This window comes from Nocardia sp. NPDC056541, assembly GCF_042794235.1.
Taxonomy (GTDB): Bacteria; Actinomycetota; Actinomycetes; order Mycobacteriales; family Mycobacteriaceae; genus Nocardia.
Genome location: NZ_JBHTUD010000016.1, coordinates 115,344 through 208,350 on the forward strand (window position 1 = coordinate 115,344; position 93,007 = coordinate 208,350).

91 protein-coding genes and 2 tRNA genes (1 of these 93 running past the window's edge) are annotated in these 93,007 nt (G+C 67.3%); 46 read left to right on the plus strand and 47 right to left on the minus strand.

Going from position 1 to position 93,007, the window contains the following annotated elements; all coding sequences use genetic code 11:
- On the plus strand, positions 1-232 hold the 3' portion of the coding sequence (locus ACFQ9R_RS26065; RefSeq protein WP_378993878.1) for a sensor histidine kinase. 932 nt of this gene lie to the left of the window's left edge; 232 of the gene's 1,164 nt are visible here — the last part of the coding sequence; the start codon falls outside the window, past its left edge; the stop codon is at positions 230-232.
- Positions 229-834 (plus strand): response regulator, encoded by a 606-nt coding sequence (locus ACFQ9R_RS26070; RefSeq protein ID WP_378993880.1) that lies wholly within the window; start codon positions 229-231, stop codon positions 832-834. Before ACFQ9R_RS26065 ends, ACFQ9R_RS26070 begins: the two co-directional genes overlap by 4 nt.
- A 1-nt stretch (position 835) precedes the next feature.
- Here ACFQ9R_RS26070 and ACFQ9R_RS26075 read toward each other — a convergent pair whose 3' ends face one another.
- Together ACFQ9R_RS26075 and ACFQ9R_RS26080 are read right to left on the minus strand one after the other, a co-directional pair.
- Positions 836-1,588: an LGFP repeat-containing protein gene (locus tag ACFQ9R_RS26075; protein ID WP_378993882.1), complete on the minus strand. Its 753-nt coding sequence runs from the start codon at positions 1,586-1,588 to the stop codon at positions 836-838.
- A gap of 109 nt (positions 1,589-1,697) precedes the next feature.
- Positions 1,698-2,306 carry a TetR/AcrR family transcriptional regulator gene (locus ACFQ9R_RS26080; protein ID WP_378993884.1) on the minus strand — a complete coding sequence of 203 codons (609 nt, stop codon included), beginning with the start codon at positions 2,304-2,306 and terminating at the stop codon, positions 1,698-1,700.
- A 103-nt stretch (positions 2,307-2,409) separates the two neighbouring features.
- Between ACFQ9R_RS26080 and ACFQ9R_RS26085 the strand changes: the two genes are divergently transcribed.
- A complete protein-coding gene (locus tag ACFQ9R_RS26085; RefSeq protein ID WP_378993886.1) occupies positions 2,410-3,384 on the plus strand; it encodes a hypothetical protein in 975 nt (324 codons plus the stop codon).
- Positions 3,385-3,466: 82 nt separating this feature from the next.
- A complete protein-coding gene (locus tag ACFQ9R_RS26090) occupies positions 3,467-4,432 on the plus strand; it encodes a DUF1152 domain-containing protein (RefSeq protein WP_378993888.1) in 966 nt (321 codons plus the stop codon).
- An 80-nt stretch (positions 4,433-4,512) separates the two neighbouring features.
- Here the strand turns inward: ACFQ9R_RS26090 and ACFQ9R_RS26095 are convergent, their stop codons facing one another.
- The 9 genes from ACFQ9R_RS26095 to ACFQ9R_RS26135 all read right to left on the minus strand — a co-directional run bounded on the left by ACFQ9R_RS26095 (position 4,513) and on the right by ACFQ9R_RS26135 (position 11,240).
- Positions 4,513-5,283: an ESX secretion-associated protein EspG gene (locus tag ACFQ9R_RS26095; protein ID WP_378993890.1), complete on the minus strand. Its 771-nt coding sequence runs from the start codon at positions 5,281-5,283 to the stop codon at positions 4,513-4,515.
- Positions 5,270-6,604 (minus strand): hypothetical protein, encoded by a 1,335-nt coding sequence (locus tag ACFQ9R_RS26100; protein WP_378993892.1) that lies wholly within the window; start codon positions 6,602-6,604, stop codon positions 5,270-5,272. The genes ACFQ9R_RS26095 and ACFQ9R_RS26100 overlap by 14 nt, the downstream gene beginning before the upstream one ends.
- Positions 6,601-6,981 (minus strand): hypothetical protein, encoded by a 381-nt coding sequence (locus ACFQ9R_RS26105; protein ID WP_378993894.1) that lies wholly within the window; start codon positions 6,979-6,981, stop codon positions 6,601-6,603. Before ACFQ9R_RS26105 ends, ACFQ9R_RS26100 begins: the two co-directional genes overlap by 4 nt.
- Positions 6,982-6,992: 11 nt before the next feature.
- A complete protein-coding gene (locus ACFQ9R_RS26110) occupies positions 6,993-7,661 on the minus strand; it encodes a DUF3558 domain-containing protein (RefSeq protein ID WP_378993896.1) in 669 nt (222 codons plus the stop codon).
- A 2-nt stretch (positions 7,662-7,663) separates the two neighbouring features.
- Positions 7,664-8,179, minus strand: coding sequence for a hypothetical protein (locus tag ACFQ9R_RS26115; RefSeq protein ID WP_378993898.1), 516 nt, complete (start codon positions 8,177-8,179; stop codon positions 7,664-7,666).
- Positions 8,176-10,035: a hypothetical protein gene (locus tag ACFQ9R_RS26120; RefSeq protein ID WP_378993900.1), complete on the minus strand. Its 1,860-nt coding sequence runs from the start codon at positions 10,033-10,035 to the stop codon at positions 8,176-8,178. Before ACFQ9R_RS26120 ends, ACFQ9R_RS26115 begins: the two co-directional genes overlap by 4 nt.
- Positions 10,035-10,328 (minus strand): hypothetical protein, encoded by a 294-nt coding sequence (locus tag ACFQ9R_RS26125; RefSeq protein WP_378993902.1) that lies wholly within the window; start codon positions 10,326-10,328, stop codon positions 10,035-10,037. Before ACFQ9R_RS26125 ends, ACFQ9R_RS26120 begins: the two co-directional genes overlap by 1 nt.
- 107 nt (positions 10,329-10,435) lie before the next feature.
- Positions 10,436-10,885, minus strand: a complete 450-nt coding sequence (locus ACFQ9R_RS26130) for a Fur family transcriptional regulator (RefSeq protein WP_378993904.1) — start codon at positions 10,883-10,885, stop codon at positions 10,436-10,438.
- A gap of 4 nt (positions 10,886-10,889) precedes the next feature.
- Complete coding sequence (locus tag ACFQ9R_RS26135; protein WP_067456316.1) at positions 10,890-11,240, minus strand: helix-turn-helix transcriptional regulator; 351 nt, start codon at positions 11,238-11,240, stop codon at positions 10,890-10,892.
- Between the two features lie 189 nt (positions 11,241-11,429).
- Between ACFQ9R_RS26135 and ACFQ9R_RS26140 the strand changes: the two genes are divergently transcribed.
- On the plus strand, positions 11,430-12,830 hold the full coding sequence (locus tag ACFQ9R_RS26140; protein ID WP_378637754.1) for a glycine--tRNA ligase: 1,401 nt from the start codon (positions 11,430-11,432) through the stop codon (positions 12,828-12,830).
- Positions 12,831-12,959: 129 nt separating this feature from the next.
- Positions 12,960-14,270, plus strand: a complete 1,311-nt coding sequence (locus ACFQ9R_RS26145; RefSeq protein ID WP_378993906.1) for an acyltransferase — start codon at positions 12,960-12,962, stop codon at positions 14,268-14,270.
- A gap of 135 nt (positions 14,271-14,405) precedes the next feature.
- On the opposite strand, the gene ACFQ9R_RS26150 is transcribed toward ACFQ9R_RS26145, so the two are convergent.
- Together ACFQ9R_RS26150 and ACFQ9R_RS26155 are read right to left on the minus strand one after the other, a co-directional pair.
- The gene (locus ACFQ9R_RS26150; protein WP_378993908.1) at positions 14,406-15,224 is read right to left on the minus strand and encodes a MerR family transcriptional regulator; all 819 of its coding nucleotides are present in this window, start codon (positions 15,222-15,224) and stop codon (positions 14,406-14,408) included.
- A 125-nt stretch (positions 15,225-15,349) separates the two neighbouring features.
- Positions 15,350-17,338 carry a TPM domain-containing protein gene (locus tag ACFQ9R_RS26155; RefSeq protein ID WP_378993910.1) on the minus strand — a complete coding sequence of 663 codons (1,989 nt, stop codon included), beginning with the start codon at positions 17,336-17,338 and terminating at the stop codon, positions 15,350-15,352.
- 69 nt (positions 17,339-17,407) lie between these two features.
- On the opposite strand from ACFQ9R_RS26155, the gene ACFQ9R_RS26160 reads away from it, so the two are divergent.
- Complete coding sequence (locus ACFQ9R_RS26160; protein WP_378993912.1) at positions 17,408-18,085, plus strand: MBL fold metallo-hydrolase; 678 nt, start codon at positions 17,408-17,410, stop codon at positions 18,083-18,085.
- 12 nt (positions 18,086-18,097) lie between these two features.
- On the opposite strand, the gene ACFQ9R_RS26165 is transcribed toward ACFQ9R_RS26160, so the two are convergent.
- Complete coding sequence (locus ACFQ9R_RS26165; protein ID WP_378993914.1) at positions 18,098-18,514, minus strand: DoxX family protein; 417 nt, start codon at positions 18,512-18,514, stop codon at positions 18,098-18,100.
- A gap of 84 nt (positions 18,515-18,598) precedes the next feature.
- Between ACFQ9R_RS26165 and ACFQ9R_RS26170 the strand changes: the two genes are divergently transcribed.
- The 4 genes from ACFQ9R_RS26170 (at position 18,599) to dnaG (ending at position 23,432) form a co-directional block, all read left to right on the plus strand.
- The gene (locus ACFQ9R_RS26170; protein WP_378993916.1) at positions 18,599-19,531 is read left to right on the plus strand and encodes a LysR family transcriptional regulator; all 933 of its coding nucleotides are present in this window, start codon (positions 18,599-18,601) and stop codon (positions 19,529-19,531) included.
- A gap of 119 nt (positions 19,532-19,650) precedes the next feature.
- On the plus strand, positions 19,651-20,229 hold the full coding sequence (locus ACFQ9R_RS26175; RefSeq protein WP_378637756.1) for a YdcF family protein: 579 nt from the start codon (positions 19,651-19,653) through the stop codon (positions 20,227-20,229).
- A 1-nt stretch (position 20,230) separates the two neighbouring features.
- Entirely contained in the window at positions 20,231-21,484 is a 1,254-nt protein-coding gene (locus tag ACFQ9R_RS26180) for a deoxyguanosinetriphosphate triphosphohydrolase (protein WP_378993918.1), read from the plus strand.
- A 25-nt stretch (positions 21,485-21,509) separates the two neighbouring features.
- On the plus strand, positions 21,510-23,432 hold the full coding sequence (dnaG, locus tag ACFQ9R_RS26185) for a DNA primase (protein ID WP_378637593.1): 1,923 nt from the start codon (positions 21,510-21,512) through the stop codon (positions 23,430-23,432).
- Between the two features lie 13 nt (positions 23,433-23,445).
- Here dnaG and ACFQ9R_RS26190 read toward each other — a convergent pair whose 3' ends face one another.
- Positions 23,446-24,201, minus strand: a complete 756-nt coding sequence (locus ACFQ9R_RS26190; protein ID WP_378993920.1) for a class I SAM-dependent methyltransferase — start codon at positions 24,199-24,201, stop codon at positions 23,446-23,448.
- 176 nt (positions 24,202-24,377) lie between these two features.
- Between ACFQ9R_RS26190 and ACFQ9R_RS26195 the strand changes: the two genes are divergently transcribed.
- Positions 24,378-25,631 (plus strand): PucR family transcriptional regulator, encoded by a 1,254-nt coding sequence (locus ACFQ9R_RS26195; protein WP_378993922.1) that lies wholly within the window; start codon positions 24,378-24,380, stop codon positions 25,629-25,631.
- Here ACFQ9R_RS26195 and ACFQ9R_RS26200 read toward each other — a convergent pair whose 3' ends face one another.
- Complete coding sequence (locus tag ACFQ9R_RS26200; protein ID WP_378993924.1) at positions 25,632-26,432, minus strand: adenylate/guanylate cyclase domain-containing protein; 801 nt, start codon at positions 26,430-26,432, stop codon at positions 25,632-25,634.
- Positions 26,433-26,885: 453 nt separating this feature from the next.
- Here ACFQ9R_RS26200 and ACFQ9R_RS26205 point away from each other — a divergent pair, with 453 nt between their 5' ends.
- A complete protein-coding gene (locus ACFQ9R_RS26205) occupies positions 26,886-28,148 on the plus strand; it encodes a PucR family transcriptional regulator (protein WP_378993926.1) in 1,263 nt (420 codons plus the stop codon).
- A gap of 154 nt (positions 28,149-28,302) precedes the next feature.
- Positions 28,303-28,521 (plus strand): hypothetical protein, encoded by a 219-nt coding sequence (locus ACFQ9R_RS26210; protein WP_378993928.1) that lies wholly within the window; start codon positions 28,303-28,305, stop codon positions 28,519-28,521.
- A 142-nt stretch (positions 28,522-28,663) separates the two neighbouring features.
- On the opposite strand, the gene ACFQ9R_RS26215 is transcribed toward ACFQ9R_RS26210, so the two are convergent.
- The 7 genes from ACFQ9R_RS26215 to ACFQ9R_RS26245 form a co-directional block, all read right to left on the minus strand.
- Positions 28,664-29,062 (minus strand): DUF4870 domain-containing protein, encoded by a 399-nt coding sequence (locus ACFQ9R_RS26215; protein ID WP_378993930.1) that lies wholly within the window; start codon positions 29,060-29,062, stop codon positions 28,664-28,666.
- Positions 29,063-30,254: 1,192 nt separating this feature from the next.
- The gene (locus tag ACFQ9R_RS26220) at positions 30,255-30,878 is read right to left on the minus strand and encodes a HEAT repeat domain-containing protein (RefSeq protein ID WP_378993932.1); all 624 of its coding nucleotides are present in this window, start codon (positions 30,876-30,878) and stop codon (positions 30,255-30,257) included.
- Positions 30,879-30,996: 118 nt separating this feature from the next.
- Entirely contained in the window at positions 30,997-32,115 is a 1,119-nt protein-coding gene (locus ACFQ9R_RS26225; protein ID WP_378993934.1) for a hypothetical protein, read from the minus strand.
- Positions 32,116-32,297: 182 nt separating this feature from the next.
- On the minus strand, positions 32,298-32,567 hold the full coding sequence (locus ACFQ9R_RS26230; protein WP_378994046.1) for a transposase family protein: 270 nt from the start codon (positions 32,565-32,567) through the stop codon (positions 32,298-32,300).
- A 41-nt stretch (positions 32,568-32,608) separates the two neighbouring features.
- On the minus strand, positions 32,609-33,046 hold the full coding sequence (locus tag ACFQ9R_RS26235; RefSeq protein WP_378993936.1) for a hypothetical protein: 438 nt from the start codon (positions 33,044-33,046) through the stop codon (positions 32,609-32,611).
- Entirely contained in the window at positions 33,043-33,681 is a 639-nt protein-coding gene (locus ACFQ9R_RS26240) for a hypothetical protein (protein WP_358186955.1), read from the minus strand. Before ACFQ9R_RS26240 ends, ACFQ9R_RS26235 begins: the two co-directional genes overlap by 4 nt.
- A complete protein-coding gene (locus tag ACFQ9R_RS26245; protein ID WP_378993938.1) occupies positions 33,665-34,795 on the minus strand; it encodes a hypothetical protein in 1,131 nt (376 codons plus the stop codon). Before ACFQ9R_RS26245 ends, ACFQ9R_RS26240 begins: the two co-directional genes overlap by 17 nt.
- A gap of 732 nt (positions 34,796-35,527) precedes the next feature.
- Here ACFQ9R_RS26245 and ACFQ9R_RS26250 point away from each other — a divergent pair.
- The 3 genes from ACFQ9R_RS26250 (at position 35,528) to ACFQ9R_RS26260 (ending at position 37,060) form a co-directional block, all read left to right on the plus strand.
- The gene (locus tag ACFQ9R_RS26250) at positions 35,528-35,743 is read left to right on the plus strand and encodes a helix-turn-helix domain-containing protein (protein ID WP_364582447.1); all 216 of its coding nucleotides are present in this window, start codon (positions 35,528-35,530) and stop codon (positions 35,741-35,743) included.
- A 103-nt stretch (positions 35,744-35,846) separates the two neighbouring features.
- Complete coding sequence (locus ACFQ9R_RS26255) at positions 35,847-36,596, plus strand: hypothetical protein (protein WP_378993940.1); 750 nt, start codon at positions 35,847-35,849, stop codon at positions 36,594-36,596.
- Positions 36,533-37,060, plus strand: coding sequence for a tyrosine-type recombinase/integrase (locus ACFQ9R_RS26260; protein ID WP_378993942.1), 528 nt, complete (start codon positions 36,533-36,535; stop codon positions 37,058-37,060). The genes ACFQ9R_RS26255 and ACFQ9R_RS26260 overlap by 64 nt, the downstream gene beginning before the upstream one ends.
- A 79-nt stretch (positions 37,061-37,139) precedes the next feature.
- On the opposite strand, the gene ACFQ9R_RS26265 is transcribed toward ACFQ9R_RS26260, so the two are convergent.
- A tRNA-Asn gene (locus ACFQ9R_RS26265) sits at positions 37,140-37,212 on the minus strand.
- Positions 37,213-37,423: 211 nt separating this feature from the next.
- Between ACFQ9R_RS26265 and ACFQ9R_RS26270 the strand changes: the two genes are divergently transcribed.
- The 9 genes from ACFQ9R_RS26270 (at position 37,424) to ACFQ9R_RS26310 (ending at position 48,247) form a co-directional block, all read left to right on the plus strand.
- Positions 37,424-37,669: a hypothetical protein gene (locus ACFQ9R_RS26270; RefSeq protein WP_056821808.1), complete on the plus strand. Its 246-nt coding sequence runs from the start codon at positions 37,424-37,426 to the stop codon at positions 37,667-37,669.
- 106 nt (positions 37,670-37,775) lie between these two features.
- On the plus strand, positions 37,776-37,931 hold the full coding sequence (locus tag ACFQ9R_RS26275; RefSeq protein ID WP_378993944.1) for a hypothetical protein: 156 nt from the start codon (positions 37,776-37,778) through the stop codon (positions 37,929-37,931).
- Between the two features lie 176 nt (positions 37,932-38,107).
- Positions 38,108-38,422 carry a hypothetical protein gene (locus ACFQ9R_RS26280; protein WP_378993946.1) on the plus strand — a complete coding sequence of 105 codons (315 nt, stop codon included), beginning with the start codon at positions 38,108-38,110 and terminating at the stop codon, positions 38,420-38,422.
- Between the two features lie 12 nt (positions 38,423-38,434).
- A complete protein-coding gene (locus ACFQ9R_RS26285; protein WP_378993948.1) occupies positions 38,435-39,589 on the plus strand; it encodes a S8 family serine peptidase in 1,155 nt (384 codons plus the stop codon).
- A gap of 5 nt (positions 39,590-39,594) precedes the next feature.
- Positions 39,595-43,806: a TIR domain-containing protein gene (locus ACFQ9R_RS26290; protein ID WP_378993950.1), complete on the plus strand. Its 4,212-nt coding sequence runs from the start codon at positions 39,595-39,597 to the stop codon at positions 43,804-43,806.
- Positions 43,807-43,809: 3 nt separating this feature from the next.
- Positions 43,810-44,697 (plus strand): DUF4231 domain-containing protein, encoded by an 888-nt coding sequence (locus tag ACFQ9R_RS26295; protein WP_378993952.1) that lies wholly within the window; start codon positions 43,810-43,812, stop codon positions 44,695-44,697.
- Positions 44,698-44,788: 91 nt separating this feature from the next.
- The gene (locus ACFQ9R_RS26300) at positions 44,789-46,417 is read left to right on the plus strand and encodes a serine/threonine-protein kinase (protein ID WP_378993954.1); all 1,629 of its coding nucleotides are present in this window, start codon (positions 44,789-44,791) and stop codon (positions 46,415-46,417) included.
- 117 nt (positions 46,418-46,534) lie between these two features.
- A complete protein-coding gene (locus ACFQ9R_RS26305) occupies positions 46,535-46,912 on the plus strand; it encodes an amphi-Trp domain-containing protein (protein ID WP_378993956.1) in 378 nt (125 codons plus the stop codon).
- Between the two features lie 9 nt (positions 46,913-46,921).
- Entirely contained in the window at positions 46,922-48,247 is a 1,326-nt protein-coding gene (locus tag ACFQ9R_RS26310; RefSeq protein ID WP_378993958.1) for a diacylglycerol/lipid kinase family protein, read from the plus strand.
- On the opposite strand, the gene ACFQ9R_RS26315 is transcribed toward ACFQ9R_RS26310, so the two are convergent.
- The 5 genes from ACFQ9R_RS26315 to ACFQ9R_RS26335 form a co-directional block, all read right to left on the minus strand.
- Positions 48,242-49,387, minus strand: a complete 1,146-nt coding sequence (locus tag ACFQ9R_RS26315) for a DUF2254 family protein (protein ID WP_378993960.1) — start codon at positions 49,385-49,387, stop codon at positions 48,242-48,244. The genes ACFQ9R_RS26310 and ACFQ9R_RS26315 overlap by 6 nt on opposite strands.
- Positions 49,388-49,511: 124 nt before the next feature.
- The gene (locus ACFQ9R_RS26320; protein ID WP_378993962.1) at positions 49,512-53,876 is read right to left on the minus strand and encodes a type I polyketide synthase; all 4,365 of its coding nucleotides are present in this window, start codon (positions 53,874-53,876) and stop codon (positions 49,512-49,514) included.
- Complete coding sequence (locus ACFQ9R_RS26325; protein ID WP_378993964.1) at positions 53,873-54,139, minus strand: acyl carrier protein; 267 nt, start codon at positions 54,137-54,139, stop codon at positions 53,873-53,875. The genes ACFQ9R_RS26320 and ACFQ9R_RS26325 overlap by 4 nt, the downstream gene beginning before the upstream one ends.
- An 11-nt stretch (positions 54,140-54,150) precedes the next feature.
- Positions 54,151-55,818: a fatty acyl-AMP ligase gene (locus ACFQ9R_RS26330; protein WP_378993966.1), complete on the minus strand. Its 1,668-nt coding sequence runs from the start codon at positions 55,816-55,818 to the stop codon at positions 54,151-54,153.
- A 165-nt stretch (positions 55,819-55,983) separates the two neighbouring features.
- On the minus strand, positions 55,984-56,877 hold the full coding sequence (locus ACFQ9R_RS26335) for an NADP-dependent oxidoreductase (protein ID WP_378993968.1): 894 nt from the start codon (positions 56,875-56,877) through the stop codon (positions 55,984-55,986).
- Positions 56,878-56,963: 86 nt separating this feature from the next.
- On the opposite strand from ACFQ9R_RS26335, the gene ACFQ9R_RS26340 reads away from it, so the two are divergent.
- Positions 56,964-57,551, plus strand: coding sequence for a TetR/AcrR family transcriptional regulator (locus ACFQ9R_RS26340; RefSeq protein WP_378993970.1), 588 nt, complete (start codon positions 56,964-56,966; stop codon positions 57,549-57,551).
- A gap of 59 nt (positions 57,552-57,610) precedes the next feature.
- On the opposite strand, the gene ACFQ9R_RS26345 is transcribed toward ACFQ9R_RS26340, so the two are convergent.
- From ACFQ9R_RS26345 to ACFQ9R_RS26355, 3 genes are all read right to left on the minus strand, one after another.
- On the minus strand, positions 57,611-58,993 hold the full coding sequence (locus tag ACFQ9R_RS26345; protein ID WP_378993972.1) for a styrene monooxygenase/indole monooxygenase family protein: 1,383 nt from the start codon (positions 58,991-58,993) through the stop codon (positions 57,611-57,613).
- A gap of 154 nt (positions 58,994-59,147) precedes the next feature.
- On the minus strand, positions 59,148-60,584 hold the full coding sequence (locus tag ACFQ9R_RS26350) for an LLM class flavin-dependent oxidoreductase (protein ID WP_378993974.1): 1,437 nt from the start codon (positions 60,582-60,584) through the stop codon (positions 59,148-59,150).
- Positions 60,581-61,846, minus strand: coding sequence for an acyl-CoA dehydrogenase family protein (locus ACFQ9R_RS26355; RefSeq protein ID WP_378993976.1), 1,266 nt, complete (start codon positions 61,844-61,846; stop codon positions 60,581-60,583). The genes ACFQ9R_RS26350 and ACFQ9R_RS26355 overlap by 4 nt, the downstream gene beginning before the upstream one ends.
- Before the next feature lie 122 nt (positions 61,847-61,968).
- Here ACFQ9R_RS26355 and ACFQ9R_RS26360 point away from each other — a divergent pair, with 122 nt between their 5' ends.
- The gene (locus tag ACFQ9R_RS26360) at positions 61,969-62,412 is read left to right on the plus strand and encodes a MarR family winged helix-turn-helix transcriptional regulator (protein ID WP_378993978.1); all 444 of its coding nucleotides are present in this window, start codon (positions 61,969-61,971) and stop codon (positions 62,410-62,412) included.
- A 75-nt stretch (positions 62,413-62,487) separates the two neighbouring features.
- On the opposite strand, the gene ACFQ9R_RS26365 is transcribed toward ACFQ9R_RS26360, so the two are convergent.
- The 3 genes from ACFQ9R_RS26365 to ACFQ9R_RS26375 are packed head-to-tail and all read right to left on the minus strand — an operon-like array spanning position 62,488 to position 64,471.
- Complete coding sequence (locus ACFQ9R_RS26365) at positions 62,488-63,114, minus strand: MBL fold metallo-hydrolase (RefSeq protein ID WP_378993980.1); 627 nt, start codon at positions 63,112-63,114, stop codon at positions 62,488-62,490.
- On the minus strand, positions 63,108-64,193 hold the full coding sequence (locus ACFQ9R_RS26370) for an S-(hydroxymethyl)mycothiol dehydrogenase (RefSeq protein WP_378993982.1): 1,086 nt from the start codon (positions 64,191-64,193) through the stop codon (positions 63,108-63,110). The genes ACFQ9R_RS26365 and ACFQ9R_RS26370 overlap by 7 nt, the downstream gene beginning before the upstream one ends.
- A gap of 59 nt (positions 64,194-64,252) precedes the next feature.
- Complete coding sequence (locus ACFQ9R_RS26375; RefSeq protein ID WP_358067951.1) at positions 64,253-64,471, minus strand: three-helix bundle dimerization domain-containing protein; 219 nt, start codon at positions 64,469-64,471, stop codon at positions 64,253-64,255.
- A 199-nt stretch (positions 64,472-64,670) separates the two neighbouring features.
- Between ACFQ9R_RS26375 and ACFQ9R_RS26380 the strand changes: the two genes are divergently transcribed.
- The gene (locus ACFQ9R_RS26380) at positions 64,671-65,435 is read left to right on the plus strand and encodes an ankyrin repeat domain-containing protein (RefSeq protein WP_378993984.1); all 765 of its coding nucleotides are present in this window, start codon (positions 64,671-64,673) and stop codon (positions 65,433-65,435) included.
- An 18-nt stretch (positions 65,436-65,453) separates the two neighbouring features.
- On the opposite strand, the gene cynR is transcribed toward ACFQ9R_RS26380, so the two are convergent.
- Both cynR and ACFQ9R_RS26390 read right to left on the minus strand, forming a co-directional pair.
- Positions 65,454-66,335 (minus strand): transcriptional regulator CynR, encoded by an 882-nt coding sequence (gene cynR / locus ACFQ9R_RS26385; protein ID WP_378993986.1) that lies wholly within the window; start codon positions 66,333-66,335, stop codon positions 65,454-65,456.
- Positions 66,332-66,985 carry a TetR/AcrR family transcriptional regulator gene (locus tag ACFQ9R_RS26390; protein ID WP_378993988.1) on the minus strand — a complete coding sequence of 218 codons (654 nt, stop codon included), beginning with the start codon at positions 66,983-66,985 and terminating at the stop codon, positions 66,332-66,334. The genes cynR and ACFQ9R_RS26390 overlap by 4 nt, the downstream gene beginning before the upstream one ends.
- Positions 66,986-67,140: 155 nt before the next feature.
- Between ACFQ9R_RS26390 and ACFQ9R_RS26395 the strand changes: the two genes are divergently transcribed.
- Entirely contained in the window at positions 67,141-69,174 is a 2,034-nt protein-coding gene (locus ACFQ9R_RS26395) for a CocE/NonD family hydrolase (RefSeq protein ID WP_378993990.1), read from the plus strand.
- Between the two features lie 119 nt (positions 69,175-69,293).
- Here ACFQ9R_RS26395 and ACFQ9R_RS26400 read toward each other — a convergent pair whose 3' ends face one another.
- The 3 genes from ACFQ9R_RS26400 to ACFQ9R_RS26410 are packed head-to-tail and all read right to left on the minus strand — an operon-like array spanning position 69,294 to position 71,395.
- Positions 69,294-70,067 carry a DUF72 domain-containing protein gene (locus ACFQ9R_RS26400; RefSeq protein WP_378993992.1) on the minus strand — a complete coding sequence of 258 codons (774 nt, stop codon included), beginning with the start codon at positions 70,065-70,067 and terminating at the stop codon, positions 69,294-69,296.
- A gap of 27 nt (positions 70,068-70,094) precedes the next feature.
- On the minus strand, positions 70,095-71,054 hold the full coding sequence (locus ACFQ9R_RS26405) for a TIGR03557 family F420-dependent LLM class oxidoreductase (RefSeq protein ID WP_378993994.1): 960 nt from the start codon (positions 71,052-71,054) through the stop codon (positions 70,095-70,097).
- A 20-nt stretch (positions 71,055-71,074) separates the two neighbouring features.
- Positions 71,075-71,395 carry a plasmid stabilization protein gene (locus ACFQ9R_RS26410; RefSeq protein WP_378993996.1) on the minus strand — a complete coding sequence of 107 codons (321 nt, stop codon included), beginning with the start codon at positions 71,393-71,395 and terminating at the stop codon, positions 71,075-71,077.
- An 81-nt stretch (positions 71,396-71,476) separates the two neighbouring features.
- Here ACFQ9R_RS26410 and ACFQ9R_RS26415 point away from each other — a divergent pair, with 81 nt between their 5' ends.
- From ACFQ9R_RS26415 to ACFQ9R_RS26435, 5 genes are all read left to right on the plus strand, one after another.
- A complete protein-coding gene (locus tag ACFQ9R_RS26415; protein WP_378993998.1) occupies positions 71,477-72,235 on the plus strand; it encodes a rhomboid-like protein in 759 nt (252 codons plus the stop codon).
- A 185-nt stretch (positions 72,236-72,420) separates the two neighbouring features.
- Positions 72,421-73,425, plus strand: a complete 1,005-nt coding sequence (locus ACFQ9R_RS26420; RefSeq protein WP_378994000.1) for a YdcF family protein — start codon at positions 72,421-72,423, stop codon at positions 73,423-73,425.
- Between the two features lie 115 nt (positions 73,426-73,540).
- The gene (locus ACFQ9R_RS26425; protein ID WP_378994002.1) at positions 73,541-74,443 is read left to right on the plus strand and encodes a metal-dependent hydrolase; all 903 of its coding nucleotides are present in this window, start codon (positions 73,541-73,543) and stop codon (positions 74,441-74,443) included.
- Positions 74,440-75,534 (plus strand): PDR/VanB family oxidoreductase, encoded by a 1,095-nt coding sequence (locus ACFQ9R_RS26430; protein WP_378994004.1) that lies wholly within the window; start codon positions 74,440-74,442, stop codon positions 75,532-75,534. Before ACFQ9R_RS26425 ends, ACFQ9R_RS26430 begins: the two co-directional genes overlap by 4 nt.
- A gap of 31 nt (positions 75,535-75,565) precedes the next feature.
- On the plus strand, positions 75,566-77,338 hold the full coding sequence (locus ACFQ9R_RS26435; protein ID WP_378994006.1) for an SDR family oxidoreductase: 1,773 nt from the start codon (positions 75,566-75,568) through the stop codon (positions 77,336-77,338).
- A gap of 5 nt (positions 77,339-77,343) precedes the next feature.
- Here ACFQ9R_RS26435 and ACFQ9R_RS26440 read toward each other — a convergent pair whose 3' ends face one another.
- Positions 77,344-77,847, minus strand: coding sequence for a hypothetical protein (locus ACFQ9R_RS26440; protein ID WP_378994008.1), 504 nt, complete (start codon positions 77,845-77,847; stop codon positions 77,344-77,346).
- 517 nt (positions 77,848-78,364) lie between these two features.
- Between ACFQ9R_RS26440 and ACFQ9R_RS26445 the strand changes: the two genes are divergently transcribed.
- Positions 78,365-79,369, plus strand: coding sequence for a zinc-binding dehydrogenase (locus tag ACFQ9R_RS26445; RefSeq protein WP_378994010.1), 1,005 nt, complete (start codon positions 78,365-78,367; stop codon positions 79,367-79,369).
- 367 nt (positions 79,370-79,736) lie between these two features.
- Positions 79,737-79,810 (plus strand) — tRNA-Ile (locus tag ACFQ9R_RS26450).
- Between the two features lie 263 nt (positions 79,811-80,073).
- On the opposite strand, the gene ACFQ9R_RS26455 is transcribed toward ACFQ9R_RS26450, so the two are convergent.
- Positions 80,074-80,646 carry a TetR/AcrR family transcriptional regulator gene (locus ACFQ9R_RS26455; protein WP_378994012.1) on the minus strand — a complete coding sequence of 191 codons (573 nt, stop codon included), beginning with the start codon at positions 80,644-80,646 and terminating at the stop codon, positions 80,074-80,076.
- A 120-nt stretch (positions 80,647-80,766) separates the two neighbouring features.
- On the opposite strand from ACFQ9R_RS26455, the gene ACFQ9R_RS26460 reads away from it, so the two are divergent.
- On the plus strand, positions 80,767-81,786 hold the full coding sequence (locus tag ACFQ9R_RS26460) for an aldo/keto reductase (protein ID WP_378994014.1): 1,020 nt from the start codon (positions 80,767-80,769) through the stop codon (positions 81,784-81,786).
- Positions 81,787-81,793: 7 nt separating this feature from the next.
- Here the strand turns inward: ACFQ9R_RS26460 and ACFQ9R_RS26465 are convergent, their stop codons facing one another.
- From ACFQ9R_RS26465 to ACFQ9R_RS26475, 3 genes are all read right to left on the minus strand, one after another.
- Positions 81,794-82,573, minus strand: coding sequence for an ATP-grasp domain-containing protein (locus ACFQ9R_RS26465; protein WP_378994016.1), 780 nt, complete (start codon positions 82,571-82,573; stop codon positions 81,794-81,796).
- Positions 82,574-82,712: 139 nt separating this feature from the next.
- Positions 82,713-83,240 carry a nitroreductase family deazaflavin-dependent oxidoreductase gene (locus ACFQ9R_RS26470; protein ID WP_378994018.1) on the minus strand — a complete coding sequence of 176 codons (528 nt, stop codon included), beginning with the start codon at positions 83,238-83,240 and terminating at the stop codon, positions 82,713-82,715.
- Between the two features lie 68 nt (positions 83,241-83,308).
- Entirely contained in the window at positions 83,309-83,929 is a 621-nt protein-coding gene (locus ACFQ9R_RS26475) for a TetR/AcrR family transcriptional regulator (RefSeq protein ID WP_378994020.1), read from the minus strand.
- Positions 83,930-83,970: 41 nt separating this feature from the next.
- On the opposite strand from ACFQ9R_RS26475, the gene ACFQ9R_RS26480 reads away from it, so the two are divergent.
- The 7 genes from ACFQ9R_RS26480 (at position 83,971) to ACFQ9R_RS26510 (ending at position 90,114) form a co-directional block, all read left to right on the plus strand.
- Positions 83,971-84,648, plus strand: coding sequence for a hypothetical protein (locus ACFQ9R_RS26480; protein ID WP_378994022.1), 678 nt, complete (start codon positions 83,971-83,973; stop codon positions 84,646-84,648).
- Positions 84,649-84,739: 91 nt separating this feature from the next.
- Positions 84,740-85,666 carry an ABC transporter ATP-binding protein gene (locus ACFQ9R_RS26485; RefSeq protein WP_378994024.1) on the plus strand — a complete coding sequence of 309 codons (927 nt, stop codon included), beginning with the start codon at positions 84,740-84,742 and terminating at the stop codon, positions 85,664-85,666.
- Entirely contained in the window at positions 85,663-86,475 is an 813-nt protein-coding gene (locus ACFQ9R_RS26490; protein WP_378994025.1) for an ABC transporter permease, read from the plus strand. The genes ACFQ9R_RS26485 and ACFQ9R_RS26490 overlap by 4 nt, the downstream gene beginning before the upstream one ends.
- The gene (locus ACFQ9R_RS26495; RefSeq protein WP_378994027.1) at positions 86,475-87,617 is read left to right on the plus strand and encodes a sensor histidine kinase; all 1,143 of its coding nucleotides are present in this window, start codon (positions 86,475-86,477) and stop codon (positions 87,615-87,617) included. Before ACFQ9R_RS26490 ends, ACFQ9R_RS26495 begins: the two co-directional genes overlap by 1 nt.
- Positions 87,614-88,234 (plus strand): response regulator, encoded by a 621-nt coding sequence (locus tag ACFQ9R_RS26500; protein ID WP_378637725.1) that lies wholly within the window; start codon positions 87,614-87,616, stop codon positions 88,232-88,234. The genes ACFQ9R_RS26495 and ACFQ9R_RS26500 overlap by 4 nt, the downstream gene beginning before the upstream one ends.
- 51 nt (positions 88,235-88,285) lie before the next feature.
- Positions 88,286-89,509 (plus strand): VWA domain-containing protein, encoded by a 1,224-nt coding sequence (locus ACFQ9R_RS26505; RefSeq protein ID WP_378994029.1) that lies wholly within the window; start codon positions 88,286-88,288, stop codon positions 89,507-89,509.
- 116 nt (positions 89,510-89,625) lie between these two features.
- Positions 89,626-90,114: an FBP domain-containing protein gene (locus ACFQ9R_RS26510; protein WP_378994031.1), complete on the plus strand. Its 489-nt coding sequence runs from the start codon at positions 89,626-89,628 to the stop codon at positions 90,112-90,114.
- Between the two features lie 164 nt (positions 90,115-90,278).
- On the opposite strand, the gene ACFQ9R_RS26515 is transcribed toward ACFQ9R_RS26510, so the two are convergent.
- Positions 90,279-90,551 (minus strand): hypothetical protein, encoded by a 273-nt coding sequence (locus ACFQ9R_RS26515; RefSeq protein WP_101469239.1) that lies wholly within the window; start codon positions 90,549-90,551, stop codon positions 90,279-90,281.
- Positions 90,552-90,757: 206 nt separating this feature from the next.
- Between ACFQ9R_RS26515 and ACFQ9R_RS26520 the strand changes: the two genes are divergently transcribed.
- Positions 90,758-91,048 (plus strand): hypothetical protein, encoded by a 291-nt coding sequence (locus ACFQ9R_RS26520; RefSeq protein WP_378994033.1) that lies wholly within the window; start codon positions 90,758-90,760, stop codon positions 91,046-91,048.
- Here the strand turns inward: ACFQ9R_RS26520 and ACFQ9R_RS26525 are convergent.
- On the minus strand, positions 91,045-92,901 hold the full coding sequence (locus ACFQ9R_RS26525; protein ID WP_378994035.1) for a TerD family protein: 1,857 nt from the start codon (positions 92,899-92,901) through the stop codon (positions 91,045-91,047). The two genes, ACFQ9R_RS26520 and ACFQ9R_RS26525, sit on opposite strands and share 4 nt — an antisense overlap.
- Between the last annotated feature and the right edge of the window lie 106 nt (positions 92,902-93,007).

Below are 93,007 nucleotides of genomic sequence, written 5' to 3' on the forward strand. Positions count from 1 at the left end.
CAACGTCGTGCGCCACAGTGCGGCCCAGCACTGCACCGTGGTCGTTACCGAGAACAGCATCGAGATCACCGACGACGGCCGTGGTTGCGACGTCACCGCACCGTCCGGTTCGGGTTTGCGCGGGCTGGCCGAGCGACTGCGCGCGGCCGGTGGCACGCTGACCATGTCGACGCCATCGGGCGGCGGCGTCGGCCTGCTGGCGACGGTGCCCGCGGAAGGGAGTGTCCGATGATCCGGCTGCTGCTCGCCGACGACCAGGCACTGGTGCGCGGCGCGCTCGCCGCCCTGCTCGGTCTGGAATCCGACCTCGAGGTGGTCGCCGAGGTCGGCCGCGGCGACGAAGTCCTGGCCGCGGTGACCCGCACCAGCCCCGACGTGGCACTGCTCGACATCGACATGCCCGGCCTGGACGGCATCGAGGTCGCCGCCCGCGTGCACGCCGAACACCCGCGCGTGCGAATCCTCATGGTCACCACGTTCGGGCGCCCCGGCTACCTACGCCGCGCCATCGATGCGGGCGCGAGCGGGTTCGTCGTGAAGGACACTCCCGCACGGGAGTTGGCCGACGCGGTCCGCCGGGTACATCTGGGACTACGCGTCGTCGACCCGGCGCTGGCGACCGAGACCCTCACTGCCGGAACGTCTCCGCTCACGGCCAGGGAACGTCAAGTGCTCGCCGCGGCCGCCGACGGTTCGGCGGCCGGGGCCATCGCCGAGCGCTTACACCTCTCGGAAGGGACTGTGCGCAACCATCTTTCGGCCGCCATCGGCAAGACCGGCACCCGCAACCGCGCGGAGGCGATTCTGGCGGCGCAGCGTCAGGGCTGGTTGTAGCTCAGCGCTCGGGCTTCCAGGTGATCTTGCCGCCCGTGAAATCCTGGGCCTTGCCGCCCTGGTAGTCGTACTCGTCGCTGGTGGGATAGCCGTAGCGGCCGTTTTCGCCGCCCGCGCGGATCCAGTCGGCCTGGATGCTGCCCCACACCGCGTGCGCGCCGGTCTTCGACGTCCAGTAGATGGCGCCGGTCGGGAACATGGTGAACTGGCCGTCGCCCTTGCCCGCCGCGGACACGTCGGTGAGCGGGAAGCCCAGCGGGCTCGACTCCCAGCCCAGCGCCGCCCACTTGTCGCGGATCGGGCCGCTGATCTGGTGTGTGCCGGTGCCGACGGACCAGTAGATCGAGCCCTTCTGGAAGTGGTTGAAGCGACCGCCGCCCGACGGGGTGGACTCCTCGCGGGTGGTCGGGTAGCCGAGCTTGCCCGACTCGTTGCCCGTCTCGGCGAACTTGTCCCGGATCTGACCCGAGACGGTGTTGGCGTTGGTGTCGGGATGCCAGTAGATGGCCGCGTTGTTGGCGAAGGTCTGGTACTTGCCGCCGGCTGCCGCGTCGGCTTCCGGGGAGGTGGGCTCGCCCAGCGCCGGGCCGCCCGCCTGGTCGTATTCGGTCTCGATCGCGCCGCCCACCTCGAATCCGCCGATCATCCTGGCCTGCGCGGTGCCTGCCATCGCCGCGGGCAGCGCGGCCACGACGGTCACGGCTGCCAGCGCGGTCAGGCCGCGTGATCGAAGGGTTCGACGGTGCAAAGTCACAGGAAACTCCCTGGTCGGATCGGTATTCAACGATGTCCGGCGCTCGGGACCCCCTCCGGTGCCGCACCCGAACCTACCCGTTCGGCGGCGGTGGCAACAGTGGCCTTGCTCACCGGGGATGGTGCGGAGGTCCCGGCAGCATGACCTCGAGACCGCGGGCGAAATCCTCCGGGTCGACGTCGGCGAGCAGGAGGTGCTGCAGGATGAAGCCGGGCAGCAGCCCGATGAGCGTTTTGGCGATCGCGTCGGAATCGGTGCCCGGTGGCAGCCAGCCGGACTCGCATAATCGGTCCGCGTACTCGAACCACAACGCGCGCATCGACGCGATGGCCGCGCGTACCGGGACGGCCGCCTCGTCCGAGACCAGCGCGAGCGCCCACGCCTGTGGGGCGAGTCGCAGCGGTCCCTCTGGTCCACTGCGTTTGACGATCTCGGTGGTCAGCAGTCGGATGACCTCCGCCGGGGGAGGCGCGGTCTCGGTGCGGATGATCTCGGCGAGCCGCTCGCGCAGCGGCCCCATCGTGCGTTGCACGAGCGCGGCGATGATCTCGTTCTTGCTGGTGAAGTACCGGTAGACCGCGCCCGCCGACATCTGCGATTCCGCGAATACGTCCTGCATCGAGGTCTCGTGGAAGCCCTTCCTGGCGAAGCACAGCTGCGCGGCGTCGAGGATCTGCTGCCTGCGGCGTTCCAGGTGTTCTTCGCTGACTCTGGGCATGGGTCAAAAGTAAAACGAATGTCCGTTCTTGACAAGCGAGGTGGGCGGTGTCACGGTAGGAACATCAAAAAGAACGAACATTCGCTTTAATGGGAGAAATCGCATGACGATCACCCGCCGAGCAGTAGCTCTCGGCCTCGCGGCCACCGCGATCCAGGCCCTGATGCTCATCGCTTTCGCCTGGCCCGCCGTCAATATCGGCCCGCGTGATCTGCCGATCGCCGTCGCGGGTCCTGGCTCCGCCCAGGTCGCCCAGCAACTGCGGCAGCGCGATCCCGAGGCCTTCGAGATCATCACCGTCGCCGACGCGCAGCAGGCGCGAAACGCGATGGCCGACAACGAGATCTACGGCGCTGTCGTCACCGGCAACGGTGCACCGCAGGTCCTGGTCGCCTCCGCCGCCTCGCCCGCCGTCGCCCAGCAGCTCACCGCCGTGGCACAACAACTCAGCGGTATCCCCGTCGCTCCGGTCGAGGACGTGATCGCCGTCGATCCCGACGACCAGCGCGGCGCGGGCTTCGGCTCGATGGTCCTGCCGCTGGTCATGTCCGGTATGGCAGCGGGCATCCTGCTCACCCTGCTGGTCCCCGCCTTCGGGTCCCGGCTCGCCGGCCTGGCCGCCTTCGGTGTCGCGGGCGGGCTCCTGAGCACCCTGATCTTCCACACCTGGCTCTCGATCCTGCCCGGCTCCTACCTCGAACTGGCCGCCATCGCGGGCCTGGCCTCCTTTACCGTCGCCGCCGTCATCGTCGGCCTGGCCGCCGCGATCGGCCGCCCCGGCATCGGCCTGGGCGCCCTCACCATGCTGCTGGTGGGCAACCCGTTCTCCGCCGCTACCTCGGCCCCCGAACTCCTGCCCCAGCCCTGGGGCACCATCGGCCAGTTGCTCCCCCCGGGCGCCGCCGCCGCCCTGCTCCGCTCGGTCGCCTACTTCGACAGTGCCGGCGCCCTCGCCCCCCTCGCCGTCCTACTCGCCTGGGCCGCAGGCGGAGTCGCCCTCCTCGGCCTCGGCGCCCTCCGCTCCCGCCAGCTGACCACGCCGACCGCATCTCCCGAACCGGTGGCAGTACCCGCCTGACCCGCCCCGCGAAAACGCTCCGCACGAACAACTCTCGTGCGGAGCGTTTGGCTATAACAGGTCCGACGCGGTAAGAACGCGGATGCTCACCCCATCACTACTGGACACCTCAGTGCTGATTCGACTCACTGATGCCGAACGCGTCCTCGTGGTAGGCGCCGGCGGTGGGTTCGATCTGCTCAGTGGGCTGCCGATTGCTTTCGCTCTCCGTGAGCGGGGGAAGACCGTGTTCCTGGCGAATCTCACCTTTACCGCCGCGACCCGCACCACGGCACGTTCGGTCGCACCGGGTCTGTTCGAGGTAGATGCCGACACGGAAGGACAATCGGGCTACTTTCCTGAGAAGCATGTTGCTACTTGGCTTGCCGATCATGGCTGTGCCGACAAGGTGTTCATGATCCGCAAGGGCGGCACCGCCTCGGTACGTGCCGCTTACGCATGGCTGGCGCGCGAGCTGGACCTCGACGGCATTGTGCTCGTCGACGGCGGTACCGATCTGCTGATGACCGGTGACGAAGCGGGCCTCGGAACGCCCGTGGAAGATGTCACGAGTCTGCTGGCTGCCTCAGCGCTCGACATACCGGTAAAACTCGCTGTCTGCGTAGGGTTCGGTGTCGACGCCTTCCACGGCGTCTGCCATGCCCACTTTCTGGAGAACGTCGCTGGTCTCGCCAAAGCCGGTGCCTACCACGGGGTATTCGCGCTGACGCCTGGACTCCCGGCTGTGGACGCTTGGCTGGACGTCGTTTCCTGGGTACAACGCCATACCCCTGGCCGCGAAAGCATTGTGTGCGCGTCGATCACCGATGCGGCTCGCGGGGAGTTCGGCGACCACCATTCACTCGACCGCACCCGGGCTGCGGACGCTCGACTCTTCATCAACCCGCTGATGTCGATGGTGTGGGGATTCGATCTCGATGCTGTCGCCCAGCGCGTCCGCTATCGCAGTCACATCGAGCATGCTGCCAGCCCATTCGAAGTCGCTGCCGCCATAGAGGCTTTCCGGAGCGAGGTGCCACTGCGTCCGTGGCGAGATATCCCGGTGTGAGCCGGGCAGCGAGTCACTACCGCCTATTCGCTGCAAAATCTGAAGCGAATAAGCGCGTAATCGCTGCATTGGGCGAACGACTAGCCGGTGCGGTAGTCGTCGGTGCCGAATTCTTGGTGGTAGCGCTGGGCTCGGGTGAGCATGCGGTAGATGCCGGCGATCATGCGGTCGGTGGGGAGGGGTTCGGCGACGATGGGGTCGCCGGTTTTCACGTAGTAGCGGCCGTCGGGGTAGTCCATCCACCAGAAGGTGCGGGCGGGGGTGGGGCGCGAGTCGAGGGCGGGGCCGGACAGGGCCGAGATCTCGCCGAAGGCTCGGCGGGGGCGGTGGAACATGCGGTTGAGTTGGTCGGCCGAGCTGAGGCGGCCCGCGCGGTATTCGAAGTGGTCTTCTTCGACGGACAGCTGGTCTCGGCGGACCTCGACCGGCGCCTTCTTACCCGGCTTCGTGCGGGGGAGAGCAGCGACCGTCAGTGCTGCCACCTGGCTGGGGGTGCAGTAGGTGAGGGTGACGTCGGCGCCGGTGTCCTCCGCGGCGCCCGGCGCCTGTTGCAGGGTGGCGCCGACCGCGCCGCGGATCGCGCCGTGGAAGCGGATGATGTTCGCGTTGTCCTGTCCCACATAGCCTTTGGATTCGACCCTGGCATCGGGGTCGAGCAGGACGGCGAGGGCGCGTTCCACCGCCGGGTCGTATTTGCGGAGGAGGGCGTCCACCGCGGCCTCCCGGTGCTGCTTCAGCTCGTCGAATTCGGCGATGTCGGTGCGATATTGGAGCGGATAGGGGAGGCGGTCACGGCCGTAGCCGGACCACAGGATCTCGAATTCGATGCCGGTGAATTCAGCGCGGTGCACTGTCGTCGTCTCCGCCGATCGCCGGGGGCACGGTCCTGATCTGGTCCGCGCCGAGCAGGAGGTCACCGTTCTCCTGGGTGATCAGGTAGTCGGGGATGTCCTTGGTTCGTTCGTCGTCGGAGGTGCCGCGACGTGTGCCCGGCGCGCCCATGCCGCCCACGCCCGCTGCGCCGCGACCGGTGGCGGAGGTGGTTCCCGCGCGGGTTCCGGTTGCTGCCGCGGCAGCGGGGGACGGGGTGCCGGGGGTGCTTCGGCCGGGAGTGGCGCTGGTCGGGGTGCCGCTGCCGCGTGGGGTGCCAGATCCACCGGGCCCGCTGCCGGTGGGTCTGCCGGAGCCGGGAGCGCCGGTGCCCGGGGCGCCGACACCGGGTGTGCCGACGCCTGGCGTAGTTGCACCAGCGTTGGTCGGCGCGGTGGTGTTCGGAGCTGTTGTGGTGGGGGTGGTGGATTGCGGTGTGGTGGTGGCGCTCTGGGGTGTGGTCGAGCCCGCGTCTGTCGAAGAGGTTGTGGTGGAGGGCGGTTCGGTAGCGGCACCCTCGGGTGTCGCGCTGTCGCCGTTCGTTCCCGCTGCCGGGTCTTCGGTTTCGTTGCCAGCTGCGGTCGAATCACCTTGACTGTCCACGGCATTCGTCTCGCTGTTGCTGCCCGGTCCACCGTCGTCGGCGATGGTCGGCGCGGTCGGCAAGAAGGGAACGCCGTTGTCGGTTTGGCCGGCGACCTGGCTGTACACGGAGCGCAAGATCCGCCTGCCCTCCTGGGTGGCTTCGTCGCGGTTGTGATCGTCGACCTTCATCACACCGTCGGCGGGCAACGACTTGCCGGTGACGTTGGTGCGCTCGGTGAGGCCGGGCATCAACGCTTGGGTCTGCTCGATCCCGGTGCGCATCTCGGTCAGTTTGAGGCTGATCGCGGTCGCGGCCTGAGAGAGTGGAATCGATTGCTGTGCATAGTTGTTCACAGCCGCGACGGCGGCGGAAGCTGCCGCGCCCGTCCATCCGCCGTGGCCGCCCGCGCCGGTGACGGTGCGGGCGAACTGCTGGTTGAACCCGGTGAAGGTGCCCATCAGCGCGCCACCGATATTCGCCCACGCGGTGACCGCGTCATCGACCAGCTGTGGTTTCATCGCCGCGACCGCCGCCTGCATCTGCTCTAGCGTCATGCTGTCGTAGTTGTCAGGGGTGGTGATGTGCGGGGGTTGGATGTCACCGCCGAAGATCGTGGCGTAGTTGCCGGCGAGCTGGCGGTCGTAGATCTTGGCCCGCTCGGTATTCCACTGCTCCTGAGCTGCGATCACCTTGCTCTTGTAGTCCTCGTAGGTCACAGGTGTTCTCCTGTCGCGGAGATCTCGGCACCGGTCGCTTCGTCCTGGGCAACGAAGTTCGCAATCGCTTTGGCCACAACCTCTTTGGCTGTCTTGACCGTTTCGATGTGCTGCCTGATCACTGTATCCAACGCACGATCACCTCCGGCTGCGGTGAGCGAGAACTTGTTCTCGAGGATCTTGCTCGAGTCGAACGAGCCGAACCCGCCGACTCGTCGCACACTTTCGACCATCTCGTAGACCTCCTCGAGCCGGTCCAAATGGTCGTCGCACACGCGATCGAGGTCTTTGCCTGTCTCGGGATCCAGTGACAGTTGACCGGCCTCTGCCTGACCGAGTAGTCGGCTCCATTGAGTCGGATCTATGCCGAGCACCATCAGCTGTCCCCTCAGCTTGTGGGCAAGTACTGAACCAGTGCGGTGCTCAGTCGCCGGGCCTCGCCGCAAGGTTCGCTGGCCCCTTCAGCGCTGACGCGGTTCTGCACCTTGAAATCGACCGATCCGGCAGGCACTTCGACACTGACGTAGCAAGCGACGTCGTTCGCGGAGCCGATCGGTCGGAACTCGAGCGCATTGCGGGATCCGACCTGGAGGTCGGCCCATCCGGTGTATTCGCTGGTTCGCTGCCTGGACTCGGCAAGCGTGTGCGCAGACGACATCACGGAGAAGGTGTACTTCTTAGCCGAGTCCGTCCAGTTGCAGACCTTCCATCCAGTGAAGTCCACTCCCGCGACATCTTTCTTCTTGCTTCCCACGTTCATCCCAACCGCGCCGACAGCCGAATCCGGCAACGAACACGGATCCCACACCTTCGCCTCGGCATCCACCGAAGTAGGACTCGCCGCCACACTCACACCGCTCGTCTGCGGAGTAGCCGTTCCCTGCTCCCCATCACCGCACCCCACGACAGCCAACCCCGCCACCGCGACAACGCCGAACACCCTCGCCGCCGCACCTCGAACTGCCATGTCTTCGTCCCTCCCACAGAACCGGTGCCCGTTCATGACGTCCCCGCTCCGAAGATCGTAGTCACGCTGATACGCATCGCGAAAGGTCACGCCTACTCCGCCGCGCAGGGTGAGGACGCGGTCATCGAGAACCGCACCTCGTTCCTCGGCCCAACGGAGGTGTCCCGGAACGATGCGACGGTGTAGCCGGTCGAGTCGCGGTAGAGCCGGTTCACCGGGTCGTTGTCGGGCCGCTGGCTCGGTACGAGGGTGAAGCCGCGTGTGGTCATCGCTTCGAGATTCGCCATCGCTCGGTCGATGAACTCCTGGGGCGGGTTCACTTCCTCCATCGTGTACCGGGGCCGCCACGGCGGACCCTCGGACATCAGAGAGTTCGGGTTCGTTCGGCAGCCCGTGCCCGGCAAGGTCAGATTCGCGATCTCGACGGAGCCCTTCTGCGGCCAGATGAGCTCGAAATTGCGCTCGACAATCGCGCCTGCCTCGGCGACGGTCAGCCCCGTGGTGTCTTTGATCCGCTGGTTGGTCGGACCTTCGTGGATGAAACCTCTGCATCCCGTGACGCCCGCAGTGATCATCAGGATGCAGGCCACGATCGTCGTTTTCGTCATTTGATGTCGATCGTTCGGCCGGGCTCGGCATTGTCGGTGATGCGGGGGTCGGCGTACGGGTCGAGGTCGGGATTGCCGAGGGCTGCCGCGAGGCGAGCGGCAGCAGCTGCCTTCGCTGCGTCGAACCCCTCCTTGCCGCCGTCGCCGTTGTCTCCCAAACCGATGTCGACGTACGGTGTTTCGATTCCTCGTTCGACATACGCGGTCGCGGTCGATCCTTCGATAACGCCGACGATGTTCTGAAACGCTGTCGATCTCGGATCGTCCCAGTACTTCCCGTGCCCGTCGGTACCGAAGACGACCTCGGTGGGGTGGTTTCGGGAGGTGTCGCTGTAGAAGCCGGTATCGAGTCGTGTTACGCCGGGTACCTCGTCGGGGTCACCGCCCAATTCGGCGGACGCGTGGGGGTTTCCGGGAATCGTGAATGCGCCCGGAATGCTGAGTCCGCCTTCGGGATAGGACTGCACCACCCCGATCAGGTCGCCGGGTGCCGTCATCGAATACCGCTGGACACTCGGGTTCGGGTTGTTCCAGCCCGTGTCGAAAACGCCGGTGCCCGCCGAAGAAGCGTGCAGGATGCGGTCAGCGCGCAGACCCAACTGCTCGGCCGAGCCGACGATCGAACCGCCGTAGGAATGTCCCACATAGGAAACCGGCGTCCCCGGCGCGGTCGCACCGACTTCCCGGTCGATTTCGCGGCCGAAGTCGACAAGCCGAGGCGCCATGTCCGCGGCGAATTTCGGGCTCGGCGCCCCGTCGGAAAGGCTGGTCAGACTCTGCGGGAAGTCGCCCTCCATGTACAGGAAAATCGGGCTGCCCGTTTGATCGGCGAGATTCCATGCGGCCACGTGATTCGACCCGGAGCCGTTGAGATTCGTACTGGTGCCGGGCACATACACCCCCACACCGGGCGCGCCCGACTTCATCTCGCCGACCATCTCGATCATCCGCCCGTTGCCCTCGGTGCTGAACATGACGAACTTGCGGTCGACCATGCCCAGCTGCGGTGTCGCTGTTTCGCCGGTCGCGGCGGCGGTGGTGTCGAGCGTGCCCGCACCTTCGGGATTCGGGATGGGCGCGAGCATCGCTTCCAGCTGCCTCACCCGCGATTCGTCTCGATTCGGCTTGGCCTTCTCCGACGTCAGCGCGTTGCGGACATTGATCTCGTTGGCCTCGATTCGCATCACGAACGGCACGCCGTTCAGATTGCCCAGCTTCTCCGGCGCCGCGATCACCAGCTGACGTTGCGCTTCGGGACTCAACCCGGCCAGGAAGGTCGCCCGATCGTCCGGCGACATCGACGCCAGCTCGATCGCGACCGCGTCCGGATCACGCATCGAACCGTCGGCGAGGGTGATGTCGGGCTGCCCGTCGCGCATCGCCCCGAGGTCGCCCATCGATTCCCGCAGCCTGGCGCCGAACAGGTTGTCGAGGCGTTCGAGCTCGTCCAACCCGCTGAGCAGGTTGAGCTGGAAAACTCCTGCGGCGCCCTCCTCTTCCGGATCGGAGTAGGTCACCCGGCCGTCGGGCGCGACCACGAAACCTTGCCCGACGGCGAGGTTCTTCTGTTCCAGCACATAGGTTTTGGCGTGTTTCAGGCCCTGGTAGGCGTCTTCGGCGTCGTCGGCCACACGGAGCAGCACGGTGCGCACCTCGTAGCCGTGATCGACTTCCTCATCGATGCGCCGCGAGGCCGCGTCTTTGGTCTGTCCGTACCAGCTACCCGCGGCCGAGATCGCGCGCGAGCAGTCGTTGACGGAGGTCGAGAGGATGTCGGCGTTGGCGCGGGCGGCTTCCCCGGCGCGGTGCAGGCCCTCGAGATTCCAGGTGTCGAGTTGGGGGATGGTCGGCCGCATCAGCGGGTACCGAGCTTTCCGATTTCGCCCGCGGTCTCGGCGTCTCTTGCCTGGATATCGGCGGAGAACTTGTCGACGAGGTCGGCCAGCGTCGTGTACCGGGTCGCGATCGAGTCCATGGCCTGCGAAGCCGGGTCGGACAGCCCGCGTACGGCGGCGAGCACGTCATTGCCGTCGCCGGTCGCCTCGCTCGCGGCCGTCCAGCTCAGCGCGTCGACTTCGGCCGCCTCCCGACGCCAGGTCGTCGCCATCGTCGTCAACTGATCGGGCTCGACGCCCAGGGTCCCGCTCACGATGCCCCCTCCTTCGCTGCCGAGAGGACTGCGCGCCCGTGCGGGCCGGTCCCTTCGTGAAGGTTGGACGGGGCTCGCGAAGCGAAGGTTCCATCATGTGATGTGAGTCACACAGATGCGGGTTCGTCTCTCGCCGCATCGGTTCGGCTGTGCACGCACTCGCGGCAGGTGCCGAAGATCTCGAGTGTGTGGCTCACCTCGGTGAAGCCGTGTTCGCTCGCGATGGTCTCGGCCCATGCCTCGACCGTCGGGCCCTCGACCTCGACGGTGCGCCCGCACTGGCGGCACACCAGGTGGTGATGGTGGCCGCTCGAGCACTGGCGGTAGACGGATTCGCCGGTGTCGGTGCGCAGCACGTCGACCATGCCCGCGTCGGCCAGGGACTGGAGAGTCCGGTAGACGGTGGTCAGGCCGATGCCCTCGCCACGTTTGCGCAGCTCGTCGTGCAATTCCTGCGCCGAGCGGAACTCGTCGATATTGTCGAGCAGGGCCGAGATGGCACTGCGCTGACGGGTGCTGCGGACCCCGACCTGCTTCGCGGAGGTGTTGTCTGCCAACGGATTACCCTTCCTCGGCATGGGCGACGGCATCGACCACGATATGCGCCAGATGGTCGTCGACGAGTTCGTAGAGCACCTCGCGGCCCGAGCGTTCGCCGTGCACCACGCCCGCCGATTTGAGAATGCGCAGATGCTGGCTGACCAGCGGCTGGGTGACGCCGAGTGCGTCGACCAGCTCGTGCACGCAGCGCGGCGACTCACGCAACTGCAGCACGATGGCGATGCGTACCGGCGCGGCCAGTGCCCGCAGCAGCTCGCCCGCGTCCTCCAGGACCGTGCGCGACGGCACGGCGGCGGGGGCGGGGGAGTGGTACGGGTTGTGCGGGTGCGCGGGCGCGGCCTCGGTGGTCATCAACCAACTCCTTAATGGAAACAGATTCCATTTTGATATGCACAATTGCGCATGTCAAATGACGCGCCGCGCGGACACCTCGGCTGCTGCAAACCCACTGGACGCGTCCCGATACGCTGGACCCACTTACGTACGGTAGGCCGCATCGAACACCGGTACGGCATGCCGAACAATTCCGACTCGCAGTGGATGGAGAAATCTCGCGTGGCACCCAAGTCGAAGGTGGACACCGTTGCCAACCTCGCCAAGCGCCGGGGTCTGGTCTACCCGTGCGGTGAGATCTACGGAGGCACCAAGTCGGCGTGGGACTACGGTCCGCTCGGCGTCGAACTGAAGGACAACATCAAGCGGCAGTGGTGGCGGACCATGGTCACCAGCCGCGACGACGTCGTCGGCCTCGACTCCTCGGTGATCCTGCCGCGCCAGGTCTGGGAGGCCTCGGGCCACGTGGCCACCTTCTCCGATCCGCTGGTCGAGTCGCTGCACACGCACAAGCGTTACCGCGCCGACCATCTCATCGAGGCCTACGAGGCCAAGCACGGCCACCCACCCGCCAACGGCCTGGCCGACATCAACGATCCCGACACCGGCCAGCCCGGCAAGTGGACCGAGCCGCGTAACTTCTCCGGCCTGCTCAAGACCTTCCTCGGCCCGGTCGACGACGAAGAGGGCATGCACTATCTGCGTCCCGAGACGGCGCAGGGCATCTTCGTCAACTTCAAGAACGTCCAGGAGACCGCGCGCAAGAAGCCGCCGTTCGGCATCGCCCAGATCGGCAAGAGCTTCCGCAACGAGATCACGCCGGGCAACTTCATCTTCCGCACGCGTGAGTTCGAGCAGATGGAGATGGAGTTCTTCGTCAAGCCGGGCGAGGACGTGGAGTGGCACAAGTACTGGATCGACACCCGTCTGTCCTGGTACACCGACCTCGGCATCGACCCGGAGAACCTGCGCCTGTTCGAGCACCCCAAGGAAAAGCTGTCGCACTACTCGGCCGGCACCACCGACATCGAGTACCGCTTCCGCTTCCAGGGCAGCGAATGGGGCGAGCTCGAGGGCATCGCCAACCGCACCGACTACGACCTCAAGACGCACTCGGAGCACTCGAACGTCGACCTGAGCTACCGCGATCAGGCCAGCGGTGAGCGCTACACGCCGTACGTCATCGAGCCGGCCGCCGGTCTGACCCGTTCGCTGATGGCCTTCCTGGTCGACGCCTACACCGTCGACCAGGTGCCCACCGCGAAGGGCACGACCGAAGAGCGGATCAGCCTGCGTCTGGATCCTCGCCTCGCGCCGGTCAAGGCCGCGGTGCTGCCGCTCTCGCGCAACGCCGACCTGACCCCGAAGGCCAAGGACCTCGCCGCCCAGCTGCGCCGCAACTGGAACGTCGACTTCGACGACGCGGGTGCCATCGGCCGTCGTTACCGTCGTCAGGACGAGATCGGTACCCCGTTCTGCATCACGGTCGACTTCGACACCATCGACGACCACGCGGTGACGATCCGCGAGCGCGACTCGATGGCCCAGGAGCGCATCGCCCTGGACAAGGTCGAGTCCTACCTGGCAGCACGACTGATCGGCGCCTGATCCGTCAGGTCGACGGAGCCCGCACCGCTAGCTCGGTGCGGGCTCTTTCACCTCCGCGCACTGGGCGGTTGATCACACTGCGTAGCTGACGGTTTGCGTTGGGTGGGCGCTTGCCTCACGATCTTCGTTGTGCTGTGGGAACCGGAAGACGTGGTGCGGGCGCTCGACCCGTCGGAACAACGATTCGTGCGGCACGCGACCTTCACCGGACGGTCGGTCACGGTGCTCGGGGAACTGGACGCGGCCGGGCTCGGCGCGGCCTTCGCGGCATTGCAGCGGCGGTTTCCGATTCTGGTGTGCCGGATCGTCGAGGATGCCGACGAGAACGGAATCCTGTTGCGTCCGGGGGATATCGAGGCCGTCGGCGCGTGGGTGAGTTTCGGCGATCCCGACGAGGTGCGGATTCCGGCCGAGTCCATGGATCCCGGGGCCCAATTGGCCTATCTGGATGTGGTTCTCGCCGAAGAGGATCGGGCTCGGGTCACGTTGTTCGTGCACCACAGCGTGGCCGACGCGGGGCATTGTGTCGAACTGTTCGCGCGGCTGTGGGGCTTCTACACCGACTATGTGGAGACCGGGAAGATCGCGGACACGGCAACCGTGGTCGCCGAGTCGGAGACCACGGCCGGTGCGACGCGGGGGTATCCGGCGTCGCTCGAGGTGCTGCTGGCGCAGCGGGGGATCCGGCGTGGGCGGCGGTCGGGACTCGAGACGGTAGCGCGTCCGCTCGTCGTCACAGATTCGGTGAGTGGGATCGAGCGGGCGGAGGCCGCACCGGCCACGTTGGCCCGGCCCGCGCGGATTCAGCTGGATACCGTCGCGACCGCACGGGTGCTCGAGCTGGCTCGCGCGCACGCGGTGAGCGTCAACGGGTTGGTCACCGCCGCGGTGTTGCGGGCGTACGGCGATCTCTCGGGCGCGGACCACGTCTCGTGTATGTATCCGGTCGACCTGCGCAGGCGCCTCGACCCTGCGGTCGCCGCGGAAGCCGGCACCAACCTGTCCGGCCTGGCCGCGTTCGCCACCGATGCCGCCGACACCGCGGACCTCGTCGTGCTCGCTCGCCGGATCGGCACCAGCCTGCACAACGACCTGGCCGACGGGGTGATCGAACAGTCGGTTCTGCACTTCCCCGACTTCTTCGGTCCCGATCGAATCCACTCCACCGCAGGGCATATCGCGCTCACCAACACCGGGACGGTGCCCCCGTTCCGCGCCCCCGCCGGGCTGATTCTCGACGACTACGAGATCGTCTACCTCTCCGCACACCCCCGCCCGTCGACGGGGGCGTCCGCGGCGGTCACCTTCCTCGTCTACACCTATCTCGGTCGACTGACCATCGGCCGATTGGGTGGCGGCCCGCTCGCCGCCCACCTGCTGGATGCCGTCGCCGCGGAATTGTCCTGGTCATCCGCGGATCAGAAAGCCGCGACCGCCTGAATCCGACGGCACGGCCCGGCTCCGCAGAGCGGCACCCCGCCGCAAGTGGCGCAGTCGATGGGAATTCCGGCGGCCACGACCGCTGGAGGCTGGGTGCACGGATCTCGCCTGCGGATCGCACGGGCCGGCCGCGCCTCAGCGCGGTGCGAGAGGCTCCTGCAGCTCGGTGACCCAGCCATCGGGATCGGGCGTCCACTCCAGGGTGACTTCGCGGACGGGCGCGCCGGTGCGGTGCCCGTTGTCCTCCACCCAGCGACCGAGCGCCTGCCACGCCGCGCCGATCCCGCTCACGTTCCCGCGATGGACGGTGGTCGCGGCGCGTTCGAGCGCGGGCAGATCGACGATCGAGAAGTCCGGTGCCGCAGCGGGTTCCACATTCACCGGCACACACGCGTGCACGCCGACCGTCCCGTCGTCACGCGCGTCGTAGTAGGCGATCGCGGGACCGGCGATCGTGATCCCGGCCGCGGCCAGCCGGTCGGACAGTTCGCGGAACAGCGGCCCGATCACCGGGCTGATCGCCTGGGGTTCGAATCCCGAAGCCCAGCTGGACGATTCGGCCACTCTGACTGCGGGCACCGACTTGATCACCACATCCTGATCGGGCATGACGCCCTCCTTTTCGATGATTCGGAGTCTCGCTTCGACTTCGGTCAACCGCGAACGGTCGGCCGCGATCCGCTGTTCCAACTCGGCTCGGCGCAAGGTGAGCATGCCGCGCAGTTCTGCCGCGTCGGGCCCCGGCTCGAGCATTCTGCCCACCTGTTCCAGCGTGAACCCGAGCTCTTTCAAGGCGATGAGCCGATTGAGCCGGGCCAGCTGCGCCGCCGTATAGAAGCGGTACCCGGTGGCCGCGTCGACTCTGGCGGGCGCCAACAAACCCACCGCGTCGTAGTGGCGCAGCATGCGCACCGACACCTGACCGTGCCTGGCGAAATCTCCGATACTGAACATGACGCCTTCCGGTGTACGGCCTCACACGGTGAGAGAGTCAAGGGCGAACCTGTCGACCTCGCCGCGCCGCGATCAGGCGCGTCCGGCACTGCGCCCGGCGCGGTCGACCCTCGCGCTGGCCGGGATCAGAATCTGCCGCCCCGGCTGACTCGACGCGATCCCGACGAGCCGCCGTACGAGCCCGGACGGTAGCCGCCGCCTCCGCCATAGCCGCCGCCTCCGCGTCGCGAACCGCCACTCATCGCGCCCCGCAGCAGCTCGTTGAGCAGGATTCCGCCCAGCACCGCGCCGGTCTGTGAGCCGCCGCCCGACATCGGCTGACGCGTCTCCCACGCCTGCACGCTGGCCTGCGCCTGCTGCATGGCCCGGCCGCCGAGGTCGGCGGCGGTCTGTGCGCTGATGAGTGCGCGTTCGGGGTCACTGCCCGCGAGCCCGTGTGCCTCGGCGAGGTGACGTTGCGCCTCGGAGAGCCGGGTGCGGGCCTCCGCATCGACGCCGCCACGCCGGGTGGTGATGAACGACGACGCCGCATCGATGCGGGCGGATGCGTCGGTGAGGGTGCGATCGAGCCGGCGTCGCAGATCCTCCACGGCCAGTTTGCGATCCGAGGCCGCCGCGATCGCACGGTCCAGTTCGGCATCAGCGGTGACCGCGGTGTGGAAGGTACCGAGGGGATCGCTGTCGGCGTTCGGGGCATTCAGGGCTGCGGTGGCGGACGAGACCGCGGTGGCCAGGTCGGCGCCGCCGAACTCGGTGAGGCTCTTGGCCGAGCTCAGGTCGGCGCGCAGTTCGTCGAGGGCGGCCGCAAGACCGTCGCGCGCTTGCTGGATATTCGTCGCGGCCTGGTCTACGGCATCGAGCAGCGTCCTTGCCTGCCCGATCGCGCCTTCGGCCGCGCGGATCGCCGCGACCGCACCACCCTGCTGCCCGACGGGCTGGGTGAGATCGGTTCGAGCGGAGTCGATGTTGTTCTCGGCGAAGGTGATTCGCTCCTGCGCCATCCGCACGTTGTCGTGGATCGGCGCGATGACCGAGGGTGGATAGGTCGAGCCCAAGCGGGTGAGTTCGGCTTCGGAGCCCGGCATGCGCGCGGTCAGCTCGACGATGTCGCGGGTGAGCGTGTCCAGTCGAGCGGGCGCGTCGATGAGCAGATCGCGCATGGCGTCGAAATCGGCGACCTGCGAGTCGAGTTCGCGATCGGCCGTGCCCGCCGTGGCGATCAGCTCGATGAGCATGGCGCGCTGCTGGTCCGGCGTCTCCGGAATCGCGTCGTCGAGTTGCTGACGAATCGTGAACGCCTTCGCGGTGGCGGCGCGGGCGGCATCGAGCGCGGAGCGGAACGGCGTCACCGCGGTGTCACCGAATTCGCTGGTGGCCAAGGTCAATTCCTCGGCGCTGGTCCGCACGGCATCGTCGATCTCGACCAGTCGCTCGCGGGAGAGCGCGTGCAAGGTCGGCAGCGACAATCGCGCCAGCGCCGCGGAATCGGTCGGATCCACCTCGCGCGCGGTGGTCAGCTCGGCACGATCCCGGTCACCTCGACGCTTGCGCGAGAACAACATCAAACCGCCGGCCACCACGATCACGGCCAGCCCGATGAGGATCAGCACACCCCACGGCACCCCGCCGCCCCGCATCGCCGAACCGATTCCCTCGGCGGTGTCGACCGCGGCCTGTGCCCACTTCTGGTCGCGCAGATCAGGTTCCACCGAGCCCGCGAGCAGCGAGTCCAGTTCGGAGTCGCTCACACTCTCGGGAAGGGTGCCGTCGAGCCAGTAGCCGCGGTCGTCGACGGCCACCGCCAGCAGCAGATCATGATCGCTGAAACCGGAGAGGTCGGACGTGCGGGCAGCCCAGTCGCGGGGCGCCATCGACCCGAAGGTGCGCACATAGTTCACCCACAGCTTCACCTGGTGATCGCGGTAGAGGGCGTCGACCGCGTCGAGCACGCGTGCTTCGTCGCCCGCACTGAGCACATTCGCGGTATCGACCACCTGCGGACCCATGCGCGCGGGCGGTTCGCCGACCGCGCTCGGCGCGCACAGCAGACTCAACACGGCGAACACCGCGCAGAGTGCGGAAACCGATCGTGGGGCCGAACTCGACAGCGGCATGTGTCGAATCTAACGGTCGACACCGACACCGGCACGACAGCGCGGCGCGTGGCTTCTACGATCGGGTGCATGGTCACAGTCGCTCGCCAGTACACAGGTCACGTCACCGCGGGCGGGGACGCCCAGCAGCGCGACGCTCCCGGCACCCGCATCGTGAAGATGTCCGTCGGTCCGATGGACAACAACACCTACCTGATCCAGAGCACCACCACCGGCGCCGCCGTGCTGATCGACGCCGCCAACGATGCCGAGCGCATCATCGATCTGACCGTGCTCGAGACACCCGGCCAGATCGAACTGCTCGTCACCACCCACCGCCACCCCGATCACTGGCAGGCCCTGACCGAGGTCACCAAGTCCCTCGACGTCCCCACCGCCGCCCACACCCTCGACGCCGACCACCTCCCGGTCCGCCCCGACCGCCTGCTCGAAGACGGCGACACCATCGAAGTGGGCGACCTCGTCCTCCACGTCATCCACCTGCGCGGCCACACCCCCGGCTCGGTCGCCCTCGCCCTCACCGACAACGCGGGCCACACCCACCTCTTCACCGGCGACTCCCTCTTCCCAGGTGGAGTGGGGAAAACTCACAGTCCCGCCGACTTCGACACCCTCCTCACCGACGTCAGCACCAAACTCTTCGACCGCTACCCCGACGACACCGTCGTCTACCCGGGTCACGGCGACGACACCACCCTCGGCGCCGACCGCGCGAATCTGCCCGAATGGCGGGCGCGGGGTTGGTGATCTCCGGTCCGGTCAGCGCAGCGTGAAGGCTGGTGCGGTGAGGGTGAGCCCCAGGTCGGCGGTGTAGGCGAAGACCGCGAAGAACACCAGTGCCGCACCGGCCAGGGCGAGATCCTTGTTGAAGTGGACCATCTCGTGTTGCTTGGTCTCGGCGTCGGTCTCCTTCCAGAAGGTATGCATCAGGAAGGCCGTCGGCACCAGGAACGCCACCAGGACAAGCGATCCGAGATCGCCCCAGGCGCCGAGCAGCACGCTCGTTCCCGCGACGAGCACGGCGGCACCCGAGGCGTACACCGCGAACAACGGCGACGGCACCCCACGGCTCGCGGCGTAGCGCGCGGTGTCGTTCGCCGCGCTCAGATGGCCGATAGCCGCGCCGATGAACAACGCGGAGAACAGGATTCGTCCGATCAGGACCATGACGCTCATGACTTCCACCTGATCATCGCGAGGCCGGTCGCGTCCAAGACCGATCTCTGCGGACCCGATACTGAGCGGGTATCGTCGCAGCTCATGGACCTCCGTCTGCTGCGATACTTCACGGCGGTGGCCGAGGAACTCCACTTCGGTCGCGCTGCCGCCCGGCTGTACATGACCCAGCCGCCCCTGAGCAGGGCGATCAAACAGCTCGAAGACGATCTCGGCTACGAACTCCTACGTCGTTCACCGACGGGCGTGACTCTCACGCCTGCCGGGTCCGCCCTCTACGACGAGGCCCTCGCGCTGCTGGCCCAGGCCGATCGAGTGCGCACCAGGGTCGCGGTCGCCGCCGGGGCGTCCGCCGTCACGATCGGCACCTTCGCCGAAGCGGCAGGGAGCCGACTGGCCGCGGCGTACCGGGCCGCGCATCCCGACGTCCAGGTGCACATCAGAGAAGGCGACTTCGCCGACCCGACGGCCGGGTTGCGCGCCGGACGCGTCGACATCGCCCTCACCCGCACGCCCTTCGACGAAACCGGCATCACCACACAGGTTTTGCGCACCGACCCGGTGGGTGTCGTCCTTCGCGTCGACGATCCCCTGGCCGATCGCGCGAGTCTGCACCTGCGCGAACTGGCCGATCGACAGTGGTTCCAGCTGCCCGCCGACACCGATCCGATCTGGCGGAGTTACTGGTCGCACCCGACCGATCCGGACACCGGCCCGGTGGTGCGCACCGTCCACGAATGTCAGCAAACCGTCCTGTGGAACGGCACCGTCGGCCTCACGCCGCTGGGCCACCCGGTCCCGGAGGGTCTCGTGGTGGTCCCGCTCGCCGACAAGCCGCCGAGCAGCCTCGTGCTGGCCTGGACCAGCGCGGCACACAGCCCGCTGATCCGCTCGTTCGTCGACATCGCCGCGACGATCCCCTGGGTGTCCGCGGGCTCGGCGGTCGGCCGTTCACCGGAACGGAATCCGGTGGTGACCGCTGACCCCGCGGGGCGTCGGAGCGACCTGGCAGACTGACGAAGGTGAAATCGGGTTTCTCGCGAACGGCCACGCCCGCCCCGGATGTCAGGCATCCGCGTGGGCTGGTGTCGACGGTCTCGGTGTGGTTCGTCCGGTTGATCGCCGGCGCGGTGCTGATGGGGTTGGTGCTGGTCGCCGGGACAGCGGTCCGGGTCTGGCAGGTCGCGCGGATCGACGACTACACCCCCGCGAACGCGATCGTGGTGCTCGGCGCGGCCCAGTATTCGGGAACGCCGTCGTCGGTTTTCGAGGCGCGGCTGTATCAGGCGTGGCGACTCTACGAGGCCGGGGTGGCGCCCACCGTGATCACTGTCGGCGGCAAACAGGAGGGCGACCTGTATACCGAAGCCGCCTCGGGCAAACGGTATCTGGAGGACAAGGGCGTCCCCAGCGAGAACATCGTGGCCGTCGAAACCGGTTCCGACACACTGCGCAGCATCGAGGCGGTGGCGTCGGCGATGGGGGAGCGCGATATGTCATCGGCCGTACTCGTGAGCGATCCGTGGCATTCACTGCGAACCAGGACGATGGCTCGCGACGCAGGCCTGGAAGCGTGGACCGCACCCACCCGTACCGGGCCCGCCGTCTACACGAGGGAGTCGCAATTCCACGGCATCGCCCGCGAAACCGGCGCGCTGCTCTGGTACCAGCTCACTCATTTCTCGGCAGATTTTCCTTACGAGGCGGGACAGTGAGATGACCGGGACCTATACCCCGCACGACCAGGAACGCATGGTCCACGAGCCCGGGAAGACCGCGTGGCCCGGCGCCGCGGGCAAGGGGCATCGCAGTGAGTTCTCCCGCGATCGTGCCCGCGTGCTGCACTCCGCCGCGCTGCGTCGCCTCGCCGACAAGACCCAGGTCATGGGCCCGCGCGAGGGCGACACCCCGCGCACCCGGCTGACCCACTCGCTCGAAGTGGCCCAGATCGGGCGCAGTATCGCCGACGGTGTCGGCGCCGACCCCGACCTCGTCGACCTGGCCGGCCTGGCCCACGACATCGGCCACCCGCCCTACGGTCACAACGGTGAACGCGCGCTCGACGAATTCGCCGACCGCTACGGCGGTTTCGAAGGCAACGCGCAGAACCTGCGCATCCTGACCCGCCTAGAACCCAAGGTCCTCGACGCCGACGCAGAGAGCTTCGGGCTCAACCTCACTCGGGCGGCCCTGGACGCGACCCTCAAATACCCGTGGGGCAGAAGTGGTTCCGGCACCAAGTTCGGCGCCTACGACGACGACCTCGAGCGCCTGGCCTGGGTGCGCAAAGACGCGCCCGACCGCAAACAAAGCCTGGAATGCCAGATCATGGACTGGTCCGACGACGTCGCCTACTCGGTGCACGACGTGGAGGACGGCGTGATCGTCGGCCGCATCGACCTGCGCGCCCTCGCCGACCCGGCCGAACAGGCGGCGCTGGCCGAGCAGGGCCACGGCCAGCATCCCGATCAATCGATCGAGGCACTCGCCGCCGCCGCGCAGCGGCTCTCCGAGCTCGACATCGTGGCCGATGCCGCGAACTACGACGGCAGCTTCGGCGCCTCGGTGGCCCTGAAACGGCTCACCAGCGAACTGGTCGGCCGCTTCGCCACCGCCGCGATCTCGGCCACCCACGAGCGCTACGGCGAAGGCCCGCTCAGCCGCTACGAGGCCGACCTGATCGTGCCGCCGATCGTGGCCGCCGAGGTGGCCGTCCTCAAGACCGTCGCCCTGCGCTACGTGCGCTCCGACCCCGGCCACCTCGCCCGCCAGCAGACCCAGCGCGACCGCGTACAAGCCGTCGCCGATCGCCTGCTCACCACCGCGCCCGCCCACCTCGACGATCAGATGCTGCCCTGGTTCAACGCCGCCACCACCGAGGCCGCCCGCGTGCGCGTGGTGATCGACCAGATCGCGTCCTACACCGAGAGCCGCTTCGAACGCGTCGCCGCCTCGCTGGACTGCCGCTGAGCAGACCCGACTAGACTCGCTCATCGTGGCCGGACGAATCCCAGATCGCGATATCGCGGCGATCCGTGAACGTGTCCGGATCGAAGATGTAGTCGGCGAGTACGTGGCGCTCAAGCGCGCGGGCGCCGACTCGATCAAAGGTCTGTGCCCGTTCCACGACGAGAAGTCGCCGTCGTTCCATGTGCGCCCCAACCACGGGCTGTTCCACTGCTTCGGCTGTGGTGAGGGCGGCGATGTCTACAAGTTCCTGCAGCAGATGGAACACATCGGTTTCGTCGAGGCCGTCGAGCAGATGGCCGATCGCATCGGCTACCAGATCAACTACGAGGGTGGCGGCACCTCGGTGCAGCGCGACCGCGGCACCCGCTCGCGCCTGGTCGCCGCCAATGCCGCCGCGCACGAGTACTACATGGGCCTGCTGCACGAACCCGAGGCCGAGGCCGCGCGCAAGTATCTGACCGACCGCAACTTCGACAAGGCATCCTGGGCGCAGTTCGGCTGCGGTTACGCCCCCGCGGGCTGGGACGGGCTGACCAAGCACCTGCAGCGCTTGGGTTTCGAGTTCAAGGAACTGGAAGCTGCCGGACTGTCCAAGCAGGGCAAGCGCGGTCCGATCGACCGGTTCCATCGTCGCCTGCTGTGGCCGATCCGCAATCTCGGCGGCGAGGTGATCGGTTTCGGCGCGCGCAAGCTGTTCGACGACGACACCATGCCCGGCAAGTACGTGAACACGCCGGAAACGTTGCTGTACAAGAAGTCTCAGGTGCTGTTCGGTCTCGACCACGCCAAGCGCGACATCTCCAAGGGCCATCAAGCCGTGGTCGTCGAGGGCTACACCGACGTCATGGCCATGCATCTGGCCGGGGTGAAAACCGCGGTGGCGTCGTGCGGCACCGCGTTCGGCGAAGAACACCTGCAGGTACTGCGCAGGCTGCTGATGGACGACAACTTCTGGCGCGGCGAGATCATCTACACCTTCGACGGTGACGCGGCCGGGCAGGCCGCGGCGCTGAAGGCGTTCAGCGGTGATCAGCGGCTGGCAGGACAGACCTACATCGCGGTGGCGCCCGACGGGCAGGATCCGTGCGAGTTGCGTCAGCACTCCGGCGACAGCGCCGTGCGTGATCTGGTGGCGCGGCGGACCCCGCTGTACGAGTTCGTGATTCGCGGACTGCTGGCCGAACACAATCTCGACGATGTCGAGGGTCGGGTCGAGGCGCTGCGGCGTACGGTGCCCGTGGTGGCCCAGATCAAGGACAACGCCACCCGCAAGGGGTATGCCACCAAGCTGGCCGGTTGGGTGGGCTGGGACGACATCCAGCTCGTCGTGCGCCGGGTCGGTGAAGAGGCGAAGAAGAACCGGATGGGCGGCACCACGCCCGATCTGAAGTCCGGCGCTGCGGCGATCCCCGCGCCTCGCGTCGAGGAGAGCTCCTCGGTGCGGCCCGCACCGAACGACCCGGTGCTGTACGCGCAGCGCCAAACCCTCAGCGCCGCACTGCAATACCCGGGCATCGCGGGCGTGTCCTTCGACGCCATCGACGCCGCCGCCTTCACCCACCCCGCCTATGTGGCCGTGCGCATCATGATCGCCCAGGCCGGCGGCACGGCTGCCGGGCTCAGCGGTGCGGAATGGGTCGCCGCCGTCGCCGACCATACCGACGATCTGATGATCCGCGCTCTGGTCTCCGAACTGGCCAACGAGCAGCTCCCGGTGCGCACCCAGAACGACACCCCCCGCTTCATCACGGGCATCCTCGCGCGAGTCCAGGAAGCCTGGGTGGGCCGCCAGATCGCCGAGCTCAAGTCGAGGCTGCAGCGGCTGTCGGCCAGCGAGGAGCCCGACACCTACATGACGCTGTTCGGCGACCTGGTGGCGCTGGAGCAGTACCGCAAGAGCCTCGCCGCCCAGGCGATGGGCAACGAGGGCTACGCGGCCGGCGCCTGACACCACCCGTGAGTCACGATTTGGTGGCTTCGGTGAGAGTGCGGGTGGAGTACGCCACGAACGGCCCCTCCTGCCGGATTCGATCGTGGAGCCGACGCAGTTGGTCGAGGTAGGCCTCGACGGTGAACCCGGGCACCATCCAGATCACCTTGCGCAGGAAGTACACGACGGCACCGATGTCGTGGAACTCGATGCGTAGCCGCTCGGTCCGCTGGTCGGTGATCGTCAGTCCGGCGGCCCGCGCGGCGGCGGCCTCGTCGTCGGGATGGCGCCCTCGACGGGCTTCCGGTTGCGGACCGAGGAAATACTCCACCAGCTCGAACACACTCGCCGGTCCGACGTGCTGTGCGAAATACGTTCCCCCCGAACGCAGAACGCGCGCGATCTCCGCCCACCAGATCGTCGCCGGATGTCGGCTGGTGACCAGATCGAACGCCGCGTCGGCGAACGGCAACGGCGGCTCGTCGGGCGCGGCGACGACAACGACGCCGCGAGGATGCAGCAACGCGGTCGCCTTGGCGACGTTCGGCGGCCACGACTCGGTGGCGACCATGGTCTGCGGGAACACCTGCGCCTCGGCCAGAACCTCGCCACCACCGGTCTGAATATCCAGAGCAGCGGAAGCGGTCTTCAGCCGATCACTCATCAGCCGCTGATAACCCCACGAAGGTCGCGCCTCACTGGCCCGCCCGTCGAGCCAGGAGAAATCCCATCCCTCCACCGGCGCCGATGCCGCCTCGGCGATCAAATCCTCGAACGTCCGTCCCATGCGAAATCACTATGCCAGCGACCGTCCGGCGACACCTCTCAGTTTCGCGGCTACCGGCTGAGCTGTTCGCGGACGAACGCCGCGGCCTGGTCGCGGGTGTCGTTGACGAAGTACGCGGGTCGGCGACGGGCAGTTCGGCGCAGATGAATTCGGATCGGAGGTTGCATAATGACACGGTGCACTCCGGTGATGGTCTGTTCGATCGACGCCTGTCCGACCGCGCGCGAGAAGTAATCCGCCAAGGTGCCGAGATCGCGCTGAACGCGCCGGAGGAATGGCTCGACGAACTCTATGACGCCACTCTCCTGACAACCAGCCTGCGCGCTGTCGCGGGGGATCCGCTGCTGGCCGAGGCGGTCCGGCGCGTCAACCGTGGCAACCTGCTGCACTGGGCCTCGGCCAACGTGGCCGATCCGGGAATGCCGGTGCCGATCAACCTCGGTGCGGACCAGATCGCCACCGTTCGCGACCTGGTCCGGCGTGGCATGAACGAGGCCGCTTTGCAGGCCTATCGCGTCGGGCAAAATGTCGTCTGGCGACGGTGGATGACCATCATCTTCATTCTCACGCCGGACCCGTTCGAGCTGCAGGAGGTCTTGGAGGTCACCGCCGCCTCGATCGCCGCATTCGTGGACGGCACCATCGAGGCGATCACCGAGGTCATCGGTCAGGAGCGCGACGAACTCGCCCGCGGCTCGTATGCCGAACGCCGCGAAGTCATTTCGCTCATTCTCGAGGGGGAGCCGACCAACATCGAGCGTGCGTCGACCCGCCTCGGCTACCGGCTCGACGCCACCCACACCGCGGCCATCGCCTGGAGTGACATTCCCGGTGCCGAACTCGACGAACCGCATCGGGTGACCAGGGCCCTCACACAGGCCGCCGGGGCGGCCACGGCGTTGAGCGTGCTCGCCAGCGCGGCCACCCTGTGGGTGTGGGTGCCCGGCCCCACCCCTCCCGACACCGTGGCACTGACCGAAGCGCTGGACCATATCCCCGGCGTGCGGATCGCCATCGGCTCCACCGGCCGAGACCTCGCCGGGTTCCGGACCAGTCACCTCGACGCGCAGGCCGCGCACCGAATCCTCGCCCGCCCGCACAGCACCCGACGCCTGGTCACCTTCGGCGAGGTGCAACTGACCTCGCTGATCACCGAAAACGGCGCTCAGGCCGACCGATTCATCAAGTACACCCTCGGCGATCTGGAACACGCCGACAGCGAACTACGCGAATCGGTCCTCGTCTACATCAACGAGCAATGCAATGCCACGCGCGCTGCGGCGCGCCTGTTCACCCACCGGAACACGATTTTGCGCAGGATCGCCCGCGCGGACGAGTTGCTGCCACGTCCACTGGCGGAGAACGGCGTGCATGTCGCGGTCGCATTGGACGCGTTGTACTGGCGGCAGAACACTCCCCGGCCCAGTTGATTACCGCCGCGCGCAGACCGGAGTGAGGCGGTGCGTGCCCCGCAGGCCCTTGAGGGTCGCTTCCCGTCCGGTTCCGATCGTGAGATCGGTACTGCTTCCGATCGCCTCCAGCACCGGCTCGCTGAGGAGGACTTCGCCACCCTCGGCCTGCGCGGTGACCCGCGCGGCCATGGCGACGTTGCGTCCGAACAAATCGTCACCCCGGCGGACGGAACTTCCCATGTGGATACCGATCCGGACCCGGAAATCCGCCTCGCCCCGGGATGCTTCGGCGTCCTTGCGCAGTGCCGCCTGGATGGCCAGGCCGCATCGGACCGCCCGGTCGGCAGCGGCGAAGGCGATCATGTACCCGTCGCCCTGGTTCTTGACCACATGGCCGCCGTGGTTGTGCACGCAGCGATCCACCAGGCGGTGGTGGCGGTCGAGCAGCTTGACCCACGCACGGTCGCCCAGCTGTTCGTTGAGAGCGGTCGATTGCTCGATGTCGGAGAACATGATGACGACGTTGCCGTCGGGCGCCAGTCTGGCCAGGTCGGGACGTTCGACCCGTGCCCAGCCCGCGAGGTCTTCGATGGAGGTGAGCACGGCGGCACGAAAACCTTTGGCACGCACCAGATCAGCGGCCTGCCAGGCAGTCCGTACCGCTTCGCGACCGCTCACCACCAACCGCTGCCCCGTCGTCGACCGACGCGGTGCCCGGCGCTTGCGCCGACTCCGGACCAGCAAGATCGACAGGATGAGTATGCCGACGGCTTCACCGGCGGCGACGATCGCGAGCACGGTGATCGTGACTGTGGTCATCGGAGCAAACCTGGCGGAGTAGCGTGGCTGGTCGAACCCTGTAGCGGCTGTGCGCCCGAGCTGTTCACGGCAAAATAGTACACATGCGTTCACTCGAATTCGACCGGCGTAGCGGATGTCTGCCGACGGTGAATCCTGGGACCATTGCGCTCCGCACCGGGTCGGCTCACTCGCCGTCATTGCGGGCACGGGCAGCATTCCTACAGCTGAGAAGGTCCGTACTCGACATTTGGCAAGCACGGAGACCGTGCATTCGCCGGGCGGAACCGTGTCGGCCGTAGCCGCGAATCCTGCTTCCGTACCCTGTTTGGGTGTACGGGTGAAGCGTCCGGCGCATGCCTGGTGGTGCATAGTGCACAACGATGGTTTCATCTGGGTGCGAAGCACCATTGGAACGCGGGGTGGTGAGGCCGCACGATAAAGCGCAAACAGCGGAAAGTAGGAAATGTGCGCATGCCCGACAGCATCCTGTCGGCCCGGACCGCGATGACGGTAGGTCGGCCGATTCTCGACCGGCTCCCCGCAGCGTCAACGATTTCGGGCAAGATCATGAGTCTGTTCATCGTCGGCAGTGAACTACCCGCCCGAGTGCCCATGGCGGCCCTACGTCGCGATGTCGCCGCACTGGTGAACGCGTGCCTCGAGCTCACCGCCAGAATGTTGACCGGCGGCGACACTGCCGAACCGCTGGCCGAGGTGCGCGCCGACGTCATGGAATGGGCACGCGAGGGCGTCACGATCGACGCGATGCACAGGGCCGTGCGGGTAGGCACGCAGGCGGTGTTCGACCATCTCACCGCACGCGCGAGGGTCGACGAGGATCACGTGGCACTGATCGAAACAGCGCGCATGTTCGGCCACCTCTCCCGCGAGCTCGCCATGGCGATTTCACAGGCGTACCTGCGTGAAAGGCAGGTGGCGGGTAGTGACGCAGCGGATACCGTGGCCGCCGCGCTGATCGCCGGGAATGCGACACCGGCCCTGGCGCGCGCCTGCGGGGTCCGGTTGGCCGAGAGCTATTTCGTCTTCGCGGTCGGGTTCGTGCCACGCCATGGAGCGGACGAGCCGCGCCCGGATCGCCATATCCTCGCGCACCGGACAATTCGGCGAATCAGGGCCGAGGTGCTGCACCACTGCGATGACAACGCGCTGATGCAGATGGGCACCGACACAGCTACCCTGCTGATTCCGCAAGACCATTTCGATCCCGGCGCCGCCGAACGGTTCGTCGAGCAGATCGCCGGCGCGGCGCAGACGCAGGTTCGCGCCGCGTTCGTGGTGGCAGGGGCAGGCGGCATCTCCGAAGGGGTCGAGCGCGCGCACGCGGTGCTCGACATCATGCGCCGCCTGCGCCGAGTCGGGCTCGAGCGCTTCGACGACCTGTCGCTGGAGTATCAGCTGTCCCGGCCGGGCACAGCAGGAAGGCATCTGGCCGCGCTACTGGACCCGCTCGAGGACCATCCAGTCCTGCTGGAGACGTTGACAGCGCACCTCGCGACCCACTCCACTCGTCTGCGCACCGCGCGTGCGCTGCACGTACACCCCAACACTGTCGACTACCGACTGAACAAGATCGCCGAGATCACCGGGCTCGACCCGACGCAGCCGGACGGTATCTGGCGCCTGCGTTCCGCGCTCGTAGCCCGCATGACCGGCGCGGGTGAGAAAGAGTTAGCCGCCGGCGGTGACCCCGACCAGACCGCCCAGGCATGCTGATCGGGGCGGACCCCAGGTCTGCCACCGAAGTCGTGGAGAGGCAGTGGTGAGACCGAACAAGGCGGCCGGCACCCGATGGCGCATACCGGTCGCCGCGTCGGCCCTTCTCATCGCCTGTACAGCAGGACTTTTCTGGCTACGGTGCGTGTACATCGTGCTCCACTCCCGACTGTCAACCGATCCGCTGACAGATCCCCATGGCTACGAACTCCTCATCGGCACCGTGCTCGCCCTGGCCGCCGCGGCCGTCCTCGCGGCCGCCGCGCCGTTTGTCGTCGAACCCGGCTCGAGCCGGATTCGACTGGCCAAGATCGTGGCGACACTGCTGGTAGTCCTGACAGCACTGCCCGTAGTAGCGCTGTTCACAGCGTGAACCGAAGTCCATTCGTCAAAATCGGTCAGGAAGCCTGCGGGGCGCGACGGTCCGGGCGTGCGTCAACGGCCCGAGACAGTCTCGGGCCGTTGATCTTCGGAGTATTGGGCGTGGTTGCCGTGCGGGGATTTCGGGTACGTCGCTACTTGACCGAACCGGCCAGCTGATCGGCGAACGGGGCAACGAACTTTCCGACAAGGGGAAGCTCCGCGCGGACACCGCCGCTGTTGTTCGCCTGGACCATGGCCATGATCCAGACGACGACCGCGAAGATCCCGAGGGCTAGTCCGGCGAGGCTGACGATGATCCCCAAAGCGCCGAGGAGCGAGCCGACGATGCTCAGAACGATATTGAGCACCGAGACCCCGGCGAAGAAGATGATCGATTGCGCAGCATGGAATTTCACATCGGGATCGTTCTTTCCCACAAAGAGGAAGATGATTCCGGTGAGCCAGCCCAGCGCGTAGGACAGGATCGCGCTGGTCTTCTTGTCCAAGCCGGTGGACTGCGGTTGGTTCGAGGGAAGCTGAGAAGATGTCATGCGGCAAGTACATGCCACGCTCGCCGCCTACCGATCCCAACTTTCGGCACGAAACAAGAGGTCGGCGAGCCGGTCGAAGCACCGGAACCCGACGACCTGCTCGCCGCGCGGAACCGATCAGGTTTGTGCGTCGTCGACGGGTGGGTTCGACACGGGGCGCGTGCGTTCGGCCTCGCTGCTCGCCCTCGAGGCGCGCCAACTCGCTATGAATCGCTCGGCTGACTCGGCGGAGATCTCTTCGTGAGGTTCGTCTACTCCCGGCCGATAGCGCTGGAGGTACTCGGTAGGACCCCAGGTGAAGTCCCTGCCGAGCGCTTCGTCGGTCGGTAGAGGCCGGGTGTCGGTCCGGCGCACGAGCCCAGTGATTCGACGGGCGCGCCAGCCCTCGGGCCAGCCTCTCTCGTCATCGATCAACGCGAAGTAGCGCACAGCGGGTTCGTTACTGTCAGGCATTACTTCTTGTCCTTCAACGGGATTCGCGCCGGAGCGGCACCGCTCTCCACTCTATACAGCGAAATTCGGCAACCGCTCTGCGACAGTGGCTGGGGTTGACAAGCTTTGGACGTTCACGGGCTGCGGCTGGGCCATGATCGACATCGAGCTGCGACCGCTTCCGTTCTACTGTGGAGGTTCTGCCTTGGCGGGTGGACGCGGAGACTGCCTGGGTAGGTCAACGTTTGTAGTCGGAAAGTAGTCGATCTGGGGAATCTCCCGGACAACAGAAAAGCCCTCCACCTGCTTGTGCTGGTAGAGGGCTCTTTATGCTCCTCCATCTGGACTCGAACCATAAACCTGCCGCTCTGGATGCTCTGCTTCCCAACGGTTTTCAATGTTTCTCAAAACAGCCAGCCACCTGCAGATTTGGCGTTCGAGGTGTTCCCGCTGGATCCCGCTCGGTCCCATTGATTCCCGATGAATCCGTGTCGTTTTCGTGTTGCGGTTCGAGTCCTGACTTGCCAAGGCGATCGCATACGGGCTGCAATCTATCGCCACACTCAGGGGCATGACCTGTCGACTACACGTTCAACAGTCCTGTCGTCGGCTCTGCGTACGACCGTGACTGACTTCGTCGCCAGCTCGGCGTCGCGACCGACTAACCGAGGAGAGATCGCCGATGTCCTGGCGGGTGACCACACCCCAACCGGGTCCAAGACGGCCCAATATCTGATCTGGTGAACCGTGCAGAGGACGCTCAGCCCTGGTCGTAGCGGCTGATCCGCTCCGCGTTGCGCCGATACCAGGGGAACTTCGATGTCAGGAACGGCTCAACTAGGTCACGTACGCCTTGGGCTCGCAGCTTCGACAGCGCATCGAGAGCATGCCCCTGCACGGTCTCATCATCGAGTTGGGCGGCAGCGACCGCGGCAGCATCGGGATGCTTCGACTTGCCGAGCCAGTCAACCACCATCTGCCGATCAGCCCCGAATCGGCGGTCAGCAGCAATGGCGGCGAGTTCCTCGAAGTACTCTTTGCCGGCCGGAATCTTGTAGAGGGCGTTGCCCGCCGCCCACCGCACGCGCGCGCTCGCCGCCTTAGCATGGTTGAACTGGCTGATTAGCGCCGGGATCGCCGTGGTCTTGCGCGATTCCTTACGGTTCAGGGCATTCGTCAAGCTCAGCCGCGCCAGGTCGCGTCCTTCAGTTTCAAGACCCGGCCACCGGTCTTCGAGTTCGGTGAGCCATTGAGCGATCACCACGATGACCGCTGGCGAGTTCTGCAGGCGGCTGCCGATTTCCGGGATCATGTCGGCATAACCGCCTGCCCGGCGATACTCGTCGAGCAAACGGGTCGCAGCATCATCGTCAGTGGGGGTCAACTTCGGAAATCCATCGTAGTGTGTTGGATCTTGCCCTGGTTCACGAGATCTTGCCTACTTGGTGAGGCGGGTGTTGTTGGTCAGGACCACAACTAGCTCGTTGGTGGTGTACGGACCGTTAGGTGTGGCTGCGGCTTTCCTCGGGTGTGCCACCGGCGACCTTGGCGTCGATGTCGAGGTCGGCGGGACTTGTGATGCCGAGGAAGTCGTGTAGGACGGTGACGACGGACTCGGCCGTTGTGACGTACTCGTCGTAGTTTGCGGCGAATGGGATGCAATATGTCCGATCGAATTCGCCATATTGGTCCCAGCCGCGCTGAATCAACCATGAATTTTGCTCGGCAGTGAGACCGTGCTTTACAAGCCCGCTGCGGTTTCTGGCGATCGCACAGTCGATTTCATGATCGCGAACATGGAATGTCGCCCAGGTGTATCCGTTGGCTGACAGGTCGATTCCCTCGCCCTTGCCGAGTCGGGATAGAGCCTGGGCCAAGCCTCCGGCGAAGGCAGGCCACTGGTTTTCCACGGCCAACGGCTCATCGTCGCCGCACTGACTGTCCACGGCGAGAACCTGGCTGTAGCAGTCACAGGCGCACACGTAGCAGCCGCAGCCGCAGTCTTCCATGTCGGGGTAGGTGTCGCAGCCACAGTTTTTCCAACAGGTGCAGCAGTGACATTCGCCGCAGCGCTTCGGTTCCTCGTCGTCCTCCTCCTCGTCAGCATCGTCCTCGTCGTCAGCTAGGTCGTAGCCGCAGGAGTCGTCGTGGCACCAGTCGAGGCCTTCGGCTTCGCAATGGCAGTGGCACTCGCAGATGTCTTCGGACTCGTGGCCGCCTGCCTTGTCTGCGTCAAGGATCTCGGATCGTCGTCCGACCGACAGTTTCAGCAGCCTGGCATGCTGCGACATCAGCGACAGCACAATATTTGGCTCAATCCAGGTAGCCGAGCGGTCTCGCCCAGGTACTAGGCATGTCGCTTCCCCGAACTCGTCCTCAAGCGTTTCGTGTGCCTCAGCGAAGATGTTCACACGTCGCTCGTCGCCTTCGACGTTGGGGAACGAGTAGCGAAGCTCGCCTACGCCGACCTGCTCCCATCCGGCGTTAACGAGCTGGTGGATATCGGCGGCAGCCCAGGTCCACCCGGACTTCCACCAAAAGGATGTCCCGAAGTGCTTATACAGCGCGACAAGCATGGCCTCGAATGCAGAGCATTCTTGCGGTACGACGTCGTTCCCCATCAATCCCACCCTGTCCGAGCAGCCGTCCTCCGCGCTGCCGGATACATGGAATCACTCGGCACCGACATAGACGCGCAAACCGGACCTACTAGGCAAGCGGATCCGGTCGTCCGTCATGCCCGCTACTGAGGGATGTCCCGTAAGTCTGAAGTAGCGATGGCGAGCGATCCGCCCGCCATGAATCAGTAAGTGTGGGAGAGGTTGGCCAGCGTCGCTACCCCAGCCATCGCGACACCCACCCCGCCACCACGTAAACGGCGTTCCCACAGGATCTTCCATGTCGTCATCCGAGTGAAAGCGTGCTCGACACGGGCACGAACCTTGCGGTGGGACTTGTTGTGGGCCTGTTTATATTCCGGCAGCTCGACACCCGGTGATCGGCGATGCGGGATAATCAGACCGGTGCCCTGGTAGCCGCCGTCAGCGATCACCACCGGGGGCTGCAGCAGGATCGGGTGACAGCGTCACCAACCCCTGCAGCAGCCCCTTGTGCTCAGCAGTTCGCGCGGACGAAGAGCCTTCGCGTCTCACCGCCGCTGTCATGGATGACTACGTACCGCCGAGGTTCCTTGTCGTCTTTCGCCGAATGTTCGTTGACGGCGTTGTTCGCCAGCGCATCGACCATGCCTGTCGCGTCCCAGTACGACTTCCACGACGATGGAACACCCGGAGCGAACGGGGCGAACCCGGAGCGCTGTTTGAACTCGTCGACCGAGCTGCGGGGTATGTCAACCACCGCCACAGAGGTCCATGTATTGAAGCCGCCGTCGCGGTCGAACCAGACTGTGTTCGATCCCTCCGGGAAGATGACACCTGAGCACTTGGACATATTGCGCAGGCTTTCTGCTTCCTGCGAGCACCCGCTCAGGGCGATCGCGGTGGCACAGACGGATACGCAGAGCCCGACGACTCGGGTGATGACGTGCCTCACAGCTTTCCGATCCATCGTAGTAGCCTCGTCGCTTCACCTCGGGAACGAAAGCTGCGCGCCCATCCAGCTTCCTCGAGCTGGCGCATCTCGTTGTTGATATCGGTCCCGATATTGAGGCTGAGCGCTTCTCTCTGCAGCTTGTCGAAGTTGTAGAAGTCGTAGACGTAGACCTTGTAGATGATCTCTGCCTGCAGGCCACCATCCACCTCGGTGACGGTGGTGTCGCTTCCGACTGCCACGTCGTAGTGACCGAGCGCGTAGAACAGGTCGCCCTCTGTCTCCTCCGCGCCCAGCCATTGCGACGTCAGCTCGCGGGTGACGCCGATCTGGGGGTCCTGGCGGGCTTGCTCCCTGATCTCGTCGAGACCCTCGGCGATCTTCTGCCTCGCACTGCTGCTGGCGATAGTTCTCTCGAATTGCGCTGAGCTGATCTCATTTTCGAAGCCGGCATCATTGTTGCCCAGAAATATGCTCAGGAGGTCTTCGGCGAAGTCGTAGCCCATCACGTCGAACCAGGACTGGACCGCTGCCGCATCGACGCTGTTGGCAGCGGCTTCTGCCTTGTCCAGAGCGCCGGTCTTCGAGCCGAATACGGCACGGTCGGCTGGCAGCGGGCGGTCAGGCGGGCGATGCAATGCTGCTCTCCCACCACACGTTGTTCCCGAACCCGTAGCGGGACGCACCAAAATCGACGACCACTTTGTCGGGCACCTCGTATTCATTCGCGGAGAAGGTAGGAATTGTGCGCCCCGGCGTGTAATCGAGCGCTTGGGTCAACTTTCCGATCATGGACGTGATCGCGTCTCGTCGCGCGTCAGCCGCCGATCTCAACGCATCGACCGCCGAGACGATCTGAGATTTGTTGGAATCGCTCATCGGTCGGTCGATGAGTTGGGCCCACGCTCCGAGCGGCAGGGTGAAGCCGACGAAACTCATCGACTGGGACAGCCCGCTGCTCCAGCCCATCGCCTGGTTGTACACCAAGCGTTGCAGGCAAGCGCCACCGTTGGTGAGGATCTGTCCGACGACATCCAAGTCGGAACTTCGCATGGAGATGGCCTGTCCGAGGGCACTCGCGCTTGTCGCGAAGGACTCCGCAGTGTTTCCGGACCAGCTGCCTTGCAGCCACCGGAGGCCGCTCGATAGGTTCTCCGACGCCACGAAGTCGTTGATGCCGAGCTGTCGAATCCGGCTCCCCAGCGTCTCCAACGTTTCCCAGTCCGAGGCCAGCGGTACGAGGTACTCGGCTGCGGGCTTGATGCCGATCGCCCGGCTCAGCGGATCGTCGAAGTGGGTGATCAGCTCGATCGCTGAATCGACCACCTTGCGGACAGTGAACTGGCCGTCCTCGATCGCTGGGAGCGTCGGCAACTGCAGACCCGCGAATCGGGTGACTCCGCCCGCTCCGCCGGACGACCCGCTGATCGCTAGATCGTTCGTCGTGCTCGTGGAGATAGTCGAGATCGCTTGTGCGGATGCGTCGTCGGTTCCTTCGAACTGGCGTGAAGCACTGGAAAGGCTGGTGCCATACGAAGAGATGTTGGTCAGATCCTGTTGGTATGACGTGGTCAACGTGCTCTGAAGGTTCTCGAACGACGATGTCAGTGAGGCGAGCAGCCCGGACGTTCCGCTGGGCAGCGATACTTCCGACAGCAAGCGCGATGCGTTGGACGAGAAGTTGGTTCCCAGGTCTTGCAGGTCCAACCCGAATCCATCGAGACTGGCCACCTGCACGGTGAAGTCGTTCATACGTTCCCCCTCGGCGCAACGGTAGCAGTGTAGCGATGCCGATAGTCGGATGATCAATGCGTGCTAGGCGGCGACTACCCGCCGAACATGTTGTTGCGGAGAGCATCCGCGTGGTGAGACCGTCATAATTCGACGAGCGGGACTTGCCCTCGAGCAGCATTGCTCGGATTCGTAGGCGTTCTCAACAGGCGATTCCGTAGAGGACCTCGTGCTGGTCGAGATCGTCGAGGTGGATTCGGATCTCGTGGGCGGAGAGGCGGGTGTCGTCAGTCGGTGGACACGAGACGGCAGGAGGATGGCAGCAGGTCTCCCAGGTGCCGCCCTTTGTACGGGGGAACAAGTTTCGCGGAGCCCAGATTATCGGCAAGGCAGTTCCGGACGGACGTCTGTGTAGCCATTCCGTATGGCTGACGATCGTTAGCGTCGGTGGATGAAGCCGCATCGCCAGAGGCGCTGAGAGTATGTCGCGGTGGCACCTTCGATCACGGCGAACATCGGGATGTGAGCCGTCGCCACGAATCACTGTGGCGAAATCTCATCTTTTGAGGTTCCATTGAGGTGGAAGAGCCGCTGATCGGGCCTAACTGAAAGTTGCCCGATGAACAACGATCAACAGCAAGGCTCGCGCAAGCCTGCCCACTGTCTGTACTCTGCGGGCTACCCACCTGGGATGCCGTGCCGATCCCGGCCGCGCCGCGCCAGTCCGAACGGACAGGCACGAGGTGCGGTCCAATGACCAGCGAAGAGATCTGGCTGACCACCGACGAGGTCGCTGCGAGGCTCAAGATCCCGCCAAAAACACTGGCCACGTGGGCATCTGCCAATCGCGGACCACGATTCGCCAAGATCGGCCGGTACCGCCGCTACTTGCTTCGTGATGTCCAGCGGTGGGAGCAGGCGCAACTCGAGGCCGCTCGGCGCGAGCAGCCACCGAACACTTCTGCCTAACGGCCATCTACCGCGCCCACGAGCACACCTCGTCCAGACGGGGGTGCCCCGTTCGGCTTGTCCTCTGCCGTGTCCGAACTCTCGTTGAAAGGGGGACAACTCGATGCCGCGCCAAGCACTTCCCATCGGCACCTACGGCAAGGTCAAATCCACCCGGCAGCGCAATGGCAGCTGGCGAGCAACGACGCGCTACCGCGATGAGGACGGCATCAGCCGACCCGTCGACCGCTTCGGTGCCACCAAGGGCCAAGCGGAGAACGCACTCCGCCGCGCACTGGCTGAACGTACGAACTCGCGCGGCAAGCTCATCACCCGCGACACAACGCTGACCGAACTTGCTGACCTGTGGCTGGCCGAGAAGGCCGTCCAGGACGGCATCACGCCCCAGTCGCTCGACCTCTACCGTCGCGAGATCGACGTCTCGACCGACAAACGGGCCAAACCCGACGCGATCAAGATTAAATCCGCGTTGGGCGGGCTACGTGTCTGGGAAGCCTCGACATCGCGACTTGATGCCCACATCAAGCGCATCGCGCTCGACGGTCATCGGGAGAAGGCGCGGCGCCAGCGCGTCATCCTGTCCGAAATGATGGGCATGGCGGTTCGTCACGACGCGATCGACCGAAACCCTGTCCGTGAGGTGGCGGACCTGCCCCGCAAGCGCACCAAACCGCGCGCCGCCGATATCGAGGTTCTCTACGAGTTGCGTCAGCACCTCGACGAGTGGTTAACGGCGCCCCACTCGACGGGTCGCCCGGATACACCTACGGACCCAAACGCAACCAACGAGTGCTCGATGTTGTCGACGTCGAACTCGGGACCGGCCCACGTCCAGGAGAAGCGTTGGCGTTGATTTGGTCCGATGTCGATCTCGAGGCCACGCCACCGCGGATCACCTTCTCCGGCACCATCGTTCGTATCAAGGGCAAAGGTCTGATCCGCCAGCCACGAACGAAATCCGACTCGGGCTATCGGACCGTGTTGATCCCGCCGTTCGTCGTCGAGACCTTGCGCCGCGTGCAAGCGGAAGCCAGTCCCAACGAGCTGGATTTGGTCTTCCCGAACCGTGACGGCGGTATCTGGGACCCGAACAATTTCAACCGCCTCTGGAAGCAGGCGAGGGGAGACAAGTTTGCCTGGATTACCGCCAAGACCTTCCGCAAGACCGTCGCCACGATGATCGCGACCGCGCACAGTCCGGAGGATGCGGCCCGCCAACTCGGCCACGCAGGCGATGCGGTGACCCGCCGCCACTACATCGATCAACCGACGCAGGCACCCGACTTCACCGCCACTTTGGAGCGACTGAAACGGTGAAAAGATGCTGTTTTCGTGTAGTGAGGGGTCGAAATAGTCAAAAACCAGGGTCAAACGATGACGTTTGCCCTGGTAGATGCTCCCCCATCTGGACTCGAACCAGAAACCTGCCGATTAACAGTCGGCTGCTCTGCCAATTGAGCTATAGGGGATTGTCCTGGGTGGTTAGACTCAGGTGGTCTGCCTTGGCGGGCTGACCGAGATGAAACTTTAGCGCATCGTGTCGCGGGAACCCAAATCGGGGCGCTACCTGCGGACATGCGGCGTATAACGATGTGCTGTCGAACGGTGGCCGGATCGACAGGGGTGGGGCGGCTGGGGCAGGATGGAGCCCGCACACAGACGTGGGAGGAGCTCCAGGAGATGCTGCGGTTGATCATCGGCGTGGCGGCCGGTTATGTGCTGGGCACGAAGGCCGGTCGGGCGCGCTACGAACAGATCACTGCGGCCTCGCGAGCGGTCGCGGGTAGTCCGGTGACGAGGAAGCTGGTGTCGGTGAGCCGGCAGAAGCTGTCGGACAAGTTGAGTACGCAGCCGAAGCTCGAGCCGATGGAGCCGATCGACGAGCGCACCACGGTCTTGATTCCACACAACCAGCTGCGTCGCTGAACCGAGTTCTGTCGGCGCGCGCGGACGAGCGTCCAACCGTCGAATCCTCCTGACGCGCAGGCTCCGCGAAATTCCACCTCAGTCACACCGATATACGGGGGACCCCATGACCGATCCGCATCTGAACGCCGCCGGCGCCGCACCGGTGTCGTTGTTCAGCGCCCAGCATCTCGGCGACGCGAGTGCGGAGCCCGCCGAGCCGGTCCCCGGCAACCATCTGCCGACCTTCCTGGCCGCGGTCGAGGACCCGGACCAGAGCTAGCGGTGCTCGCTCTCGCTCCCCGGTAGTTCGGTGCGGGTAGTACCTGCGTGGAAATTGGGGTAGCCGGGTACTCGTGTGGGTTCGGACACATCCTCGTACGTTCAGATCAGCCTGAAAATCTGCGGCTGACGTCGGCGTTTGGGACATCTGCGCCGCGCGAGTGTCGAGGAGTACGGATGTCTACCGCAATCACCACGCTGACATCGCCCCAAGGCCGTCCACTGACTCTGATCGGCGACGCGAAGGTCTCACCGAACTCGGTGTACCCCGCGCCGACCACTTCGTTCGTCGAGCTGCTCCGGGCGGAGGTGAACGGCGCGCATCGTCCTGCACCGCGCTGTCTCTACGTGTACGGCACCGACGGATGGCCCTGTGTCGTGGGCGTGCTGCGCGGTGCCGCCGGCGCGATCGGCGACAACAGCAAGCCCAGGTTCGGACGGCGGATGACCCGCGACGTCTACGACTTCATCGTCGCGTACTCGGCTCTGTAGGAAGGAATCATCATGTCCGACACCATCTCTGCCGAATCGGTAGCCGACGTCGCCTACGAGTTCGTTGTCCCCGTCGAGAAGCCGTTGCAGACCGACCTGACGGTGATGCCCGAACTGCTCGAGGTGGATCTGCTGGTGCGCGCCGCGGAGGCGCGCGCCAAGTTCAACGTCGACGGATCCGGCATGACGGTCGCCGTCCTCGATACCGGGCTCCGCACCACGCACGTCGATTTCGCGGGCCGGGTTCGGGCAGGCCGGAACTTCACGGCCGACAACAACGGTTCGCCCACCGATCCGAGCGACGGACAGGGTCACGGCACCAACGTCGCGGGGATCATCTGTGCCGGCGGGGTGCACACCGGGATGGCGCCGCGCGCGAATATCGTGCCCGTCAAGGTCCTCGGCAACTCCGGCGGCGGGAGCTTCGAGGCGATCCGTGACGCACTGCACTGGGTGCTGGCCAATCGGGCATCGCTGGGTATCTCCGCCGTGTGTATGTCGCTCGGCGCATCGGACAACAACACCTCGGACGCGGATTTCGCGGGCGACGGCATCGGCGAGGTGATGCGGAAACTCACCGACGCCGGCGTCGCCTGCTGTGTCGCGGCGGGTAACGACTACTTCGCTCACAACAGTGGCCAAGGCATGAGCTACCCGGCGATCTTCCGCCAGACGATCAGTGTCGGCGCGGTCTACGACGCCGACGAGGGTTCGTTCAGCTACGGCTCCGGGGCGACCGCCCTCTCGACGGCTCCGGATCGGATCACACCGTTCTCGCAGCGCTTGCACTCGAGTGTGGGTGGCGCCTGCGCGACCGACATCTTCGCGCCCGGCGCGCCGACGACCTCGTCGGGGATCCGCAACGACAGCGGCGAGTCGATCCAGCACGGCACCAGTCAGGCCACGCCCGTGGTCGCCGGCATCGTGCTGCTGATTCAGCAATTCCATCTGCGGGTGGCCGGGACGATGCCGTCGGTTGCCGATGTTCGCACATGGCTGCTGGCGGGTGCTGTGCCGATCGTGGACGGCGACGACGAGAACGACAATGTCGTCCACACCGGACAGACGTTCAGCCGGATCAGCGCGTTCGGCGCGCTCACCGCCTGCGCGAAGGACGTGGCGCGCTCGGCGCTGGTCGAAGCGGGTATCGACCGTTCGCGGGTGTAACTGCCATGAAGGCCAGGCTGTTCCTCAGCCATTCGAGCCGGGACAGCCGCGAAGCGGTCGCACTGCGGGTCTGGCTGATCGAGGCGGAACCCGGTCTGGCGGGTGAGATCTTCCTCGACCTCGACCCGGACACCGGGATTCCGGCAGGCGTGCGCTGGAAGGACGCGTTGCGCCGGGCAGGCGACCGCTGCGAGGCGGTCATCTGTCTGCTGTCGGACAACTGGGACAGCTCTCATGAGTGCAAGGTCGAATACCGCCATGCCGAGTCCCTGAACAAGCCGATCTTCACGGTCCGGCTCGAACCGCTGACCGGGCGCGACATGACCAGCGAGTGGCAGCGCTGCGACCTGTTCGGGGACGGACCGAAGACCACGATCCTGGTGGACGGGGAGAAGGTCGAGTTCCTGACCGAGGGGTTGCAGCGACTACGTCACGGTCTGCGGGCGGCCGGTATCGGCGCCGACACCTTCGGCTGGCCACCGCCCGGCGACCCGGGACGCGCACCGTACCGCGGGTGGGAATCGCTCGAATCTGTCGATGCCGCAGTATATTTCGGCCGCGACGCGCAGATCGGGCGAGCGATGGACACCGTGCGCGGCCTGCGTGGCCTCGGTGGTGGACACCTGTTCGTCGTCCTCGGTCCCTCCGGCGTCGGCAAGTCGTCGTTCGTGCGCGCCGGGTTGCTGCCTCGGCTGGCCCGCGACGACCGCCACTTCCGCGCCATGGACATCGTGCGGCCGCACCGCAGGGCGCTCACCGGCGATGCCGGATTCGCGCGGTCGATTCACGCGTTGCGCGTCGGCGTCGGGCTGCGCCGGCCCTGCCTCACCGAGATCGAGGACGGTGTCCGCGACATCGAACAGGTGCGGGCCTGGCTGATCGAAGCACAGCAGGCCGCGCGCGATCGCGTTGTGGACTCCGGTGACGACCCGGCGCCGACGCTGATTCTGCCGATCGACCAGGCCGAGGAGCTGTTCGGCCCCGAGGCGGGGGAGCAGGCGGGCGTGCTGCTCACTCTCCTCGGCGGACTGCTCGACCGCGAGCGTGGGATCGCGATGATCGCGGTCGCCACTATCCGCTCCGACCGCTACGAGCCGCTCCAGACCGCACCCATGCTGGCGTCGGTCGCGGTGCGCCCGTTCGACGATCTGAAACCGATGCCGCAGGCCCAGTTCAAGGAGGTGATCGTCGGGCCCGCGCGGCGGGCGAGAGAAGCCGGCGCCGAGTTGTCGTTCGCCCCGGACCTGGTGGAACGTCTGCTCGACGACTGGTCCCGCGGCGCCGACACCCTGCCGCTGCTCTCGCTCACCCTCGCCCGGCTGTACCGGGACTACGGGGACGGGGAGATCACCCTCGCGCACTACGAATCCCTCGGTGGATTGCGGCGAGTGGTACAGCGGGAGGTCGACGAGCTCCTCGACGCCGATCCCGAGGTCCGGGCCGGGCAGTTGGCGATCCTGCGGCGGGCCTTCGTGCCGTGGCTGGCGACGATCAATTCCGGCAACGACCAGCCGATGCGCCGCCCGGCCCGCTGGTTCGATCTGCCGCCGGAGAGCCATCCACTGCTCGAGGAGTTCGTCGCACGCAGGCTGTTGGTCAAAGACGAGCGAGACGGCGCCGTTGTCGTCGAGGTCGCGTTGGAAAGCCTGCTGCGCCAATGGGATACCCTCGCCGACTGGCTGCGGGTGCAGGCCGGCGAGCTGGAGGCCGCCGACAACCTCGAGCGGGCCGCGCAGGCGTGGGAGCAGAACGGGCGGCGCGAGGAATGGCTGCTGTCGGGGTCACGGCTCACCGATGCCGAATCACTGGCCACCGCACCAGGATTCCGCGAGCGACTCAACCCTGCCCGGGGATTGCTGCTGGCCTCACGGCAGGCCGAGGACGAGCGCATCGCCGAGGAACGTCGGCACCGGGAGGACGAGCTGCGGGCCGCCAGGGAACGCCAGCAGGCGGCGGAAACATTGGCGGCCACGGAGAGCCGGGCGAAGGAGGACGCGCAGTGCAGCGCCAGGGCGTTACACCGGCGGTCGCGGATTCTGCGGGCGGCGCTGGCGGTGACCGTGGTGGCCGCGCTGGTCGCGGGTTTGCTGTGGGTGCGCGCGGATCGGGCGCAAGAACGTGCCGTCGCCGAGAGCCGTCGCGCGACAGCACTGGCATTGTCGGCGAACTCGCAGCTCATGCTCTCGGGCCGGTGGCCGGGGAAGAGCGACGACATCCTGGGTATGCAGATGGCTATCGCCGCGTACCGTCTCGGCGAGGGGACCGGGCGGGAGTTCGCCCTGCTCAACGCGATCCACCAGCAGGGCAAAATCCGCAAGATCGCCGACATGGACGAGGCCGACGTCTCCAGCGTCACCTATAGCCCGAATGGGAAACAGATCGCTGCCACGCGTGGGAACGCGATCCAGCTCCTCGATGCCGCAACCTGGACCCCGATCGGCGCTCTGCTGTCAGGCCACGCGTCCGAAGTCACTCGCATCGCGTTCAGTCCGGACGGTGCCCGGCTGGTGTCCGCAGGTCGAGATCGAACTGTTCGGCTCTGGGATGTCGAGTCCCAGAAGCAGATCGGGGCCGAAATGCGCGGCCACACCGGTGTGGTCGTCGGCGTCGCGTTCAGCCCGGACGGCCACCACATCGTGTCGGCGAGCTTGGATGAATCCGTCCGGCTCTGGGATGCCGAGACGCATCAGCAGATCGGCGAGATGACCGGACACACCACGCCGGTGACCTCGGTGGCGTTCGGCAGGAACGGGTTGATCGCCTCGGGTGATGTCGGCGGCACCGTCCAACTGTGGGACGCTCGGTCCCAGCGGCCCTCGGGTGAACCGCTGACCGCGCATACCGGCAGCGCCGTGAACAGCCTTGCCTTCGACCGCGACGGTGACCGGCTGGTGGTCGCGGGATTCGATCTCCAGCAATGGGATACCAGGACCCGCCGCCCGATCGGGGAGCCGCTTCGCGGGCACACCGCCGCGGTAGAACAAGTCGTCTACAGCGGCGACAGCACGCAGATCGCTTCGGCAGGCGATGACAAGACGATCCGGCTGTGGGATGCCGCGACGGGCAGGCCCATCGGAGAGCCACTGGAGGGACACGAGCTGGTGGTGTCCAGTGTCGCCTTCCATCCCGACTCCGGTCGAATCCTCTCCGGCAGTATGGATTCCACCGTCCGCGAGTGGGATGTGGGTGGCGGGCGAACCATCCACCTCGGCGCGAGAGTGCTGGGCGCGGACGTGAGCCCGGACGCCAGGCATATCGTCTCCGGCGGTGCGGACGGCACCATTCGGCAGTGGGATACCGGCACCGGTGCGCAGGTCGGTCCCTTGATCCGCGGCGACGAAGGCCTTTTCCAGCTCGCGGAGTACACAGCAGAAGGCACACAGCTGGAGGCCGCCGGGTTCAGCCCCGAATCCCTCACCTGGCCCGAAATTCGGTTCTGGGATGCCGCATCGGGCGCTGCGGTCGGGCCGCCGATCCCGCTGCCGCCCGAAACGGCTGTTTTCGCACACGATCCTGGTCGGCGCAGGATCGTGATCGCCGGCGACGGAAAGGCCCAGATTCGAGACATGGCGAGTATGCGGCCGGTCGGACCGGAACTGCGCCACGACGACGGTTTCGTGCAGATGGTGTCGATCGACGACGCCGGACGGCGCGTCGCCACCGGCGCCACCGACTACGCGGTCCGGTTGTGGGACGCCGACACCGGCAATCCGGTCGGCGACCCGATGGTCGGGGACGGGTGGGTCAAGAGCACCAGCTTCAGCCCGGACGGCCGCCTGCTCGCCGTCGGTTACGAAGACAAGACGATTCGCATCTGGAACACCGATACCGGCCAGGAAATCGGCGAACCCATGGTGCAGGACGGCCCCGCCACCAGAGTCCAATTCTCTCGGGACGGCCGCACACTGGTCACCGTCGGTACCGACAACGTGTTGCGGCTGTGGGATGTGGGGACGCACCGCCAGATCGGACCCGCCCTGGTCGGTCACGGCGCTCTCGTCACCGCTGTCGATTTCCTGCCCGACGGTTCGGGGATCATCTCGGCGAGCATCGACGAGACCATCCGGATGTGGCCCGTGCCGACCGCCTCGCCCGAGCAACTGTGCGCCAAGATGACGCACAACATGAGCCGGGAGATGTGGCGGGGCCGGGTCTCCTCGGAGATCGGCTACATCGAGCTCTGCCCGGGACTTCCGATCGCCGGCGAGGAGGAGTAGCCGATGTCCGACGACGATCTCCTGAACACTCTCTGGCAGCGCCGAACTCGCTGGTCGGCCACCGCTACCCGGATGAAGCGCCGGTTGGATCGAGTGCGGCTCACCGTCCTGTTCCTCGGCAGCTGGGGTGCGATCGCCACGGCCTCGACCACGACGATCCTGCGCTCGGCCGGCACCACGACCCGCGTCGTGGCGCTGTCGGGTGCGGTGGCGCTGGCGGTGGCGACGTTCCTCACCGCCCAGTACCTCACCGCGGAATCGACCCGCCGCTGGACCCGGGCACGGGCCGTCTCCGAAGGCATCAAGCAGAGAATTCTCACCTTCCGCGCCATCGGCGACGCACAACAGACCGAGCGATTGCAGGCCGAGATCGAAGGCATCGAACAGGCCGCAGAGGACCTGCTGCCGCTGCTCGCGCCCGGCGACGATGCCGTCCAGGCGCCGCGATCGATGCGGCCCGACGAGTACGTCCGTGACCGGGTACGGGCCCAGATCGACGGCTACTACCTGCCGACGGCCCGCTGCTACGGCGCCCGCGCGACCAGGTTGCGCCACGCGGCCGTCGGACTCGGCCTCGCGGCCACGATCGTCGCCGCGATCAACACCGGCGTCGGCGCGGAATCGTCGGGCCGGATCGCTCCGTGGGTCGCGGTCATGACCACGCTGAGCGGATCGTTGCTGGCCTACCTCGCGGGCAAGCGGTACGACTTCCTGGTGATGACCTATCTCGCCACCGCGGATCGCCTGCGACGGCGGCTCGATCGGTGGCGCGCCGACGGATCACCCACCGATCGGGTGCGGTGGGCGGAATTCGTCACGGACTGCGAGAACACCATCTCGCTGGAGAACGCGAGCTGGATGGCGAAATGGGGCGAGCGCGCGGAGAGCTGAACCCGTGCAGCCGAATCCGAGTTGCGGCAGGGGTGGCCCGTGCCGGATAACCTGAGCGCAGTCACGTGGGTGGTCGTGCGAAGGAGTGGTGATGGAGTTCGGGCCGGAGGCGATCCTTGCGGGATACCGCATCGAGCGCAGGCTCGGTGGCGGGGGAATGGGGACGGTGTATCTGGCCCAGCATCCTCGGCTGCCGCGCCGCGACGCCGTGAAGGTGCTCGATGGGCGGCTCGCGGTGGAGCCGACGTTTCGGGCCCGGTTCGAGCGTGAGGCCGATCTGGCCGCGCGGCTGCGTCATCCGAATGTCGTGCAGATCTTCGATCGGGGCGTCGACGGCGATCGGTTGTGGATCGCGATGCAGTTCGTGGACGGGCTCGACGCGGCACAGCTGCTGCGCCAGGGGCTGTCGGTGCTCACGCCCCAGCGGGCGGTACGCATTGTCGCCGAGGCGGCGAAGGGACTGGACTACGCGCATCGGCAAGGCTTGCTGCATCGCGACATCAAACCGGCGAACCTGCTGATCGCCCGTGCCGACGACGGCACCGACGAGGTGATGGTCACCGACTTCGGGATCGCTCGGAGCATGGGGGAGACGACGAGTCTCACCTCCGCGGGATCGGTGCTCGGCACGCTCGCGTACGCGGCGCCCGAACAGCTCGAGGGGCAACCGCTGGATGTGCGCACCGACGTGTACGCCCTCGGCGGCACCCTCTACGAGCTGCTCACCGGGTTCGTGCCGTTCCAGCGGGAGAGTCCGGCCGCGTTGATCAGCGCGCATCTGATCGAGCCGCCGCCGCGTCCGTCGGCCGGACATCCGGGGCTGCCGCCTGCCCTGGACGGGGTGATCGCGCGGGCGATGGCGAAGAATCCGGACGACCGATACGCCAGCTGCGGTGAGCTCGCCGACGCGGCGATCTCGGCTCTCACCGGCGCGCCGGTGGTGGGGGAGACCGCTGTGCTGCAGCGGGATACGCCGCAGGCTCCTGGCAGGTCGCTGACCAGGAAAGTCCTGCTCGGTGTCGGTGGCGCGGCGGTGGTGGCCGCGGTGACCGCGTTCGCCGTGCTGACCGCCGCGAACAGGGGCGCTTCGGACGCGCCTGCCACGACGCAGACCGCGCGGATCGGCGCCGTCCCGAACAGCCCGAAGGCGGCGGCGGTCCTGCGCCCCTGGCTCGACGATGTCCTCGCCGGTGACATGAGCGCCCTGATCCGCAAGTGCTGGACTCAGTCGCCCGCCGAGATCCCCGGGATGTACGGCGATGTCGAGCAGATCGCCGATGCGGTGCGCCGACCCGGCAGCCTGGGCCAGTTCGGACCGTATTGGCAGAACGACGCGCTACAGGTCAGCCTGCGCCCCAGCGAGTTACGGTCCGTGTACGGCTGTCCGATCGTCAGTGACCGATCGTCGACCGGGCTCACCGAGGAGCAGGCTCGCTACACCGTCGAGCGCTATCTGAGCCGGGTGGTCGGCGACCCCGTGAACCCGGCCGACGTGGAACCGGACTACCCACTGCTGTGCAACGGCACCCAGCCGGGCACCGCCCTGTCCGGGGTGCGGCGATTCGAGGACAAGGCACTCACGGTCCGTAGCTCGACAGGCACCGTCGTCACCATCAACGCGCCGGTGAGCAGTGCGGACGGTGCGACATCAGCGGTCGAGCTCACCCTCGAGCACGCCGCGAACGGCTACTGCATCTCCCGCCTCGACCGAGCGGGCTGAGCTGGGGTTTCGAAAGCCCGGCGGCAGGTGCAGCTCATCCGAAAAGGGTGATCCGTCCAGCTCGCCGCGGTGGCTACGGTGGAGGAACGTCCACGCTGAATCCAGTCAGGAGTTGCCGTGCCGAAGTTGGAGATCAAGAGGAAAACAGAGCTCTCCCGCACAGAGGTAGGCGAGCGGCTCATCATGATCGGACGGGCCCTCGCCCACGGGTCCGAAGTGGAACTGAAGACCGGTGACGACTCGATCGAGATCGTCGTCGCCGACCGCCTCCAGTGGGAATTCGAGATCGAAGTCGACGGCGACGAGACCGAAATCGAAATCGAGATCAAGTGGCACGACGATCCCGCCGCCGAGACGAGGTCCGACGCGAAACCGGCCCCGGCCCCGGCTCCGAAACCGGCGCCGAAACCGAGACCGGCCACGAAATCGGCGTCGAAACCGGCACCGGCCAAGGCGGTGCGCCGTCCTCGGTCGCGCAAGACCACCGCCAAGTGAACCGCCTCCATGAACTCGCCGGACACTGCCGGTAGCCGCGCTCGACGCTGGTGGGCGCGACTGGCGTTCGTCGCCGCTGCCGCCGCTGTGGTGGTGCCCGTGCTCGCCGCCGGGGTGTTCGGCGCGTTGGCGTTGCTGATCGTCGGCACCGGCGGCGTCGTGGTCGCTGTGGCGGCGCTCTACTCGTTCATCACCCGGTTCGGCATCCTGCGGTGGATCGCACTGGGGGTGGCGCTGCTCGCGCCGGTCGTCGTGGTGGTGTCATTCGTGCGGGCGAATCTGCTGTGGGTGGTCCTGGTGTGGGGTGCGCTCGCGCTGGTGACCCTCGGCGCCGCCCGCGCCGCCCTGCGCGGCAGCGGTTCGGACGCGAAGATGCCGGAATTTCCGGTCCCACCTCCGCAGCGCCCCTTCCTGATCATGAATCCGCGCTCCGGTGGCGGGAAGGTGACGAAGTTCGACCTGGTGCGCAAAGCCGAAGAACTCGGTGCCCGCGTGGCGTTGCTCGAAGGACCCGAGGAAATCGACGTCACCGCACTGGCTCACCAGGCAGTCGCGGAGGGCGCCGATCTGCTCGGGGTCGCCGGCGGCGACGGGACCCAGGCCCTCGTCGCGGCTGTGGCGGTCGAACACGATCTGCCGTTCCTGGTGATCAGCGCCGGCACCCGCAATCACTTCGCCATGGATCTCGGGCTCGATCGCGCGGATCCCACCCGGTCACTCGACGCCCTGCGCGACGGTGTGGAGTTGCGCGTCGATCTGGGCACCGTCAACGGACGGCCCTTCGTCAACAACGCCTCGTTCGGGGTCTACGCGGAGATCGTGCGCAGTCCGGAATATCGCGACGACAAGACCGCGACGGTGCTGGCGCTGCTTCCCGACCTGCTCACTGGACACAGCGGCCCGAAACTGGTCGCCCGGATCGGTGCGATGGCGGTGGAGGGACCACAGGCGATCCTGGTGAGCAACAACCCGTACGGCAGCAATGATCTAGCGGGCCTGAGCCGTCGTATTCGCCTCGATCGCGGTGTTCTCGGCGCGGTCACGCTGTCGGTCACCAGCACCAGGGAAGCGGTCGGTCTGCTGCGCCGAACCCGACTTCGCGGCCTGTCGCAGGAGACAGCGATCGAGTTGATCGTCGACGCCGACGCCCCCGAGATCCCGGCAGGCATAGACGGCGAATCCCTGTTGCTCGCTACACCCGTCCGGTGCACCATCCAGCCGGGGGCGCTGCGCGTGCTGGTACCCAGAACCAGACCGGGAGTGCGTCCCGCCGCCGCGGCCTTCGACTGGGCACGACTGTGGCAGACGGCGCGCTGGGCTCGTCCGAGCTCATAGCTGGGCCAGCTGGTCGTCGAGCCGGGCCAGCCATCTGTCGAGCAGTTCGACATGCTCGGGGGTCGCCCGGTCGCGTACTCGACGCAGGGAGTCTCGCAGACCTGTGACGACCATCGGGGAGCGGGCGGCGAAGGCGATGTCGTCGACCCCGGTCCGGACGAATTCCTCCCATCCCGGCAGGTGAACGACCAGCCTGTCGACACCGGCGTTGTCGGTGACCCGCAGCGGTTCGAGACGTGCCTCGGCCACCCATCCGAGAAGATCCTCCAACTCGTCGATGGCCTGTACGGCAGTCGCCGGATCGTTCACCGCGCTGGACAACGCGCGCAGCGCGATATCGGCCAGCAGCCGAAGCGCGAGCAGCGGGTCCTGCTCGAAGGTTCGTTCGGTGCCGACGACGAGACCGCCCAGCACAGCGTCTTCCGGCAGTTCGCCGCCGTGCACATCTGCCACGTGACAGCCGTGATGCAATGTGGCGCCAGGATTCTCACGTAAGACGATGGTCACGTTCGCAGCCGTCGCGGCGTCGATCAGGTCGGCCGTCTCGACCCGTTGCAGCACTGCGGGCGGCTGCTTCCAGACAACCGTCGTCCGCACGGGCGGCAGCTGTGGCGAGTCGAGGCGGGGTGCGGCGTACAGGGCGGTGAGTACCGTCCGCCCGTGATCGGCGATCGTACTGAGCGCGGGCACCAACTGAATGGCGGCGAAGGCCCGCAACAGCAATGCCCGCAACAGCACGAGCAGCACGAACAGCGCCAGCATCGCGAGGACCGGCACGACCGCCGAAACCTCGGGACTTCTGCCGATGGCGAGGGCCGCGGTCACACAGAACACGACCAACCCGAGGGCGAACCCGAAGGTCCGCCAGATGAAGGGGTCGTCGCGGAACAGCATCAACCGTGGCGTGAACGTGGACATCACCCACTGCACCACCAGGAAAAGCAGCGAGAAGATCAAGGCCACCGCACCGAGCAGGCCGATTCCGATCGAGAGCAGCGCGTCGGTCACCGGGGCGCTCGGCGCGCGTGGTCCCCAGGCGATCCTCGGGGCGGCCAGGCCCGCGCCGAGCCCGGCGAGCATGAAGACGAGCTGGGCCAGACCGGCTCGCAGGCGGCGTGGGCGTGCTGTCCGGGCGGGCATTCGCCGATGGTCACACATCGGCCGTGAGCTCGGCTCACCCGAAAAGGATGACTCCTCGCGACAGTGGCCCGGTGCGTCGGTGGCGGGGCGAGAGGGGGTCGACTGGGCCGGCTGACCGCCAGGGCTAGTGGTCGACGAGGTCGTCGGCGGAAATCCGGGCGAGTTCTTCGGCGAGGGCGGCGACGGTGTCGCGGATCTGGTCTTCGGTGTGGCAGGAGGTGACGAAGAAGCGGAGCCGGGCCAGGTCTTCCGGCACGGCGGGATAGATGATCGGGTTGACGTTGATCGCGCGATGCAGCAGCGCGGTGGACAGTTTCAGCGTCTTCATCGAGTCGCCGACGATGCACGGGATGATCGGAGTGTCGTGGCTGTCGCCGGTGTTGATACCCGCCTCGCGGGCGAGGCGAAGGAACAGTTCGGCATTGTGTCGAAGGCGGTCGAGCGGCGTGTGGTCGGTCCGTAGCAACCGCATCGCGGCCAAGGACGCGGCCGCGTTCATCGGTGTCATGCCGACGCTGTAGACGAAGCCCGGAGTGGTGTATTTCAGGAATTGGACCAGCTCCGCGCTGCCTGCCACATAGCCACCGCAGCCCGCGAGCGCCTTCGACATCGTGCCGGACCACAGCTCGACATCACGGCGGTCGACATCGAAGTATTCGCCGATGCCGCCGCCGTTCTCGCCGAGTACGCCGACGCTGTGCGCCTCGTCGATCATCAGCAGGGCCCGGTGCTTCTTCTTGATCTCGATGATCGCGGGCAGATCGGGGATGTCACCGTCCTGGCTGTAGACGCCTTCGATGAGGATGAGGACCCGGCGGTACTGGTGCCGGATCTCGGTCAGCAACGCGTCGAGGGCGGCGTGGTCGTTGTGCGGGAACGGTCTGCGGGTGGCACCGGACAGTCGGCAGCCCTGCAGGATGGAGTCGTGCGCCAGGCTGTCGTGGATCACCAGATCCTCGGGGCCGACCAGATGGCCGATGATCGTCACGTTCGTCGAATGACCGCCCACCAGTGCGATCGCGTCCTCGGTACCGAGCAGGGCGGCCAGTTCGGCCTCGAGTTCACGATGGATCGGCTTCTCGCCGGAGAGGAGCCGGCTGGCCGAGACCGAACTGCCGTAGCGGGCCACGGCGTCTTGCACGGCGGCGACGACGGCGGGGTGACCCGACATCCCCAGGTAGTTGTAGCTGGAGAAGTTGACCACCTGGGTGCCACCGATGAACGAGGTGTCTCGGGTGACGCCGTCGTTGATCAGGAAGTAGGGGTTGGCCAGGCCCAGTGCTTCGCCGCCCGCGAGCCGATCGGTGATGGCTCGCACCTCGGCGAAGTCGGAGACCCGGTATTCGGGGGCGACGTCTGCCTGCCTGGCTTCGGCTGCGGTGGAGGTGGTTTCGGATGTCTCGACCGACGTGTTCGGCGCGACAGGGGAATCGGTGCGTCGACCGGTGAAGTGGGCGATGACATCGCCGAGCGTCGTTGTCCCCGTGACCAGGGCCGGGTCGACGGTCGTGCCGGGGATCTTGCGGGTCAGACCGGTGAACAGGTCGGTGAGCATGAGCGAGTCGAAGCCCAGGCTGTCGCCGAGTGTTCGGCTGTCCGCCAGCCGGTCGGCGGGAAATCCGCTCACCCTGGCCACCTCCGCGCGGACGATCGCGGCGGCGTCCGGGGCGTGATCGTGGCGCGCGGAGCCTGAGCCGGTGTCGAGGGGTGTGCCGGGTGCCTGGCCGGGCGCCGCCAGCAGGCCCGCCAGTACCGCGTTCTGTTCACGGAAGAGCGCGATCAGTGAGTCCATCGTCGTTTCCTCGGTAGGTGCGGAGTGGGGTGTGGGTGCCGATGCGCCGACGTCGCCGACGGTGGGTGGCTCCACCCAGAACCGGTGCGCGCCAGAGAACTCGTACACCGGCAGGCGGTGACGGACGCGCTGCGCGGGTTCGTAGAGTTCGTTCCACACGGGGTCGAGACCGTCGCGGTAGAGCGCGGCGACGGTGGCGGCGAGGTCGTCGCCGGTCGCGCCGGGGCCGGGACTCGGGGACAGGCAGCGTGCACCGAGCCCGGGATCGATCCTGCGCACCGCCGCGGCGAGTACGCGCCGGGGGCCGACCTCGATGAGGTGCGTCGGGTCGGTGCCGAGCGCGGCGTGGACGGCGTCGCCGAAACGGACTGTGGCGCGGACGTGTTCGGTCCAGTACTCGGCGTCCATCACCTCCTCGGGATCGAGCAGCCTGCCGTGCACGGTCGAGTAGATCGGCAGTGCGGCGGCGCGGTAGGCGCAGGTACTGGCGATGGTGTCGAACTCGGCGAGCATCGGCGCCATCAGCGGACTGTGGAACGCGTGCGACACGGTGAGTGGTTTCGCGATCACCGACCGGGTGCGCAGCGCCGAGGCGATACGGTGCAGCGCCTCGGCGTCGCCGGAGAGGACGAGATCCTCCGGGCCGTTGACGGCGGCGACCACCACGGCCGGTTCGTCGGTGAGCAGGTCGGCGATCCGCTCGGTGGCGGCGCGTACGGCCAGCATCGCGCCACCGGCCGGCAGTCGTTGCATCAGCCGTCCCCGCGCGGTGACCAGCTTGCAGGCGTCGTCGAGATCGAAGACACCCGCCACCGCCGCGGCCGCGAATTCGCCGATGCTGTGCCCGATCAGCCAGGCCGGTCGGATGCCGAGGTCGGCGAGCGTCTTGGCGATGGCGTATTCCATGGCGAAGATCGCCGGTTGCGCGAGGGCGGTGGGATCGAGGTCGGCGTGTTCGTCGAGCAGCAGGTCTCGGATCGATCGGCCGAGGTGGGCGGCCATGGTGGTGTCGACGAGTTCGAGTGCGCGCCGGAACCCCGGGCTCGTCTCGTGCAGAGCTCGACCCATACCGCGGAATTGCGAGCCCTGACCGGTGAACATCCAGCCGGCGCGCACCGGCTGCGCGAGACCGTGCCGCCGGCTCACGTCTTCGCCTGTGCCGTCAACGGGGTGCAACTGCGCGATTGCCTCGTCGCGGTGGTGGGCGACGACGGCGAGCCGGTGCCGACCCGACGACTTGACCTGATTGCTCGTCCAGCAGAACTGGGCGAAGTGGTCCTCCGTGACCGATGTCAACGCCTCCGACATCCGGATCGCGTTGCGCCGCAGTCCATCCTCGCTGTCCGACGAGAGGGTGATCACCCTCGCTCCGGCTGCTCCAGGTGCCCCGGACACTGCCGACGTGGCGGGAACCTCGGATGTCACGGGCGATGCGGTGGCGCTCGCCAACACCATGTGCACATTCGTACCGCCGAGCCCGAAGCTGCTCACCCCACCGTGCGCGGGTCCGTCGAGCGGCATCGGATCGTCGAGCAGGCGCAGGCCGTGCCGGGCCATCTGCAGGCGCGGATTCTCCTGGTCGGCGAACCTGGACGGCGGGACCACCCCGTTGTGCAGGCTGAGGACGGCTTTGATGAGCCCGGCCACGCCCGCGGCGCCCTCGGTGTGGCCGAGGTTGCCCTTGATCGACCCGATCCCGCAGGGCCGCGCCCGGTTGCTCCCGTGCAGCTTGCCGAGCGCCTTGACCTCGATCATGTCGCCGAGAACCGTTCCGGTGCCGTGTGCCTCGATGAAGTCGATGTCGTCGGGCCGTACGCCCGCTCGCCGGTAGGCTTCGCCGATCACCTTCTGTTGCGCCCATCGGTTCGGCGCGGTGATGCCGTTGCTGCGCCCGTCGGAGTTGACCGCGCTGCCTTTGATCACCGCGTAGATCGGCAGCCCCGCGGCCTCGGCATCCGCCAGGCGGCGCAGGACGAGCACTGCCACGCCTTCACCGCGCACGATCCCGTCGGCGTTGCCGCTGAACGGTTTACACCGCGCGTCCGGCGCCGACAGACCCGCCTGGGTGTAGAACACGCCGACGGCCGGGGTCAGCACGAGATTGACGCCCCCCGCGACGGCTTGGTCGCAATCGCCTGCTGCCAGGGCATTGCACGCGAGGTGGACCGCGACCAGCGACGACGAGCATGCCGTGTCGACCGCGATGCTCGGCCCTTCCAGGTCGAACTGGTAGGACAGCCGGTTCGCGGTCATGAAGTATCCGTTGCCGGATCCGTGCTGCGGCGTGATCGCGGCGTAGTCGCTCATCTGCAGATTGGCCCACTCGTTGGCCATCACGCCGACATAGACCCCGGTCCGTGAGCCAGCCTGCGCCCGGGGGTCGAGCGCGGCGTCCTCGAAGGCTCGCCAGGTGGCCTGCAACAGCAGTCGTTGTTGCGGGTCCATCGATTCGGCCTCGTGTGCGGTGATGCCGAAGAATTCGGCGTCGAACGCGTCGGCGTCGTCGATGAACCCGCCGCTGCGGGTGTTGATGGTGCCGGGTGCGCCGGCCGGGTCGTGGAAGTCGTCGGCGTTCCAGCGGCTCGACGGGACTTCGGAGATCGCGTCGCGGCCGTCGATCAGCAACTGCCACAACCGCGCCGGGTCGGCGGCGTGCGGGAAACGGCAGTCGAGGCCGACGACAGCGATATCGGTCATGCCGCGACGGCGATTTCGGCGGTGAGGTAGGTGGCGATGGCCGCGATGGTGGGGTATTCGAAGACCAGGGTCGGGTCGATGTCGAGCATCCACCGGTCTTCGATCTCGCCGCACAGGGCCACTGCCGACACCGAGTCCATGCCGAGTTCGGCGAGCGGGATCGTCGGGTCCACCTGGTGCGGTGCGCGTTCGGTGTAGTCGGCGACGCGCTCGATGAGCCAGTCCTGGGTTGTCGTGGAGTGAGTGGTGATGGTGGCGAACATGTTTCGGCTCCTCAGTGGGTCGCGGTCGAGGATCGGCTCAGGGCCGGTTCGAGGTCTTCGTGCAGGACGGTCGAGATGCTGTTGTCGACGAAGGCCTCGCGCATCGAGGCCCGTTGGACTTTGCCGCTGGTGGTGCGGTGCACGGAGCGGCTCTCGATGAGGACGACGCTCGGTGCGGGGACATCGAAACCGCGGGCGACCGCGATCTTGATCGTCGAGGTCAGCTCGGCGAGGGTGGTACCGCGCAGCAGCGCTGTCTTGATGCCCTGCACGACGACGAGTCGTTCCCGGCCACCTGCTTCGACGGAGACGGCCACGCCGGTGGTGAGCGCGGGATGCAACTCCTCCACCAGTTCCTCGACATCCTGCGGGTAGAGGTTGCGGCCGTTGATGATGAGCAGGTCCTTGAGCCGCCCGGTGACGAACAGTTCGCCGTCGCACAGCATTCCGAGGTCGCCGGTGCGCAGGAAGGGTCCTTCGTCGCCGAGGTACGCGTCGAAGGTGTGCCTGGTCTCCTCGGGCCGATTCCAATAGCCGGCTGCCACGCTGTCGCTGCGAACCCAGATCTCGCCGACGGTGTCGTCGACGGCCTGCTGCCCGGTGTGCGGGTCGACGACGCGGACGGTGAGACCGCGCGCCGGTTGTCCGCAACCGACCAGCAGGCTGTCGGGTCCGTCGGTGACGACTGGCGGTGCGTCGACCGGGCCCGCCGTGACGAGCAGCGTCGCCTCGGCCAGACCGTAGGCGGGCAGCAGCGCGGTCGGTCGCCACCCCGCGGGTGCGAACCGTTCGCGCATCGCGGCGATGGTGCGTTCGCGGACCGGCTCGGCGCCGCACAACGCCACCTCGAGGGTGGACAGGTCGAGGGTGGCCAATTGCTCGTCGGTGACGCGCTTGGTGATCAGTTCATAGGCGAAGTTCGGGGCGGCGGTGCAGGTGGCGCGGTACTTGTCGATCGCCTGTAGCCAGCGCACGGGGCGTTTGAGGAAGGTGGTGGGCGACATGAACACCAGGTTCGCGCCGGCGTAGATCGAGGCGAGCAGCGAGCCGATCAGGCCCATGTCGTGAAATTGCGGGATCCAGGTGACGCCGGTCGAGGTGTCGTCGCTCCCGATCGCGGCGGCGATCGCGGCTTCGTTGTGCAGGAGGTTGCCGTGGGTGACGACGACACCCTTCGGTGTGCCGGTCGAGCCGGACGTGTACTGCAGGAACGCGATGGTCCCGGTGTCGATGTCGGGCAGGCGCCACGCGTCGGGGTCACCGAGCTGTTCGTCGGTGGCCACCACGGCCGCGGTGGTGGCCGCGGCGACCATCGGCTGGAAGTTGGCGGTGGTCAGAACCAGGCGGGCGCCGGAGTCGGCGATGATGCCCGCTACGCGCCGCGTGCTGCGCTCGTCGTGCGGCAGGGGCGCGGGCACCGCGATGACGCCCGCGTAGAGGCAGCCGAGGAAGGCCCGCAGGAAAGCCATGCCGTCGTGGTAGAGCAGAACGACGGGTTCGGTCGATTCCGGGCGATCGGCCAGCCACGCGGCGAGCGCCCTGGCATCGCGATCGAGATCGCGGTAGGTGACGACCTCCTCGACGAGCTCGCGCCCCGCCTCACGCAGGTAGATGTAGGAGCGGGTCTCGCCGTAGACGCGAACCTGCTGCCTGACGTGGTGCACGTAGCTGGGCTGCATGTGGCCTTTCCTTCACCGGGGAGAAAGTCATAGGGGCTGACTATGACTATCCGCTCTCTGTGCCGGTCCGGATAGTGCCCGCAGGTATCACCCAGCGAACCCGGGGGTGGTCGCTGTCCACCCCTGGGTGTGGGCCGCCGTGGCCTCGCCGCGATCGCGCACGACTCAGAGGACGATGACCCGGCGTCCGCGTGAGTGACCGGCCTGGCTGTCGACGTGCGCCGCGGCGGCGTCGGACAGCGAGTACGACTTCTCGACCGGGATACGCAGTGTGCCCTGCGAGATGAGGGCGGCGGCCTCGGCGAGCGCATCCGGCACGCTCCCCGCCACGCCGGAGAATCGGACCCCGAGGGCGGGTGCACCGAGATCGGCGATGGTGAGCACCCGCTGTGGATCCCCGGTCAGCTCGACGAGCTCGCTGATCACCCCCGAGCCCGCCAGATCGAGGGCCGCGTCGACCGGCCCGAACCGGCGCACCCGCTCGACCCACCCCTCGCCGTACGTCGTGGGGAGGGCGCCGAGGCTCCGGAGATAGTCCTGGTTCGCGGCCCCCGCGGTGCCGATCACCGTGATGCCACGCTCGCGCGCGATCTGCAGCACCGCCGATCCGACACCCCCCGACGCGCCGCTGACCAGCAGTGTCTGCCCGGCCCGCACACCGACCTCGCCGATGACGCGCAGCGCGGTCTCCACCACGGAGGGGTACCCAGCGGCTTCCTCGAACGTCAGGCCCGCCGGCATCCGGGCCCAGGCCGTCAGCACGGCGAACTCGGCATAGGTGCTCGAGCCTTCGCCGAACACCAGGTCGCCGACCTCGACTCCGTCGACGCCCGCGCCGACCTCGTCCACCACCCCGGCCGCGTCCAGCCCGACACCGGCGGGCAAGGCGATCGGATGCGCCCCGAGGATCTGGCCTTCGCGCAGCCGCCAGTCGACAGGGTTGACGCCCGCCGCGCGCACCGCGATGCGAATCCGGCCGGGTCCCGCGTGGGGCTCCTCGGCATCGATGAGTTGCAGGACGTCGGGACCGCCGAACTCGGCGAAGCTCACTTTCCTCATGCCTCGAACGTAACACTAACGGTTAGTGTTTTGAAACAGGTATGAATTCATAACTGATACAGATTCCTAACTGGTAGCCTCCTGGCATGACCGTGCCGACCGGACGTCGTGAGCGCAAGAAGGCCGTGACCCGCCAGAAGATCGCCGATACCGCCCTGCGGCTCTTCCTGGAACGCGGGTACGACGAGGTGGGCATCCGCGAAGTCGCCGCTGAGGCCGACGTTGCCGTCACGACACTGTTCGCCCACTTCGCCGCCAAAGAGGCCCTGGTGTTCGAGCGGGATGAGGACTTCGAACAGGGACTCGTGCGGGCGGTCACCGACCGGGCGGCCGACGAACCGCTCATCCCCGCGCTGCGGCGCGAAATCCATGCCATGGTGCGACATTGCTCGGCGGACAGCGCCGCCCCGATCTGGCACATGATCGACGAATCCCCCGCGTTGCGCAGGTACGGGGAGTCGATGCGGGTGCGCCATGCGCAGGCGCTGGCAGCGGCCGTCGCCGCCGATCCCGCGTTGGCGCGGACCACGACGGAGAGCGCGGCGATCGCGAGGTTCGTGATCGACGCCTACTCGCTGGGCCGGGAGGCCGCCGATCCGGAAGCCGCGGTGGACGAGATCTTCCGGATGATCGAGGCGGCCTGGGAGTGCACCGGCCCCGGGGCTTCGGTATAGCCGGCGGGACGAATTGGAGCGGGCGGCCGCAGGTACCTGCGGCCGCCCGGATCCACCTCTTACCCGACGGCGGCCGGGGCGAACGTCGAGCGTTCGAAGCGGCCCGCGGGGGCGAACTCCGCCAGCAATTCGGCCGCGTCCGTGCCGGTGACCTCGGTGATGTAGGCGGCGGCGTCGGCGGGGGAGTCGATCGGCAGGAACGGCTGCGGACGGTGCAGCAGGCCGACCAATGCCGAAGCGAACTTCGGGTTCACGGCGGCCGTGGCGAAGAACTGGCCGCCGATGTCGCCGAATTCGGGGTCGCTGAGGAACAGGCGGGTCACCTTGGCGGCGGCGTCGCTGCGGGCAGCGAGGAACGTGGCGTACTGGTCGGTGATCCACTGTTCGTCGAACGGTCCGTCGTGTACGGCGGCGGCCGCGACCAGGCGCTGCGCCTGGATCAGCCCGCTCTGCGCGCCTTGGCCCGCGACCGGGTCGTAGGCGACCGCGGTGTCACCGAGGGCTGCGACCGGATGGCCGCCCGCGGTGTGTCCCACCCCGGCCCGCACGACCGGCCGGACCGCGCCCTTGAGCCAGGAGTGCGGGTCCTCGGCAATCACCTGGGTGGCCTGCACTTCCGGCAGGTCCCAGTCGATGTAGTCGCGGTAGAGGTCCTTCACGATCTGCAACGCCGATTCGGCGGAATCGGCTGCGGCGAAACGGGTTTCCCAGTCGCTGCCGGGTCGGGCCCAGCCCAGGAACGCCCAGCTCGGACCCGCGTCCTTGTGCAGGTACGGACCCCACCACGCCTCGCCCTGTTCGGCGAGAATGGAGAACAGGCTGTGCGCCCCGCCTGCCGGGCTGCGGTGCGCGAAGACGCCAGGGTCGAAGTCCAGGCCGGTCACGGTGACCGTGAGCAGCGAGCGCTGCGGCTTGTCGTAGACAGTGCGTTCCTCGTCGATCGGGAACAGGTCGGCCAGCCCGCCGCGGCCGGTGGCGACCAGGGTGAGGTCGTTGGCGGCGGCGATGGCGTCGAGAGATTCGGGGGTGACCGGTTCGACGACGAAATCGCCGCCGCGTTCGAGGAAGGCCGTGAGGCGCTCATCGGCCTTGAGCCGGGTGTCGACGGCGACGCCGACATAACCGTCGAAGGTGCCGTCGAAGGCGATCAGTTCGGCGTTCTCGGGTCCGGCGATGCGCACGCTGAGCCCGGTGTGGCGGGGTGCGCGCCCGGTGTAGCTGTCGAGCCCGAGCGCCGCCTCGGCCTGCTGGGTCTCGCCGAATTCGAGGGCGGTGCCGGTGGCGGGGACGTCGTCACGGAGTGAGCGTTGATCTCGGTCGCTGTAGAGGGTCACGGTGAAACCGGCATCGAGAAGACCTAGCGCCGCAGTGACGCCGGTTTGGCCGGCGCCGATTACCGCGGCCGAACGAGGGGAACGGGAAACGGGTGTCTGCGATGTCATACCGGAATGGTGCGCTCACCTTCGCCCGATGATGAGTGTTGCGATCAGCGGGAATCGATCCGAATACCTTGCACCCCAGCGGATATAGCTATGGGGCACGCCGATCGGCGCCAGGCCGAGTACGTCCTGGCGCTGATCGGCGATACACGCCACGCTACGGACGGGCGAGTGCCTCCACCGGTTCGGGACGCGACTGCTCGGGTGGCAACACGGTGGACCGCGGACCGCCGACGCGATACCCGGCGCCGCGATGCTCGGGCGGGAGCCGATCACCGGCACCGAACAGGGCATTGCGCAAGGTGCCCGGCTCGTAGTCGGTCCGGTAGACGCCGCGCTCGGTCAAGACCGGAACAACGTGGCGCACAATGTCTTCGAATGTCCCCGGCGTGATCGCGTAGGCGAGGTTGAATCCGTCCAGGTCGGTGTCGGCGACCCACTCCTGCAACAGGTCGGCGACTGTTTCGCCGGAGCCGGTGAACACCGGGCCCATGCCGCCGATGCCCGCCCAGCGGCCGATATCGCGCACTGTCCATTCGCGGCCGTCGTCGTCGAATTCCTGGAACGCCGCGACCGCGGACTGGATGGCGTTGCTCTGCACCTCGCCGATCGGGTCGTCGAGGTCGTACTGCGACAGGTCGATTCCCATCCAGCCGGACATGAACACCAGTCCGCCTTCGATGCTCGCGTAGGACAGGTACTCCTCGCGCTTTGCCTGTGCGGCGGTGTCGGTCTCGTCGGTGATGATGGTGGCCAGCGCGTAGATCCTGGCCGCGTACCGGTCACGGCCTGCGGCCTCGAGCGCGTCCCGGACGCGCGAAACTGTCTGCGCCAGGATTCTTTTCGAGGGTCCGGCGATGAAGATCGCCTCGGCGTTCTCGGCCGCGAACCGCACACCGCGCGGGGAGGCGCCCGCCTGATAGATCACCGGCGTCCGCTGCGGCGACGGTTCGGAGACGTGGATCCCCGGCACGGTGTAGTGCTTGCCGTGGTGGCCGATGTGGTGCACCTTCGACGGATCGGTGTAGATGCCGCGTTCGGCATCGCGCACTACCGCGTCGTCCTCCCACGAACCCTCCCAGAGCTTGTAGAGCACCTCGAGGTATTCGTCGGCCTGGTTGTACCGTTCGTCGTGGTCGAGTTGATCCTCGGCGCCGAAATTCCTTGCCGCGGAGGGTAGATAGCCGGTCACCACGTTCCAGCCGAGCCGCCCGTTCGTGAGGTGGTCGAGGGTGGACAGGCGGCGCGCGAACGGAAACGGGTGTTCGAAGCCGGTGCCGGTCGTGATCCCGAAACCGAGGTGCTCGGTCACCGCTGCCATCGCCGACACCAGCAGCAGCGGATCGGCGACCGGCGTCTGCGCGCCCTGGCGCAGCGCCGCGATGTCGTTGCCGCCGTACACGTCGTAGGTGCCGAGGACGTCGGCGATGAAGATCCCGTCGAACCGTCCGCGTTCGAGCAGTGTCGCCAACTCGGTCCAGTAGGCGATATCGGTGTAGCGGTGCGACTGGTCCTCGGGATGACGCCACAGCCCCGGGGATTGGTGGGCGACGCAGTTCATGTCGAAGGCGTTGAACCGGATCGGCCTGCTCATCGCGATGCCGCCACGGTGCTCGCATCCTCGGGCTCCGGACTCGCGGAAGCTGTTGTGCCGGTGTTCCGCTCGCCCGCGCTCCAGCCGAACGGCAGGTCGGTGCCGTTGAGCAGGTAGTCGCCGACCGCGCGAGCTTTGAAGAGGGCGGGATTGTGCACCGAGATGGTGCGGGCGTTGCGCCAATGGCGATCCAGGCGCAGCTGTTCGGACACGATCGAGGCTCCGCCGAGCTCGAACAATTGGGTCGTGGCGCCGAGCACGATGTCGATCACCCCGAGTTGTGCTTGCGCGGCGGCCAATTCGGCGGCCACGAGATCCTTCTCGTCCGTCGCCCCGGCGTAGAGCACCCGGTCGAGCACATCGGCCACCGCGAGTACCGCCGCACGCGCGGTGAACGCCGCCGCCGACAGCTTGCCGATCACCTGCTGGACGAGGGGGTCCTCGCGCGGCAGATCGGCGGCGGCATGGGTGTAGGTGCGGGTGCGCGCGCTCACCCATTCCCTGGCGTCGCGTTCGGCGCGTTCGGCGATCCCCGCGAGCACCGCCAGCTGCACCAGTTGCAGGTAGGCGGTGCCGTAGGTGGGCCCCGCGACACCGTAGCCGGGTCCGAGGACGCGGTCCTCGGCCACCACGACATCGGTGAACTCGGTGGTGCCGCTCGCAGTGAGCCGCTGCCCGAAGCCGTCCCAGTCATCGTGTTGCACAACACCTTCGGCGTCCGCGTCGACCAGCACGCCGAGCCGCTCGCCGTCACTGTCGGCCGCGACGAGGATGTGATCGGCGAACAGTGATCCGGTGCTGTAGTACTTCACGCCGTTGAGCAGCAGCCGGTCACCGTCGCGGGTCAGCCGAGTGCGATACCGGTCGACCGCGCCGACCCCCGGTTCGGTGATCGCATTGCCGACCAGGGTCCCCGCCGCGACCGCCCGCAACCACCGCTCCTGCTCCGGGCCCGCCTCGGCCAGGCGCTGATCCTCGACGAACGACCAGTGCACCCGCAGTGCCTGCGGCAGATTCGACTCGGCCGCAGCCAGGTCGATGAGCAACCGGAACAGCTGTCGCACACTCACGCCGTACCCGCCGAACTCGACCGGCACCCGCAACGCCCCGAACTTGGCCTCCTTCAACCAGCCCACCTCGTCGAACGGCAGCCGCCGATCGACCTCCCGTTCCACCGCGCCCGCGGCGATCCGGTCGAAGATCGGGGCGAAGATGGCGTCCAGCTCGGAATCGGTGGTCGATGGCGCGGCGGTGGAAGTCATGCTTCCACGATCGCGCAGGGAGATGCCGGATTCACGGGTTGCGCGCAGCGCGATCACAACGGAGTGGACTCCGATCTATCATTGGCGACGAAGTGTCTGCGCGGAGGAAGTGAGTGGCGAGCATGTCGGAACCTGACGACGACCCGAGCGCGATCTTTCGCCGGTACCTGAGTTCGGTGGTGCTGCACGCCCAGGCAGGTGCGAAGGCAGTCGATCTGCACGCGACCGACCTGTACGCGCTGAACATCCTCGCGCTGAGCGGCGCGATGACGCCGGGTGAGCTCGGCACTCGCACCGGCCTCACCACCGGTCCGACCACCCGTCTGGTCGACCGCCTCGAACAGGCGGGGTACGTGCGTCGCGGCGCCGACCCCGGCGACCGGCGCAAGGTCATCGTCGAGCCGATCGACCAGCCCGCCGAGCTCGACAAGGTGCTCGCCCCGGCGCGGCGCCGGATCGGCGAGATCATCGCGAGCTACACCCCCGAGCAGCGCGAAGTGCTCTTCGACTACTTCGCCCGGGCGGCCGTGGCCTACCAGGAGTCCGTCGCCGATCTTCGCGACTGAGGCTCACGGATCGTTTGTCGCGCTCGGTACCGCGCCTACCTGCGTGCCCACCGCCGATCGGCGGTGGGCATGCGGTCAGTGGCCGCGGGCGATCCAGTCCGCGAGCGCGGGACGCTCCGTGCCGATGGTGGTGGTGTCGCCGTGACCGGTGTGGACCGTGGTCTCCTCGGGAAGCGTGAGCAATCGGTCTCGGATCGAGTCGATGATCGTGTCGAAGTCGGAGAACGAGCGGCCGGTGGCGCCCGGGCCTCCCGCGAACAGGGTGTCACCGGTGAACAGGGCCGCGAGGTCGGGCAGGTGCAGCGAGACCGAGCCGGGGGAGTGGCCGGGGGTGTGCAGGATGTCGATATCGGTGCCCGCCACCGTGATCCGGGTGGTATCCGCCAGCGAGTGGTAGTCGGCCCTCGGGTGGGTCATGCGCCAGAGGGGCTCGTCGCCGGGATGCAGCAGGACGGGGGCATCGAGGCGCTGCGCGAGTTCTGGCGCGACGGTGACGTGGTCGTTGTGGCCGTGTGTGCACAGGATCGCGGTGACGTGCCGGTCGCCGACCGCGGCGGCGATGGCATCGGCGTCGTGGGCGGCGTCGATGACGAGCACCTCGGTGTCGTCACCGACGAGCCACACATTGTTGTCGACATCCCAGGTGCCGCCGTCGAGCGCGAAAGTGCCCGAGGTGACGACTCTTTCGATGCGAGTCACCACACCACCACCGAACGCAGCACCCGGCCCTGCGCCATCGCGGCGAACGCCTGCTCGACCCCGTCGATGCCGATCCGCTCGGTGACGAACCGGTCCAGCGGCAGTCGGCCCTGCCGGTAGAGGTCGATGAGCATCGGGAAGTCGCGCTCGGGCAGGCAGTCGCCGTACCAGGAGGATTTCAGCGCACCGCCGTGCGAGAAGAAGTCGATCAGCGGCATCTCCAACGTCATGTCGGGTGTCGGGACGCCGACGAGAACGACCGTGCCCGCCAGGTCGCGCCCGTAGAACGCCTGCTGCCAGGTCTCCGGGCGGCCGACCGCGTCGATCACCACATCGGCACCGAAACCGCCGGTGAGTTCCTTGATCCGCTCGACCACGTCCTCGCTGGTCGCGTCGATGGTGTGGGTGGCGCCGAAGTCCTTGGCCCAGTCCAGTTTTTGCTGATCACGATCGATCGCGATGATCGTGCCCGCACCGGCGAGGCGCGCACCGGCGATGGCGGCGTCACCGACGCCGCCGCAGCCGATCACCGCGACGCTGTCACCGCGCGAGACGTTGCCGGTGTTCACGGCGGCGCCGATCCCGGCCATCACGCCACAGCCGAGCAGGCCGGCGACGGCGGGATCGGTCTCGGAATCGACCTTGGTGCACTGCTTTTCGTGCACGAGGGTCTTGTCGGCGAAAGCGCCGACGCCTAGGGCCGGGGTGAGCGGGGTGCCGTCGGTGAGCGTCATCGGGACGCTGGCGTTGTGGGTGTCGAAGCAGTACCAGGGGCGCCCGCGCCGACACGCTCGGCATTCGCCACACACCGCGCGCCAGTTGAGGACGACGGAATCGCCCGCGGCCACATGGGTCACCGCCGCGCCGACGGACTCGACCACACCGGCGGCTTCGTGCCCGAGCAGGAACGGGAACTCGTCGTTGATCCCGCCGTCGCGATAGTGCAGGTCGGTGTGGCACACCCCGCAGGCCTGGACGCGGACGACGACATCGTGCGGTCCCGGGTCGGGAATCACGATGTCGACGGTTTCGACCGGCGCATCCTTCGCGCGGGCGATGACTCCGCGGACGGTGTCTGGCATGCGGACCTCCTCATGGTTGGCGTGGGTCTACGTCAACGCTAGCGGGGCCGCCCGCCCGGTCAATGCGGGATGGGTGGGATCTCACCTGTCGGACTGCCGAGTTCTTCTCGCACATGGTGTTCGACGAGCAACGGAACATAGTTGCGGATGTGCACCTTCCCGAACGCGTCGTAGACGTTGTGCACGATGTCGGCGAGCTCAGCGGGTGCGATGGTCGGGTACCGGATGATCAACCGCTCGATGACCTCGTCGAGTTGGCGGTTCTCGTGAGTAGTCATATTCCGGGGGTACCCGGCGACACCGTCGATCAACGGGTCGGTGCCTACTTTTCGTCGAAACCAGAGATGCCCCAGCTCCCCGGATCGCGTCCTCGCGGCTGCGCATAGACGGTGTCGATGGTGGCGATCGGCGCTGCGTCCTGGACGTGGGGGGACGGGGTGGGCACGGTGGAGCATGACCTGACCAGAGGAGATATCTATGAATCCGGCTCGCCCGGCAGTTCGTGGGCCCCGCGCGGCCGTGCTCGCGCTCGCGGTGCTCGCGGTGGGCGTCGGCGCCTGCTCCGCCGACCCGGGCACGCCGGAATCCGCCGTCGCCTCGGCGACGCCCGAGACGTCGGCCACGACTTCCGCTGCCACACCGCAGACCAGGCAGCTCGACCACGCCCTGGACGCCGACCTCTACGACGCGGCCCTCGCCGACGATGCCGCCCGGGTCCGCGACCTGATCGCCCGCGGCGCCGATATGGAGACGCGTGGCGACAACGGGCGCACACCACTGGTCGCCGCCACCAAGAACACGGCGACCGCGGCCGCATCGGCCTTGATCGAGGCGGGCGCCGACGTGAACGCCGCGGACGACCTCCAGGACTCCGCCTACCTGTACGCCGGAGCCGAGGGCCTCGACGAGATCCTCGCGGCGACCCTGCGCCACGGCGCGGACCTGCGCAGTGTGAACCGTTACGGCGGTACGGCACTCATCCCGGCGAGCGAGCACGCGCATGTGAGCACCGTGCGGATGCTGATCGCCGCGGGCGTCGACGTCAACCATGTGAACAAGCCGCGGTGGACGGCACTGCAGGAGGCGGTCGTCTACGGCGACGGCTCGCAGCGCTACCAGGAAACCGTCACCGCGCTGCTCGCCGCGGGCGCCGACCCGCAGATCCGCGATGCCGAAGGCCGCACCGCGCTACAGAACGCCGAACGCCTCCACCAGGACGCGATCGTCGCACTGCTGCGCTGAGCGGGCGTGCCGACGCGCTCACCGCGTCTGTTCGCGGACCGATTCGGCGAAAGCTGTCGCGGCGGCGCTGCGGTGCCCCTCGGCCGCGGACAGCAACGTGACGGTTCGCCGAGACATGCTGGGCCGCAGTGGAATCCGGGCGAGTGGGGGATGGGTGTCGGTGACCGACTCGGGCAGGATCGTCATCAGGTCCGAGGTGGATACCACCTCCAGCAGTGCCTGAATCGAATTGACCTCCACCGCGATTCGTGGCGAAACGCCGTGGTCGTGGAGGTAGCTGTCGATGTGGTGGCGGGTCGCGAACGTCGAATTGAGCAGAGCGAGATCGCGGCCGCCCAGATCGTCGGGTGTCACGGACTCTGGTAGCGCGGGGCGCGCGGCGATGCCGGCTACGGCGGCCAGGGTCTCCTCGTACAGCGCTTCGGCCGTGATGCCGGGCAGGCGCGGTGGAGCGAACGCGATGCCGAGGTCGAGGCGGTCGTCGAGCAGCTCGGACTCCATGGCGTCCTGGGACAACTCACCGAACTCGACGGTGACCCCCGGATACCGGGCCCGGAACGCCGCGATCAGCGGGCCGACCAGATAGGGCGTGAAGGTGGGAGTGGTGGCGAAGCGGAGCAGGCCGCGACTGAGATCGGTGACGTCGTGCACGGCCCGCTGTGCCGCGGCGACCTCGTCGACAGCTCGGCGGGCATGCGCGAGATAGGCCGCCCCCGCGTCGGTGAGCCGCACGCTGCGCCCGGTCCGGTCGAGCAACACCGCCCCGACGGCGCGCTCGAGCTGCTTGATCTGGTGCGACAGCGTCGGCTGCGAGAGGTGTAGCTGCTCCGCGGCCCGGGTGAAGTTCCCGTGCTCGGCGACAGCGGCCAGATAGCGCAGGTGCCGCAGTTCCGGCGTCACCGTCGGTCGCCGTCCGGTCCGATCCGCGCCAGCACCGCGTTGACCACCAGGCACGCGCTGTCCACCACATCGGCCATCGGCTGGCGGTAGGCGTCGAGCACCCACTTCTGGGCGATGATCACGATGGCGCCGACCAGGCCGAACAGCACCGTGCGCACGCTGACGGCAGGGTGGGTTTCCAGGTCGACATGCGGGGTGATCAGGGCCATGCAGATATCGACCAACGCGTCGAGAACGTCGTGATAGGCCCGGTCGACCGCGGGGCTCACGCCGAGGATCTCGAAGAAAGCGATCCGGGGAACCCGGGGGTCGTCGAGGATGAGCTGGAAGTACGCGGTCAGGCCGACGCGCACCTGAGCGTCGACGGCCTCGGCCTCGCGCAGGCCGGTATGGATCGCCTCGATCATCCGGGCGGCCGTCTCGCGGTACACCTCGAGCAGCAGATCCTCACTGTCGGTGAAGGACTCGTAGAAGTAGCGTTTGCCCACGCCGGCCGCCGCGCAGATCGTGGTGACTGTGGTGTTGCGGTAGCCGTCGATGCCGAAGGCGTCCGTGGCCGCCTCGAGTAACCGGGTGCGGCGGTCCTGCTGACGTTGCCCAGGGGCGGCCCCGCGGTACCGGCGGCCGTCATCGAGTTCGGACGCTGTCACAACGCCAATTCTGTCAGGTGACCGCGGTGGGACGCGCGCGGGCGCTGATCGTGGATTGCCCAGAACATGTTCTTGCGATCGGACGTGACCCACGCTACGTTACTTCCCGGTACGGGAACGTCGGAGTTCCCGATGGTGGAGGGCTGAACCGAAGCATGATCACACATCGTGGGCGGCTGGCTGCGCTGGTCGCATCCGTCGTCGTAATGGCAGGCGCCGTCGCATCCGCACCGGTCGGACAAGCATCGCCGAATGCCGAGGGTCTCGACGCGCAGTTCGTCGCCACCCATAACGGGCCGCAGCAGTACCCCAACGTCTTCATCGAGTGGGATGTGCCGATCACCATGAGTGACGGCACCGTATTGAAAGCGAACGTCTATCACCCGGCCGGTGCGGACGGTCAGCCCGTCGCCGAGCCGACGCCCACGATCGTCAATATGACGCCCTACACCAAGCTGGTCACCAACGTCGCCGACTCGGCGCTCGCGGTTCCCGGCCTGTCGGACCTGCTGATGCCGGTGCTGCAGAACCTGGACTTCTCGCCGTTCGGTTTCAGCAGCCTCAGCGACATGATGAACGCGCTGCCCGGCGGCGCGGCCCGCACCTTCGGCGTCGACCGGAATCTGATCCGCGGCGGGTACACCCAGGTGGTCGTCGACGTGCGCGGCACCGGCTTCTCCCAGGGCACCTGGCAGGTCTTCGGAGAACGCGAGCAACTCGACGGTGTGGAAATCGTCGACTGGGCCGCGAAACAGGGCTGGTCCGACGGCAAGATCGGGATGAGCGGCATCTCCTACTCGGCGATCAACCAGCTGCAGACCGCGCAGCGGCACCCCGAGGCGCTCAAGGCGATCTTCCCGATCGTGCCCGGTAGCGACCTGATCCGCGACGTCGCCGCCCCCGGTGGCGCGCTCGGGATCGGGTTCATCCCGGCCTGGCTGCTCGCCGTCGACGGCGCGAAGCTGCTGCCCGACCTGATGTCGATGCTGAACGGCAAATTCGACTGGGTCTGGCTGCGCGACCGGGTGACCGACCCGTTCACCTTCTTCAACGTGCTCATCGCCGCGCTGACCACTCCGAACGTGGAGCAGATCCCGCCGGAGATGGCGTCGATCCTCGACGACGAGAGCGCGCTGCGGACCGCCTGGGTGGGCTCGCCCGATCAGGTGCGGGTGCCGACCTTCCTCTACGGCGGCTGGCACGACATCTTCACCTACTCCACCCCGCGCATCTACAACGCGGTGAACGTGCCCGCCGAGCAGAAGAAGCTCGTCATGGACGACGTCTACCACGTGACGGTGACCTCGGGACTCGGCCAACCGGGTGCGCCCGCGCCGGCGGATTCGTTGCAGCGCGCGTGGTTCGACAAGTGGCTCAAGGGAATCGACAACGGTATCGACCGCTACGACCCGGTCACGTTGTGGCAGCAGGGCAGTGGGCAGTGGACCGCCGACGTCGCCTTCCCGCGGCCGGGCATGCAGTACCGGCGGATGTATCTCGACGCCGCCGCCTCCGGCACCGCGCCGGGCGCCCGCCACGACGGCAGCCTGCGCACTGCTCCCGGTGCCGCGCAACGCGTTTCGGTGGATCCGAGCCTGACCACCATCTGCTCGCGTGATGCCGCGCAGGGCACGGCCGGCCTGGTCCCGCTGCCCGATATCTGTGCCAAGGACGCCCGGATCAGCGAGGGCGCCGCGCTCACCTTCACCACGGCCCCGGTGGCCGCGCCGACGCGGATCTCCGGTCCGATCGCCGCCCACCTGAACACCGTGCTCGACGCCACCGACGGCTACTGGACGGTGACGGTGAACGATGTCGCGCCCGACGGCACGTCGACGGTCTGGTCCCAGGGGCAGCTGATGGCATCCCTGCGCACGATCGACGAGGGCAAGGCAACCCGCTCGCCGAACGGCGACTACACCGACCCGTATCCGTACCTCACCCTGGATACCCGTCAGCCGATCGTGCCCGGCGAGCCGACGAAGATCGAGATCGGCATCCGCGCCACCGACGGTGTCCTGCTGCCGGGTCACCGCCTGCGCGTCGACGTCTTCGCCGGCAACTTCCCCAGCGGAATCCCGCTGCGGCCGTTGCTGAACGAAAGCGGCCTGCGCACCCAGCACCTCGAGCTCGACCCGTCCCGCCCGAGCTGGATCAACGTCCCCCTGGACACCGATCCCGGCTGGTGAGCACTGGTTCACCCCGCCTGCGATCTCGCGCCGATCACCGATCGCGCGACATCGGGGGCGGGGTTCGCCGTCTTGTCGAGACCGGGTTCGGCCTGATCCTGTCCCCATCGGCTCGCTGATCAGCCCGCGGTCGCGTGCACATCGGGTACTCGCGTCGCGTCCGCGCCCGCGGCCGCCGCGAGGTGGGCGAAGGTGACCGCGTCGCGGACCGCCGCACCACCGTGATCGTTGTTGAAATAGACGTAGCTGTCGGCGTCTGGGGACCAGGCGTCGAGTAGTCGATGCGCCCAGCCGCGCAATGCCTGCTTGCCGTAGGACGGCCGGGGAGCGGCGCGGCCGGCGTGCAGGCGTAGATAGGCCCAGTCGGTGGTGCGCCACAGAGGGGTGATCGGGTGCGAATCACGGTCCGCCCAGGTCAATGCCGCGCCACGGGATCGCAGGACGTCACCGATCTCGTCTGTCCACCACGAATCGTGGCGCGGTTCCACCGCCACTCGCACCGTGTCGGGGAAGCAGCGCAGACAGTTGTCGAGCAGATCGGGGTCCGCGCGCAGGGTCGGCGGCAGCTGGAGCAGGATCGGTCCGAGCCGATCACCCAGTCCCGCGGTCCGGTCGAGCAGGCGCTGCACAGGTTCGGCGGGGTCGCGCAATCGCTTGATATGGGTCAGGTAGCGACTCGCCTTCACCGCCATCACGAAGCCCGCGGGCGTGCGCTCCCGCCAACCGGCGAAGTTCTCCCTGCTCGACAAGCGATAGAACGCGTTGTTCGACTCCACCGTCGCGAACGCCCGCGCATAGTGCTCGAGCCACTGCCGGACGGGCAGCCCCGGCGGGTACAGCACACCCCGCCAGTCGCGGTACTGCCAGCCGGAAGTGCCGACGTACATGGGCATTTCGGCCTCCCTCCGCAGCGCCTGCTGTCAGATCTCCGAGCGGAGCAGGGGCGCGAGTTCGCTGCTGTAGAAGTCGAGGAACGCATCCATGTCGGGTCCCGCGTTCATCAGCACCACACGGTCGAAACCCGCGTCGGTGGCCTTGCGCACCGCCTCGACGTAGCGCTTCGGATCATTGCCGCAGACAAAGGATTCGAGCATGTCGTCCACTCGCACGGTGCTCGACGCGGCGGCGAAGTTCGCCGGATTGGGCAGCTCGCTCATCACCTTCCAGCCACCGGTCGACCACCGGTTGGTCGACAGTGCCGCTTCGGCGCCCGCGCGATCGTCCTCGGCGAAGGCGACCCCCACTTCGACGTAGCGCGGACCGGATCCGCCCTTGTCGTGAAAGGTCTGCACGAGTTCGGGATCGGGTTCGGTGGCGAACAGTCCGTCGCCGAGTTCGGCGGCGATCGCCGCGGCGCTCGGCCCGCCCGCGGCCACCGCGATCACCGGCGGTGTCTGCGGCAGATCGAACACCCGCGCGTCCGACAGCTCCAGGAACTCGCCGTAGTAGTTGCGATAGCCGCCGCGCCACAGCAATCGGATGATCTCGAGCGCCTCGCGCAACATCCGCTGACGGATCAGCACCGGCGGGAACTCGTGGCCGATGACGTGCTCGTTGAGTCGCTCGCCCGAACCGATGCCCAGGGTGAACCGCCCATCCGAGACCAGGGCGGTGGTGGCGGCGGCCTGGGCGATGACGGCGGGGTGATAGCGGATGATCGGACAGGTCACGCCGGTGGCGAGCCCGATGTCGGTGGTGCTCGCCGCGATCGTGCCCAGGACCGTCCAGGCGAAGGGCGAGTGGCCCTGCTCGTCGAGCCACGGGTGGAAGTGGTCGCTCATCTCGACGAAATCGAAACCGGCCGATTCGGCCCGCACTGCCTGTCGAACAAGCTCTTTCGGGCCGAAAGCCTCGGCCGCCAGTTTGAATCCGAGCTGCATGGCGAACCTTTCGCTGGGGGTCAGCTACGGCCGAGGGCGTTGGCCAGTTCCTGCTTGTTCATCTTGGAACGGCCGTCGATATTGCGGCGGCGGGCCTCGTCGTAGAGCTGATCGCGGGTCTTGCCGCCGCCCTGCGCCCGCTGGCCGCTGCGTTGCGAGGAACCGCGCGATCGCGACGATTTGCTCGAGCCCTTGGTCTCGCCGTGCTGGGCGCGCGTCTTGTTGACCGTTCGCGCGGCGATCTCCTCGGCCCTGCTCTCGCTGCGGCCGCGTTCGCGCTCGGACTTCTTGATGTCTTCGTACTGCCGTTCGCGCTTGTCACTCCAGGCTTGCTGAGGCATCACGTGCTCCGTTCCGGTCGGTGGACGGCTCTGGTTGCCGCCTACCCGGGGATCGGCCGGGGAAACAACCGCCCGGCGAGGATGACCGGAACCGTGATCGAGGACTGGCACACTGGCGTGGTGAGCGCCTCGGGCAGCGTGCGGGCGGCCGCCGCCTCGGCGTGGCGGTGGATTCGCAGCGCCCCCGGTACCTATGTGTGGCTGGCGGCGCTGGGTGTGACCACCGCGATCCAGCTGCGGCTCACGCCGGAGGAAGCCAGAGTCTGGCTCGGGCACCGCTCGACCAATCTCGATCGTCTCGGCGACGACCCGATCCGGGTGCTGGTCGGCAGCGCGTTCTGGACCGATGGCGGCGGGTGGCTGGTCTACGCGGTGCTGTTCAGCCTCGTGCACGCCAACGCCGAACGGTGGCTCGGGACGCTGCGCTGGCTGGTGGTGGTCGTCCTCGCCCATGTCGGCGCCACGTATCTCAGCCAGGGCGTGCTGCTCTGGGCGATTCGCCACGACAGAGCCCCGGAGCGTGCGGCGTTCGCGCTCGATGTGGGAGTCAGCTACGGGCTGGCCGGAGTCGCCGCCGTCCTCGCCTACCGTGTGTCGCTGCCGTGGCGGGTGCTGTACGTGCTCGGTGTGCTGGCGGTTTGTGTGCCACCAGTATTCCTGGACCGCACGTTCACCGATGTGGGCCACGCGGGTGCGGCGTTGATCGGCTTCGCGTGCTATCCGCTGACGCGAGGGCGGGACCGCGACTGGGATCCGAGCCCGCGCCTGCGCGAATCGTGTCTTCGGATCAGACGAAGAATTCGACGATCATCCTGGCCCACCACCGGAAGTAATCGATGATCATGATCGCTCACCGCCTTCCCTTCGCCTTTATCAGTTACCGATCAGCTGTTGCGAATAGAGGGGCATGATTCTGATAAAAATGCTGGTGAACAAGTTTTCATCCGCATGTATCGAGGTTGCCCAGCAGGTTTGAGCAATAGCTCGGCAATCCGATTGGCCGGTGCTGCGGTTAGGGTGGCCCGGTGATCTTGCTGGCGATAGGTGTGGTTCTGCTCGGGGTGTTCGCGCTGTGTTTCCGTCAGGAGCGGCGCCGGTTCGGCAACGCGGTGTTGCTGCTGCTCGGAGTCCTGTGTGTCGGCGCCGCGCTGATCGGTTCGGGCGCCGAAGGGTCAGGGCCCGAAATACTGGTCTTCTTCGCCCTGGCGCTGTCGCCGCTGCTCGTGCTGGTCCTGGCTGGACTGCTGATGCTCAACGGAGTGGTGATGCTGCGCCGCGAGGGCGTGCGTCCGGCGAACCTGCTCTCCTTCGGTCTCGGCGTCGCGCTGCTGGTTCCGTACGCGCTGCTGGTGATGGCGGTGATCGCCGAGTGGGTGGTGCTCGGGGTGTTGCTGCTCGCGGTGGTGCTCGTCGCCGCCTACCTCGGCTTCGTGCTGGTCGCGTTTCTGCTCTATTCGGTCGTCTACGGCGGGGTGACCCGCACCGACGACGCCGTCGCGATCGTGGTGCACGGCTCCGGCCTGCTCGGAGACCGGGTCCCGCCGCTGCTGGCGAGCAGGCTCGACCGCGCGCTGCAGATCTGGCGTACCGACCGCGTGCACGGCCCCGCGCCGCTGTTGGTGACCAGCGGCGGCAAGGGCTCCGACGAGAAGGTTGCCGAGAGCACGGCGATGGCCGCCTACCTCGTCGAACACGGCGTGCGCGAGGACGAGATCCTGCGGGAGGATCGCTCGACGAGCACCCGCGAGAACCTGCTGTTCAGTCGGGAACTGCTCGCCAGGCAGGGGATAAACAGCCGCATTCTGCTGGTCACGAGCAATTTCCATGTGCTGCGGACCGCGTTGCTCGCCCGTTCGGTCGGGATCGACGCCCAGGCGGTCGGCGCGCCGACCGCGCGCTACTACCTGCCCAGTGCTGTCCTGCGCGAATACGTCGGGATTCTGGCCGAACACAAGGCGATCAACGCCGTGATGTGCGGGTTGCTGGTGGCGGCGCCGGTCGCGCTGGCGATCTTCGGTGCGGCCAACTGACACATTTAGGTGTTACGTACAGTTATGGATAGTTGTATCATCGGAACTACCGAGCAGGACGCAACGTCGCGACCTGGGGCACGGAGGTCCGTGCGCGGTTGATCGAGGAGTACCGATGAAGCTATTTCCTTGGGGAAGAGAAAGCCCGGAGATCGATCCGGGCGTGGTGGCATTGCACGCGCGCAATGTCAGCTTCGACTGGTCGGGTGTCGACCTCCAGTGGATGTCGGCGGAACCGATCGCCGGTCACCTGATCAGCGCGCTGAACATGCTGCTGCCCGAGGGCGAGCGCATGTTCATCGAGACCTACCGCGAGGCTTTGCCCTACGTCAAGGACGAGAAGCTGCGCGAGGACATGCTCGGCTTCATCGGGCAGGAGGCCATGCACGCGCAGACCCACGGGAAGGTGCTCGACGACGTCTTCACCGCCCACGGCGTCGACGCGAGTCCCTATCTGGCGCAGATGGAATACCTGTTCCGCATCTCGCTCGGCCCGCGCGGCGGCGACGATCGCGCCGGCCGCCAGATGCTGGTCGAGCGGCTCGCCTTCATCGCCTGTCTCGAGCATTTCTTCGCCTGGCTCGGGGACTGGGTGCTCAACGCCGACCTCGAGAAGTTCGGCGCCGACCCGCGGATGGCCGACCTGTTCCGCTGGCACGGTGCCGAAGAGGTCGAACACCGCAATGTCGCCCACGAGGTCGCCGAGTACTTCGGGGTCGGCTACGTCCGGCGCTGCGCGTCGATGACGCTGGTGTTCCCGATCTTCCTCATCGTGCTGGTGCGCGGTGCGCGGTTCCTCGTCCAGCAGGATCCGCAACTGCCGGATCGGGGCTACGCACGGCTGCTCGCCGGTGTGTTCGGCGCGATGTGGCGTGGTGCGCTGCCCGGCGTGCCGTCGCTGCTGGCCAGTGCGCTGTCGACCTTCCAGCCCGGCTACAACCCGCAATCGGTCGGCTCGACGGCGCAGGCGATCGCGTATCTGGCGGCCTCGCCCGGCGCCCGCGCGGCAGCGTCGTGACCACGCGCGACATCCCCGCCGATCTCTACGGCAAGTACCGCCACGATCCGGCGATGAAGGTCATCGACGCCATCGCGGCCACCCGGTTGCGCTGGAGCGCGCTGGTCAACCGCGGTGATCTGCGCCCACGCGTCGACGATCGCCGCCTGGCCGTGGTGGTGACCGAACGCCGGATCGAAGCGCACGACCAGGACGTGGTGAGTCTTCGCCTCGAAGCACCCGACGGGCGCGTGCTCCCGCGCTGGCGGCCAGGGGCGCACCTGGACCTGGAACTACCGTCCGGTCGGCTGCGCCAGTATTCGCTGTGTGGCGATCCCGCCGACGAGCGCGCGTACCGCATCGCCGTGCGACGCATCCCCGGTGGCGGCGGCGGCTCGATCGAGGTGCACGACGCCTTGCCCGTCGGCTCCGGGTTGGTGGTGCGCGGCCCGCGCAATGCCTTCCCGTTCGCCGTGCCGGGCCACGGATCACCTTCGCAGCGACTGCATTTCGTGGCCGGCGGGATCGGCATCACCCCGATCCTGCCGATGGCCAGGCTCGCGCACCGGCTCGGCGTGCCGTGGACACTGGTCTACAGCGGACGCAGTCGCGACACCATCCCGTTCCTGGACGAGATCGAAGGCTTCGGCGCGAACGTCGTGGTGCGCACCGATGACGAGCACGGTCTACCTGCCGCGGTGGACCTGCTGCCCGACGTCGGGCCGGGCACCGCGGTCTACGCGTGTGGCCCGACCCCGATGACCTCGGCGATCGTCGCCGCAGTGCGCGAGATGGCCGACGTGGAACTGCATTTCGAGCGGTTCTCGCCGCCGCCGATCGTCGACGGCACCCCGTTCGAGATCGAATTCGCGTCCAGTGGTGCGGTGGTGACGGTCGATGCCGACCGCACCGTGCTGGACACGATCCTCGATTCCCGTCCCGACCAGCCCTACTCGTGCAGGCAAGGCTTCTGTGGCACCTGCGTGGTGCGGGTTCGCTCGGGCGAACCCGACCATCGCGAGACCACGCTGTCGGCTGCCGACCACGCCGAGGGTGCCATGCTGGCCTGCGTATCCCGTTCTCGCGGTGAGCGATTGGTGCTCGACCTGTGATTTCTCCGCTGGACAAGGAGTCCGAAAGATCATGACGAACGACAGCCCGCAGCCCGCGAACCAGCGCACCGTCCGCAGCGGTGATTTCGACATCGCCGTGTTCGAATACGGCGACCCGGCCGCCGACACCGTCGTGCTCGTGCACGGCTGGCCCGACACCCACCATCTGTGGGACAGGGTGATTCCGCTGCTCACCGAGCGCTTCCACGTGGTCGCCTACGACACCCGTGGCCACGGCGAGTCCACTCGCACCCAGCGCACCGATGATTTCCGCCTCGACGAACTCGCACGCGATTTCTACGCCGTGATCGACGTGGTGAGCCCCGATCGTCCCGTGCACGTGCTCGCCCACGACTGGGGTTCGGTGCAGGTGTGGGAGGCGGTGTGTGAACCGCGGGCCACCGAGCGCGTCGCCTCGTTCACCTCGGTCTCGGGCCCCAACCTCGACCACCTGTCCGCTTGGGTGCGTGACCGCCTCTCCCGGCCCACCCTGCGCAATGTGTGGCAGCCGATGACCCAGCTGGCCTCCTCGGCCTACACCTTCTTCTTCATGACGCCCGGTCTGCCGCGCGCCACATTCAACGCCATCGGCACCGAAAAGCTGTGGCAGCGTGCGGTGTCGATCATGAACGACACCCCCGCCGCCAATGTGAAGCTCGGCCCCACCTTCCGCCGCGACATGGTCGACGGGCTGCTCATCTATCGCGCGAACATCGTGGCGCGCATGCTCTCCCCGCGTGAGCGTCGCACCGAGGTGCCGGTGCAGTTGATCGTGGCAGGACGCGATGTCGCCGTGCGGCCCGCGGGCTACGACGATTCGGGCAAGTGGACCGACCGGCTGTGGCGTCGCGACGTCCCCGCCGGGCACTGGATGCCGTTCTCGCATCCGGAACTCCTCGCGACCGCGACCACCGAGCTCATCGACGCACTCGACGGCGCCGGCGTCTCGCGCGGCCTCGCCAGGGCCGAAGTAGGCGCTGCGCGAAGGGAATTCGAACACAAGCTGGTGGTCGTCACCGGTGCGGGCAGCGGCATCGGCCGCGAGACCGCGCTGGCTTTCGCGCGCCTCGGCGCCGAAGTGGTGGTCTCCGATGTCAACGAGCTCGCCGCCAAGGCCACCGCGGAGCTCGTCGCATCGGAAGGTGGGGTGGCGCACTCCTATCCACTCGATGTGTCGAACGAGGACGCGGTGCGCGCGCACGCCGACACGGTGATCGCCGCGCACGGCGTGCCCGATGTGCTGGTGAACAACGCCGGTGTCGGCCAGGCAGGCGGATTCCTCGATACTCCGTCGGAGGAGTTCGACCGCGTACTGCGGATCAACCTCGGCGGTGTCGTCAACGGCTGCCGGGCCTTCGGCGCGGCGATGGCCGATCGCGGGCTCGGCGGGCACATCGTGAACCTGTCCAGCATGGCCGCCTACAGTCCGCAGCGCGACATGGCGGCCTACGCCACCAGCAAGTCGGCGGTCTTCATGTTCTCCGATTGCCTGCGTGCCGAACTGGCTGACCGTGGCATTTCGGTGTCGACCGTGTGTCCGGGCATCGTGCACACGAATATCGTTGCCACCACCCGTATCTCGGGCGTCTCCGCCACCGAGGAGGCCGCCGCGCAGCAGAAGTTCGACAAGCTGTACGAGCGACGCGGCTACACCCCGGACCGGGTGGCCGCGCAGATCGTGAAGGCCGTGCGGACCGGGCGCGACATCGTGCCGGTGACGCCGGAGTCGTGGGTGCAGTACCGGATCAACCGGATCGCACCCGGCGCGGTGCGGTTCGCCGCGCGCCGGATGAAGCTGGTCTAGGTCGGCTACGCCCGGCGCAGTTGCTCCTCCACGGCGGCAACGTGCCGGGCGTCCACGCCCCACGGGTTCTCGACGCCGACCTTGCGGTCGAGGTCCCACAGCACGCACTCTTCGCCGGGTTGCGCCACCAGCGACCAGGCGACCACGGTGCGGCCCAGCTGTTCGACCATGGTGCCGTGATTCTGCGTACTCTCCCCGGCGCCCTCGGGGAAATGATGCAGGAAACGCCCGTAAGCCTGCTCGCAGAACGTCGCGTAGAGCTGGGTGCAGAGGATGAAACCGTGCCACGCCTCGTCGACCGCGTGCGAGGGCATACCGATCACCTGGTCGTCGCGAAGGGCGGCACCGCAGCACCGTAACCATTGGCGCAGACCGGTTTCCACGAGTTCGCGAGGCTGCCAGGGCGAGGTTTTGAAGATCGCTTCGGGGAAGACCAGGGCGGCGACGGTGCGGTCGACGGTGGGGAGGTCGACTTGCCGTCTGCCGGTCCGGGAGAAAGAGAACGCCACAATTCACTGTAAGGCCACTGACGGTGGGGGTGCTGTGGCCGGGTTCTGGCGTTAGCCTGCGAACATGGTGTTGACGCTCGTAATCGTGCTCGGTTTCGTCGCGGTGTGTCTCGGCGCGGTGGTGACGACCGTCGTGTGGCTGATCCAGAAGTCGAGTCAGCCGCAGAACGCGCGCCCGCTGGATCGGCGATGGGTGGCCGGGTCGGCCGGGATCACCGGGTATGTCGACGGGACCTCGGGGCAGCCGTGGGATCCGGGCAGCCCGTCCGGGTGTGGCGGTGGCTCGAACAGCGGTTGCGGCGGGGGGAGCGGCTGCGGCGGCGGGAGCAGTAGTAGCTGTAGCGGTGGAAGCAGCAGCAGTTGTTCCGGTGGGAGTAGCAGCAGCTGTGGAGGTGGCAGCAGTAGCAGCTGTGGCGGCGGGTCCTGATCGTGTGACCTACGTCCCAGTGCGCTTGACCTGAACTCGACTTCAGGTTTCATCCTTGACTCGTTCGGTCAACACCACGAAGGAGTCGCGATGCGCGCAGTGCAGGTCAAAGAATTCGGTGGGCCCGAGGTCCTGAACCTGGTGGAAGTTCCCACACCGCAACCGGATTCGGTCGAAGTGGTCGTCGACGTCGAGGTCGCCGACGTGATGTTCCTCGATACCCGGCTGCGCAGCGGGTGGGGTCAGGACTACTTCCCGCTGAGCCTGCCCTACGTCCCCGGTGGTGCGATCGGCGGCGTGGTGAGCGCGGTCGGCGCCGAGGTCGACCCCCGCTGGCTCGGCAAGCGCGTCGTCACCCAGACCGCCGCCAGCGGCATCGGTGGCGGCCTGCCCACCGGCGGTTACGCCGAGAAGTCCCTCGCCAAGGCCGCCACGCTGACCGAGATCCCCGCCGGGCTCACCACCGAGCAGGCCGTAGGCCTGGCCCACGACGGTCGCACCGCGCTCGCTGTCTTCGACAGGGCTGCCGTGCAACCGAATTCGTGGGTGTTGATCACCGCCGCCGCAGGCGGCCTCGGCACGTTGCTCATCCAGCTGTCGATCGCGGCGGGCGCGCGGGTTGTCGCCGCGGCGGGCGGACCGGAAAAGCTCGCGCTCGCAACGCGATTGGGCGCCACCGCGGTCGTCGACTACGCCGTCGACGGCTGGGCGGACCGAGCGCGGGAGATCACCGGCGGGGGAGCGGCGGTCGTGTTCGACGGTGCGGGTGGCGACATCGGTGGCGCGGCCTTGACCGCCGCCGCCGACACCGGTCTCTTTCTCGGATATGGCTCCGCTGCAGGTGATTTCGCGACGGGCGACACCGATGCCGCTGTTGCGCGCGGTGTCACGGTGCTCGGTCTGTTCGATATCGTCGGCCAGGACGTGGACTGGGTCGGCATCACTGCCCGTGCTCAGGAAGCGGTCGCCGAGGGTGCGCTGGAAGTCGTGATCGGGCAAACCTTCCCGATCGATCAGGTGCGGCAGGCCCACTCCGCGATCGAGAGCCGTTCCGCCCTCGGCCGTACCTTGTTGACGGTCGGCGCGTCATTGTAACTTATTGTGCGCTGCAACGGAATACACGTTAAGTTATGTTCCGTGCAGGGACTGATAATCATCGCAGTGATAGCTGCGGTTCTGTTGTTGGTAGTTGGAGTCATCAAGTTGGCCAGCAACCCAGGGGGCAACATCGAACGTCGCGAACGCGATGTACGAGCGCGGGGAGGCCAGCGAGCTGAACGCTCGTAAACCCTACCCCCGGGTGCAGCACCACCACGGCGATCGGTCGCCGCGTCTTTCTCGGAAGCCGCGACTCCGGTCGCCGTTCTCGTACCTGCCGGTCCGACACGACCGCCGCGTCGAGTGGTCAACCCCGCACTTCGCCGGGTACCATGCGACTCGCCCGCGGAGACCCCCGCGGCGAGGGGCGGTAGCTCAGTCGGTTAGAGCCGCGGACTCATAATCCGCTGGTCGTGGGTTCGAGCCCCACCCGCCCCACTTCCCCTCCTGAACTGCGGTTTCTCCCAGCGGATTCGGGACGGGTCGCCGCCAGGGCCGGACAGGTCGAGGATGACCGGCCACTTCTCGGCTACCAGGCGCGGGTCCGCCTGGATGAACGCGACACGCTGCTCCGCCCCGATCTCGGCGGCGGCTGTCGGCATCGCTCGGCCCTTCTGCGTATTGGTGCCGACGACAACCACCTGCTCACCGCGGCTCGGGTATGTCAGTGCGAGAGTGTCCTCGGCCTGCGCTCTGGTCGGCTACTTCACGCTCAGCCCTGCGATGAGGACGGCGACCATTCGGCTGGGGTGGTAGCGGGGGGTTCGGCCGCCGATGCAGAGGTTGCCGACGGCGCGCAGGAGTTCGTAGGGGTCGGTGCCGGCGGGGATTTCGCCTGCGGTGACGGCGGCGGTGAGGAGGGCTTCGCAGGTGGGGACCAGGCGGTCGAGGAAGTAGGTGTGGAGGGTTTCGAAGGTGGTCGCGTCGGAGTGAAGTGCTTCTGCCAGGCCGTGTTTGGTGGTGAGGAAGTCGACGAAAAGGGTCATCCATTCGCCGAGTGCGGCGTGGGGGGAACCGAGGGCGGCCAGGAGTGTGGGGCCCGCTTCGGCGCACGCTTCGACCTGGTGGCGGTAGACGGCGACGATGAGGTCGGCCCGGGTGGGGAAGTGGCGGTAGATGGTGCCCACGCCGACGCCTGCTCGGGCGGCGATCTCGCGGACGGGGACATCGACGCCCGAGGCGATGAAGGCGGCCGCGGCTGCGTCGAGCAGGGCCTGCTGGTTGCGCCGGGCGTCGGCGCGTCGGCGCGGCGCCTCGGTCGGGTTGTCGGCCACGAGACCTCCCTCTTGTTAAACGGAACAGTGTTCCGTATGTTGATTAGCGGAACATTGTTCCGCTTGGTCGAGGATGCCAGAACCGGCGAGCCGAACCAAGCCCATCTGGGAGGAACCGCCATGCAGTACCGCACTCTGGGCCGTACCGGCGTTCAGGTCAGCACGCTCGTGCTCGGCGCGATGAACTTCGGCAAGCTGGGAAATTCCACCCAGGACGAGGTCACCGCCATGATCGATGTCGCCATCGACGGCGGCGTCAACCTCATCGACACCGCCGACATGTACGGCCAGGGGGAATCGGAGGAGCTGGTCGGCAAGGCCGTCGCGGGTCGCCGCGACGACCTCGTGCTGGCCACGAAGGCGACGATGCCGATGGGCGAGGAGCGCAATCATCGCGGCGGTTCACGCCGCTGGCTCATGACCGCGCTCGACGACAGCCTGCGCCGACTCGGCGTCGACCACGTCGATCTCTATCAGATCCACCGCTGGGACCCCGAAACCAGCGATGAGGAAACCCTCTCGGCGCTCACGGATCTACAGCGTGCGGGCAAGATCCGCTACTTCGGATCCTCGACCTTCCCCGCGTACCGCATCGTGCAGGCGCAGTGGGCGGCCGAAGAACGCCACCTGAGCCGCTATGTCACCGAACAGCCCAGCTATTCGATCCTGCAGCGCGGCATCGAAACTCACGTCCTGCCGGTCACCGGGGAATACGGTCTCGGCGTGCTCGCCTGGAGCCCGCTGGCCTCGGGATGGCTCTCGGGCGCCATCCGCGCCGACCGCGAGATATCCACCAGCCGTTCGGCCTTCATGCCCGACCGGTTCGACACCACCATCCCGGCCAACCACGCCAAGATGGCCGCCGTCGAGCAACTCGCGGACCTGGCAGACCAGGCGGGCCTGACCCTGATCCAACTCGCCCTGGGTTTCGTCACGGCCCATCCCGCCGTCACCAGCGCCATCATCGGCCCCCGTACCATGAACCACCTGCACGCCCAGCTGGCCGCCGCCGACACCGTCCTGCCGCCCGAGATCCTCGACGCCGTCGATGCCATCGTGGCCCCTGGTACCGACCTCGCCCCCGACGAGAAACACGACACCCCACCATCTCTGCTGGACGCGTCCCTGCGTCGTCGATGAGTCGACGTCAGAAGCTCGTGGCTCGTGCCGGCCGCGGCTCGGACGTGAGTAGATCGCGCCATCGGTTCATCAGCAGCGCGGTGTATTGGTCGGCGGTGATGTCGTAGGCGCCGAGGGCGTAGCCGTCGTTGGTCTCGACGAGCGTCGTTTCCCCGTTGGCCAGTACGCCGAAATCGATGGCGTAGGCAGCGGGGGCGGTTCCGGAACGGTAGTAGGCACTGACCGCTGACTCGACTGTTTCCCTGTTCAGTGGCACGGAGTTGTCACCCTCGTAGTGGTCCACGGCCACGATCTGCCTGCCGATGACATAGACGCGGTATTCCGACACCCAGGTGACGACCTCGGAGCACCAGACGCGCTGGCGTCGACTGGTATTCCCCCATGCGGCGAAATCGTGTTCCGAGTAGCAGACCGAGCCCGTGAAGGCCTTGCGGCGGTCCGCGGGTTTGACGAAAACCGGTGGGGAGGAGCCGCCATCCATCGAGCGCTCGATCTCGCCCAGGGTCGACGCCCACACCTTCCGCCCGAGGAAGCCGCGAAGCACGTCGGGATAGTCGTCGGGTTGCGGTAGCGGGATGCCCAATTGGCGCATCGCGCCGTGCATCGCAGCCATATCCCCGGCGATGAAGATGCCGGGTCCCAACGTCAACTGCCTGCGTTGAATACGCTTCAGGCTGTAGTGGCGGACGGGGACACCGAGTCTTGCGAGGCCCTCGGTGAGGAGCTTCTCCTCGTGCCGCATCGGACCCGATCCGGCGTACTGCAGATAGGCCACCGTAAAACTCATGCCTTGATGATGCCTGTCGACAGCGTTGCGGATTCAGCAAATGGCTGGGAAATTACCTGTGCGCCAGTCGAAGTCCCCGACGGTCGGATCGGCGTAGGGCAGCGGAAGGGGTCGATCGACGATGCTGGTCGGATGGCATCTAGGTGCGCGGGGTGAGGATCACGATCGGGATCGTGCGGTTGCCCGCATGACGTTGGTAGAAGTCGTAGCTCGGGAAGAGCTCGACGAACTTCGGCCACAGCAGTTTTCGTTCCGCGTCGGTGGCTACGCGGGCCCGGACGGGGTGCGACCGGGCGCCGATCTGGATCGTGCTGTCCGGGTTGGCTTTCAGGTTGTGGAACCAGGCGGGGTGGGTTGGTTGGCCGGCTTTGGACGCGGCAAGGGCGATGATGTCGCCGTCGGCGTGGAACATCAAGGGTGAGGTTCGCTGGGTGCCGGTTCTGGCGCCGACGTGGTCGAGGAGCAGGATTCGGGCGTCGGGCCAGGCGGGCATGTGGCCGCCGAGCCTGCCGTTGGTTCGGCGGTACAGGGCCACATGGAGTTTCGTCGATCGGCGGCCCAGGTAGATGCCGCGCTTGTTCATGAATTGGGAGCACGATTCCACCAGTCGTGCCATCGACGACCTCGTGGCGCGATGACCGGTACCGGTCTTGTTCGGATCACTCACTGCCCCTCCAGTGTTCGTTCTACTACGGACGATAGTAGACAAATTCCCGGTCGGCCGAGGGGGAATCGTCAAGCGAGGAGTTCGCGGGCGAGGGTGGCGGTCCACCAGGTTTCGACTCGGTCGGGCGACCAGCCTCGTTCGGTGGTGAGGGTGGTGTAGACGTCGATGGTGCACAGGGCGGCGTAGATGTCGACCGAGGTGGGGAGGTCTTCGCGAAGGGTGCCGGGAGGCCAGGAGGTGAAGACCTCGATGCGGGTTCGGTCGGCGCGGTGACGGGCGTCGACGTAGGTGGTGGCCAGGGCGGGTTCGGTGCGGCCCGCTTCGCGGATCAGGGCGATGACGTCGGCGGCGCGTTCGTAGAGGCGACGGTCGTAGCCGGCCATGGCGGCCAGCTGAGCTCGGGGGTCGCCTGCCGCGGCTTCCAGGGTGTCGAGCATCTGCGGGGCGTCGGCGGAGAGATCGGCGGCATCGACTATTGCCTGGATGAGCCCGGTTTTGTTGCCGTAGGCGGAATAGACGGTGGGAACGGAGACGCCGGCTTCGCGGGCCACGTCGCGGACCGTGGTGGCGGCCCAGCCCTGCTCCACGAACAGCCTGCGGGCGGCCTGGGCGATCTCGATGCTGGTCGCCTGGGCTTGCAGGGTGCGGCGAAGGGAGTCGTAGCGGCGGCGAGGTGAGTCGGTGGCCAAAGGGGGTTCCTCTTTCGTTTTATGGTACCTATATTCAAAATATGATCGATAAATCTAATCTGTCGAGCGGCGCGCGGTTTCAGCGGGTCGCGGGGATCGCCGGTATCGGGTTCGCGCTGGTCATCCTGGGGGCCAATCTGATCTTGGCACCCGCCGGGTTGCCGAAGCCCGGTACCGACTCGCGCACAGCCGTCGCGTTCTTCGTCGACCACCGCGACCTCGTGGCGCTGGCGCTGGCGCCGGTACCGCTGGGCTGGTTCTGTGCCGTGCTGTTCGGTGCCGGTGCACTGGCGGCCCTGCGACCGGCCGAGCGGACGGCGGGGACCGGGTGGTCGCTGGTCGGCTTCGCCGGATTGCTGTTGCAGAACGCGACTTTCACAGTGATCGTCGGAATTCGTTATGCCCTCGGCGCTTCGAGCGGGGAAGGCGGCGCACTGTGGGCGCTGCACGATGCCCTGCTCGCGCTGAACGGCACCTTCCTCGCGACGGCACTGGTCGGACTGACGGTCGCGGGCCGGCTCGGCGGGCTCGTCAAGCCATGGCATGCGACCATCGGATTCCTCGCCGCCGCACTGCAATTCACCGCGGCGACCCTCACGCCCCTGATCATCGACCACGATGGTCCGCTCGGTCTCATCGGCCTGTCCGGCTGGCTGCTGTGGTCGGCCTGGTTCATCGCCTACGGCGTAGCGCTCCTGCGCACAGCCGCAGCCCGATGACTTATGTCATGGCTTGACCGTGTGAATCCCATCGGGGATCGGTGACTGCGCTTACTACTGGCGACGCCCCGCGTCGACCACCGTAGAAGGCATGAGAAACACAGACGTCATCACCGCGCGCGGGCTGCGCCGAACCTACGGCCGCGGCGACGACGCGTTCGAAGCCGTCAAAGGCGTGGACCTGGAGGTGCACGAAGGGCAGGTGTTCGCCCTGCTCGGAACCAACGGCGCGGGAAAGACTTCCACCCTCGACATGCTGGAGGGGCTCATCGCCCCCTCGGCAGGCGAGGTCGAAGTCTTCGGCCTGGACCCGCTCCGGCACCGCGACCAGGTCCGTCCGCGGGTCGGCATCATGTTGCAGTCGGGCGGGTTGCCCGCCGAGCTGACCGTCGCCGAGACGCTCGACATGTGGCGTGGAACGTGCACCGCGCCGACCACCGCCGAGGCAGTCTTGGCGCAGGTGGGCCTGACCGACCGATCCGGGGTGCGGGTCGGCTCACTGTCGGGTGGTGAGCAGCGCCGCGTCGACCTGGCCTGCGCCCTGCTCGGACAGCCGCGCCTGCTGTTCCTCGACGAACCGACTACCGGCCTCGATCCGGAAAGCCGGCGTGGGACATGGCAATTGCTCGCCGACCTCAAAGCGTCGGGGGTGACGATGGTCCTCACCACGCACTACCTGGACGAGGCCGAAGCGCTCGCCGATCAGATCGCGATCATGCACAAGGGCGCGATCGCGCGCAGGGGCACGCTGCGCGACATCGTCGACGACCATCCGGCGCGGATCGCCTTCGATCATCCCGGCCTGCCCGTGCCGCAGTTCCGCGGCGCCCGCGTCGACGCGCGAGCGCGAGTCACCATCAGCACCAACGACTTACAAGGCCACCTGTTCGAACTGCTCGGCTGGGCCGGCGAAGCAGGTGTGCGCCTGACCGGACTCGAAGCGCGCGCCGCATCCCTGGAATCGGTCTTTCTCGATATCGCCGAGGCAACCACTCCCACCCTGATCGGAGCACGATGACCACCACCCTGCCCGCCGGCGGATTTCGCCGTCGACCACTCGCCGCGCTCGCCACAGCGGAGTGGCTGCAGTTCCGGCGCAACAAGACTCTCGTCTACATGGCGACGGTCTTCCCGATCGGAATTCCGTTGGCCACCTACTTCATCGCCCGCAAAGACGCCGAGCCCACAGCGGCGATGGCGGCGGTGACCTTCGAATTGCTGGCACTGCTCGCCCTGCTGTTCGTGCAGTACTACTCGGTGCTGTCGATGGTGACCACCCGCCGTAGCGAAGGCGTCCTGAAACGGTTGCGCACGGGCGAGGCCGCCGACTGGCAGATCCAGCTCGCTCCGGCCATCCCGGGCGCCATCATGACGCTCGCGTGCACCGCCGTCATCGCCGTGGTGGTCTACGCCACCGGCGCCCCCGCGCCCGTCAATCCACTGGCGATCGTGGTAGCACTCGTCGGCGGGACAGTGCTGTTCTCACTGCTCGCCCTGGCCACCAGCGCGTACACCAAGAACGCCGAGGCCGCGCAGATCACCTCGCTGCCGGTGATGATCATCGCGATGCTCGGCATGTCCTCGATCCGCGGCGTACTGCCCGATCGGCTGGCGCAACTGGCCGACTGGACCCCCTTCGCCGCCGTCTCCGACCTCCTCTCCCTCGGCACGTCGGGCACGCTGTCGGCGTTCGCCGAATCCGACGCCGCGCTCGGCTTCGCCGATACCGTCACCGAATCCGGCCGGCCGTTTGCGACACTGGCGTTATGGACCGTGCTGGCGCTCGTGCTGACCCGCAAGAGCTTCCGCTGGGACGACCGCGGGTGATGCGCGCGACCGCCTGGTGGCACGAGCTGTCGGGAGCCGCCAAGTTCCGGCTCTACACCCGGCTCTCGTTCCAGGCGGTGATCGCCGTGCTCGTCGTCGTGCTGGCGATCAGTGCCGAGTCGGTGCCATCGGTGCTCGGGGTCGTTGCCGGTGGCATCGCGGCCGGGTTCGCGTTGGAGGCACAACCCGCGTTCGCCACCGTTCCCGGTGTGGTGGCGCGGCCGCGGATGTTGCCCGTCGCCATCGTGATGCTGGTCGCGCTGTGGGCGATCAGCGGGATCGTCGCCCGCCTGGCCACCGACGAGGCGACGGTCCTCAGCGCGCGCACGGTGGGCGTGTCCGCGGTGTTCATGGCGATCTTCTCCGTCATCCCGTTCACTCGCCACAAGTGGTGGATTCTGGTCGTTCTCAGCGTGGTCACTCCGCTGGTGGTCTTCGGTACGCCACTGGGCGCGGGCCTGCAGGGTGCGGCGGCGTTCCTGTTCACCGGGGTCTTCGCGATCGTGTTGACACGGCTCACCGTGTGGGGGCTGGGCATCATCGACGAGTTGGAGCGAACCAAAGGTGTCGAGGCGCAACTGCAGGTCGCCGAGGAACGGTTGCGCTTCTCGCGCGACCTCCACGATGTCGTCGGACGCGGCTTCTCGGCCATCGCGGTGAAAAGCGAACTGGCAGCGGCACTGTCACGGGCAGGCGACCTCGATCGAGCGACCGCGGAAATGGACGAGGTCAGAACACTGGCGGTCGAATCGATGGGGCAGATGCGCACCCTGGTGCGCGGCTACCGCAATATCGACCTGCGCGGGGAAGTGGCCGGGGCGCGATCACTGCTGTCGGCGGCGGGATGCGCACTCGTCGTGGAGGGTGACGCGGCCAAGGTGCCCGCGGCATTTCATGAAGTCGCGGCCTGGGTAGTCCGGGAAGGCACAACCAATATCGTCGAACACTCGGCCGCGACCACCGCGACCCTCGCACTCGGCGGGTCCGGCATGTCACTGCGCAACGACCGCCCGCAGGGCGCGATCGGTGAACGATCCGGGCTGCGCGGCCTCGGCGAACGACTCGCCGCTGTCGGCGCGACCCTCGACATCGCCACCTCCGGCGACGAATTCGCCCTCGAAATCCATTGGGAGAAGCAGTGATTCCCGTATTCCTCGCCGACGACGAGACCCTGATCCGCGCTGCCATGGCGACGATGCTCGGCCTGGAGCCCGATCTCGAGGTCGTGGCCCACGTCGGCTCCGGTGCGGAACTCGTCGCCGCGTGGCGCCGCAGGGCCGAGGACGGCGAGCCGGGCGCCGTCGCGGTCATCGATCTGCAGATGCCGGGCATCGATGGCATCGACACCGCCGTCGAACTGCTCCGGATCACCCCTGGAGCCGGCACTTTGATCGTCACCAGCCATGGCAGGCCCGGGTATCTCAAGCGCGCACTCGCGGCCGGTGTGCGCGGCTTCCTGCCCAAGACGACCTCCGCGGCGACGCTGGCCGAGGTGATCCGGTCGGTGCACAACGGTGGCCGATACGTCGATCCCGAGCTCGCGGCCGAAGCCATCAGCGCGGGCGACACCGTCCTCACCGCCCGCGAGGCCGACGTCCTCGAATTCGCCGCCGACGGCGCCTCCGTGGAGGACATCGCCAAACGCGCACACCTGTCCCCGGGTACCACCCGCAACTATCTGTCTTCGGCGATGACCAAGCTCGGGGTGTCCAATCGCTACGAAGCCGCCCTCAAAGCGCGCGAGAAGGGCTGGATCTAGCCCGTATTCGCCTAGGGTGTGGGGCGTTACGGTGCGACGAGAGGGATGGCGATGGCTGCTGCGCTGGTCAAAGGACAGAACGCGGGCTTGGCTTCGGGGGAGGTGGTGCTGTCGGTGCGGGGCGGCGTGGCCGCCGACCTTTCGGCACTGCTGGTGACCGAAGCGGGGAAGGTGCGTTCGGACGCGGACTTCGTCTTCTTCAATCAGCCGCAGGCGCCGGGTGTTCGGCTCCAGGGTGCCGCGCTCGAGGTGTCACTCGGCGCTGTGCCGGTCGAGATCGCGCAGATTCGCGCCGTGATCACTGTCGCGGCAGAAGGGGATACGTTCGGCGGCGCCACGTCGCCGGTGGCTTCGGTCGCCGACAGTGCGGGGAACGTGCTGCACGAGTACGTGATCGACGGCCTCGATCGCGAGTCGGTGGTGATCGCGCTCGAGCTGTATCGCCGGGGTGACCAGTGGAAAGTCCGTGCCGTCGGACAGGGCTACGCGGGCGGATTCGCCGACTTGGTCACCGACCACGGGGTGAGCGTCGACGACGAGCCGGAAGTGGTCGCGGAAGTTCGGACGGTTCCCGGCGAGGCCGCGCTGTCGTTCGACAAGCGCCAGAAGCTGGACATGCGCAAGCGCGAAGTCGTGAAGGTGCTGATCGACAAGAGCGCGTTCGGAGCCAGGGCGCGGGTGGTGCTGGTGATCGACAAGACCGGCAGCATGGAGAAGATGTATCGCGCCGGCACGGTGCATCGGGTCGTCGAGCGCATGATCCCGGTCGCCACGCAACTCGATGACGACGGCGTGCTCGAGGCCTACCTCTACGCGCTCAGCTACGTGAAACTGCCCGATATCACCGTCGAGGGCGGGGAGCAGTGGGCGCACACCTATCTCCATCTCAAGGGTACGCACCAGGGCGTCGACTACAACGCCATCGGCGGCCGCAACGACGAACTACCGATCATGCGCGCGGTCATCGACACCCTCACCGAGCCCACCCTCGTCCTGTTCTTCACCGACGGTGGCTTCGCGAAGAAGCGCGAGATCGCGGCCCTGATGCGCGAGGCCGCCCACCTGCCCGCCTTCTGGCAGTTCATCGGCCTCGGCACAGCCAACTTCGGTGTCCTGCGCACCCTCGACGAACTCGACGGCCGCGTCGTGGACAACGCGGGCTTCTTCGCCCTCGACGACATCGACCGGATCAGCGACGCGGAGCTGTACGGCAGGCTGCTCGGTGAGTTCCCCGACTGGCTGCGCGCCGCGCGGGCCGCGGGGATCCTTCGCTGACAGTCGTCCATCGGCGGGGATGCTCGTCATCGGTGGCCGGAAAACAGGTTGTCTCCGCAGGTGGGGATCGTTAGCGTGTCTACCGTTTGCAGTTCGCAGACTGGAAGGATCGACGCATGGAACCCATTACCGAACGCGACATCAGGTCGTCGTTCGTCAACTGTTCGAAGGGCGACGCCAAGCGCTTGAATGTGCCGCGTGACCTGGGTGAACGCCCCTGGAAGGATCTCGACTTCCTCGGCTGGACCGACCCCTCGTACGCGGGGCGCTGTTATATCTCGGTGCCGCGGGCGGACGGGCTGGTCAGCGTCGCGTTGCGGCACGAGACCGGCGGGTCGGGCAAGACACAGATGTGCACGATCTGCCTCACCACGCACTCCGGCGGCGGCGTTTCGCTGATGACCGCGAGCAAGACGGGCGAGTCGGGGCGCAAAGGCAACACGGTCGGTAGCTACATGTGCACCGATCTGGCCTGCTCGCTGTATGCGCGCAACAAGAAGCGGCCGTCGATGGGCAGCCGGTATCGCGAGGATCTGACGCCGGAGGAGAAGGCTCACCGCGTGGTCGAAAACCTGAACGCCTTCGTGGACCGGCTCTACACGTAGCCGACCCGACCCGCCGAACGACAGGAGGTAGATGCCGTGCGCCGACACTCGACAATCCGGTAAGCCCGAGTTCTGTTGAACCCCAACAGAACTCGGGTCGGTGTGTTCCTAGCCGGTCGAGTCGGCCCGGGCTGATCCCGGACCGTCCCGAGCGGAGCAGGAACCTAGAGCATCGCGTTCATGATGGTGCCCGCGCTGGTGGCGACGACGCCGCCGATCATCGCGCCCGCGACCATCTTCGGCGACTCCATGGAGCTGCCTGTCCACTTCTCCCAGGCGAACTTTCCGCCCGCGACAGTGATGGCGATGATGCCGGACAACAAGATGAACCAGGTCAGGTACCTGACCAGCTGCATGATCTTGTCCGCCAGTGGCGGTGCTTCGGGGGTCGGATTGCCGATCTGCGCCAAGGTATCGGTGACGGCGGCCAGGAGCATGGGGTCTCACTCGGTATCTCGGAGGAACGGGACGACGATGAACTCTGCACTGATGGTATCCGGTCATGTGTCACAGTGTCGGCGCCCATCTCGATCGAACCGATCGGTTTTGTTGGTGTGCAGGGGGTTCGCGCCCGTATCCTGGACCACGATCGAATACGGCAGGGCTGGAACGCAGTTCGCGTCACGCGATAGGGGAGCAGGCTATGAGCATCATTCTGACGTCGATGGCCGACACCATCACCACGTACGCGCAGATCGGCAACCCGTCGCCGGAAGCGCCTCCGCTGTCGGACAAGATCATGAAAATGGTTCAGTACCTGACCTGGTTCATGATCCTGTCGGGTGTGCTCGCCATCACCGTCGCCGGCGGAAAGTTCGCCTGGGAGAAGTGGACCGGCAGCTCCATGGAGTCGCCGAAGATGATCGCGGGCGCGATGATCGGCGGCGTCGTCGCCACCAGCGGCGGCACCATCATGAACGCGATTCTCGGTTAGATCCGCGCGCCCTTGGCGCGATTGCAGGCCCGGCACAGGATCTGCAGGTTCGTCACGCTCGTCGCACCACCGCGGCTGAGCGGGATGATGTGGTCGAACTCCAGGTAGTGGCCGTCGCCGCACTCGACGCACGCGCCGCCGTCGCGCTGCCACACCTGGGCTTTCACGTCCTGGGGGATGCTGCGGCTGTCGAGCTGTCCCGGCGTCAGGACCAGGCGTTTCGATACGCGCAGTGCACCTTCCAACGCTGCCGCCACATAGTCGGGGTCGGTGACGCCGAAGGTAGCGCCGCCGCGCGCCGAGGTCGCCGCGAGGACGACGGTGCCGTGCTCGGGATGCACCGACACCACCCGGTTCCACGGCAGCTCGATGCCGGTGCCGTCGCCGACGAAACGCAGCTTCTTGGAACTGCCGATGAGGCGGCCCTCGGTGTTGCGTGGGCCGCGCGCGAGCATGCGGATGTGGACGGCGGGCAGATCGAGGTGCACGCGTTCGTCGGGATCCAGATGCAGACCGGGGGTGTTGACGGTGGGCAGTTCGCCGGCGCGCAAGCGGGACAGGGTGCGGCCGCGATGCATTCGGCGACGCAGATCGTCGACGATGCCGCCCGACAGCGCCAGCTCGCTGACCACGTGTTCGAAAGCGTCCAGTTCCTCGGCGAACACCTCACCGTCGGCGAAGGCGAAGGCGACCATCCGCTCGACCTGGGTCAGACCCGCCTCGCGCAGCAGTGTTCGGCCGCGCTCCTCGTCGATGCGCTGGAAGCGCAGAGCGGCCCACACCTCGGTCCATTCCACCGACATCGTGCCGGGACCCGCGAGGACGCGCCTGGCTCGGTTGCGCCAGTGCGTGAGGAACTCCTCGATTTCGGCGGCACAGTTCTTGCACGGTCCGTGGCCACCGAACAGCTTGCGCCGCAGTGGGCTACCACAGCGGGTACAGCGGGTGCGGTGATCGTGGATGTGCGGGCGGACGCTCGAGGTCCACTCGTCGCCGTCCCACCAGCGGAGTTGATCGGGGGTTTCCGGGTCGGGGTGCCAGTCGGCGATCTCCGGGTCGACCGGTGGCGGGGGCGGCACGTCGATGACCCGGCGGGACAGGGCCGGTGGGCGCGTCGACGCCGGTCCGTCGTATCGCGCTGCGGCTGGATTCGCAGACTCGGGGGACGAGCGGTTCGCCCGGTGGTCGGCGCCGGGCAGATCGGCAGTAGACGTCGACGCGTCGTGCCGTGACGGCACACTCGCGAATCGTGCGCGATCGGCGGAGCGCGCGGCGTCGGCGGCTGCCCCATGCGGTCGCGCGGGCATCCGCGAGCTGTCGTCGGGAGTGATGCTGGGACGTCCGGTGGTGGGCTCGTCGACCGTGACCCCGAATTCACCGGCGAGTCCGGCCAGCCCGCCCGACCAACCCTGGCCGATCGCACGGAACCGCCACTGGCCGTCGCGGCGGTAGAACTCGCCGAACATCATCGCCTGGACGTCTTCGATACCGTCGATGGTGAACTGGGCGACCGGGCCGTCGGCGGCGTGCACGGTCAGCGTGAGGTCGAGGAGCTGGTCGAAGGTGGCGTCGTCGAGGGACGCGCTGATGACGATGCGCGCCACCTCGGGTTCGGTGCGGGGCAGTGAGATGCTCAGTCGCGCGGTGCCGGGGGCGGGCTCCTGGTCGAGGGTCACCGCCTGGGAGGCGTGCCGGGGTGCGTTGAAGAAGACGAAATCCCGGTCGGCGCGGACCAGGCCCGACTCGGTGACCAGCAGGGCGTGCGCGTCTACGGTATGCGCCGACCGCCATGAAACGACCACGGCGAGAAGCGATGTCGGTACCGGCGCGTGCGCACCCTTGCGTAGTTCCATGGTGCTCGCATGATGTCATGAGGGTCCGACAGGGTTTTTTTGAGCGCTGGCGCGCTCGAGTTCGCGGCCCCGCCGGTCCCGCTGTTCAGGTGCCGTTGCTTGCTCC

What these genes read in the sequence shown, in the direction of transcription:
- ACFQ9R_RS26345 (WP_378993972.1), bottom strand. Translation starts at nt 58,993, where the DNA reads ATGACATCGCAGACACCCGTTTCCCGTTCCCCTCGTTCGGCCGCGGTA.
- ACFQ9R_RS26215 (WP_378993930.1), bottom strand. Translation starts at nt 29,062, where the DNA reads ATGACATCTTCTCAGCTTCCCTCGAACCAACCGCAGTCCACCGGCTTG.
- ACFQ9R_RS26320 (WP_378993962.1), bottom strand. Translation starts at nt 53,876, where the DNA reads ATGACCGATATCGCTGTCGTCGGCCTCGACTGCCGTTTCCCGCACGCC.
- ACFQ9R_RS26280 (WP_378993946.1), top strand. Translation starts at nt 38,108, where the DNA reads ATGTCTACCGCAATCACCACGCTGACATCGCCCCAAGGCCGTCCACTG.
- ACFQ9R_RS26275 (WP_378993944.1), top strand. Translation starts at nt 37,776, where the DNA reads ATGACCGATCCGCATCTGAACGCCGCCGGCGCCGCACCGGTGTCGTTG.
- ACFQ9R_RS26155 (WP_378993910.1), bottom strand. Translation starts at nt 17,338, where the DNA reads ATGCCGCTGTCGAGTTCGGCCCCACGATCGGTTTCCGCACTCTGCGCG.
- ACFQ9R_RS26160 (WP_378993912.1), top strand. Translation starts at nt 17,408, where the DNA reads ATGGTCACAGTCGCTCGCCAGTACACAGGTCACGTCACCGCGGGCGGG.
- ACFQ9R_RS26150 (WP_378993908.1), bottom strand. Translation starts at nt 15,224, where the DNA reads ATGTTCAGTATCGGAGATTTCGCCAGGCACGGTCAGGTGTCGGTGCGC.
- ACFQ9R_RS26525 (WP_378994035.1), bottom strand. Translation starts at nt 92,901, where the DNA reads ATGGAACTACGCAAGGGTGCGCACGCGCCGGTACCGACATCGCTTCTC.
- ACFQ9R_RS26170 (WP_378993916.1), top strand. Translation starts at nt 18,599, where the DNA reads ATGGACCTCCGTCTGCTGCGATACTTCACGGCGGTGGCCGAGGAACTC.
- ACFQ9R_RS26360 (WP_378993978.1), top strand. Translation starts at nt 61,969, where the DNA reads ATGTCGGAACCTGACGACGACCCGAGCGCGATCTTTCGCCGGTACCTG.
- ACFQ9R_RS26480 (WP_378994022.1), top strand. Translation starts at nt 83,971, where the DNA reads ATGATCGATAAATCTAATCTGTCGAGCGGCGCGCGGTTTCAGCGGGTC.
- ACFQ9R_RS26080 (WP_378993884.1), bottom strand. Translation starts at nt 2,306, where the DNA reads ATGCCCAGAGTCAGCGAAGAACACCTGGAACGCCGCAGGCAGCAGATC.
- ACFQ9R_RS26310 (WP_378993958.1), top strand. Translation starts at nt 46,922, where the DNA reads ATGAACTCGCCGGACACTGCCGGTAGCCGCGCTCGACGCTGGTGGGCG.
- ACFQ9R_RS26395 (WP_378993990.1), top strand. Translation starts at nt 67,141, where the DNA reads ATGATCACACATCGTGGGCGGCTGGCTGCGCTGGTCGCATCCGTCGTC.
- ACFQ9R_RS26250 (WP_364582447.1), top strand. Translation starts at nt 35,528, where the DNA reads ATGACCAGCGAAGAGATCTGGCTGACCACCGACGAGGTCGCTGCGAGG.
- ACFQ9R_RS26085 (WP_378993886.1), top strand. Translation starts at nt 2,410, where the DNA reads ATGACGATCACCCGCCGAGCAGTAGCTCTCGGCCTCGCGGCCACCGCG.
- ACFQ9R_RS26090 (WP_378993888.1), top strand. Translation starts at nt 3,467, where the DNA reads ATGCTCACCCCATCACTACTGGACACCTCAGTGCTGATTCGACTCACT.
- ACFQ9R_RS26140 (WP_378637754.1), top strand. Translation starts at nt 11,430, where the DNA reads ATGGAGAAATCTCGCGTGGCACCCAAGTCGAAGGTGGACACCGTTGCC.
- ACFQ9R_RS26115 (WP_378993898.1), bottom strand. Translation starts at nt 8,179, where the DNA reads ATGACGAAAACGACGATCGTGGCCTGCATCCTGATGATCACTGCGGGC.
- ACFQ9R_RS26350 (WP_378993974.1), bottom strand. Translation starts at nt 60,584, where the DNA reads ATGAGCAGGCCGATCCGGTTCAACGCCTTCGACATGAACTGCGTCGCC.
- ACFQ9R_RS26245 (WP_378993938.1), bottom strand. Translation starts at nt 34,795, where the DNA reads ATGAACGACTTCACCGTGCAGGTGGCCAGTCTCGATGGATTCGGGTTG.
- ACFQ9R_RS26190 (WP_378993920.1), bottom strand. Translation starts at nt 24,201, where the DNA reads ATGGGACGGACGTTCGAGGATTTGATCGCCGAGGCGGCATCGGCGCCG.
- ACFQ9R_RS26225 (WP_378993934.1), bottom strand. Translation starts at nt 32,115, where the DNA reads ATGGGGAACGACGTCGTACCGCAAGAATGCTCTGCATTCGAGGCCATG.
- ACFQ9R_RS26465 (WP_378994016.1), bottom strand. Translation starts at nt 82,573, where the DNA reads ATGAGTTTTACGGTGGCCTATCTGCAGTACGCCGGATCGGGTCCGATG.
- ACFQ9R_RS26410 (WP_378993996.1), bottom strand. Translation starts at nt 71,395, where the DNA reads ATGCCTCAGCAAGCCTGGAGTGACAAGCGCGAACGGCAGTACGAAGAC.
- ACFQ9R_RS26520 (WP_378994033.1), top strand. Translation starts at nt 90,758, where the DNA reads ATGAGCATCATTCTGACGTCGATGGCCGACACCATCACCACGTACGCG.
- ACFQ9R_RS26505 (WP_378994029.1), top strand. Translation starts at nt 88,286, where the DNA reads ATGGCTGCTGCGCTGGTCAAAGGACAGAACGCGGGCTTGGCTTCGGGG.
- ACFQ9R_RS26445 (WP_378994010.1), top strand. Translation starts at nt 78,365, where the DNA reads ATGCGCGCAGTGCAGGTCAAAGAATTCGGTGGGCCCGAGGTCCTGAAC.
- ACFQ9R_RS26105 (WP_378993894.1), bottom strand. Translation starts at nt 6,981, where the DNA reads ATGGTGCTCGGCATAGATCCGACTCAATGGAGCCGACTACTCGGTCAG.
- ACFQ9R_RS26300 (WP_378993954.1), top strand. Translation starts at nt 44,789, where the DNA reads ATGGAGTTCGGGCCGGAGGCGATCCTTGCGGGATACCGCATCGAGCGC.
- ACFQ9R_RS26175 (WP_378637756.1), top strand. Translation starts at nt 19,651, where the DNA reads ATGGGGTTGGTGCTGGTCGCCGGGACAGCGGTCCGGGTCTGGCAGGTC.
- ACFQ9R_RS26490 (WP_378994025.1), top strand. Translation starts at nt 85,663, where the DNA reads ATGACCACCACCCTGCCCGCCGGCGGATTTCGCCGTCGACCACTCGCC.
- ACFQ9R_RS26330 (WP_378993966.1), bottom strand. Translation starts at nt 55,818, where the DNA reads ATGCAGCCCAGCTACGTGCACCACGTCAGGCAGCAGGTTCGCGTCTAC.
- ACFQ9R_RS26135 (WP_067456316.1), bottom strand. Translation starts at nt 11,240, where the DNA reads ATGACCACCGAGGCCGCGCCCGCGCACCCGCACAACCCGTACCACTCC.
- ACFQ9R_RS26165 (WP_378993914.1), bottom strand. Translation starts at nt 18,514, where the DNA reads ATGAGCGTCATGGTCCTGATCGGACGAATCCTGTTCTCCGCGTTGTTC.
- ACFQ9R_RS26285 (WP_378993948.1), top strand. Translation starts at nt 38,435, where the DNA reads ATGTCCGACACCATCTCTGCCGAATCGGTAGCCGACGTCGCCTACGAG.
- ACFQ9R_RS26335 (WP_378993968.1), bottom strand. Translation starts at nt 56,877, where the DNA reads ATGAGGAAAGTGAGCTTCGCCGAGTTCGGCGGTCCCGACGTCCTGCAA.
- ACFQ9R_RS26435 (WP_378994006.1), top strand. Translation starts at nt 75,566, where the DNA reads ATGACGAACGACAGCCCGCAGCCCGCGAACCAGCGCACCGTCCGCAGC.
- ACFQ9R_RS26180 (WP_378993918.1), top strand. Translation starts at nt 20,231, where the DNA reads ATGACCGGGACCTATACCCCGCACGACCAGGAACGCATGGTCCACGAG.
- ACFQ9R_RS26380 (WP_378993984.1), top strand. Translation starts at nt 64,671, where the DNA reads ATGAATCCGGCTCGCCCGGCAGTTCGTGGGCCCCGCGCGGCCGTGCTC.
- ACFQ9R_RS26405 (WP_378993994.1), bottom strand. Translation starts at nt 71,054, where the DNA reads ATGCAGCTCGGATTCAAACTGGCGGCCGAGGCTTTCGGCCCGAAAGAG.
- ACFQ9R_RS26270 (WP_056821808.1), top strand. Translation starts at nt 37,424, where the DNA reads ATGCTGCGGTTGATCATCGGCGTGGCGGCCGGTTATGTGCTGGGCACG.
- ACFQ9R_RS26290 (WP_378993950.1), top strand. Translation starts at nt 39,595, where the DNA reads ATGAAGGCCAGGCTGTTCCTCAGCCATTCGAGCCGGGACAGCCGCGAA.
- ACFQ9R_RS26425 (WP_378994002.1), top strand. Translation starts at nt 73,541, where the DNA reads ATGAAGCTATTTCCTTGGGGAAGAGAAAGCCCGGAGATCGATCCGGGC.
- ACFQ9R_RS26515 (WP_101469239.1), bottom strand. Translation starts at nt 90,551, where the DNA reads ATGCTCCTGGCCGCCGTCACCGATACCTTGGCGCAGATCGGCAATCCG.
- ACFQ9R_RS26370 (WP_378993982.1), bottom strand. Translation starts at nt 64,193, where the DNA reads ATGCCAGACACCGTCCGCGGAGTCATCGCCCGCGCGAAGGATGCGCCG.
- ACFQ9R_RS26375 (WP_358067951.1), bottom strand. Translation starts at nt 64,471, where the DNA reads ATGACTACTCACGAGAACCGCCAACTCGACGAGGTCATCGAGCGGTTG.
- ACFQ9R_RS26340 (WP_378993970.1), top strand. Translation starts at nt 56,964, where the DNA reads ATGACCGTGCCGACCGGACGTCGTGAGCGCAAGAAGGCCGTGACCCGC.
- ACFQ9R_RS26200 (WP_378993924.1), bottom strand. Translation starts at nt 26,432, where the DNA reads ATGACCACAGTCACGATCACCGTGCTCGCGATCGTCGCCGCCGGTGAA.
- ACFQ9R_RS26325 (WP_378993964.1), bottom strand. Translation starts at nt 54,139, where the DNA reads ATGTTCGCCACCATCACCACTCACTCCACGACAACCCAGGACTGGCTC.
- ACFQ9R_RS26495 (WP_378994027.1), top strand. Translation starts at nt 86,475, where the DNA reads ATGCGCGCGACCGCCTGGTGGCACGAGCTGTCGGGAGCCGCCAAGTTC.
- ACFQ9R_RS26295 (WP_378993952.1), top strand. Translation starts at nt 43,810, where the DNA reads ATGTCCGACGACGATCTCCTGAACACTCTCTGGCAGCGCCGAACTCGC.
- ACFQ9R_RS26460 (WP_378994014.1), top strand. Translation starts at nt 80,767, where the DNA reads ATGCAGTACCGCACTCTGGGCCGTACCGGCGTTCAGGTCAGCACGCTC.
- ACFQ9R_RS26400 (WP_378993992.1), bottom strand. Translation starts at nt 70,067, where the DNA reads ATGCCCATGTACGTCGGCACTTCCGGCTGGCAGTACCGCGACTGGCGG.
- ACFQ9R_RS26415 (WP_378993998.1), top strand. Translation starts at nt 71,477, where the DNA reads ATGACCGGAACCGTGATCGAGGACTGGCACACTGGCGTGGTGAGCGCC.
- ACFQ9R_RS26510 (WP_378994031.1), top strand. Translation starts at nt 89,626, where the DNA reads ATGGAACCCATTACCGAACGCGACATCAGGTCGTCGTTCGTCAACTGT.
- ACFQ9R_RS26355 (WP_378993976.1), bottom strand. Translation starts at nt 61,846, where the DNA reads ATGACTTCCACCGCCGCGCCATCGACCACCGATTCCGAGCTGGACGCC.
- ACFQ9R_RS26255 (WP_378993940.1), top strand. Translation starts at nt 35,847, where the DNA reads ATGCCGCGCCAAGCACTTCCCATCGGCACCTACGGCAAGGTCAAATCC.
- ACFQ9R_RS26315 (WP_378993960.1), bottom strand. Translation starts at nt 49,387, where the DNA reads ATGCCCGCCCGGACAGCACGCCCACGCCGCCTGCGAGCCGGTCTGGCC.
- ACFQ9R_RS26485 (WP_378994024.1), top strand. Translation starts at nt 84,740, where the DNA reads ATGAGAAACACAGACGTCATCACCGCGCGCGGGCTGCGCCGAACCTAC.
- ACFQ9R_RS26070 (WP_378993880.1), top strand. Translation starts at nt 229, where the DNA reads ATGATCCGGCTGCTGCTCGCCGACGACCAGGCACTGGTGCGCGGCGCG.
- ACFQ9R_RS26120 (WP_378993900.1), bottom strand. Translation starts at nt 10,035, where the DNA reads ATGCGGCCGACCATCCCCCAACTCGACACCTGGAATCTCGAGGGCCTG.
- ACFQ9R_RS26205 (WP_378993926.1), top strand. Translation starts at nt 26,886, where the DNA reads ATGCCCGACAGCATCCTGTCGGCCCGGACCGCGATGACGGTAGGTCGG.